This is a genomic window from Escherichia sp. WS1118, assembly GCF_046487695.1.
Lineage (GTDB): Bacteria > Pseudomonadota > Gammaproteobacteria > Enterobacterales > Enterobacteriaceae > Escherichia > Escherichia coli.
This window is the reverse complement of sequence record NZ_JBJQIZ010000014.1, coordinates 1-105,239: the sequence shown is the minus strand read 5'-3', so window position 1 is coordinate 105,239 and position 105,239 is coordinate 1. Positions and strand designations below refer to the sequence as shown.

The window sequence follows — 105,239 nt, the reverse complement described above, 5'->3', positions numbered from 1 at the left end:
CCATGCCGAACTCAGAAGTGAAACGCCGTAGCGCCGATGGTAGTGTGGGGTCTCCCCATGCGAGAGTAGGGAACTGCCAGGCATCAAATTTAGCAGTAAGCCGGTCATAAACCGGTGGTTGTAAAAGAATTCGGTGGAGCGGTAGTTCAGTCGGTTAGAATACCTGCCTGTCACGCAGGGGGTCGCGGGTTCGAGTCCCGTCCGTTCCGCCACCCTAATTAGGGGCGTAGTTCAATTGGTAGAGCACCGGTCTCCAAAACCGGGTGTTGGGAGTTCGAGTCTCTCCGCCCCTGCCAGAAATCATCCTTAGCGAAAGCTAAGGATTTTTTTTATCTGAAATAACCCTCTCCGAAGTAAATCCTTCTACCGGCATCCTTGCCAGCCATTCAGATTAATACACTTCATCCAGCACGTTAATTTTCAATAGATCGCGAATCAACGCATTTTTATCGCTATTTTGTAGCCATATGGCATAAAGCGGCCGTGAAAGTGTTGTGCTATCGACAACGGTATGCAGGCCGCCTTTTTTACGTGCCCAACTGACGGGTAGCCAGGTGCAACCATTAAGCATCGCAATCTGTTGCTGTGCCAGTTCAGCAGAACTGGTTGTCAGAATGGGAACTTCGTCAGCACCGATCAAACCTGCCTCATGCTGTTGAAAGTCTGGCCCCCACTCTAGTCGCAGATAGTTAAGATCTCCCTTTAGTTTAGAAGGGGCACTGGTATAAAGCGCTAAAGTGAAATACCCCAGCAACTGACTACAAAATTCGTCCATTTTGGGGGCTTCAGTTGTAATAAGAAGATCAAGCTGGCGTTCATGCAACTGTTTTACCAGAGACTGCCGTTGGGCAATTCGCGCTTCGAACTGTAAGCCTGTATGGACATCCTGATTTTGATACAAGCGTCCCAGCCACTGATTAAGCATACACTCCCACAGCGAGGCGCTGGCACCGATAGAAAACTCATTATGTCGTGAGGTATGCGCCACCTCCTTGCGGGCGGCCTGCCAGGTGCTCATGAGCGTTTCTGCATAAGGCAGAAGCTTTTCTCCGGCAGCGGTTAAACGGATATTGTTTCTGTGGCGGGTGAAAAGATTCACACCCAGTTGATTTTCCAGTTGTCTGATTCGAAAGCTCACGGCTGATTGGGTCAGATAGAGCGATTCAGCCGCTCGACCAAAGTGACGCGTTCGGCTAACTTCCAGGAAAGTTTTTAACAATTCCGTATCCACAGTGCTCTCCGCAAAATTATTTGTCGTTATGATTTAAATGTTTTGTTTTACACTCTGTCAAGCGTAACTAATACTCCGCGCCATAACTAGCTCGGTCAAAGAATTAGGAGCGTGCAGGATGGCGGAAAGCTTTACGACGACTAATCGATATTTCGACAATAAACATTATCCACGTGGATTCTCTCGTCATGGTGACTTCACCATCAAAGAGGCACAACTGCTTGAGCGTCATGGTTATGCCTTCAATGAGTTGGATCTTGGCAAACGCGAGCCGGTTACCGAGGAAGAGAAACTCTTCGTAGCAGTATGCCGTGGCGAACGTGAACCAGTGACAGAAGCAGAACGCGTGTGGTCCAAGTATATGACGCGTATCAAGCGTCCAAAACGTTTTCACACCCTTTCCGGCGGTAAACCGCAGGTTGAAGGTGCTGAAGACTACACCGATTCTGACGATTAATAAAAAGGGCGAAATGCCCTTTTTTTATGTCAGTAGTTTTTGCAGATGGATGAGCAAACGGTCAATCGCACGATAGCTAACTGCCTCCTGCAAATGCTGACGTGTGATAATGTCAGACTGATCAATATCAGCAATGGTTCGTGCAACTTTCAATAACCGCTGCCAGGCACGAATCGATAACCCCAGATGGATCAGCGTTTCTTCCAGCCACTGCGCATCTTCGCTTTCAAGCTTGCAGAATTGGCGTATTTCCGGATTATCCAGCCAGGCGTTCAGTTTATTCTGCCGCTTAAATTGGCGCTCTCTGGCGGCCATTACACGTTGTTTAACGGTGGTGCTGTTTTCTCCCGGCACTACCGTTTTACTCAAAATGCCGGGGGGCGGTAATGGGATCTCCAGTGAGAGATCGAAGCGGTCGAGAAAGGGCCCCGAGAGCCGGTTGAGATAACGTAATGTCTGTTCTGGTGTGCAGCGGTTATGGTTTCCCTGATAATGTCCGGTAGGGCTGGGATTCATTGCCGCGACAAGCTGGAAACGGGCTGGATAGGTTATTTTTGCTCGTGTGCGTGAAAGATGGATCTGCCCGGATTCAATCGGCTCTCGCAAGGCATCCAGTGTACGCCGTTCAAATTCAGGTAGCTCATCAAGAAAAAGCACGCCGTTATGCGCCAGCGAAATTTCACCTGGCCCTGGAATTGCACCACCGCCCACCATCGCAGTTAACGACGCACTGTGATGAGGTGAGCGGAACGGGCGCTGCCGCCATTGTTTTTGTACTGATTCAGCATTTACCAGACTTAATATCGCAGCGCTCTCCAGTGCCTCTTCATTGCTTAAATCTGGCAAAAGGCCATTAATACGGCTGGCGAGCATTGTTTTACCTGTTCCCGGCGGTCCAATCAGTAAAAGGTTGTGCCCGCCAGCGGCGGTAATTTCCAGTCCTCGCTTTCCTTGCTCCTGACCGACAACATCACTGAGATCATGTTGTAGCGCCCGGGATACTGCATTAGTTGGTTTCGGGTGTTCGAGAGCGTGCTTACCTTCCAGAAACGCGCAGACAGCCTGCAGATGATCGGCTATCAGGCATCCTTCACCGTTAATTAGCCCCACTTCATCTTCGTTATCTTTCGCGACGATAATTTTTCTGCCCGACTTAATAGCTTCAGTTGCACTGGAGATTGCGCCGGGAACGCCACGCAGAGCGCCTGTAAGCGCCAGTTCTCCGACTAATTCATATTCATCTAACTTATTGGCTGTAAGCTGTTCTGAGGCCGCCAGTAACGCAATAGCGATAGGCAAATCATATCGTCCCCCTTCTTTTGGCAGATCGGCTGGAGCAAGGTTGATGGTGATTTTTTTCGCCGGATATTCATATCCGCTATTGATAATGGCGCTGCGCACGCGATCGCGAGCTTCTTTTACCGTTGTTTCTGGTAAGCCCACCATCGTTAAGCCTGGTAGACCTTTACTGATATGTACCTCAACAGTGATTGGGGGCGCATTTACTCCCAGGGCTGCGCGGGTATGAACAATTGACAGTGACATAAGCCCTCCTTGAGTCACCATTATGTGCATAAGATATCGCTGCTGTAGCCCGCTAATTCGTGAATTTTAGTGGCTGATTCCTGTTTATTTGTGCAAGTGAAGTTGAGTTGTTCTGGCGGTGGAATGATGCTCGCAAAAATGCAGCGGGCAAAGGATGAACTACGAGGAAGGGAACAACATTCATACTGAAATTGAATTTTTTTCACTCACTATTTTCTTTTTAAAAAACAACAATTTCTCTTGAAATTATTAAAGACATCATAAAAATCGGCCAAAAAATATCTTGTGCTATTCGCAAAATCTATGGTAACTCTTTAGGCATTCCTTCGAACAAGATGCAAGAAAAGACAAAATGACAGCCCTTCTACGAGTGATTAGCCTGGTCGTGATTAGCGTGGTGGTGATTATTATCCCACCGTGCGGGGCTGCACTTGGACGAGGAAAGGCTTAGAGATCAAGCCTTAACGAACTAAGACCCCCGCACCGAAAGGTCCGGGGGTTTTTTTTGACCTTAAAAACATAACTGAGGAGCAGACAATGAATAACAGCACAAAATTCTGTTTCTCAAGATTCAGGGCGGGGAACTAACTATGAATGGCGCACAGTGGGTGGTACATGCGTTGCGGGCACAGGGTGTGAACACCGTTTTCGGTTATCCGGGTGGCGCAATTATGCCGGTTTACGATGCATTGTATGACGGTGGCGTGGAACACTTGCTGTGCCGACACGAGCAAGGTGCAGCAATGGCGGCTATCGGTTATGCCCGTGCTACCGGCAAAACTGGCGTTTGCATCGCCACGTCTGGCCCAGGTGCAACCAACCTGATAACCGGGCTTGCGGACGCGCTGTTAGATTCCATCCCCGTTGTTGCTATCACCGGTCAGGTATCCGCACCGTTTATCGGCACTGACGCATTTCAGGAGGTGGATATTCTGGGGTTGTCGTTAGCCTGCACCAAGCACAGTTTCCTGGTGCAATCACTGGAAGAGTTACCGCGTATCATGGCCGAAGCGTTTGACGTCGCCAGCTCTGGTCGTCCTGGTCCGGTTTTGGTCGATATTCCAAAAGATATCCAGTTAGCCAGCGGCGATCTGGAACCGTGGTTCACCACTGTTGAAAACGAAGTGACTTTCTCACATGCCGAAGTCGAGCAAGCGCGTCAGATGCTGGCAAAAGCGCAAAAACCGATGCTGTACGTTGGCGGTGGCGTGGGCATGGCGCAGGCAGTTTCGGCTTTGCGTGAATTTCTCGCTGCCACAAAAATGCCTGCCACCTGTACGTTGAAAGGGCTGGGCGCAGTAGAAGCAGATTATCCGTACTATCTGGGCATGCTGGGGATGCACGGCACCAAAGCGGCGAACTTCGCAGTGCAGGAGTGCGATCTACTGATCGCCGTGGGCGCACGTTTTGATGACCGGGTGACTGGCAAACTGAACACCTTCGCACCACACGCCAGCGTTATCCATATGGATATCGATCCGGCAGAAATGAACAAGCTGCGTCAGGCACATGTGGCATTACAGGGTGATTTAAATGCTCTGTTACCAGCATTACAGCAGCCGTTAAATATCGATGACTGGCAGCAACACTGCGCGCAACTGCGTGATGAACATGTCTGGCGTTACGACCATCCTGGTGACGCTATCTACGCGCCGTTGTTGTTAAAACAACTGTCGGATCGTAAACCTGCTGATTGCATCGTGACCACAGATGTGGGGCAGCACCAGATGTGGGCTGCCCAGCACATCGTCCACACTCGCCCGGAAAACTTCATCACCTCCAGCGGCTTAGGCACCATGGGTTTCGGTTTACCGGCGGCGGTTGGCGCACAAGTCGCGCGACCGAACGATACTGTCGTCTGTATCTCCGGTGACGGCTCTTTCATGATGAATGTGCAAGAGCTGGGCACCGTAAAACGCAAGCAGTTACCGTTGAAAATCGTCTTACTCGATAACCAACGGTTAGGGATGGTTCGACAATGGCAGCAACTGTTTTTCCAGGAACGATACAGCGAAACCACCCTTACCGATAACCCCGATTTCCTCATGTTAGCCAGCGCCTTCGGCATCCCTGGCCAACACATCACCCATAAAGACCAGGTTGAAGCGGCACTCGACACCATGCTGAACAGTGATGGGCCATACCTGCTTCATGTCTCAATCGACGAATTTGAGAACGTCTGGCCGCTGGTGCCGCCTGGTGCCAGTAATTCTGAAATGTTGGAGAAATTATCATGATGCAACATCAGGTCAATGTATCGGCTCGCTTCAATCCGGAAACCTTAGAACGTGTTTTACGCGTGGTGCGTCATCGTGGTTTCCACGTCTGCTCAATGAATATGGCCGCCGCCAGCGATGCACAAAATATAAATATCGAATTGACCGTTGCCAGCCCACGGTCGGTCGACTTACTGTTTAGTCAGTTAAATAAACTGGTGGACGTCGCACACGTTGCTATCTGCCAGAGCACAACCACATCACAACAAATCCGCGCCTGAGCGCAAAAGGAATATAAAAATGACCACGAAGAAAGCTGATTACATTTGGTTCAATGGGGAGATGGTTCGCTGGGAAGACGCGAAGGTGCATGTGATGTCGCACGCGCTGCACTATGGCACCTCGGTTTTTGAAGGCATCCGTTGCTACGACTCGCACAAAGGACCGGTTGTATTCCGCCATCGTGAGCATATGCAGCGTCTGCATGACTCCGCCAAAATCTATCGTTTCCCGGTTTCGCAGAGCATTGATGAGCTGATGGAAGCTTGTCGCGACGTGATCCGCAAAAACAATCTCACCAGCGCCTATATCCGTCCGCTGATCTTCGTTGGTGATGTTGGCATGGGCGTAAACCCGCCAGCGGGATACTCAACCGACGTGATTATCGCCGCTTTCCCGTGGGGAGCGTATCTGGGCGCAGAAGCGCTGGAGCAGGGGATCGATGCGATGGTTTCCTCCTGGAACCGCGCAGCACCAAACACCATCCCGACGGCGGCAAAAGCCGGTGGTAACTACCTCTCTTCCCTGCTGGTGGGTAGCGAAGCGCGCCGCCACGGTTATCAGGAAGGTATCGCGTTGGATGTGAATGGTTACATCTCTGAAGGCGCAGGCGAAAACCTGTTTGAAGTGAAAGACGGCGTGCTGTTCACCCCACCGTTCACCTCATCCGCGCTGCCGGGTATTACCCGTGATGCCATCATCAAACTGGCAAAAGAGCTGGGAATTGAAGTGCGTGAGCAGGTGCTGTCGCGCGAATCCCTGTACCTGGCGGATGAAGTGTTTATGTCCGGTACGGCGGCAGAAATCACGCCAGTGCGCAGCGTAGACGGTATTCAGGTTGGCGAAGGCCGTTGTGGCCCGGTTACCAAACGCATTCAGCAAGCCTTCTTCGGCCTCTTCACTGGCGAAACCGAAGATAAATGGGGCTGGTTAGATCAAGTTAATCAATAAATACAAAAAATGGGACGGCACGCACCGTCCCATTTACGAGACAGACACTGGGAGTAAATAAAGTATGCCTAAGTACCGTTCCGCCACCACCACTCATGGTCGTAATATGGCGGGTGCTCGTGCGCTGTGGCGCGCCACCGGAATGACCGACGCCGATTTCGGTAAGCCGATTATCGCGGTTGTGAACTCGTTCACCCAATTTGTACCGGGTCACGTCCATCTACGCGATCTCGGTAAACTGGTTGCCGAACAAATTGAAGCGGCTGGCGGCGTTGCCAAAGAGTTCAACACCATTGCGGTGGATGATGGGATCGCTATGGGCCACGGGGGCATGCTTTATTCACTGCCATCTCGCGAACTGATCGCTGATTCCGTTGAATATATGGTCAACGCCCACTGCGCCGACGCCATGGTCTGCATCTCTAACTGCGACAAAATCACCCCGGGGATGCTGATGGCTTCCCTGCGCCTGAATATTCCGGTGATCTTTGTTTCCGGCGGCCCGATGGAGGCCGGGAAAACCAAGCTGTCCGATCAGATCATCAAACTCGATCTGGTTGATGCGATGATCCAGGGCGCAGACCCGAAAGTTTCTGACTCCCAGAGCGATCAGGTTGAACGATCCGCCTGCCCAACCTGCGGTTCCTGCTCCGGGATGTTTACTGCTAACTCAATGAACTGCCTGACCGAAGCGCTGGGCCTGTCGCAGCCGGGCAACGGCTCGCTGCTGGCAACCCACGCTGATCGCAAGCAACTGTTCCTCAATGCTGGTAAACGCATTGTTGAATTGACCAAACGTTACTACGAACAGGATGATGAAAGCGCACTGCCGCGTAACATCGCCAGTAAGGCGGCGTTTGAAAACGCCATGACGCTGGATATCGCGATGGGCGGCTCTACCAACACCGTTCTTCACCTACTGGCGGCGGCGCAGGAAGCGGAAATCGACTTCACCATGAGTGATATCGATAAGCTCTCCCGCAAAGTACCGCAGCTGTGTAAAGTTGCGCCGAGCACCCAAAAATACCATATGGAAGATGTTCACCGTGCTGGTGGTGTTATCGGTATTCTCGGCGAGCTGGATCGTGCGGGGTTACTGAACCGTGATGTGAAAAATGTACTTGGCCTGACGTTGCCGCAAACGCTGGAACAATACGACATCATCGTGACCCAGGATGATGCGGTAAAAAATATGTTCCGCGCTGGCCCGGCGGGCATTCGTACTACACAGGCATTCTCGCAGGATTGCCGCTGGGATACGCTGGACGACGATCGCTCCAATGGCTGTATCCGCTCGCTGGAACACGCCTACAGCAAAGACGGCGGCCTGGCGGTGCTCTACGGTAATTTCGCAGAAAACGGCTGCATCGTTAAAACCGCAGGCGTCGATGACAGCATCCTCAAATTCACTGGCCCGGCGAAAGTCTACGAAAGCCAGGACGACGCGGTAGAAGCGATTCTCGGCGGTAAAGTTGTCGCCGGAGATGTGGTAGTAATTCGCTATGAAGGCCCGAAAGGCGGTCCGGGGATGCAGGAAATGCTCTACCCAACCAGTTTCCTGAAATCAATGGGTCTCGGTAAAGCCTGTGCGCTGATCACCGACGGTCGTTTCTCTGGCGGCACCTCTGGTCTTTCCATCGGCCACGTCTCACCGGAAGCGGCAAGTGGCGGCAGCATTGGCCTGATTGAAGATGGTGACCTGATCGCTATCGACATTCCGAACCGTGGCATTCAGTTACAGGTAAGCGATGCCGAACTGGCGGCGCGTCGTGAAGCGCAGGAAGCTCGTGGCAACAAAGCCTGGACACCGAAAAATCGTGAACGTCAGGTTTCCTTTGCGCTGCGTGCCTACGCCAGCCTGGCAACCAGCGCCGACAAAGGCGCGGTGCGTGATAAATCGAAACTGGGGGGTTAATGATGGCAGACTCACAACCTCTCTCCGGCGCCCCGGAAGGCGCCGAATATTTAAGAGCGGTGCTGCGCGCGCCGGTCTACGAAGCGGCGCAGGTCACGCCGCTACAAAAAATGGAAAAACTCTCGTCGCGTCTTGATAACGTGATTCTGGTGAAGCGCGAAGATCGCCAGCCAGTGCACAGCTTTAAGCTTCGTGGCGCATACGCCATGATGGCGGGCCTGACGGAAGAACAGAAAGCGCACGGCGTGATTACCGCTTCTGCGGGTAACCACGCGCAGGGCGTCGCGTTTTCTTCCGCACGGTTAGGCGTGAAGGCGCTGATCGTCATGCCAACCGCCACCGCCGATATCAAAGTCGACGCGGTGCGCGGCTTTGGCGGCGAAGTGCTGCTTCACGGCGCAAATTTCGATGAAGCGAAAGCGAAAGCGATCGAACTGTCACAGCAGCAGGGTTTCACCTGGGTACCGCCGTTCGACCATCCGATGGTGATCGCCGGGCAAGGCACGCTGGCGCTGGAACTGCTCCAGCAGGACGCCCATCTCGACCGCGTATTTGTGCCAGTCGGCGGCGGCGGTCTGGCGGCGGGCGTGGCGGTACTGATCAAACAACTGATGCCGCAAATCAAAGTGATTGCCGTGGAAGCGGAAGACTCCGCCTGCCTGAAAGCGGCGCTGGATGCAGGTCATCCGGTTGATCTGCCACGCGTGGGGCTGTTTGCCGAAGGTGTTGCGGTGAAACGCATCGGCGACGAAACCTTCCGTTTATGCCAGGAGTATCTCGACGACATCATCACCGTCGATAGCGATGCCATATGTGCGGCGATGAAAGACCTGTTCGAAGATGTGCGCGCGGTGGCGGAACCCTCTGGCGCGCTGGCACTGGCGGGAATGAAAAAATATATCGCCCAGCACAACATTCGCGGTGAGCGGCTGGCGCATATTCTTTCTGGTGCTAACGTGAACTTTCACGGCCTGCGCTACGTCTCGGAACGTTGCGAACTGGGCGAACAGCGTGAAGCGTTGCTGGCGGTAACCATCCCGGAAGAGAAGGGCAGCTTCCTGAAGTTCTGCCAGCTGCTTGGCGGGCGCTCGGTCACCGAGTTCAACTACCGTTTTGCCGATGCCAAAAACGCCTGCATTTTTGTTGGTGTGCGCCTGAGCCGTGGTCTCGAAGAGCGCAAAGAAATTTTGCAGATGCTCAACGATGGCGGCTACAGCGTAGTGGATCTCTCCGACGACGAAATGGCGAAGCTGCATGTGCGCTATATGGTCGGCGGGCGTCCATCGCATCCGTTGCAGGAACGCCTCTACAGCTTCGAATTCCCGGAATCGCCGGGCGCGCTGTTGCGCTTCCTCAACACGCTGGGTACGCACTGGAACATTTCTTTGTTCCACTATCGCAGCCATGGCACCGACTACGGGCGCGTACTGGCGGCGTTCGAACTTGGCGACCATGAACCGGATTTCGAAACCCGGTTGAATGAGTTGGGTTACGATTGCCACGACGAAACCAATAACCCGGCGTTCAGGTTCTTTTTGGCGGGTTAATGGTTCGGCAAAATCTTCCAGAATGCCTCAATCAGCGGCTCATGTAGCCGCTTTTTCTGCACACACACGCCCAGTTCAAACGGCGTTTTCTCATCACTGCGCTCTAAAATCATCACGCGGTTACGCACCGGTTCCGGGCTGTTTTCCAGCACCACTTCCGGCAACAAGGCCACGCCACAGCCGAGCGCTACCATCGACACCATCGCTTCATGCCCGCCGACCGTAGCGTAAATCATCGGGTTGCTGATTTTGTTGCGTCGAAACCACAGTTCAATGCGCCGGCGCACCGGTCCCTGATCGGCCATGATAAACGGTACTGTAGACCAGTCCGGCTTCTCTGCCGAGACCTGATTACGCACCGGGCAGGGTAGCGCGGGGGCAATCAGCACTACTGCCAGATTCTCCAGCATCGAAAATGCCACTGCGCCGGGCAAGGTTTCCGGCTTCCCGGCAATCGCCAGATCCGCTTCGCCAGTGACGACCTTTTCCATCGCATCTGCCGCATCACCAGTCGTGAGTTTAATCTCCACCGACGGGTGTTCCGCGCGGAAGCGATCGAGAATCGGCGGCAGATGGCTGTAGGCAGCGGTCACCGAGCAGAAGATATGTAATTCGCCAGAGAGCGACGGTCCTTGCTGATCGATGGTGTGGCGCAGCTGTTGATACTGCAACAGCGTTTGCTGGGCGAAAACGCGCAGTTCTTCGCCTGCTTCGGTTAGCGTTACCGTGCGGTTATCGCGCACAAACAGCGGCTGACCGAGATCGTCTTCCAGGCGCTGAATCTGCCGAGAGAGCGTGGACGGGCTAACGTGCATTGCCCGCGCGCTGCGGCCAAAATGGCGGCTTTCCGCCAGATGCAGGAAGGTTTTCAGATCGCGTAAATCCAATGGCGCAGCCCTTAATGTTGACGTTGCAGAAATTGCAATGTGACGTTGTGAATATATCAATTTCCGCAATAAATTTCCTGTCATATAGTGAATTCAATCTCGCAAACGCGAACCGAACAATAAGAAGCACAACATCACGAGGAATCACCATGGCTAACTACTTCAATACACTGAATCTGCGCCAGCAGCTGGCACAGCTGGGCAAATGTCGCTTTATGGGGCGCGATGAATTCGCCGATGGCGCGAGCTACCTTCAGGGTAAAAAAGTAGTCATCGTCGGCTGTGGCGCACAGGGTCTGAACCAGGGCCTGAACATGCGTGATTCTGGTCTGGATATTTCCTACGCTCTGCGTAAAGAAGCGATTGCCGAAAAGCGCGCATCCTGGCGTAAAGCGACCGAAAACGGTTTTAAAGTGGGTACTTACGAAGAACTGATCCCGCAGGCGGATCTGGTGGTTAACCTGACGCCAGACAAGCAGCACTCTGACGTAGTGCGTTCCGTTCAGCCGCTGATGAAAGACGGCGCGGCGCTGGGCTACTCTCATGGTTTCAATATCGTAGAAGTGGGTGAGCAGATCCGTAAAGACATCACCGTCGTAATGGTTGCGCCGAAATGCCCTGGCACCGAAGTACGTGAAGAGTACAAACGTGGATTCGGCGTACCGACGCTGATTGCCGTTCACCCGGAAAACGATCCGAAAGGCGAAGGCATGGCGATCGCTAAAGCATGGGCGGCTGCAACCGGCGGTCACCGTGCGGGCGTTCTGGAATCCTCTTTCGTTGCGGAAGTGAAATCTGACCTGATGGGCGAGCAAACCATCCTGTGCGGTATGTTGCAAGCTGGTTCTCTGCTGTGCTTCGACAAGCTGGTGGAAGAAGGCACCGATCCGGCATACGCAGAAAAACTGATTCAGTTCGGTTGGGAAACCATCACCGAAGCGCTGAAACAGGGCGGCATCACCCTGATGATGGACCGTCTTTCTAACCCGGCGAAACTGCGTGCTTACGCGCTTTCTGAGCAACTGAAAGAGATCATGGCGCCGCTGTTCCAGAAACATATGGACGACATCATCTCCGGCGAATTCTCCTCCGGCATGATGGCTGACTGGGCCAACGACGATAAGAAACTGCTGACCTGGCGTGAAGAGACTGGCAAAACCGCATTCGAAACCGCGCCGCAGTATGAAGGCAAAATCGGTGAACAGGAGTACTTCGATAAAGGCGTACTGATGATCGCGATGGTAAAAGCAGGCGTTGAGTTGGCGTTTGAAACCATGGTTGATTCCGGCATCATCGAAGAATCTGCTTACTATGAATCACTGCACGAACTGCCGCTGATTGCCAACACCATCGCCCGTAAGCGTCTGTACGAAATGAACGTGGTTATCTCCGATACTGCCGAGTACGGTAACTATCTGTTCTCTTACGCTTGTGTGCCACTGCTGAAACCGTTTATGGCAGAGCTGCAACCGGGCGACCTGGGTAAAGCTATTCCGGAAGGTGCGGTAGATAACGCGCAGCTGCGTGATGTAAATGAAGCGATTCGCAGCCATGCGATTGAGCAGGTAGGTAAGAAACTGCGCGGCTATATGACGGATATGAAACGTATTGCTGTTGCGGGTTAATAGCGATTCAGAGTTCAAGGCCTTCTCCCGGAGAAGGCCTTTCTGTTAGTTACGGTACAGCACTTTAATGATGTGGTAACCGAATTGCGTGTGCAGTGGACCCGTTGGCTCCAGCACCGGGCAGGAGAACACCACTTTATCGAACGCCGGAACCATCTGGCCCTGGCGGAATTCACCTAAATCACCGCCGCGTTTGCCTGACGGGCAGATGGAGTGTTTTTTCGCCAGTTTACTGAAGTCGGCACCGTTCTTAATCTGCTCCAGAAGATCCAGAGCCAGTTTCTCTTCTTTAACAAGGATATGCAGTGCTGCTGCTGTTTTTGCCATGATCGTGCCTTGAGTGGGGTGGTTGAGGCTGGCTATACTACCATGCTCTAAATTTCCCCTCCCTACTTTCATTGAGTGATCTGTATGCGTTTAAACCCCGGACAACAACAAGCCGTCGAATTCGTCACCGGACCTTGCCTGGTGCTGGCGGGGGCGGGTTCCGGTAAGACGCGAGTGATCACCAATAAAATCGCTCACCTGATTCGTGGTTGCGGCTATCAGGCGCGGCATATTGCGGCAGTCACCTTTACCAACAAAGCGGCGCGCGAGATGAAAGAGCGTGTGGCGCAGACGCTGGGGCGCAAAGAGGCGCGAGGGTTGATGATCTCCACCTTCCACACGCTTGGGCTGGATATTATCAAGCGCGAATATGCGGCGTTGGGGATGAAGTCGAACTTCTCACTGTTTGATGATACCGATCAGGTGGCGCTGCTGAAGGAGTTGACTGACGGGCTTATCGAAGATGATAAGCTCATACTTCAGCAATTGATCTCGACGATCTCCAACTGGAAAAACGATCTTATGACCCCGGTGCAGGCGGCAGCCAGCGCCAAAGGCGAGCGCGACCGTATTTTTGCCCACTGTTACGGCCTGTACGACGCGCATATGAAGGCGTGCAATGTGCTGGATTTCGATGATCTGATTCTGCTACCGACGCTACTGCTTCAACGTAATGAAGAGGTGCGTGAGCGCTGGCAGAATAAAATTCGTTATCTGCTGGTGGATGAGTATCAGGACACCAATACCAGCCAGTACGAACTGGTTAAGCTGTTGGTAGGAAAGCGTGCGCGTTTTACCGTGGTGGGTGATGACGATCAGTCAATCTATTCATGGCGCGGCGCACGTCCGCAGAACCTGGTCCTGTTGAGCAAAGATTTTCCGGCGCTGCAGGTGGTTAAGCTGGAGCAAAACTACCGTTCTTCCGGGCGTATCCTGAAAGCAGCGAATATTCTTATCGCTAATAACCCGCATGTCTTTGAAAAGCGACTCTTTTCTGAGCTGGGTTACGGCGCTGAACTTAAAGTATTAAGCGCGAATAACGAGGAACATGAAGCCGAGCGCGTCACCGGCGAGCTGATCGCCCATCACTTCGTCAATAAAACGCAGTACAAAGATTACGCCATTCTTTATCGCGGCAACCATCAGTCGCGGGTATTTGAAAAATTCCTGATGCAAAACCGCATCCCGTACAAAATATCTGGCGGTACGTCGTTTTTCTCTCGTCCTGAAATCAAGGACTTGCTGGCTTATCTGCGCGTGCTGACTAACCCGGACGATGACAGCGCATTTCTGCGTATCGTTAACACGCCGAAGCGAGAGATTGGCCCGGCGACGCTGAAAAAGCTAGGTGAATGGGCGATGACGCGCAATAAAAGCATGTTTACCGCCAGCTTTGATATGGGCCTGAGTCAGACCCTGAGCGGACGTGGTTATGAAGCATTGACCCGCTTCACTCACTGGTTGGCGGAAATCCAGCGTCTGGCGGAGCGGGAGCCGATTGCCGCGGTGCGTGATCTGATCCACGGCATGGATTATGAATCCTGGCTGTACGAAACATCGCCCAGCCCGAAAGCCGCCGAAATGCGCATGAAGAACGTCAACCAACTGTTTAGCTGGATGACGGAGATGCTCGAAGGCAGCGAACTGGATGAGCCGATGACGCTCACCCAGGTGGTGACGCGCTTTACTTTGCGCGACATGATGGAGCGCGGCGAGAGCGAGGAAGAGCTGGATCAGGTGCAACTGATGACTCTGCACGCGTCGAAAGGGCTGGAGTTTCCCTATGTCTACATGGTTGGTATGGAAGAAGGGTTTTTGCCCCACCAGAGCAGCATCGATGAAGACAATATTGATGAGGAGCGGCGGCTGGCCTATGTCGGCATTACCCGCGCCCAGAAGGAATTGACCTTTACGCTGTGTAAAGAACGCCGTCAGTACGGCGAACTGGTGCGCCCGGAGCCGAGCCGCTTCCTGCTGGAGCTGCCGCAGGATGATTTGATTTGGGAACAGGAGCGCAAAGTGGTCAGCGCCGAAGAACGGATGCTGAAAGGGCAAAGTCATTTGGCAAATCTGAAAGCGATGATGGCAGCAAAACGAGGGAAATAATCAAGGCCGGAAAAGATGTGTCAGCATCGCATCCGGCACTTACTCATTAATGCACTTCCAGCGGCCAGTGGACATAGCTCTGCCACTGGCTTTCCTGATCAATAATCTCTTTACCCAGCGGATGTTGGGTTAGCCAACCTTGCGGAAGCGTCAAGGTCAACAGTTCATGGTTAGCCTGTAATGTCATCTCTGGCACGAGATCGTCACGGCGACGGCTGGCAAAAATGATAGCCAGGCGGAGTAAACGGCAGAGTTGTTCTGCGACGCGCGGTGGTACGGCATTTTGCTGATGCAGCGATGAGAGATCGACCGGATTAGTCTGGTTGAGCAGTAGCGTCGCCAGCAGTTTTTTCTGTGCGGGGGTAAAACCGGGAAGATCCAGATTACGTACCAGATAAGCAGCGTGTTGCGGCGCTTGTTTGAAGTCAACGCTCAGGCCGATTTCATGAAGCTGACAGGCGCTGATGAGCAAATCGCGGCTTATTGCTTCAAGATGCCATTCATTTTCCACCTGATCGTAGAAGTTAGCCGCAACTTTGGCTACGCGCTGTGCCTGATCAATATCGATCATAAAGCGGCGCTGAATATTACGCAGCGTACGGCTGCGAATATCCTGCTCGACGGTAAGATGCAACATACCGTAGACCAGGCCTTCACGCAGCGCACCGCCCGCCAGGGTCATACACTGAATATTCAGTTCGGTAAAAATGGCTATCAGGATCGCCAGACCACTCGGGAACACTAACGCACGTTCCAGCGTCAGCCCGTCAATCTCTAGCTCTTCCAGCCGACCGCAATGAATGGCGCGTTGTTTCAGTTGCTGCAACTTTTCCAGGGTAATGCGTTCATCCATCCCCTGTGCCATCATGATTTCCTGTAACGCCTGCACGGTGCCGGAAGCGCCAACGCACACTTTCCAGCCGTGATACCGTAATTCATCGGCAACCGGACGTAACACTTCGCGTGCCGCTTTTTCTGCAGCATCAAAATTTTCCTGCCCCAGATTACGATCGGCAAAATAGCGTTCCAGCCAGGTAACGCAGCCCATCGACAGGCTGAACAAAGAGGTGGTTTGTGCACCCGTGCCGGTTACCAGTTCAGTACTGGCTCCGCCGATATCCACCACCAGGCGCTGATCGGCACCGCCAGTGGTGTGAGCAACGCCCTGATAAATCAGACGCGCTTCCTCTTCACCGCTGATCACCTGTACCGGACAACCGAGGATTTCCTGCGCTTTGGCAATAAAATCACCCGCATTGACGGCAAGTCGTAATGTCGCCGTAGCGACAACGCGAATTTGCGAGGGAGGGATATCTTGCAGACGTTCAGCAAACAGGCGCAGACATTGCCAACCGCGCTCCATTGCTTCATTAGACAGGGCATTTTCGCTATTCAGGCCGGCAGCCAGACGCACTTTGCGTTTTATTCGCGTCAGCGTCTGGATGCTTCCAGCCACCTCGCGCACAACCAGCATATGAAAACTATTCGAACCGAGATCAATGGCTGCATACAGCGACGAGGTGGAACCCATACTCTTCATCCTTCAATCTGTCTCTGCGTTGGCTGCATTCCTTCACCTGAATCACTTACGACAGTAAGCGCATCGGGATTCATTCTCTTGCCATCTTGATACAGCTTGAATGATTTGGAGTATGACATTTTTTCTTTAACCTGAACGACGACGATTACGCGGAGCGCCAGTACGACGCGGACCATTGCCTGTGCGCGGGCGCGTGAGGCGCAGCGGTTTTGGCAGATCGGTCATCAATGCGTCCGGATTGTATTTACTTACCGGAATTGAGTGACCAATATAGGTCTCAATAGCAGGCAAATTCAATGCATACTCTTCACACGCCAGGCTAATAGAGTGACCGCTTGCGCCTGCGCGACCTGTACGACCAATACGGTGAACGTAATCTTCACAGTCATCGGGTAAATCGTAGTTAAAGACGTGTGTCACAGCAGGAATATGCAAACCACGCGCGGCAACGTCGGTGGCAACCAGAATATCCAGATCGCCACGGGTAAATTCATCAAGAATACGCAGACGTTTTTTCTGCGCGACATCGCCTGTCAATAAACCGACACGATGACCATCTGCCGCCAGGTGGCCCCAGATCTCTTCACAACGGTGTTTGGTGTTGGCGAAAATAATCGCTCTGTCTGGCCACTCTTCTTCGATCAGCGTTTGCAGCAAACGCATTTTTTCTTCGTTAGAAGGGTAGAAAAGCTCTTCTTTAATACGGTGGCCCGTTTTCTGTTCCGGTTCCACTTCAATATATTCGGCATTGTTCATCTGCTCGAACGCCAGTTCACGTACCCGGTACGAAAGCGTGGCGGAGAACAGCATGTTGAGGCGCTGGTTTGCAGGCGGCATACGGCGGAACAGCCAGCGGATATCTTTAATAAAGCCCAGATCGTACATGCGATCGGCTTCGTCCAGTACCACCACCTGAATGGCACCGAGGTTAATGTGGTTCTGCTTGGCGTAGTCAATTAAACGACCCGTGGTGCCAATCAGAATGTCAACGCCGCTTTCCAGCACTTTCAGCTGTTTGTCGTAGCCATCACCACCGTAAGCCAGACCCAGCTTCAGGCCGGTAGCTTCCGCCAGCGGTTCCGCGTCGGCGTGGATCTGCACGGCAAGTTCACGCGTCGGTGCCATAATTAAGGCACGCGGCTGATTCACCTTGCGATCGGCAATCGCGGGATGAGAGAGAAGATAATGAAACGTTGACGTAAGAAACGCCATCGTTTTCCCGGTACCGGTTTGCGCCTGCCCGGCTACGTCACGACCCGCCAGCGTCAGCGGAAGGGCCAGTGCCTGAATGGGCGTACAGTTATGAAACCCTTTTTTTTCAAGGGCTTCTACAACCTTCGGATGCAGGGCGAAGTCGGAAAACTTCTGTTCTGTTAAATGTGTTTTGCTCATAGTGTGGTAGAATATCAGCTTACTATTGCTTTACGAAAGCGTATCCGGTGAAATAAAGTCAACCTTTAGTTGGTTAATGTTACACCAACAACGAAACCAACACGCCAGGCTTATTCCTGTGGAGTTATATATGAGCGATAAAATTATTCACCTGACTGACGACAGTTTTGACACGGATGTACTCAAAGCGGACGGGGCGATCCTCGTCGATTTCTGGGCAGAGTGGTGCGGTCCGTGCAAAATGATCGCCCCGATTCTGGATGAAATCGCTGACGAATATCAGGGCAAACTGACCGTTGCAAAACTGAACATCGATCAAAACCCTGGCACTGCGCCGAAATATGGCATCCGTGGTATCCCGACTCTGCTGCTGTTCAAAAACGGTGAAGTGGCGGCAACCAAAGTGGGCGCACTGTCTAAAGGTCAGTTGAAAGAGTTCCTCGACGCTAACCTGGCGTAAGGGAATTTCATGTTCGGGTGCCCCGTCGCTAAAAACTGGACGCCCGGCGTGAGTCATGCTAACTTAGTGTTGACTTCGTATTAAACATACCTTATTAAGTTTGAATCTTGTAATTTCCAACGCTTCCCGTTTTATCTTAAATGCGAAGTGAACAGATTTCTGGCTCGTCACTCAATCCGTCTTGTCGTTTCAGTTCTGCGTACTCTCCTGTGACCAGGCAGCGAAAAGACATGAGTCGATGACCGTAAACAGGCATGGATGATCCTGCCATACCATTCACAACATTAAGTTCGAGATTTACCCCAAGTTTAAGAACTCACACCACTATGAATCTTACCGAATTAAAGAATACGCCGGTTTCTGAGCTGATCACTCTCGGCGAAAATATGGGGCTGGAAAACCTGGCTCGTATGCGTAAGCAGGACATTATTTTTGCCATCCTGAAGCAGCACGCAAAGAGTGGCGAAGATATCTTTGGTGATGGCGTACTGGAGATATTGCAGGATGGATTTGGTTTCCTCCGTTCCGCAGACAGCTCCTACCTCGCCGGTCCTGATGACATCTACGTTTCCCCTAGCCAAATCCGCCGTTTCAACCTCCGCACTGGTGATACCATCTCTGGTAAGATTCGCCCGCCGAAAGAAGGTGAACGCTATTTTGCGCTGCTGAAAGTTAACGAAGTTAACTTCGACAAACCTGAAAACGCCCGCAACAAAATCCTCTTTGAGAACTTAACCCCGCTGCACGCAAACTCTCGTCTGCGTATGGAACGTGGTAACGGTTCTACGGAAGATTTAACCGCTCGCGTACTGGATCTGGCATCACCTATCGGTCGTGGTCAGCGTGGTCTGATTGTGGCACCGCCGAAAGCCGGTAAAACCATGCTGCTGCAGAACATTGCTCAGAGCATTGCTTACAACCACCCGGATTGTGTGCTGATGGTTCTGCTGATCGACGAACGTCCGGAAGAAGTAACCGAGATGCAGCGTCTGGTAAAAGGTGAAGTTGTTGCTTCTACCTTTGACGAACCCGCATCTCGCCACGTTCAGGTTGCGGAAATGGTGATCGAGAAGGCGAAACGCCTGGTTGAGCACAAGAAAGACGTTATCATTCTGCTCGACTCCATCACTCGTCTGGCGCGCGCTTACAACACCGTTGTTCCGGCGTCAGGTAAAGTGTTGACCGGTGGTGTGGACGCCAACGCCCTGCATCGTCCGAAACGCTTCTTCGGTGCGGCGCGTAACGTGGAAGAGGGCGGCAGCCTGACTATTATCGCGACGGCGCTTATCGATACCGGTTCTAAAATGGACGAAGTTATCTACGAAGAGTTTAAAGGTACAGGCAACATGGAACTGCACCTCTCTCGTAAGATCGCTGAAAAACGCGTCTTCCCGGCTATCGACTACAACCGTTCCGGTACCCGTAAAGAAGAGCTGCTCACGACTCAGGAAGAACTGCAGAAAATGTGGATCCTGCGCAAAATCATTCACCCGATGGGCGAAATCGATGCAATGGAATTCCTCATTAATAAACTGGCAATGACCAAGACCAATGACGATTTCTTCGAAATGATGAAACGCTCATAAATTTGTCTTATGCCAAAAACGCCACGTGTTTACGTGGCGTTTTGCTTTTATATCTGTAATCTTAATGCCGCGCTGGCGATGTTAGGAAAATTCCTGGATTTTGCTGGTGTGTTATGCAATTTGCATATCAAGTAGTTAATTTTCGCATAGTGCTGGTAGGTTCGGAACGGACTTTCCTTTCTGAATAAAGGTCTTCGTGGTTATACTTCTGCTAATAATTTTCTCTGAGAGCATGCATTGTGAATTTACTGACAGTGAGTACTGATCTCATCAGTATTTTTTTATTCACGACACTGTTTCTGTTTTTTGCCCGTAAGGTGGCAAAAAAAGTCGGTTTAGTGGATAAACCAAACTTCCGCAAACGTCACCAGGGATTGATACCTCTCGTTGGGGGGATTTCGGTTTACGCAGGGATTTGCTTCACGTTCGGAATTGTCGATTACTATATTCCGCATGCATCTCTCTATCTCGCTTGTGCTGGTGTGCTTGTTTTCATTGGCGCGCTGGATGACCGTTTTGATATCAGCGTAAAAATCCGTGCCACCATACAGGCCGCTGTTGGCATTGTTATGATGGTGTTCGGCAAACTTTATCTCAGTAGCCTGGGTTATATCTTTGGCTCCTGGGAGATGGTGCTCGGACCGTTTGGTTACTTCCTGACGCTATTTGCCGTCTGGGCGGCCATTAATGCGTTCAACATGGTTGATGGCATTGATGGCTTGCTGGGCGGGTTGTCCTGCGTCTCGTTTGCAGCAATCGGTATGATTTTGTGGTTCGACGGGCAAACCAGTCTCGCAATCTGGTGCTTTGCGATGATCGCCGCCATCCTGCCATACATCATGCTTAACCTTGGTATCCTGGGTCGCCGCTACAAAGTCTTTATGGGGGATGCGGGCAGTACGCTGATTGGTTTTACCGTTATCTGGATCCTGCTCGAAACGACCCAGGGCAAAACTCATCCCATCAGCCCGGTTACCGCTTTGTGGATAATCGCCATTCCGCTAATGGATATGGTGGCGATTATGTACCGTCGCCTGCGTAAAGGCATGAGCCCATTCTCTCCAGACCGTCAGCATATTCACCATTTGATCATGCGTGCCGGGTTTACTTCCCGCCAGGCGTTTGTGCTGATTACCCTTGCCGCAGCACTGCTCGCTTCCATTGGCGTGCTGGCAGAATATTCTCATTTTGTCCCGGAGTGGGTCATGCTGGTGCTCTTTTTGCTAGCATTCTTCCTCTATGGATATTGCATTAAGCGTGCCTGGAAAGTTGCTCGCTTTATTAAGCGCGTAAAACGCAGACTGCGTAGAAATCGTGGTGGCAGCCCCAATTTAACCAAATAAATGAGGATGTGATGACACAACCAATGCCTGGGAAACCGGCCGAAGACGCTGAAAATGAACTGGATATTCGTGGGTTGTTTCGTACCTTGTGGGCTGGGAAGCTGTGGATTATTGGCATGGGGCTGGCGTTTGCGTTAATCGCGCTGGCGTATACTTTTTTTGCTCGCCAGGAGTGGAGCTCGACAGCGATTACCGATCGTCCAACGGTGAATATGCTGGGGGGATATTACTCACAGCAGCAATTTTTGCGTAACCTGGATGTCCGTTCAAACATGGCTTCTGCCGACCAACCATCGGTCATGGACGAAGCCTATAAAGAGTTTGTTATGCAACTGGCCTCGTGGGATACCCGCAGAGAGTTCTGGCTGCAAACCGACTATTACAAACAGCGGATGGTGGGCAATAGCAAAGCCGATGCGGCGTTGCTGGATGAAATGATTAACAACATCGTGTTTATTCCCGGTGACTTTACCCGCGCGGTCAATGACAGCGTGAAGCTTATTGCCGAAACCGCGCCTGACGCTAATAACCTGTTACGTCAGTATGTTGCTTTTGCCAGCCAGCGTGCAGCCAGCCATCTGAATGATGAGCTGAAAGGCGCATGGGCGGCACGCACCATCCAGATGAAAGCTCAGGTGAAGCGTCAGGAAGAGGTGGCGAAAGCCATCTACGATCGCCGGATGAACAGTATTGAACAGGCGCTGAAAATTGCTGAGCAGCATAATATTTCGCGCAGTGCGACAGATGTGCCTGCCGAGGAATTACCTGATTCAGAAATGTTCCTGCTTGGGCGTCCAATGCTCCAGGCTCGACTGGAAAATTTACAGGCCGTCGGTCCGGCCTTTGATCTCGACTATGATCAAAATCGGGCCATGTTAAACACCCTGAATGTTGGTCCAACCCTGGATCCGCGTTTTCAGACCTATCGCTATTTGCGTACGCCGGAAGAACCGGTAAAACGCGATAGCCCACGTCGTGCCTTCCTGATGATTATGTGGGGCATTGTCGGGGGGCTGATCGGGGCTGGTGTCGCATTAACCCGCCGTTGCTCGAAATAGCAACACTGCTGCGGTGAGCGCAAAGGCGCTCGCCGCTTATTCGAAGAGAATCGATGTGAAAGTACTGACTGTATTTGGTACGCGCCCGGAAGCCATCAAGATGGCACCGTTGGTGCATGCGTTGGCAAAAGATCCTTTTTTTGAGGCTAAAGTTTGCGTCACTGCGCAGCATCGGGAGATGCTCGATCAGGTGCTGAAACTCTTTTCCATTGTACCTGACTACGATCTCAACATAATGCAGCCAGGACAGGGCCTTACAGAGATAACCTGTCGGATTCTGGAAGGGCTAAAACCTATTCTTGCCGAGTTCAAACCAGACGTCGTGCTGGTTCACGGCGATACTACTACAACGCTGGCAACCAGCCTGGCGGCGTTTTATCAGCGTATTCCAGTTGGTCACGTTGAGGCAGGTCTGCGCACGGGCGATCTCTATTCGCCGTGGCCGGAAGAGGCTAACCGTACATTGACCGGGCATCTGGCGATGTATCACTTCTCTCCAACCGAAACTTCCCGGCAAAACTTGCTGCGTGAAAACGTTGCTGACAGCCGAATCTTCATTACCGGTAATACTGTCATCGATGCACTGTTATGGGTGCGTGACCAGGTGATGAGCAGCGATACGCTGCGTTCAGAACTGGCGGCAAATTACCCGTTTATCGACCCCGATAAAAAGATGATTCTGGTGACCGGTCACAGGCGTGAGAGCTTCGGTCGTGGCTTTGAAGAAATCTGCCAGGCGCTGGCAGACATCGCCACCACGCACCAGGACATCCAGATTGTCTATCCGGTGCATCTCAACCCGAACGTCAGAGAGCCGGTTAATCGCATTCTGGGGCATGTGAAAAATGTCATTCTGATCGATCCCCAGGAGTATTTACCGTTTGTCTGGCTGATGAACCACGCCTGGCTGATTTTGACCGACTCAGGCGGCATTCAGGAAGAAGCGCCTTCGCTGGGGAAACCGGTGCTGGTGATGCGCGATACCACTGAGCGTCCGGAAGCGGTGACAGCGGGGACGGTGCGTCTGGTCGGCACGGATAAGCAGCGAATTGTCGAGGAAGTGACGCGTCTTTTAAAAGACGAAAACGAATATCAAGCTATGAGCCGCGCCCATAACCCGTATGGTGATGGTCAGGCATGCTCTCGCATTCTGGAAGCGTTAAAAAATAATCGGATATCACTATGAGTTTTGCGACCATTTCTGTTATCGGACTGGGTTACATCGGGCTGCCTACAGCAGCTGCGTTTGCCTCAAGGCAAAAACAGGTGATTGGTGTCGATATCAACCAACACGCGGTTGATACCATCAATCGTGGCGAAATCCATATCGTCGAGCCTGATTTGGCGAGCGTAGTAAAAACTGCCGTAGAAGGCGGTTTTTTACGAGCGAGCACGACGCCAGTTGAAGCGGATGCCTGGTTGATTGCTGTACCCACGCCGTTTAAAGGCGATCATGAGCCAGATATGACCTACGTTGAATCGGCTGCTCGCTCCATCGCGCCAGTGCTGAAAAAAGGCGCGTTGGTGATCCTTGAATCCACCTCGCCGGTGGGGTCAACCGAGAAGATGGCAGAATGGTTAGCAGAGATGCGTCCAGATCTCACTTTCCCACAGCAGGTGGGCGAGTTGGCGGACGTCAACATTGCTTACTGCCCGGAACGCGTATTACCGGGCCAGGTTATGGTCGAGCTGATTAAAAACGATCGCGTGATTGGTGGTATGACGCCGGTTTGTTCGGCCCGCGCCAGCGAACTGTACAAAATTTTCCTCGAAGGTGAGTGTGTCGTCACTAACTCGCGGACGGCAGAAATGTGTAAGCTCACCGAAAACAGCTTCCGCGATGTGAATATCGCTTTTGCTAATGAATTGTCGCTGATTTGTGCCGATCAGGGGATTAACGTCTGGGAACTGATTCGCCTGGCGAATCGTCACCCTCGCGTCAATATTCTTCAGCCAGGCCCTGGCGTGGGCGGTCACTGCATCGCTGTTGATCCGTGGTTTATCGTGGCACAGAACCCCCAGCAGGCGCGGCTTATCCGTACCGCGCGCGAAGTGAACGATCACAAACCGTTCTGGGTTATCGATCAGGTGAAAGCGGCGGTGGCTGATTGTCTGGCTGCTACCGATAAACGCGTCAGTGAACTGAAAATCGCCTGCTTTGGTCTGGCGTTTAAACCGAATATTGATGACCTGCGCGAAAGTCCGGCAATGGAAATCGCTGAACTGATCGCCCAGTGGCACAGCGGCGAAACGCTGGTTGTTGAGCCTAACATCCACGAGTTGCCGAAGAAACTGACCGGGCTTTGTACTCTGGCGCAGCTTGACGAGGCGCTGGCAACGGCAGATGTGCTGGTGATGCTGGTCGATCATAGTCAGTTCAAAGTTATCAATGGCGACAACGTCCATCAGCAGTATGTCGTCGATGCCAAAGGAGTCTGGCGCTGATGAGAAAGATTCTGATAACAGGTGGTGCCGGGTTTATTGGCTCGGCGCTGGTGCGTTATATCATCAACGAAACGAGCGACGCGGTGGTGGTGGTCGATAAGCTGACCTACGCCGGAAACCTGATGTCGCTGGCACCGGTCGCGCAAAGCGAGCGCTTTGCCTTTGAGAAAGTTGATATCTGCGATCGGGCAGAACTGGCGCGCGTATTCACTGAGTATCAGCCAGACTGTGTCATGCATCTGGCAGCCGAAAGCCATGTTGACCGTTCTATTGACGGCCCGGCAGCGTTTATTGAAACCAACATTGTCGGGACTTATACACTGCTTGAAGCGGCGCGGGCTTACTGGACTGCGCTGACGGAAGATAAAAAATCAGCGTTCCGTTTTCATCATATCTCCACCGACGAAGTATATGGTGACCTGCACTCGACGGATGATTTCTTCACCGAAACCACGCCGTATGCGCCGAGTAGCCCTTATTCCGCGTCAAAAGCCAGCAGCGACCATCTGGTGCGCGCCTGGCTGCGGACCTATGGTCTGCCGACGCTTATCACCAACTGCTCGAATAACTACGGTCCTTACCACTTTCCGGAAAAACTGATCCCGCTGATGATCCTCAACGCGCTGGCGGGTAAACCGCTGCCGGTATATGGCAACGGGCAGCAAATCCGTGACTGGCTGTATGTTGAAGATCACGCCCGCGCGCTGTATTGCGTGGCGACCACCGGGAAAGTCGGTGAAACCTATAATATTGGTGGTCACAACGAGCGTAAGAATCTCGATGTTGTGGAAACCATTTGCGAGCTGCTGGAAGAACTGGCTCCGAATAAGCCGCACGGCGTGGCGCACTATCGTGACCTGATCACCTTTGTCGCTGACCGTCCGGGGCATGATCTGCGTTATGCCATTGATGCTTCGAAAATTGCCCGTGAACTTGGCTGGCTGCCGCAGGAAACCTTTGAAAGTGGAATGCGTAAAACGGTGCAGTGGTATCTGGCTAATGAAAGCTGGTGGAAGCAGGTGCAGGACGGCAGCTATCAGGGCGAGCGTTTAGGTCTGAAAGGCTAATTTTCAGCGGAGGCAAACATGAAAGGTATTATCCTGGCGGGCGGTTCCGGCACCCGATTGCATCCGATTACGCGCGGCGTATCGAAGCAACTGTTGCCGATTTACGATAAGCCAATGATTTACTATCCGCTGTCGGTGCTGATGCTAGCCGGTATCCGCGAAATTCTCATCATTACTACGCCGGAAGATAAAGGTTATTTCCAGCGCCTGCTGGGTGACGGCAGTGAGTTCGGTATCCAGCTGGAATACGCCGAACAGCCCAGTCCGGACGGTCTGGCGCAGGCCTTTATCATCGGTGAAACCTTCCTCAACGGTGAACCTTCTTGTCTGGTGCTGGGCGATAACATCTTCTTCGGACAGGGCTTCAGTCCGAAGCTGCGTCATGTTGCGGCGCGCACGGAAGGGGCGACGGTATTTGGCTATCAGGTGATGGACCCGGAACGCTTTGGCGTGGTGGAGTTTGACGACAATTTCCGCGCTATCTCGCTGGAAGAAAAACCAAAACAGCCGAAATCAAACTGGGCGGTGACCGGGCTTTATTTCTACGACAGTAAAGTCGTGGAGTACGCAAAGCAGGTGAAGCCGTCGGAGCGTGGTGAACTGGAGATTACCTCCATCAACCAGATGTACCTCGAGGCGGGCAACCTGACCGTTGAACTGCTCGGGCGCGGATTTGCCTGGCTGGATACCGGCACTCACGACAGCCTGATTGAGGCCAGCACTTTTGTGCAGACAGTAGAAAAACGCCAGGGCTTTAAGATTGCCTGCCTGGAAGAGATTGCCTGGCGTAACGGCTGGCTCGATGACGAGGGTGTGAAGCGTGCTGCCAGTTCATTAGCGAAAACTGGCTACGGCCAATATCTGCTGGAGTTACTTCGTGCCCGTCCGCGCCAGTATTGAGCCACTAACCTGGGAAAACGCCTTCTTTGGTGTTAACAGCGCCATCGTGCGCATTACGTCTGAAGCACCGCTCCTGACGCCAGACGCGTTAGCGCCGTGGTCACGGGTGCAGGCCAAAATTGCGGCATCAAATACGGGTGAACTGGATGCTCTGCAACAGCTGGGATTCTCCCTGGTAGAAGGTGAAGTTGATTTGGCACTACCCGTGAACAATGTCAGTGATAGCGGTGCAGTAGTGGCACAAGAGACCGATATTCCCGCATTACGTCAGTTAGCCAGCGCCGCATTTGCGCAAAGCCGTTTTCGTGCGCCGTGGTATGCGCCTGACGCCAGCGGTCGCTTTTATGCACAGTGGATTGAAAATGCCGTGCGCGGCACCTTTGATCATCAATGTCTGATTTTACGTGCGGCGTCCGGCGATATTCGCGGTTATGTCTCTTTACGGGAACTCAATGCGACAGATGCGCGAATTGGCCTGCTGGCTGGACGCGGTGCAGGTGCTGAGCTAATGCAAACGGCGCTAAACTGGGCGTATGCTCGCGGTAAAACAACTTTGCGGGTGGCGACCCAGATGGGCAACACCGCCGCGCTTAAACGATACATACAAAGTGGTGCGAATGTAGAAAGCACCGCGTACTGGTTATACAGGTGATCACATGATTCCATTTAACGCACCGCCGGTGGTGGGAACCGAACTCGACTATATGCAGTCGGCAATGGGTAGCGGCAAACTGTGCGGCGATGGTGGTTTTACCCGTCGCTGCCAGCAGTGGCTGGAGCAACGTTTTGGCAGCGCCAAAGTGTTACTGACGCCATCCTGTACCGCTTCGCTGGAGATGGCGGCGCTGCTGCTCGATATCCAGCCTGGCGATGAAGTGATCATGCCGAGCTATACCTTTGTCTCCACCGCCAATGCCTTTGTGCTGCGTGGCGCGAAAATCGTCTTTGTGGATGTTCGCCCGGACACCATGAACATCGACGAAACGCTGATTGAAGCGGCGATCACCGACAAAACGCGCGTTATCGTGCCGGTCCATTACGCGGGTGTGGCCTGCGAAATGGACACCATTATGGCGTTGGCGAAGAAGCATAATCTGTTTGTGGTGGAAGATGCCGCTCAGGGCGTGATGTCCACTTACAAAGGGCGTGCGCTGGGAACCATTGGTCATATTGGCTGCTTTAGCTTCCATGAAACCAAAAACTACACGGCGGGTGGTGAAGGCGGCGCGACGCTGATTAACGATAAAGCGTTGATCGAACGAGCCGAGATCATCCGTGAAAAAGGCACAAACCGCAGCCAGTTCTTCCGTGGTCAGGTCGATAAATATACCTGGCGCGATATTGGCTCCAGCTATTTGATGTCCGATCTGCAAGCTGCGTACCTGTGGGCGCAACTGGAAGCTGCGGATCGTATCAACCAGCAACGTCTGGCGCTGTGGCAAAACTACTACGATGCGCTGGCGCCTCTGGCAAAAAATGGGCGTATCGAGCTGCCGTCGATTCCCGATGGCTGCGTGCAGAACGCGCATATGTTCTACATTAAACTGCGGGATATTGATGACCGGAGCGCATTGATTAACTTTCTGAAAGAAGCGGAAATCATGGCGGTGTTCCATTACATTCCGCTGCACGGTTGCCCTGCGGGGGAACGCTTTGGTGAGTTCCACGGTGAAGATCGCTACACCACCAAAGAGAGCGAGCGCCTGCTGCGCCTGCCGTTGTTCTACAACCTGTCGCCCGTCAATCAGCGTACGGTAATTGCGACCTTGTTGAACTACTTCTCCTGATATGTCGTTGGCAAAAGCGTCCTTGTGGACGGCGGCCAGTACACTGGTCAAGATTGGTGCCGGGTTACTGGTCGGTAAGTTGCTGGCAGTGTCATTTGGTCCGGCGGGGCTTGGGCTGGCGGCAAATTTCCGCCAGTTGATTACCGTGCTCGGCGTGCTTGCCGGGGCAGGCATCTTTAACGGCGTAACCAAATACGTTGCCCAGTATCATGATAATCCCCAACAGCTGCGCCGCGTGGTCGGCACTTCATCAGCGATGGTACTTGGCTTCTCTACGCTAATGGCGCTGGTTTTTGTGCTGGCAGCTGCGCCAATCAGCCAGGGGTTGTTTGGTAATACCGACTATCAGGGGCTGGTGCGTTTAGTGGCGCTGGTGCAAATGGGGATTGCCTGGGGCAACCTGTTACTGGCGTTGATGAAAGGCTTTCGCGATGCCGCAGGTAATGCGTTATCTCTGATTGTCGGTAGCTTGATTGGCGTTCTCGCGTACTACGTCAGTTATCGTTTGGGCGGTTATGAAGGGGCGTTGCTGGGTCTGGCGCTGATTCCCGCGCTGGTGGTAATTCCTGCTGTTATCATGTTGATCAAACGTGGTGTCATCCCGTTAAGCTATCTGAAACCCAGCTGGGATAACGGTCTGGCAGGGCAGTTGAGCAAATTTACGCTCATGGCGTTGATTACGTCGGTGACCTTGCCTGTTGCTTACATCATGATGCGTAAACTGCTGGCGGCGCAGTATAGCTGGGATGAAGTGGGGATCTGGCAAGGGGTGAGCAGTATTTCCGATGCCTACCTGCAATTTATTACGGCATCGTTCAGCGTATATTTGCTGCCCACGTTGTCGCGGTTAACGGAAAAGCGCGATATCACCCGGGAAGTGGTTAAATCGCTGAAATTTGTCTTACCGGCAGTGGCGGCGGCGAGTTTTACCGTCTGGTTGCTGCGTGATTTTGCTATCTGGCTGCTGTTGTCGAATAAATTTACCGCTATGCGCGATCTCTTTGCCTGGCAGTTGGTGGGTGATGTGTTAAAAGTGGGCGCTTATGTCTTTGGTTATCTGGTGATCGCCAAAGCGTCACTGCGGTTTTATATTCTGGCGGAAATCAGCCAGTTCACTTTATTGATGGTATTTGCCAACTGGCTAATCCCTGCGCATGGCGCACTGGGCGCAGCACAGGCCTATATGGCAACCTATATCGTCTATTTTTCTCTTTGTTGTGGCGTGTTTTTACTCTGGCGTAGGCGGGCATGACTGTACTGATTCACGTACTGGGATCGGATATCCCTCACCATAACCGAACCGTTCTGCGGTTTTTCAACGACGCGCTGGCCGCGACGAGCGAGCACGCGCGCGAGTTTATGGTTGTTGGCAAGGACGACGGCTTAAGTGATAGCTGTCCGGCGCTTTCTGTGCAATTTTTCCCTGGGAAAAAATCGCTGGCGGAAGCGGTCATCGCGAAAGCAAAAGCTAACCGTCAGCAGCGATTTTTTTTCCACGGTCAGTTCAATCCCAAACTGTGGCTGGCTCTGCTGAGTGGTGGCATTAAGCCCAGCCAGTTTTTCTGGCATATCTGGGGAGCAGACCTGTATGAGCTTTCCAGTGGCTTGAGATATAAGCTTTTTTACCCGCTACGCCGCCTGGCGCAAAAGAGAGTCGGCTGTGTATTTGCCACCCGCGGTGATTTGAGCTTTTTTGCCAAAACGCATCCAAAGGTGCGGGGAGAACTGCTGTACTTCCCGACGCGGATGGACCCTTCTCTTAATACGATGGCGAACGATCGGCAACGTGAAGGGAAAATGACCATTCTGGTGGGGAACTCCGGCGACCGCAGCAATGAGCATGTCGCCGCCTTACGTGCCGTTCATCAGCAATTTGGCGATACGGTAAAAGTGGTGGTGCCGATGGGATATCCGCCCAATAACGAAGCGTACATTGAGGAAGTTCGTCAGGCGGGGCTGGAGTTATTCAGCGAAGAAAATCTGCAAGTTCTGAGCGAAAAACTGGAATTTGACGCCTATCTGACGCTACTTCGTCAGTGCGATCTTGGTTACTTTATTTTTGCCCGCCAGCAGGGCATTGGTACGCTGTGCTTACTGATTCAGGCGGGCATTCCTTGTGTGCTTAACCGGGAAAATCCGTTCTGGCAGGATATGACGGAACAGCATTTGCCAGTGCTGTTTACTACCGACGATCTCAACGAGGATATTGTGCGTGAAGCGCAGCGCCAGTTGGCGTCGGTGGATAAAAACACCATTGCCTTCTTTAGCCCTAACTATCTACAAGGCTGGCAGCGGGCGTTGGCGATTGCCGCCGGGGAGGTCGCATGAGTCTGCTGCAATTCAGTGGCCTGTTTGTTGTCTGGCTGCTCTGCACGCTGTTTATTGCCACGCTGACCTGGTTTGAGTTTCGCCGTGTGCGCTTTAACTTCAATGTCTTCTTTTCATTGCTGTTTTTGCTCACCTTTTTCTTCGGCTTCCCGCTGACCAGCGTGCTGGTTTTTCGCTTTGATGTTGGTGTCGCGCCGCCAGAAATCTTGTTGCAGGCGTTGCTTTCTGCGGGCTGCTTCTACGCGGTTTACTACGTCACCTACAAAACCCGCCTACGCAAACGCGTTGCTGATGTACCGCGCCGTCCGCTGTTTACCATGAACCGCGTGGAAACCAATCTCACGTGGGTGATCCTGATGGGCATCGCGCTGGTAAGCGTCGGCATCTTCTTCATGCACAACGGCTTTTTGCTGTTCCGGCTTAACTCCTACAGTCAGATCTTCTCCAGTGAAGTCTCCGGCGTGGCGTTAAAACGCTTCTTTTACTTTTTCATCCCGGCGATGCTGGTGGTCTACTTTCTGCGCCAGGACAGCAAAGCGTGGCTGTTTTTCCTCGTCAGCACGGTTGCCTTTGGCTTGTTGACTTACATGATTGTCGGCGGCACTCGCGCCAATATCATTATCGCATTCGCTATCTTCCTCTTTATTGGCATTATTCGCGGCTGGATTTCGTTGTGGATGCTGGCGGCGGCGGGCGTGCTGGGGATTGTGGGCATGTTCTGGCTGGCGCTAAAACGCTATGGAATGAATGTGAGCGGCGATGAAGCGTTCTATACGTTTCTCTATCTCACTCGCGACACCTTCTCGCCGTGGGAGAATCTGGCGTTGCTGTTGCAGAACTACGACAACATCGACTTCCAGGGCCTGGCTCCCATTGTCCGCGATTTCTATGTCTTTATCCCTTCCTGGCTGTGGCCGGGTCGCCCGAGTATGGTGCTGAACTCCGCCAACTACTTTACCTGGGAAGTGCTGAATAACCACTCCGGACTGGCGATCTCGCCTACGCTTATAGGCTCACTGGTGGTGATGGGCGGCGCGTTGTTCATCCCGCTCGGGGCGATTGTGGTTGGACTGATTATCAAATGGTTCGACTGGCTGTATGAGCTGGGCAACCGCGAGACTAATCGCTATAAGGCTGCGATATTGCACAGTTTCTGCTTCGGGGCGATCTTCAATATGATCGTGCTGGCGCGTGAAGGGCTGGATTCGTTTGTCTCACGCGTGGTCTTTTTTATCGTGGTCTTCGGCGCATGTCTGATGATCGCAAAACTGTTGTACTGGCTTTTTGAAAGCGCCGGACTCATTCATAAACGTACAAAATCATCGCTCCGGACGCAGGTTGAAGGATAACAATGAATAACAACACCACGGCACCGACCTATACGCTGCGTGGCTTACAGTTGATCGGTTGGCGTGATATGCAGCACGCCCTCGATTATCTGTTCGCTGACGGGCAGCTTAAGCAGGGAACGCTGGTTGCCATTAATGCCGAAAAAATGCTGACCATTGAAGATAATGCTGAGGTCAGGGAGCTAATTAACGCTGCCGAATTTAAATATGCGGATGGCATCAGCGTTGTACGTTCAGTACGTAAAAAGTACCCGCAGGCGCAGGTTTCCCGCGTTGCCGGTGCCGATCTCTGGGAAGAGCTGATGGCGCGCGCAGGCAAAGAAGGGACACCGGTATTTCTTGTGGGCGGTAAACCTGAAGTGCTGGCGCAAACTGAAGCTAAACTGCGCAACCAGTGGAATGTGAATATCGTTGGCAGTCAGGATGGTTATTTTAAACCCGAGCAGCGTCAGGCGCTGTTTGAACGCATTCATGCCAGCGGAGCGCAAATCGTCACCGTTGCGATGGGATCGCCAAAGCAGGAGATCTTCATGCGCGACTGCCGTCTGGTGCATCCAGATGCGCTGTATATGGGCGTTGGCGGGACCTACGATGTTTTCACCGGTCACGTAAAACGCGCACCGAAAATCTGGCAAACGCTGGGGCTGGAGTGGCTCTACCGCCTGCTTTCGCAGCCGAGCCGCATTAAGCGTCAGCTTCGTTTGCTGCGTTATTTACGCTGGCATTACACCGGCAACCTCTGATTTTCCTCTCTTTGTAAAGCGACGGAGTGGTCACTTCGTCGCCTGTCTGCTTTTTTATTACACAAAGCATTCAAATTTTTAATGCTTTATTTGCCATTTCTCCTGAATTACGAAAACATTCGCAACACTCGATGTACCCATAACGATAACCGGTAACACCGGAAAGCATGCAAACACAACACGAGGATTTATGGCAGATAACAAACCAGAGCTACAGCGTGGGCTGGAAGCTCGACATATCGAACTCATCGCCCTGGGGGGCACCATTGGCGTCGGCCTGTTTATGGGGGCCGCCAGTACCCTGAAATGGGCCGGGCCATCCGTATTGTTGGCCTATATCATCGCCGGGCTGTTCGTCTTTTTCATCATGCGTTCAATGGGCGAAATGTTGTTCCTCGAACCGGTTACCGGTTCGTTCGCCGTTTACGCGCATCGTTATATGAGCCCGTTCTTTGGTTATCTCACCGCCTGGTCTTACTGGTTTATGTGGATGGCGGTGGGGATCTCAGAAATCACCGCCATTGGCGTTTATGTCCAGTTCTGGTTCCCGGAGATGGCGCAGTGGATACCCGCATTGATCGCGGTGGCGCTGGTGGCGTTGGCGAATCTGGCTGCGGTGAGGTTGTACGGCGAAATCGAGTTCTGGTTCGCGATGATCAAAGTCACCACGATTATCGTGATGATTGTCATTGGCCTGGGTGTGATTTTCTTTGGCTTTGGCAATGGCGGGCAGTCGATTGGTTTTAGCAATCTCACAGAGCATGGCGGTTTCTTTGCTGGTGGCTGGAAAGGGTTCCTGACCGCATTGTGTATTGTGGTGGCGTCCTACCAGGGCGTGGAGCTGATTGGCATTACTGCCGGTGAAGCGAAGAATCCGCAGGTGACGCTGCGCAGTGCCGTAGGCAAGGTGCTGTGGCGAATCCTGATTTTCTACGTTGGCGCGATTTTCGTTATCGTTACTATCTTCCCGTGGAATGAAATAGGCAGCAACGGTAGCCCGTTCGTACTGACTTTCGCCAAAATCGGCATTACCGCAGCGGCGGGCATTATCAACTTTGTGGTGCTGACGGCTGCGCTCTCTGGCTGTAACAGCGGCATGTACAGTTGCGGACGTATGCTCTATGCACTGGCGAAAAACCGTCAGTTACCGGCGGCAATGGCGAAAGTTTCCCGTCACGGCGTACCGGTTGCGGGTGTGGCAGTATCTATTGCTATTCTGCTAATTGGCTCATGCCTGAACTACATCATTCCCAATCCGCAGCGTGTGTTTGTTTACGTCTACAGTGCCAGCGTGCTTCCGGGGATGGTGCCATGGTTTGTGATATTGATAAGCCAGCTGCGTTTTCGTCGTGCGCATAAAGCAGCAATTGCCAGCCATCCGTTCCGCTCAATCCTGTTCCCTTGGGCCAACTACGTAACAATGGCATTCCTGATTTGCGTTTTGATCGGCATGTACTTTAATGAAGATACGCGTATGTCGCTGTTTGTCGGCATCATCTTTATGCTGGTGGTGACGGCGATTTATAAAGTTTTTGGGCTTAATCGCCACGGTAAAGCGCATAAACTGGAGGAATAAGCAGCAAAACGCACAAACCGTAACCAAACGCGCAATTTATTTAAAAAGGGACTAGACAGAGGGGTGGGAAGTCCGTATTATCCACCCCCGCAACGGCGCTAAGCGCCCGTAGCTCAGCTGGATAGAGCGCTGCCCTCCGGAGGCAGAGGTCTCAGGTTCGAATCCTGTCGGGCGCGCCATTTAGTCCCGGCGCTTGAGCTGCGGTGGTAGTAATACCGCGTAACAAGATTTGTAGTGGTGGCTATAGCTCAGTTGGTAGAGCCCTGGATTGTGATTCCAGTTGTCGTGGGTTCGAATCCCATTAGCCACCCCATTATTAGAAGTTGTGACAATGCGAAGGTGGCGGAATTGGTAGACGCGCTAGCTTCAGGTGTTAGTGTCCTTACGGACGTGGGGGTTCAAGTCCCCCCCCTCGCACCACGACTTTAAAGAATTGAACTAAAAATTCAAAAAGCAGTATTTCGGCGAGTAGCGCAGCTTGGTAGCGCAACTGGTTTGGGACCAGTGGGTCGGAGGTTCGAATCCTCTCTCGCCGACCAATTTTGAACCCCGCTTCGGCGGGGTTTTTTGTTTTCTGTGCATTTCGTCACTTTCCCTTCGCAATAAACGCCCGTAATAACGTATTGCGCCACGGTATGATTTCGCCCTTAACTTATTGAAGGATGACTTCAGGCAAGGAGCGACCATGCAGCAACAGGTTCCAACGCGTGCTTTTCATGTGATGGCGAAACCGAGCGGTTCTGATTGTAATCTGAACTGTGACTACTGTTTTTATCTCGAAAAACAATCCCTTTACCACGAAAAGCCAGTCACGCATATGGACGATGACACGCTGGAAGCGTATGTCCGTCACTATATCGCTGCCAGCGAAACCCAAAACGAAGTGGCTTTTACCTGGCAGGGCGGCGAACCAACGTTACTCGGGCTGGATTTTTACCGCCGTGCCGTGGCGCTACAGGCGAAATATGGTGCTGGCAGGAAGATAAGTAATAGCTTCCAGACTAACGGCGTGCTGCTCGATGACGAATGGTGTGCATTTCTGGCAGAAAATCATTTTCTTGTAGGGTTATCGCTGGATGGTCCGGCTGAGATCCACAATCAATATCGCGTGACCAAAGGTGGCAGACCAACGCATAAGCTGGTGATGCGTGCTCTGACGCTCCTGCAAAAACATCATGTCGACTATAACGTGCTGGTCTGCGTCAATCGCACCAGTGCGTTACAACCTTTGCAATTCTATGATTTTCTGTGTGATGCAGGTGTTGAGTTCATCCAGTTTATTCCGGTGGTCGAGCGCCTGGCTGATGAAACGGCTGCTCATGCTGGACTTAAGCTACATGCTCCCGGCGATATTCAGGGCGAACTGACGGAATGGTCGGTGTGCCCGCAAGAGTTCGGTGAGTTTCTGGTGGCGATTTTCGACCACTGGATTAAGCGCGACGTCGGCAAGGTTTTCGTAATGAATATCGAATGGGCGTTCGCCAATTTTGTCGGCGCACCGGGCGCGGTTTGCCATCATCAGCCAACCTGTGGGCGCTCGGTGATTGTTGAGCACAACGGTGACGTTTATGCCTGCGATCACTATGTTTATCCGCAGTATCGACTAGGGAATATGCTTCAGCAGACGATTGCAGAAATGATTGATTCCCCGCAACAGCAGGCATTTGGTGAAGATAAATTCAAGCAGTTACCGGCACAGTGTCGCAGTTGCAACGTGTTAAAAGCGTGCTGGGGAGGCTGCCCGAAACACCGCTTTATGCTCGATGCCAGCGGCAAACCCGGGCTGAATTATTTGTGTGCCGGGTATCAGCGTTATTTCCGCCATCTACCGCCATATCTTAAAGCAATGGTTGATTTACTGGCGCACGGTCGTCCGGCCAGCGACATTATGCAGGCGCATTTGCTGGTGGTGAATAAGTAAAAAAGCAGCCATTTTGTGGCCGCCTGCGGTTGATTGTCGGATGCGTCAGCATCGCATCCGGCAAAGGTAGATCTCAGCGATAGCGCCGGCTTAATCAGATTTAATCTGCGCGCGTGGTGGATATTTTTTCAGGATCTCCATATACGCATGCATTTCGGTCTGTAGCGGTACACCCATTGGGATATGGCGCACGCCGATAGAGTCGCTTTCCTGCGGATCGGTGTACAGGTTAAACACCGACGATCCCGCCGTTTGCATTACTGTGCCGGTGAATCCACCCTGATATCCGCTCTGGGTATAAGCGTAAGGTTGCTGAATCAGGACGTGATACTTGAACTCATCCATACGCACAGCAGAAAGTTTACCATTGAGGAAGTAATGCTCGGCCTTACGGTTAGACTGACCATTTGTTCCCAGGAAGAAAGATGTCTGGTCCACACCATCGATAAAGGTGGTTTTCGGTACTAAATTCGCTACTTTCGCCCCAGGATGCCCCGCCAGATCCAGCGCCGTAGGGAAGAGATCCGCCAGATCGACAATGCCGTCAGATTTACGCGGTTGGATCATGCCTTTCCAGTAAACGAAGGTTGGCACACGAACGCCGCCTTCCCATGTAGAACCTTTCGCACCGCGGAACGGCGTGCGACCGTGCGGCGGAACTTCGGCTTCCGGACCGTTATCAGAGGTGAACACAATCAGCGTGTTATCAAGCTGACCGTTTTTCTCCAGTGCTTTATACAGATTGGCGAAGATATCGTTCATCTCCACCATGCAGTCGCCGTAAGAGGTGCGCGCCGGAGAGCTACCCGCATATTTGGCGTTCGGGTAGTTATCGAAGTGACAGCCGCGAGTGCCGTAATAGAGGAAGAAAGGCTTATCACTCTTCGCCATCTTGTCGAGGAACTTAACGCCATATTCCATCCAGCGTTGATCCAGGTCTTCCATATATTTCGGCGTAATGTCGGCAATGGCTTCCTGTTCACCGCCGCGCACGGCATGAACGTCATCTTTGCTGAACGGCAGTTTTTGGATGTATTCAGAACGAGCCGGGCTCAGGGCGACTTCCGGGTTGACATGAACATCACGCCATTCGGTATACATATCGGACACCGAGTTAAAGCCGCGGAAATCATCAAAGCCAACGTTCTGCGGCTGCGACTCTTTGTTTTCCCCCATATGCCATTTCCCGATAGCCTGGGTGATGTAGCCCTGATCGTGCAGCAACTGCGGCAGCGTGGTTAACCCTTGCAGACCGCCCGGTTGCCCGTACATTGGCGGCATCAGAATGCCGTGGTGGATGGAGTATTGTCCGGTGAGAATCGTGGCGCGGGTTGGGGAAGAACTCGGTTGAGAATACGCCGAAGTTAAAATCAGCCCCTGGCTGGCAACGGCGTCGATATCTGGTGTAGGGTTACCCACCGCCACGCCGCCGCCGTTAAAGCCAACGTCCATCCAGCCCACATCATCCAGCAAGAAAACAACCACGTTCGGTTTCTTACCGGTTTTTTTCTCAAGTTCCGCCAGTTTCTGCTGGGTTTCTTTGTCTTGTGCAGGATGCTGCATCACCGGCATCATGTTGTCGGCAATAGTGGTCGCCAGTTTAACCAGATACTGGTTTGGGTGATCGTATCCGGCAAAGCCTTTGCGTGCGGTGGCGGTTGACGGGGTATCTGCTGCGCTGGCTATGAGAGGAAGAGCTGCGGCGACAGCAACAACAAGAAGTTTGGGTGAAAACGAAAATTCCATGCAAAATGCTCCGGTTTCATGTCGTCAAAATGATGACGTAATTAAGCATTGATAATTGAGATCCCTCTCCCTGACAGGATGATTGCATAAATAATAGTGATAAAAATAAATTATTTATTTATCCAGAAAATGAATTGAAAAATCAGGAGAGCATTTTCAATCCTACCTCTGGCGCAGGTGATATGTAAGGCGGTGATGTTATATCGCGTTGATTATTGATGCTGTTTTTAGTTTTAACGGAAATTAATATATATGTTATTAATTGAATGACTTTTATTATTCATTATATATATGTGTAGAATTGTGCGCAGGAGAAATATTCACTCAGGAAGTTATTACTCAGGAAGTAAAGAGGATTACAGAATTATCTCATAACAAGTGTTAAGGGATGTTATTTCCCGGTTCTCTGTGGCATAATAAACGAGTAGATGCTCATTCCATCTCTTATGTTCGCCTTAGTGCCTCATAAACTCCGGAATGACGCAGAGCCGTTTACGGTGCTTATCGTCCACTGACAGATGTCGCTTATGCCTCATCAGACACCATGGACACAACGTTGAGTGAAGCACCCACTTGTTGTCATACAGACCTGTTTTAACGCCTGCTCCGTAATAAGAGCAGGCGTTTTTTTATATATCAGAAAGGCCCCGGAGGTGCTTGCCTCCGGGTGAGAAAGAGCTACTGTGGCGGGTTGTTCTGCAACGTTAACATCAAACCGTCGCGACGCATCGCTGCGGCTTCTTCCGGCTTGTGCAGTCTGTCCAGCGCGTCGGCAAGCCATGCGTAATCGTAGGCGTCCGGACGTTGTTTCAGCGCTGCGCGGAAGGCGAGCGATGCTTCCTGCCATTCTCCGTGTTTCATCAGCGACTGACCCAGTGTGCTCCACAACAGCGGGCGATCGCCCACGTTTTTGATCTGTTGGCGCAGCACTTTTTCCAGCTGTTCCGGGTTATTGGTTTTCAGACGCGGGATCGGCAGCAGCAGGCGATCGTCATACTGGCGTTTCAGGCCATCGATGATAATTTGCTGGGCAGTATCATGATCGTCACACTCAATAAGATGTTCCGCCATTGCCACCTGCAAGGCCACCTGATGACGCGTTTTCCGGCTTTGGTTTTTCCACCAGTTACGCAAACCTTCACTACCGTTATCGGCACGCGCCTGATCCATCAGGCCAATCCATGCCTGTTGTTCCAGCATTGCACGATGTTCTTCATCACCAACATGGGCTTTCGCCATTGATGGGATGATATCCAGCAGCGAACTCCATGCACCAGTGCGGATATACGCCTGTTCCGCCAGACGTAATACTTCCGGATGGCGTGGCGTAACTTCCAGCAGCTTATCCACGCCGTGACGTGCTGCATGGTTTTCATTACGGGCCAGTTGCAGACGTACACGGGTGATTTCTACCGGAATGGTGTCATTGCCGGCCAGCTCCGCTGCGCGTTCCAGATGTTGGTTGGCGCGTGCTTCATCACCACGTTGTTGCGCGGCTTCGGCTGCCAGTAGATAGTTCACCACCGGTTGTTCAGCGTGATCGGCATTTTTCGCCATCAGCTTTTCAACTTGCTGATAATCGCCTTCCGCCAGTTTCAGCAGCGCCTGTTCGGTCTGCTTACGTGCACGGCGACGCTTACGTCCGACAAACCACCCACGGGTGTGCGCGCCTGTGCGGAAGATTCGCCGCAGTAGCCACTCAATGGCAAACAGCACTACCATCGCCAGAATCAAAATAATCGCGAGGCCCGTGACGCTAGTTTCAATATTGTAGTTGTCGGTCTGGATCAGCACGTAACCCTGATGGCCGGCAATCATCGGGCCAACCACGATCCCCGCAATCAGCAACACAAAGAGCAATAACACTTTTAGCATGGTTATTCTCCTTGCGGCGCGGCTGCCGGAGCATCAGCTTGCGGTGCAGGTGCAGGTGCAGGTGCAGGTGCAGGTTTAGCTTCCGTTGTCCCTGCTGCCGGTTGTGCCAGCAGGTTACGCACGCGGGTCTGCATCAATTTTTCCAGCATCGCCTGGCTTTGCAGGGTTTCCGGAAGATCCATCGAGATATTTTGCTGGCTTAACTGGTCCACCTCGTCGAGGAACGCTTTGGTGGTGGCATCATCAGTATCGTAGTAAGCACGTACCCAGGTGGAGACGTTCTCCAGCGCCTGGCGATAAGTCTCTTCCTGGTGACGCGGTACAGCTTGTGCTGCGACCAGCAGGCGAGAGCGAATATTTTCGCGCAGATAGATATCCTGATTTGGCGCTAACAGCGGTACGGCGGTGTCATCACGACGGCGAATCGTAATGAAGTTGTCCATAAAGTTCTGCCAGCTTTTTTGCAGATTGATACGCCATTCGCTGATGGAACTGGAAAGCTCTTCACCGTCAGAATCCATCGGCGAACCATCGCTGTCATTATCGGCCAGACGCAGATTATCTACCTGATTTGAAAGCTGATTAAGCTTAAGGATGATACCGTCATAATCCACCTGCGATACCGCAGAAAGGCTGGCGATATCATCGGTAATTGCCCGGCGAACGGTAATCAGACTCGGGTCATTCATATCCGCCAGGCTGGCGTCTGCACTTTTCAGCAACGCTGCAGCGGTCGTGACGTCCTGATCGCTCCACAGCTTCCGTCCGGCGAGTTTCACCAGAAAATCGGCCTGGGCCAGCAGCCAGGTTTTAGCATCGCTGCCGGAAATGGTGGCGACCTTTTGTTGGACTTCATCCAGCTGTTTTGCCAGCGTTTCTTGCTGACGATTCGCCTGCTCAAGCTGTACAGCTTGTTGCTTGATAATGCCTTCCAGCTCGGCTTTTTGGCTCTCCTGGGCTTTTTGCAGTGCCGTAAGTTGGTTAGCCAGGGCATCGCTGGTGGCAGTCTGATTGACGGCCTGTTGTTTACCCCAGCCATACAAACCGACGCCCGCCGCCAGAGCAATAGCGATGGCCACCGCGCTGAGAATCAATGCGGTATTGTTCTTACTCTTTTTTTCTGTTGCGACAGGTTGTGACGTGGTGTCCACGGCCTCCCTGGTCTCTTCAACCACGGCGGAGGTTTTTTCTTGTTCCGTCATTATGGCTTCCTGTTATGAGAGTTATTGTAATGCCCGTAAAAGCGCATCGTTGTCAGCGTTATCGGCGACCTTAATGTCTTGCCAGCCCAGTTCCCGGGCGAGTTTCGCCAAACGCTCACTGACGACTAATAGCCGACAGCGTAGTAACCAGTGCTCACGATACCATTGTGGGATCAGCGACCAGAGTTGCTGCAACATTTCACCGCTGGTAACAACGACCGTCGTCACCTTGCGGGATTGCCAGCGCATCGCTTCTTCTGCACCATCGTAATGGATTGCGCATCGTTGATAACATTCACAAAAAGTGACCTCAGCACCGCGCGCCGTCAGGGAATCCCCAATTAGCTCACGACCGCCATTGCCACGTAATATCAGCGCACGTTTGCCCGCAATATTTTGTAATTCAGGTAATTGTAGCAAGACTTCGCTGATTTCCCGATCCTGCGGGTAGAGAATCTTCTGTCCGCTTACGGTATGTAGTGCCAGCGCGGTGGTGCGTCCAATGGCGAAATAATCAGGTAGTCGGGGCCATTTACGATCTTGCTGATGCAGCTGTGATTGGGCAAAAGCAACCGCGTGTTGCGAGAGGGCAAACAACAGATCGCTCTCTCCCAGCGCTGCCAGTTGATCAGCAAGTTGCGGTAATTGTCGACCCGGAGAAAACTCAATCAGCGGAAAATGCCAGGCCACCTGCCCCAGTGTGCGCAGACGGCTCACTAACTCTTCTCCTGCGGGAGACGGGCGGGTGACCAGGATACTCATGCCGGGGCGTCTCCGTTATAGACTTCAGCGAGGATCTCGCGCGCGCCGTTATTCAGTAGCTCTTCTGCCAGCGAAATCCCCATTTGTTCGGCATCTTGCGGCGCACCGCGGCGTTCACCGCGAATAATCTGCGAACCGTCCGGCGCGCCAACCAACGCACGCAGCCAGATTTCGCCATCAATAAGCTCGGCGTAGCTACCAATTGGTACCTGACATCCGCCTTCGAGACGGGTATTCATGGCGCGTTCTGCGGTAACGCGCAGTGCAGTTTCGTGGTGATTCAGCGCGGCAAGCAGCTCGCGAGTGCGTGTATCATCAAGGCGGCATTCAATGCCCACCGCACCTTGTCCTACCGCCGGAAGAGAAATCTCGGGTGGCAACGCGGCGCGAATGCGTGACTCCAGACCTAAACGTTTTAGTCCGGCTACGGCAAGAATGATGGCATCGTATTCGCCGTTATCCAGTTTGCTCAGGCGAGTGCCGACGTTGCCGCGCAGGGAGCGGATAATCAGATCCGGGCGGCGTTCAGCCAGTTGGCACTGGCGACGTAAACTGGACGTCCCGACGATACTGCCTGCCGGTAACGCATCCAGACTGTCATAGGTGTTGGATACAAAGGCATCGCGGGGATCTTCGCGCTCGCAAATGGTGACCAGCCCCAGACCTTGCGGGAATTCAACGGGCACATCTTTCATTGAATGAACGGCAATATCGGCGCGATTTTCCAGGAGCGCGACTTCCAGCTCTTTCACAAATAAGCCTTTCCCGCCTACTTTCGCCAGCGGCGTATCAAGAATCACATCGCCGCGCGTCACCATCGGTACCAGTTCAACGACCAGGCCCGGATGGCTCGCCATCAACTTGTCTTTGACATAGTGTGCCTGCCAGAGTGCAAGTGGGCTTTGGCGTGTGGCAATTCTTAAAACATTGTCTAACATGCTTGTTACCGTCATTATCATCCGTGGTCCATCCTAACATCCTTGCCAGAGCGATGTCAGTGTTGTGGTGAAACGTAGACGCCTGCGCAAACCGTAAAATGAGGTCTGGCAGTGGATCCTGACAGGCGCTTTGAGCCTTCGTAATAAGGAATTTACAGAGAATAAACGGTGCTACACTTGTATGTAGCGCATCTTTCTTTACGGTCAATCAGCAAGGTGTTAAATTGATCACGTTTTAGACCATTTTTTCGTCGTGAAACTAAAAAAACCAGGCGCGAAAAGTGGTAACGGTTACCTTTGACATACGAAATATCCCGAATGCCGCGTGTTACCGTTGATTTTGGCGGAATCACAGTCATGACGGGTAGCAAATCAGGCGATACGTCTTGTACCTCTATATTGAGACTCTGAAACAGAGACTGGATGCCATAAATCAATTGCGTGTGGATCGCGCGCTTGCTGCTATGGGGCCTGCATTCCAACAGGTCTACAGTCTACTGCCGACATTGTTGCACTATCACCATCCGCTAATGCCGGGTTACCTTGATGGTAACGTTCCCAAAGGCATTTGCCTTTACACGCCTGATGAAACTCAACGCCACTACCTGAACGAGCTTGAACTGTATCGTGGAATGTCAGTACAGGACCCACCGAAAGGTGAGCTTCCAATTACTGGTGTATACACCATGGGCAGCACCTCGTCCGTAGGGCAAAGTTGTTCCTCTGACCTGGATATCTGGGTCTGTCATCAATCCTGGCTCGATAGCGAAGAGCGCCAGTTGCTACAACGTAAATGTAGTCTGCTGGAAAGCTGGGCCGCCTCGCTGGGTGTGGAAGTCAGCTTCTTCCTGATTGATGAAAACCGCTTCCGTCATAATGAAAGCGGCAGCCTGGGGGGCGAAGATTGTGGCTCCACCCAGCATATACTGCTGCTTGACGAATTTTATCGTACCGCCGTGCGTCTCGCCGGTAAGCGTATTCTGTGGAATATGGTGCCGTGCGACGAAGAAGAGCATTACGACGACTATGTGATGACGCTTTACGCGCAGGGCGTGCTGACGCCAAATGAATGGCTGGATCTTGGTGGCTTAAGCTCGCTTTCTGCTGAAGAATACTTTGGTGCCAGCCTTTGGCAACTCTACAAAAGCATCGACTCTCCGTATAAAGCAGTGCTGAAAACACTGCTGCTGGAAGCCTACTCCTGGGAATACCCGAACCCACGTCTGCTGGCGAAAGATATCAAACAGCGTTTGCACGACGGCGAGATTGTATCGTTTGGCCTCGATCCATACTGCATGATGCTGGAGCGCGTCACTGAATATCTGACGGCTATTGAAGATTTCACCCGTCTGGATTTAGTTCGCCGCTGCTTCTATTTAAAAGTGTGTGAAAAACTTAGCCGTGAACGCGCCTGCGTAGGCTGGCGTCGTGAAGTGTTAAGCCAGTTGGTGAAAGAGTGGGAATGGGACGATTCTCGTCTGGCAATGCTTGATAACCGCGCTAACTGGAAGATAGATCAGGTGCGTGAGGCGCACAACGAGTTGCTCGACGCGATGATGCAGAGCTACCGCAATCTGATCCGCTTTGCGCGTCGCAATAACCTTAGCGTTTCCGCCAGCCCGCAGGATATCGGTGTTCTGACACGTAAACTGTACGCCGCGTTTGAAGCGTTACCGGGTAAAGTGACGCTGGTAAACCCGCAGATTTCACCCGATCTCTCGGAACCGAATCTGACCTTTATTTATGTACCGCCGGGCCGCGCCAACCGTTCAGGTTGGTATCTGTATAACCGCGCGCCAAATATTGAGTCAATCATCAGCCATCAGCCGCTGGAATATAATCGCTACCTGAATAAACTAGTGGCGTGGGCATGGTTTAACGGCCTGCTGACCTCGCGCACCCGCTTGTATATTAAAGGTAACGGCATTGTCGATTTGCCTAAGTTGCAGGAGATGGTCGCCGACGTGTCGCACCATTTCCCGCTGCGCTTACCTGCACCGACACCGAAGGCGCTCTACAGCCCGTGTGAGATCCGCCATCTGGCGATTATCGTTAACCTGGAATATGACCCGACAGCTGCGTTCCGCAATCAGGTGGTGCATTTTGATTTCCGTAAGCTGGATGTCTTCAGCTTTGGCGAGAATCAAAATTGCCTGGTAGGTAGCGTTGACCTGCTGTATCGCAACTCGTGGAACGAAGTGCGTACGCTGCACTTCAACGGCGAGCAATCGATGATCGAAGCCCTGAAAACTATTCTCGGCAAAATGCATCAGGACGCCGCGCCGCCAGATAGCGTGGAAGTCTTCTGTTATAGCCAGCATCTGCGCGGCTTAATCCGTACTCGCGTGCAGCAACTGGTTTCTGAGTGTATTGAACTGCGTCTTTCCAGCACCCGCCAGGAAACCGGGCGCTTCAAGGCGCTGCGCGTCTCCGGTCAAACCTGGGGCTTGTTCTTCGAACGGCTGAATGTCTCGGTACAGAAACTGGAAAACGCCATCGAGTTTTATGGCGCTATTTCGCATAACAAACTGCACGGCCTGTCAGTGCAGGTTGAAACCAATCACGTCAAATTACCGGCGGTGGTGGACGGCTTTGCCAGCGAAGGGATCATCCAGTTTTTCTTCGAAGAAACGCAAGACGAGAATGGCTTTAATATCTACATTCTCGACGAAAGCAACCGGGTTGAGGTGTATCACCACTGCGAAGGCAGCAAAGAGGAACTGGTGCGTGACGTCAGTCGCTTCTACTCGTCTTCGCACGACCGTTTCACCTACGGCTCAAGCTTCATCAACTTCAACCTGCCGCAGTTCTATCAGATTGTGAAGGTTGATGGTCGTGAACAGGTGATTCCGTTTCGCACCAAATCTATCGGTAACATGCCACCTGCCAATCAGGAGCATGACGCGCCGCTGTTGCAGCAGTATTTTTCGTGATGAACGTGCCGGAAAGCGAGGCTTATCCGGCATGCAATCTTAGCGGAAACTAACTGTTTCACCCGCCTGCTGCGTCGCCGCCTGTTCCAGCAAATCCCAGAAGGTTTCACCGCTACGATCGCAAATCCACTCGTCGCCTTTCAGATCAAAATGGTAGCCACCCTGTTTGGTTGCTAGCCACACCTGGTGCAGTGGTTCCTGGCGGTTGATAATGATTTTGCTGCCGTTCTCAAAGGTAATGGTTAGTACACCGCCGTTGATTTCACAGTCGATATCGCTGTCGCCATCCCAGTCGTCCAGATGTTCTTCAATGGTCAGCCACAGTTGATCAGCCAGGCGATGAAATTCACTGTCGTTCATTGTTGTATCCTGTTTTTAAGTGATGGCGGCAGTATAGCGGCATGGGGTCAGGGCTTCAAAGTTTGCCCGTCTGCTGCTGCGTTCCGGCATGATTCATCCGTCACCGGAATAATAATATCTCTATATAGCGAAAGATTGGTCTTTTCATAAGGGCGCAAATACACCACGCCTTTTCCCTGTTTCTGGTAAATATTATGTTCCGGCTCATCAAGCCGACATCCCCATGCCGACGATAAAAACAACGAACAAGACAACAAACAAACCACATTGTGATAGTGCATAAAGCCATCCTGGCGCGAGGTGCCGATCACGAAACTACCAGCAAAACATAAATCCCCACGTGTAAGCGTTATACTCGCAGCATTTCCTCACTTTTCAGACTTCATAAAGAGTCGCTAAACGCTTGCTTTTACGCCTTCTCCTGCGATGATAGAAAGCAGAAAGCGATGAACTTTACAGGCAATCCATAATGAAAAACGTGTTTAAGGCACTCACTGTATTACTTACTCTCTTCAGCCTGACGGGCTGCGGTCTGAAAGGTCCGCTCTATTTCCCGCCTGCAGATAAAAACGCACCGCCGCCGACCAAACCGGTAGAGACGCAAACGCAATCCACGGTGCCGGACAAAAACGACCGCGCCACTGGCGATGGTCCATCCCAGGTGAATTACTAAAAGTCAGTTTCTGTACCCGCGTGATTGGAGTAAATGATGCAGTTCTCGAAAATGCATGGCCTTGGCAACGATTTTATGGTCGTCGACGCGGTAACGCAGAATGTCTTTTTTTCACCGGAGCTGATTCGTCGCCTGGCGGATCGGCACCTGGGGGTAGGGTTTGACCAATTGCTGGTGGTTGAGCCGCCGTATGATCCTGAACTGGATTTTCACTATCGCATTTTCAATGCTGATGGCAGTGAAGTGGCGCAGTGCGGCAACGGCGCGCGCTGCTTTGCCCGTTTTGTGCGCCTGAAAGGGCTGACCAATAAGCGCGATATCCGCGTCAGCACCGCCAACGGGCGGATGGTTCTGACCGTCACCGATGATGATCTGGTCCGCGTAAATATGGGCGAACCCAACTTCGAACCTTCCGCCGTGCCGTTTCGCGCTAACAAAGCGGAAAAGACCTATATTATGCGCGCCGCCGAGCAGACAATCTTATGCGGCGTGGTGTCGATGGGAAATCCACATTGCGTGATTCAGGTCGATGATGTCGATACCGCTGCGGTAGAAACGCTTGGTCCTGTTCTGGAAAGCCACGAACGTTTCCCGGAGCGCGCCAATATCGGTTTTATGCAAGTGGTTAAGCGCGAGCATATTCGTTTACGCGTTTATGAGCGTGGGGCAGGAGAAACCCAGGCCTGCGGCAGCGGCGCGTGTGCGGCGGTTGCAGTAGGGATCCAGCAAGGTTTGCTGGCCGAAGAAGTACGCGTGGAGCTCCCCGGCGGTCGTCTTGATATCGCCTGGAAAGGTCCGGGTCACCCGTTATATATGACTGGCCCGGCGGTACATGTCTACGACGGATTTATTCATCTATGAAGCAACCAGGGGAAGAACTGCAGGAAACACTCACGGAGCTTGATGACCGGGCGGTTGTCGATTATCTGATTAAAAATCCTGAGTTTTTTATCCGCAATGCGCGCGCAGTAGAAGCGATACGTGTGCCGCATCCGGTACGCGGCACCGTTTCGTTGGTCGAGTGGCACATGGCCCGCGCACGTAATCATATTCATGTTCTGGAAGAGAACATGGCGCTGTTGATGGAACAGGCAATCGCCAACGAAGGCCTGTTTTATCGTCTACTCTACCTGCAGCGCAGTCTCACCGCCGCCAGCAGTCTCGATGATATGCTGATGCGCTTTCACCGCTGGGCGCGCGATCTCGGCCTGGCAGGTGCGAGTCTGCGCCTGTTTCCAGATCGCTGGCGCTTAGGTGCGCCGTCGAACTACACTCATCTGGCATTAAGCCGTCAGTCTTTCGAACCGCTGCGTATTCAGCGTCTGGGGCAGGAACAGCACTATCTGGGGCCGCTTAACGGACCGGAGCTTCTGGTGGTGCTACCGGAAGCGAAAGCGGTGGGATCGGTGGCGATGTCGATGCTGGGAAGCGATGCTGATTTGGGTGTTGTGCTGTTTACCAGTCGCGATGCCAGTCACTATCAACAAGGGCAGGGAACGCAGTTACTTCATGAAATTGCACTGATGTTGCCGGAGCTTCTGGCGCGTTGGATTGAACGCGTATGACCGATTTACACACCGATGTAGAACGCTACCTACGTTATCTGAGCGTGGAGCGCCAGCTTAGCCCGATAACCCTGCTTAACTACCAGCGACAGCTTGAGGCGATCATCCATTTTGCCAGCGAAAACGGCCTGCAAAGCTGGCAGCAATGTGATGTGACGATGGTGCGTAATTTTGCTGTACGCAGTCGCCGTAAAGGGCTGGGAGCTGCAAGTCTGGCGTTACGGCTTTCTGCGCTACGTAGCTTTTTTGACTGGCTGGTCAGCCAGAACGAACTCAAAGCTAACCCGGCGAAAGGTGTTTCGGCACCGAAAGCGCCGCGTCATCTGCCGAAAAACATCGACGTCGATGATATGAATCGGCTGCTGGATATTGATATCAACGATCCCCTCGCCGTGCGCGATCGGGCAATGCTGGAAGTGATGTACGGCGCGGGTCTGCGTCTTTCCGAGCTGGTGGGGCTCGATATCAAACACCTCGACCTGGAGTCTGGCGAAGTGTGGGTGATGGGAAAAGGCAGCAAAGAGCGCCGCCTGCCGATTGGTCGCAACGCCGTGGCGTGGATTGAGCACTGGCTTGATTTGCGCGACCTGTTTGGTAGTGAAGACGACGCGCTTTTTCTGTCGAAACTGGGCAAACGTATCTCCGCGCGTAATGTGCAGAAACGCTTTGCCGAATGGGGCATAAAACAAGGGCTGAATAATCACGTTCACCCGCATAAATTACGTCACTCGTTCGCTACCCATATGCTGGAGTCGAGCGGCGATCTTCGTGGTGTACAGGAGCTGCTGGGTCATGCCAACCTCTCCACCACGCAAATCTATACTCATCTTGATTTTCAACACCTTGCCTCGGTGTACGATGCGGCGCATCCACGCGCCAAACGGGGGAAATAATGCGTTTTTACCGGCCTTTGGGGCGCATCTCGGCGCTCACCTTTGACCTGGATGATACCCTTTACGATAACCGTCCGGTGATTTTGCGCACCGAGCGAGAGGCGCTTACCTTTGTGCAAAATTATCATCCGGCGCTGCGCAGCTTCCAGAATGAAGATCTGCAACGCCTGCGCCAGGCGGTACGGGAAGCGGAACCCGAGATTTATCACGACGTGACGCGCTGGCGTTTTCGTTCGATTGAACAAGCGATGCTCGACGCCGGGCTGAGTGCCGAAGAAGCCAGTGTAGGCGCACATGCAGCAATGATCAACTTTGCCAAATGGCGCAGCCGGATCGACGTCCCGCAGCAAACCCACGACACCTTAAAACAGCTGGCGAAGAAATGGCCGCTGGTGGCGATCACCAACGGTAACGCCCAGCCGGAACTGTTTGGTTTGGGGCATTATTTTGAGTTTGTGCTGCGCGCTGGCCCGCACGGGCGCTCAAAACCGTTCAGCGATATGTACTTCCTGGCGGCGGAAAAACTCAACGTGCCGATCGGCGAGATCTTACATGTCGGGGACGATCTCACCACCGATGTGGGGGGCGCGATCCGTAGTGGAATGCAGGCCTGTTGGATCAGACCGGAAAATGGCGATCTGATGCAAACCTGGGACAGCCGTTTACTGCCGCATCTGGAAATTTCCCGGTTGGCATCTCTGACCTCGCTGATATAATCAGCAAATCTGTATATATACCCAGCTTTTTGGCGGAGGGCGTTGCGCTTCTCCGCCCAACCTATTTTTACGCGGCGGTGCCAATGGACGTTTCTTACCTGCTCGACAGCCTTAATGACAAACAGCGCGAAGCGGTGGCCGCGCCACGCAGCAACCTTCTGGTGCTGGCGGGCGCGGGCAGTGGTAAGACGCGCGTACTGGTGCATCGTATCGCCTGGCTGATGAGCGTGGAAAACTGCTCGCCGTATTCGATTATGGCGGTGACGTTTACCAACAAAGCGGCGGCGGAGATGCGTCATCGTATCGGGCAACTGATGGGCACCAGCCAGGGCGGCATGTGGGTCGGCACCTTCCACGGGCTGGCGCACCGCCTGCTGCGTGCGCACCATATGGACGCCAACCTGCCGCAGGATTTCCAGATCCTCGACAGCGAGGACCAGCTACGCCTGCTCAAACGCCTAATCAAGGCGATGAACCTCGACGAGAAGCAGTGGCCGCCGCGCCAGGCAATGTGGTACATCAACAGCCAGAAAGATGAGGGGCTGCGTCCGCATCATATTCAGAGCTACGGTAATCCGGTGGAGCAGACCTGGCAGAAGGTGTATCAGGCGTATCAGGAAGCGTGTGACCGCGCGGGCCTGGTGGACTTCGCCGAGCTGCTGCTACGTGCTCACGAGTTGTGGCTTAACAAGCCGCATATCCTTCAGCACTATCGCGAACGGTTTACCAATATCCTGGTGGACGAATTCCAGGATACCAACAACATTCAGTATGCGTGGATCCGACTGCTGGCAGGCGATACTGGCAAAGTGATGATCGTTGGCGATGACGACCAGTCAATCTACGGCTGGCGCGGAGCGCAGGTCGAGAATATTCAGCGTTTCCTCAATGATTTCCCCGGTGCTGAAACTATCCGTCTGGAGCAGAACTACCGCTCTACCAGCAATATTCTGAGCGCCGCTAACGCCCTGATTGAAAACAATAACGGGCGTCTGGGTAAAAAACTGTGGACCGATGGCGCGGACGGTGAGCCTATTTCCCTCTATTGCGCTTTTAACGAACTCGACGAAGCGCGTTTTGTGGTTAACCGCATCAAAACCTGGCAGGACAACGGCGGGGCGCTTGCCGAGTGCGCCATTCTCTACCGCAGCAACGCCCAGTCGCGTGTGCTGGAAGAGGCGTTATTGCAGGCGAGTATGCCGTATCGTATTTACGGCGGGATGCGCTTCTTCGAACGCCAGGAAATCAAAGATGCGCTCTCGTATCTGCGCCTGATTGCCAACCGCAACGACGACGCGGCCTTTGAGCGTGTGGTTAATACGCCAACGCGGGGTATTGGTGACCGGACGCTGGACGTGGTACGTCAGACATCGCGCGATCGCCAGTTAACACTCTGGCAGGCATGTCGTGAACTGTTGCAGGAAAAAGCCCTCGCCGGACGTGCTGCCAGCGCCTTACAGCGGTTTATGGAGCTGATCGACGCCTTAGCGCAGGAAACTGCCGATATGCCGCTGCATGTACAGACTGACCGGGTAATTAAAGACTCCGGCCTGCGCACCATGTACGAGCAGGAGAAGGGCGAAAAAGGTCAGACGCGTATCGAAAACTTAGAGGAACTGGTGACGGCAACGCGCCAGTTCAGCTACAACGAAGAAGACGAAGATTTAATGCCGCTGCAGGCATTCCTCTCCCATGCGGCGCTGGAAGCGGGCGAGGGGCAGGCGGATACCTGGCAGGATGCGGTGCAGTTGATGACGCTACACTCGGCGAAAGGTCTGGAATTCCCGCAGGTGTTTATCGTTGGTATGGAAGAGGGCATGTTCCCAAGCCAGATGTCGCTGGATGAAGGCGGGCGTCTGGAAGAAGAACGCCGTCTGGCCTACGTTGGCGTAACCCGCGCGATGCAGAAACTGACGCTGACCTACGCGGAAACCCGCCGTCTATATGGCAAAGAGGTTTACCATCGCCCGTCGCGCTTTATCGGTGAGTTGCCGGAAGAGTGTGTGGAAGAGGTGCGCCTGCGCGCCACGGTAAGCCGCCCGGTCAGCCATCAACGGATGGGTACGCCGATGGTCGAGAACGACAGCGGCTACAAGCTCGGCCAGCGCGTACGCCACGCTAAGTTTGGTGAAGGCACCATCGTCAATATGGAAGGCAGCGGTGAGCATAGCCGTTTGCAGGTGGCGTTCCAGGGCCAGGGTATTAAATGGCTGGTGGCGGCTTACGCCCGACTGGAGACGGTATAATTTACGATTCCGTTGCCGGATGCGGTGCGCCACACCGCATCCGGCATCAGTAACTTACTTAGCGCACTTCTTCACATCAATATTCCAGTCAGCACCAGACGCAACCTGATGTTTCTGCGCGAAATTATCCATATTCAGCGCCACGGAAACATTCAATAAGCTGTTCAGATACACCATCGGCTGGCCTTCCGGCACATCGCCGAAGCTTGCGACATACGGCATTTTCCCTGCGTATTTTTGCTGGGAACCTTCGGAAATGGTCACACACAACGTGTCGTTGAGTTTGATTCCTGCCTGATTCAGCAACTCGTCGCTGATATTGCTCCAGACGTTGCCGTACTGAATATCGAGAATCGGGATATTGCCCTTCACTTCACCTTTTGTTGCTTTGGCTTTCTGATAAGAAAGTTCGACAACTTTTGCAGGAAGCTCTGGCCCCACCTGCTCGAACGTGATCGCCCCGGAAGCCAGACGTGCACCGGTGTAGGCATACACGTCACGACCGTGGAAGGTATATGACTTTTCGGAACCTTTCAGACGGTTGGTTTTTTCATCGATTTGCCGGACGCTCTCAATACCCAGCGATTCCGCCACCAACGTGAGCGTACCGTTATCTGGTGAAACGAAGTACTGACCATTTTTGGTTTTCAGCACTACCGATTTACGCTCTGTACCAACACCAGGATCGACCACGCTAACAAACACCGAACCTTGCGGCCAGTAATTGGCAGTCTGATACAGGCGGTAAGCGCCTTCCCAGATGTTATACGGTGGAATTTCGTGTGTTAAATCAAATATTTTAAGATTATGGTCAACGCCGAAAGCGACCCCTTTCATCGCCGAGACGGCGCCATCTTTCAGGCTAAAATCCGTTTGTAAAATCAAAGCGTTATCCGCATAAGCGGATGATGACCCCAGACAGGTTAATAAAAATAATGTTGCGAGCGTTTTTTTCATTTTTGTTTCCCTTCATTTATCTGATGATTTTCCAGCTGTGTAGCCAGCCCCAGTTTGTCTGGCCTCCTCGAGTGTACAATGTTTAACCTTTCTGCTCGACGGAAATCATGGTGACAAAAGGATAGCGTTGCCACGGGATTGCCTCGCCTTTCATATACATATGTGAAATTGTGCCATCAAGATAAAGCAGCTGCTCAACGTTCAGTTTCGCTTTGGCATAACAGGCAAAATCATAAAAATTTGTCGCCTGCTGGCTCAACAAAAACACGGCGTTCCCATGTTTATTAATCCCAACACCGTTACGAATTTTACGTGAGGCGACGTTGGGATGAATACGCGGATTAATTACACCGTTTTCCATCAACAATGGCCCTGACTGCACCGCAAACTGAATCTCTTTACTGGTTTTAAAGGCATCCAGACGAACGATGCCGACTTTATCTCCCGCGACATAAAACACTCCGCCAGGACGAATAAAGAAATTCCCTTCACCTGAAGCGAGATTTAACGCCACCTTCTGCTGACCGTTTTCGATGTACAAACCGAGCGGCGCATAGCTTTCATCATAGATGCCGCCGTTCATCGCCATCTGCACCTGACCCTGACTATTAATATCCGCCAGCAGAGCATGTAACGTTCCCCACGCTTCGCCATTGGCTTTTTGCCAGTACATTTTCACCCGCTCTGTTTGAGGATTAACGGTATACGCCTGTACGGTCAGCGTCGGATCTGAGGGTGCGCAATCATCAGCGGCAACAGCAAACAAGGGAAGTAAGGTGAGGGTGAGAAAAATCCGTTTGAGATTCAAGGTGATCATTCCTTTACCAATGAATAGCCGATGCGCCATTATAGGCCCTGAATGTGAGATTTTTTTATCCTGTTAGCGACCTTGACGAGTACCAAAAAGCGCGAAGTTCAACTATTGTTCTGTGGTGTTCTGTTGCGTGTTGACGGCAAAATTTTGCTGGCGTAACATGCGCGCACGATCACTCTAAGAGGACATTCGCCTTGGACACACCCAGTAGATACTGGCTCATTATCCTGTCATCCAGGATCAACTCCTAAGGCTATCCCTTTTTGCTGATAGCCTTAGCGGTTGTCAGCGACCTCAATTTTTCCCGTCGCGCTGAGTCAGGCTGTTTAATGGTCTGAAACCCAATTTGTTTCTGTGTGCCCACCGAACTGTCCGATATTTTAAGCATTGGGAGTCCCGGTCATGCTGAGCGCATTTCAACTGGAAAATAACCGACTGACCCGGCTGGAAGTCGAAGAGTCACAACCCCTTGTAAATGCAGTATGGATTGATCTTGTCGAACCGGACGACGACGAGCGACTGCGCGTACAATCTGAACTTGGCCAGAGCCTGGCAACCCGCCCGGAACTGGAAGACATCGAAGCATCGGCACGTTTCTTTGAAGACGATGACGGCCTGCATATTCACTCCTTCTTCTTCTTTGAAGATGCGGAAGATCACGCCGGTAACTCCACTGTGGCATTTACCATCCGTGATGGTCGTCTGTTTACTCTGCGTGAGCGTGAATTGCCTGCTTTTCGCCTTTACCGTATGCGTGCCCGTAGCCAGTCGATGGTAGACGGTAACGCCTACGAGCTGCTGCTGGATCTGTTCGAAACCAAAATCGAACAGTTGGCAGATGAAATTGAAAATATCTACAGCGACCTGGAGCAGTTGAGCCGGGTAATTATGGAAGGGCATCAGGGCGATGAGTACGACGAGGCGCTCTCCACGCTGGCGGAACTGGAAGATATCGGCTGGAAAGTTCGCCTGTGTCTGATGGATACCCAGCGCGCGCTCAACTTCCTGGTACGTAAAGCACGCTTACCGGGTGGGCAACTGGAGCAGGCGCGTGAAATCCTGCGAGATATCGAATCCCTGCTGCCGCATAACGAATCCCTGTTCCAGAAGGTGAACTTCCTGATGCAGGCGGCGATGGGCTTTATCAATATCGAGCAGAACCGCATCATCAAAATCTTCTCGGTGGTATCCGTGGTGTTCCTGCCACCGACGCTGGTCGCTTCCAGCTACGGGATGAACTTTGAGTTTATGCCGGAACTGAAGTGGAGCTTCGGCTACCCAGGCGCGATTATCTTTATGATCCTCGCGGGCCTGGCACCGTATCTGTACTTTAAGCGGAAGAACTGGTTGTAATATAAATGCCGGGTAAAGATTGTTCTTTATCCGGCTTATTGCTGAAAATTGTCTTTTTCAAAGTCATGCGGGTTGAACACTCGCTCTATCTTATTTTCCTGGGTTAGTTGATACTCATTGTTATCAGCAATAAAAAAATGAGTATTACGGTAAGGATATTCATTAATAACCATTAAATAGTTTTTTACGATGCAATTATCATTGCTCTTAATCGTCGGGAAACAGTAGAGATCTTCATACGGCCCTTCGATATATTTTTTATAGTCAGTGAAGCCATTACCGATATCAATAACATACCAGGTATGCCAACTACCTTCTGGTAGGGGATTTTGACTTTTAATTTCATCCTGATGCTTCAGATACCAATTTATTTTATCGCTATCAGTCCATGGCAGATGATCAACGACCAGAAAGACTGAATTGCCAGCATCAGAGTATGTATACAAAATCTGTACAGGACGCAATGTCCATAAATTATAGATGCAGCATAGAAGAAATAAATATAATATAATTTTCTGGAGTTTTCTTTTCATAGATAATTTTCGATTCTTTCGATAGTGTTAAAATTGGTGAAAAAAGGTTTGAAAGCAAAGTCTTTATGCCGTTGTAAAAAGAACCATATGCGAAAAATCTATACTTGTTGTAAATCTTGTTTTTTATATCAGTCACATCCAAACCAAAGTGGTCTTGTGCTATGAAATGAATGGTAGCGCTCCAGCCCATAGGATATTTTTGAAAATTTAAAAGAGATATTTTTTGAGCTGAGATATCATGAATGCTGATTCCCAGGCCATTAAAATTATCTTTAAAATCATTGAATTTATTTAGTCTTGATGAAAGTAATTCGGTCTTAATCTTTTGTAGGAGAAGAGGCCGGTATCCTATCGTAGGTGTTGAAGAAATATCATTTTCGATACATTCTTTGATTACACGTATTGGGCTATTATAATCATATTTGTTTATTCGTTCATGAAAAGATAAGTTCAATTCCTGGCTATGGAAACTGTTGCCATTTTCATATCTAAAATGATCAATCAGATCCTGGATGAGTGTTTTGTATTGTCCAAAAAAGGAAAACATTTTTGCCAGATCTTTCATTTCTGCAAATAAAATATCAATACATTCACTTTGTGATATTTTTGTTCCAGAAGTTGGAACACTAAAAGCACCATAAGTAGAATTCGGCCCAGGAAAATGGTATTTAATGAGGCGGTAAGGATCAACTTTTGCAGAGATGTCGCTTAAGCCGAGAGAGAGAAAATCTTGTTCTTCCATATCCCCATACTGCATATCATCAGCAGAAAAACCATCGAATAAAGTAATAGTTTCGAAAAGTGTACAGGGCATATTAATTGATGAGCCTAATATGTTGTTCATTTATATTCTCCTTTCTTATAATTAAGGGCAATGTTAATTTGATAAGAAATAATAGGGTAAAAAAATTTTAAAAAAGAAATGCACTTCACATTTTTTATTACATTCTGAAGAGAACTTGGTTAATGATTGGTCTTGCTCATCGCTAATAACATAATGCTGAATTTACCAAAAATGAAATTTATTAAAGCAAATGAAAATATACAACGACGTCTGGAAATTCTGCCTTTCCTTATGTGAGTCTCCTGTCAGCATGGCAATATGCCCACTCTCATGCAAGAGTCGGCATATTTTTTCAGAATATATTTATTTTTTATTTGGACGTTCTACGCTGCGTATAAATCGCATCCATCACAAAAATTGCCAGCGCCACCCAAATAAAGGCGAAAGTTACCATCTTATCGGCACCCGGTTTTTCACCATAAAACGTCACAGCCAGCAGGAACATCAGCGTCGGACCAATGTACTGGAAAAAGCCTAACGTTGAGAGACGCAGGCGTGTCGCCGCTGCAGTAAAACACAACAGTGGCACGGTGGTGACAATACCGGCGGCGATCAGCAGTAAATTCAGCGACATCGGGTTTTGCCCCATATGACTGGTTGAGCTGTCGGCAATAGCAAACAGGTAAATCGCCGCCACGGGCAGCAACCACATAGTTTCGATTAACATGCCGGTTTGCGCTTCAACAGCAATCTTCTTGCGCACCAGGCCGTAGAAAGCAAAACTAAACGCCAGCCCCAGCGCGATGATCGGCAGTGAACCAAAAGTCCACAACTGAACCAGCACTCCACATATCGCCAGAATCACCGCCAGCCATTGCATCCGGCGGAATCGCTCGCCGAGGAAAATCATCCCCAGCACAATGTTCACCAGCGGGTTAATAAAGTAACCAAGGCTCGCTTCCAGCATATGGTGATTGTTCACCGCCCAGATAAACAGTAGCCAGTTGCCGCCAATCAGCACGGCAGAGACTGCCAGCATAAAAATTTTCTGTGGCGTCTGAATCAGCGTTTTTAAATAGGACCACTGGCGGCAAATGCTCATCAGCACCACCATAAAGAAAAACGACCAGATCACGCGATGCGTCAGGATCTCATCGGCGGGCACGTAGTAAATCAGTTTGAAGTACGCTGGCGCAATACCCCAAATAAAATAAGCGGCAAGAGCGAGTAATACGCCCTGCCGCGTTTGTTTTGCATCCATCGGGAATACTCATTTTTAATTGGTAACAGCAGTTTACCTGCTTTTATGTCTTCAACCTACCATATAGGTGGCGGTGGCACTGGCAATATAAAGCTGTTCTTCATTGTGTAATTCAACGCGGGCGACGGCGACTTTATTGCCTGCACGTAACAGGCTACTGGTAGCAGTAAAACGCTCGCCTCTGCCTGGGCGCAGATAATCGACGCGAAGATCAATGGTCCCCATCCGCGATAGCCGCTGGCGTAGTTCATCTTCACTGATGGTTTCGTGGCGGGTTAAGGTACTTCCCACGCACACCAGACCTGCGGCGACATCCAGCGCCGACGCAATGACCCCGCCGTGTAAAATGCTTTGCGCCCAGTTGCCCACCATCATCGGCTGATTTTTAAAGGCCAGCTGTGCGAACTCTTTTTCGTAACGCTCCAGTTCCATCCCCAATGCGCGGTTAAATGGCATGTGATAAACAAACATCTCACCCACTAATTTGAGGGCTTGTTCAGCGGTCAGTACGGCAGACATAACATCCTTACACTTCATTGGTTAATGAAATGTTGATTTTATGCTTCTTTGTTGTTGGTTTCTACTTTAGGAAGGGATAACTAACGGCTATGGAGTTAAGTATGTAAAATAGCCCGCAGAAAAATATTCACCTTATCAATAATTCGTTACGGAGAACACGAGCGATGCGGACTCTGCAGGGCTGGTTGTTGCCGGTGTTTATGTTGCCTATGGCAGTATATGCACAAGAGGCAACGGTGAAAGAGGTGCATGACGCGCCAGCGGTGCGTGGCAGTATTATCGCCAATATGCTGCAGGAGCATGACAATCCGTTCACCCTTTATCCTTATGACACCAACTACATCATCTACACCCAAACCAGCGATCTGAATAAAGAAGCGATTGCCAGTTACGACTGGGCGGAAAACGCGCGTAAGGATGAAGTAAAGTTCCAGTTGAGCCTGGCGTTTCCGCTGTGGCGTGGGATTTTGGGGCCAAACTCTGTACTGGGCGCCTCCTACACACAGAAATCCTGGTGGCAGCTTTCTAATAGCGATGAGTCATCACCGTTTCGTGAAACTAACTACGAACCGCAATTGTTCCTCGGTTTTGCCACGGATTACAACTTTGCTGGCTGGACGCTGCGCGATGTGGAAATGGGCTACAACCACGACTCAAACGGGCGTTCAGACCCGACTTCCCGCAGCTGGAACCGCCTTTATACCCGCCTGATGGCAGAAAACGGTAACTGGCTGGTAGAGGTGAAGCCGTGGTATGTGGTGGGGAATACGGACGATAACCCGGACATCACCAAATATATGGGTTACTACCAGCTTAAAATCGGCTATCACCTCGGTGATGCGGTACTGAGCGCGAAAGGGCAGTACAACTGGAACACCGGTTACGGCGGCGCGGAGTTAGGCTTAAGCTACCCGATCACCAAACATGTGCGCCTTTATACTCAGGTTTACAGCGGTTACGGCGAATCGCTCATCGACTATAACTTCAACCAGACCCGCGTTGGTGTGGGAGTTATGCTAAACGACCTGTTTTGATGAATGGTTGGCAAATCTGGAATCCAGCATCCAGGATTACCCTCTCAGAGACTAAAAGCATTGCAGTTTCTCGCGCAGGCGCTGAAAATAGCGCCTGTTTTTATTTCAGGCAATCGGGGTGAATGTGGCGCAGGCGGAAGTGTTGAATCTGGAGTCCGGAGCTAAACAGGTTTTACAAGAAACCTTTGGCTACCAACAGTTTCGCCCCGGCCAGGAAGAGATTATCGACACCGTACTTTCCGGTCGCGATTGCCTGGTCGTCATGCCCACTGGTGGCGGAAAATCCCTTTGCTATCAAATCCCTGCCTTATTGCTAAACGGCCTTACCGTGGTTGTCTCACCGCTGATTTCGTTGATGAAAGATCAGGTAGATCAACTGCAAGCCAACGGCGTGGCGGCGGCGTGCCTTAACTCGACGCAAACCCGCGAGCAGCAGCTTGAAGTAATGACAGGCTGCCGCACCGGGCAAATCCGCCTGCTTTATATCGCGCCGGAACGCCTGATGCTGGATAACTTTCTTGAGCATCTGGCGCACTGGAATCCGGTGTTATTAGCCGTTGATGAAGCGCACTGTATCTCCCAATGGGGGCACGATTTCCGCCCGGAATACGCTGCCCTCGGTCAGCTGCGTCAGCGTTTTCCGACGCTCCCGTTTATGGCGCTGACTGCCACAGCCGATGACACCACGCGCCAGGATATCGTGCGCCTGCTGGGGCTGAACGATCCGCTGATTCAAATCAGCAGTTTTGACCGTCCGAATATTCGCTACATGCTGATGGAGAAATTCAAACCGCTCGATCAGTTGATGCGTTATGTACAGGAACAACGCGGTAAGTCGGGGATTATTTACTGTAATAGTCGTGCGAAAGTAGAAGACACCGCTGCGCGCCTGCAAAGCAAGGGAATTAGCGCGGCGGCCTATCATGCCGGGCTGGAAAATAATGTTCGCGCTGATGTGCAGGAAAAATTCCAGCGCGATGACCTGCAAATTGTGGTGGCGACGGTGGCGTTCGGCATGGGCATCAACAAGCCTAACGTTCGCTTCGTGGTGCATTTTGATATTCCGCGCAATATCGAATCCTATTATCAGGAAACTGGACGCGCCGGGCGTGATGGCCTGCCCGCGGAAGCGATGCTGTTTTACGATCCGGCTGATATGGCGTGGCTGCGCCGTTGTCTGGAAGAGAAGCCGCAGGGGCAGTTGCAGGATATCGAACGTCATAAACTCAATGCGATGGGCGCGTTTGCTGAAGCGCAAACTTGCCGTCGTTTGGTATTGCTGAACTATTTTGGCGAAGGGCGTCAGGAGCCGTGCGGGAACTGCGATATCTGCCTCGATCCGCCAAAACAGTACGATGGTTCAACCGATGCGCAGATTGCCCTTTCCACCATTGGTCGTGTGAATCAGCGGTTTGGGATGGGTTATGTGGTGGAAGTGATTCGCGGTGCTAATAACCAGCGTATCCGCGACTATGGTCATGACAAACTGAAAGTCTATGGCATGGGCCGTGATAAAAGCCATGAACATTGGGTGAGCGTGATCCGCCAGCTGATTCACCTCGGCCTGGTGACGCAAAATATTGCCCAGCATTCTGCCCTACAACTGACAGAGGCTGCGCGTCCGGTGCTGCGCGGCGAATCCTCTTTGCAACTTGCCGTGCCGCGTATCGTGGCGCTCAAACCGAAAGCGATGCAGAAATCGTTCGGCGGCAACTATGATCGCAAACTGTTCGCCAAATTACGCAAACTGCGTAAATCGATTGCCGATGAAAGCAATGTCCCGCCGTACGTGGTGTTTAACGACGCAACCTTGATTGAGATGGCGGAGCAGATGCCGATCACCGCCAGCGAAATGCTCAGCGTTAACGGCGTTGGTATGCGCAAGCTGGAACGCTTTGGCAAACCGTTTATGGCGCTGATTCGTGCGCATGTCGATGGTGACGACGAAAAGTAGTCAGCAGCATAAAAAAGTGCCAGGATGAAGACTCCGTAAACGTTTCCCCCGCGAGTCTAATGTATGTTGATGTTATTCCTCACCGTCGCCATGGTGCACATTGTGGCGCTTATGAGCCCCGGTCCCGATTTCTTTTTTGTCTCTCAGACCGCTGTTAGTCGTTCCCGTAAAGAAGCGATGATGGGCGTGCTGGGCATTACCTGCGGCGTAATGGTTTGGGCTGGGATTGCGTTGCTTGGCCTACATTTGATTATCGAAAAAATGGCCTGGCTGCATACGCTGATTATGGTGGGCGGTGGCCTGTATCTCTGCTGGATGGGTTACCAGATGCTACGTGGTGCACTGAAAAAAGAGGTTGTTTCTGCCCCTGCGCCACAAGTCGAACTGGCGAAAAGCGGGCGCAGTTTTCTTAAGGGCTTACTGACCAATCTCGCGAACCCTAAAGCGATTATCTACTTTGGTTCGGTGTTCTCGCTGTTTGTCGGTGATAATGTCGGCACCACTGAGCGCTGGGGCATTTTCGCGTTGATTATTATCGAAACACTGGCGTGGTTTACCGTCGTTGCCAGCCTGTTTGCCCTGCCGCAAATGCGCCGTGGTTATCAACGTCTGGCGAAGTGGATTGATGGTTTTGCCGGGGCGTTATTTGCCGGATTTGGCATTCATTTGATTATTTCGCGTTAATGCCAGACGCGTCATCAGAGTAAGTCGGATAAGGCGTTTACGCCGCATCCGACATTATTTTCACGCATGCCTCGCCGATGCTAACAGCGCTCCCACCAGCATAAATAACGAGCCGAAAATCTTATTCAGCGCCTTCATCTGCTTTGGTCCTTTAATCCATAGAGCAATCCGTTGAGCAAGGGTGGCGTAACCGATCATCACAATAATATCGACCACAATAGTGGTGACGCCGAGCACGATATACTGCATCAGCTGCGGCTGTTGCGGCATGATGAATTGCGGAAATAGCGCCGCCAGAAACACAATACTTTTGGGATTGGTGAGATTGACAAAAACTGCGCGCTGGAACAAATGTCGACGCGATTGAGTGGAGGCCAGCGATTTAAGATCAATTGCGCCAGCGGCGCGCCATTGCTGTATTCCCAGCCAAATCAAGTAAGCTGCGCCTGCCCACTTCAACACTTCAAACGCAATCACTGAGCGGGAAAATAGCGTCCCCAACCCCACGCCAACCAGCACAATATGAATCGCCAGTCCGGTCTGAAGCCCAGCAATAGACGCCACCGCGCCGCGATAACCGTGGTTGAGCGAGGTGGTCATGGTGTTGATTGCGCCAGAGCCTGGCGACAGGCTTAAAATGATCGATGTCAGCAGGTAGGCAAACCACCATTCTAAGGTCATGATGAACTCCCGGTGTGTCTATTTTTGTGCCACAATACGCTACTGTCGCAGCGTTGTGTCAGGCACGCTTAAAAAAACGATTTTACGTGGTTTAAGAGGCAGATTACCCGATGTTTCAGCAGCAAAAAGACTGGGAAACAAGAGAAAACGCGTTTGCTGCTTTTACCATGGGACCGCTGACTGATTTCTGGCGTCAGCGTGATGAAGCAGAGTTTACTGGTGTGGATGACATTCCGGTTCGCTTTGTCCGTTTTCGCGCACAGCACCATGACCGGGTGGTAGTCATCTGTCCGGGGCGTATTGAGAGCTACGTAAAATATGCGGAACTGGCCTACGACCTGTTCCATTTGGGGTTTGATGTTTTAATCATCGACCATCGCGGGCAGGGACGTTCCGGTCGCCTGTTAGGCGATCCACATCTCGGGCATGTTAATCGCTTTAATGATTATGTTGATGATCTGGCGGCATTCTGGCAACAGGAGGTTCAGCCCGGTCCGTGGCGTAAACGCTATATACTGGCACATTCGATGGGCGGTGCGATCTCCACATTATTTCTGCAACGCCATCCAGGTGTATGTGACGCCATTGCGCTAACTGCGCCAATGTTTGGGATCGTGATTCGTATGCCGTCATTTATGGCACGGCAGATCCTCAATTGGGCCGAAGCGCATCCACGTTTCCGTGATGGCTATGCAATAGGCACCGGGCGCTGGCGCGCGTTGCCGTTTGCTATCAACGTACTGACCCACAGCAGACAGCGATATCGACGTAACTTACGTTTCTATGCTGATGACCCAACGATTCGCGTCGGTGGGCCGACCTACCATTGGGTACGCGAAAGTATTCTGGCTGGCGAACAGGTGTTAGCCGGTGCGGGTGATGACGCCACGCCAACGCTTCTCTTACAAGCTGAAGAGGAACGCGTGGTGGATAACCGCATGCACGACCGTTTTTGTGAACTACGCACCGCTGCGGGCCATCCTGTCGAAGGAGGACGGCCGTTGGTAATTAAAGGTGCGTACCATGAGATCCTTTTTGAAAAGGACGCAATGCGCTCAGTCGCGCTCCACGCTATCGTTGATTTTTTCAACAGGCATAACTCACCCAGCGGAAACCGCTCTACAGAGGTTTAAATTTCTTATGTACCAGGTTGTTGCGTCTGATTTAGATGGCACGTTACTTTCTCCCGACCATACGTTATCCCCTTACGCCAAAGAAACTCTGAAGCTGCTCACCGCGCGCGGCATCAACTTTGTGTTTGCGACCGGTCGTCACCACGTTGATGTGGGGCAAATTCGCGATAATCTGGAGATTAAGTCTTACATGATTACCTCCAATGGCGCGCGCGTTCACGACCTCGATGGCAACCTGATTTTTGCTCATAACCTGGATCGCGACATTGCCAGTGACCTGTTTGGCGTAGTCAACGACAATCCGGACATCATTACTAACGTTTATCGCGACGACGAATGGTTTATGAATCGCCATCGCCCGGAAGAGATGCGCTTTTTTAAAGAAGCGGTGTTCAAATATGCGCTGTATGAGCCGGGATTGCTGGAGCCGGAAGGCGTCAGCAAAGTGTTCTTCACCTGCGATTCCCATGAAAAACTTCTGCCACTGGAGCAGGCGATTAACGCTCGCTGGGGCGATCGCGTCAATGTCAGTTTCTCTACCTTAACCTGCCTGGAAGTGATGGCGGGCGGCGTTTCAAAAGGCCATGCGCTGGAAGCGGTGGCGAAGAAACTGGGCTACAGCCTGCAAGATTGTATTGCCTTTGGCGATGGAATGAACGATGCCGAAATGCTGTCGATGGCGGGGAAAGGCTGCATTATGGGCAGCGCGCATCAACGGCTGAAAGATCTGCATCCAGAGCTGGAAGTGATTGGTACTAACGCCGAAGACGCAGTGCCGCATTATCTGCGTAAGCTCTATTTATCGTAATTGTTCTTTATTTGGTCAGCTGTCAACCTGATACTTCGCTACAATGGATACTCGTTAATCAAAGAGTTTTCCATTGTGGCGCTACTTATCATCACCACGATTCTGTGGGCCTTCTCCTTTAGCTTTTATGGCGAGTACCTTGCGGGGCACGTCGATAGCTATTTTGCGGTGCTGGTGCGCGTTGGCCTGGCGGCACTCGTTTTTCTGCCGTTTCTGCGTACCCGTGGCAATAGCCTGAAAACGGTCGGCCTGTATATGCTGGTGGGCGCGATGCAGCTCGGTGTGATGTATATGCTGAGTTTCCGCGCCTATCTCTACCTGACGGTCTCCGAACTGTTGCTGTTCACCGTACTGACGCCGCTCTACATCACGCTGATTTATGACATCATGAGTAAGCGCCGTCTGCGCTGGGGCTATGCTTTTAGCGCCTTGCTGGCGGTGATTGGTGCCGGGATTATTCGCTATGATCAGGTCACCGACCATTTCTGGACTGGCTTATTGCTGGTGCAACTCTCCAATATCACTTTTGCCATCGGCATGGTGGGTTACAAACGTCTGATGGAAACTCGCCCGATGCCGCAGCATAACGCCTTTGCGTGGTTCTATCTTGGCGCGTTCCTGGTGGCAGTGATTGCATGGTTCTTGCTGGGAAATGCGCAGAAAATGCCGCAAACCACGTTGCAATGGGGCATTCTGGTGTTTCTTGGCGTGGTGGCTTCCGGGATTGGCTACTTTATGTGGAACTACGGCGCGACGCAGGTGGACGCCGGAACGCTGGGCATTATGAATAATATGCACGTTCCGGCAGGGCTGTTGGTTAACCTGGCTATCTGGCACCAACAGCCGCACTGGCCAACGTTTATTACAGGCGCGCTGGTGATCCTGGCCTCACTGTGGGTGCATCGTAAGTGGGTCGCTCCGCGCTCTTCACAAACGGCAGATGATCGCAGGCGTGATTGCGCGCTGAGCGAATAAACGCTTCTGTAATCGGCTGACGCTGCTCGCCATCGCGCACGGCGGCGTACAGTCGGCTCCACAATCCTTCGCCCAGGGTTTTGGTTACGACCAGACCCTGGCGCTCAAAACTCTCCACCACCCAGTGCGGCAGGGCGGCAATACCCATCCGCGCGGCAACCATCTGAATCAACAACAAGGTGTTATCGACGCTTTTCAGCGACGGGCTAACGCCTGCTGGCTGAAGAAAATGGCGCCAGACATCCAGTCGGCTACGCTGCACCGGATAAATTAACAACGTTTCGCTGGCGAGATCTTCCGGTGTAATACGCGTTTTCGCCGCCAGTGGATGGTCAGGTGCCAACACCAGACGCACTTCATAATCGAACATCGGCGAATAATGCAGGCCACTGCGCGGCAGAATATCGGAGGTCATCACCAGATCCAGCTCGCCCTGCTGCAATGCAGGCTGCGGGTCAAACGTTACGCCTGATTTAAAATCCATCTCCACCTGCGGCCAGTTCTTATGGAAATTTTCTAACGCGGGCGTCAGCCACTGAATACAGCTATGGCACTCAATGGCAATGCGCAGACGCGTCTGCTGCGGTTCATTGCAGGCTTGCAGTGCCTGGCTAATTTGCGGCAGTACCTGGTTTGCCAGTTGCAACAGGATTTCTCCCTGCGGTGTAAAGCGTAGCGGCTGGCTCTTACGCACAAATAGCCGGAAGCCAAGGCGTTGTTCCAGATCGCTAAACTGGTGAGACAGGGCGGATTGCGTTTGATGCAACGTCGCCGCAGCGGCTGCGAGTGAGCCGCAGTTCCGCAACGCTTGTAGCGTTTTCAGGTGTTTTACTTCGATCATGAAAGTCCTTCACTTCGGCATGAATAATTTGCGCTTGAGGAATATACAGTAACCGCCAATTATGGATGTGTAAACATCTGGACGGCTAAATACTAAAAATTCCATAAGGGGCATATAATGACAATTCTTAATCACACCCTCGGTTTCCCTCGCGTTGGCCTGCGTCGCGAGCTGAAAAAAGCGCAAGAGAGTTATTGGGCGGGGAACTCCACGCGTGAAGAACTGCTGGCGGTAGGGCGTGAACTGCGTGCTCGTCACTGGGATCAACAAAAGCAAGCAGGTATCGACCTGCTGCCGGTGGGTGATTTTGCCTGGTACGATCATGTCCTGACCACCAGCCTGCTGCTGGGTAACGTTCCGGCGCGTCACCAGAACAAAGATGGTTCGGTAGATATCGACACCCTGTTCCGTATTGGTCGTGGACGTGCACCGACTGGCGAACCTGCGGCGGCAGCGGAAATGACCAAATGGTTTAACACCAACTATCACTACATGGTGCCGGAGTTCGTTAAAGGCCAACAGTTCAAACTGACCTGGACGCAGCTGCTGGAGGAAGTGGACGAGGCGCTGGCGCTGGGCCACAAGGTCAAGCCCGTGCTGCTGGGGCCGGTTACCTACCTGTGGCTGGGTAAAGTGAAAGGTGAACAGTTTGATCGCCTGAGCCTGCTGAACGACATTCTGCCGGTTTATCAGCAAGTGCTGGCAGAACTGGCAAAACGCGGCATCGAGTGGGTACAGATTGATGAACCCGCGCTGGTTCTGGAACTGCCGCAGGCGTGGCTGGATGCGTACAAACCCGCTTACGATGCTCTGCAGGGGCAGGTGAAACTGCTGCTGACTACCTATTTTGAAGGCGTAACGCCAAACCTCGACACGATTACTGCGCTGCCTGTTCAGGGTCTGCATGTCGATCTCGTACATGGTAAAGATGACGTTGCTGAACTGCACAAGCGTCTGCCTTCTGACTGGCTGCTGTCTGCGGGTCTTATCAATGGTCGTAACGTCTGGCGCGCCGATCTTACCGAGAAATATGCGCAAATTAAGGACATTGTCGGCAAACGCGATTTGTGGGTGGCATCTTCCTGCTCGTTGCTGCACAGCCCCATCGACCTGAGCGTGGAAACGCGTCTTGATGCAGAAGTGAAAAGCTGGTTTGCCTTCGCCCTGCAAAAATGTCATGAACTGGCATTGCTGCGCGATGCGTTGAACAGTGGTGATACGGCAGCTCTGGCAGAGTGGAGCGCTCCGATTCAGGCGCGTCGTCACTCTACTCGTGTACATAATCCGGCAGTAGAAAAGCGTCTGGCGGCGATCACCGCCCAGGACAGTCAGCGTGCGAATGTCTATGAAGTGCGTGCTGAAGCTCAGCGTGCGCGTTTTAAACTGCCCGCGTGGCCGACCACCACGATTGGTTCCTTCCCGCAAACCACGGAGATTCGTACCCTGCGTCTGGATTTTAAAAAGGGTAATCTCGACGCCAATAACTACCGCACGGGCATTGCGGAACATATCAAGCAGGCCATTGTTGAGCAGGAACGTTTGGGACTGGATGTGCTGGTACATGGCGAGGCCGAGCGTAATGACATGGTGGAATACTTTGGCGAGCATCTGGATGGCTTTGTCTTTACGCAAAACGGTTGGGTACAGAGCTACGGTTCCCGCTGCGTGAAGCCACCGATTGTTATTGGTGACGTTAGCCGCCCGGCACCGATTACCGTGGAGTGGGCAAAATATGCGCAATCCCTGACTGATAAACCGGTGAAAGGGATGTTGACCGGCCCGGTGACTATTCTCTGCTGGTCGTTCCCGCGTGAAGATGTCAGCCGTGAAACCATCGCCAAACAGATTGCGCTGGCACTGCGTGATGAAGTGGCCGATCTGGAAGCCGCTGGAATTGGCATCATTCAGATTGACGAACCGGCATTGCGCGAAGGTTTACCACTGCGTCGCAGCGACTGGGATGCCTATCTCCAGTGGGGCGTGGAGGCTTTCCGTATCAACGCCGCCGTGGCGAAAGATGACACACAAATCCACACTCACATGTGTTACTGCGAGTTCAACGACATCATGGATTCGATTGCGGCGCTGGACGCAGACGTCATCACCATCGAAACCTCGCGTTCCGACATGGAGTTGCTGGAGTCGTTTGAAGAGTTTGATTATCCAAATGAAATCGGTCCTGGCGTCTATGACATTCACTCGCCAAACGTACCGAGCGTGGAATGGATTGAAGCCTTGCTGAAGAAAGCGGCAAAACGCATTCCAGCAGAGCGTCTGTGGGTCAACCCGGACTGTGGCCTGAAAACGCGCGGCTGGCCAGAAACCCGCGCGGCACTGGCGAACATGGTGCAGGCGGCGCAGAATTTGCGTCGGGGATGATGAGTATTAACGAGTCATTGTAAATTGCAGTACGATAATGGCTTCCAGTACTGGAAGCCATTTTGCATGAGTGCCAGATTGAAGCAGATCTTCAGGAGTAGAAATAACCGAATCGTTTTTTTCGCAAAACACAGTTTTGAGTGATTCCGTTCAGTAATCAACGCTACGTTATTTATTCTCACGTTGCACGAGATTGTATCCCTTTTCACTAACGTGGTAGTGAGGCATAGACTTATGCCCGCTATCCTCAATAATAACCAAACCTTCGTTAGCTAATTTGTTAACAATATTAACAACATTACCGAATCCTGGTATTTGCCTTATGGATAGTGTGCGATCGAGATTCATCCAGTTCCAGTTTATATCTTTCTCAGTCATAACGTTCAGCACGTTAAGTTCATTTTTAGTGATCACGATATTCTGTACCAAAATTGATGAGTATCTTATTGAAAGATCACAATGTAAATCATGCTCCTGTAATGGCTGGATCAGAAGAGGTTGTCTTGTTGTTCTTTGATAAGATTCAATCCATATTGAGAAACTCTGTAGCGTGGTTTAGAGTTGCCCTCACCATTTACGATATCAACCAACCCATGATTAACCAGCTTTGTTACGATATTCGCTACGTTGCCAAATCCTGGAATATTTCGTATAGCTAAAGTACGATCCAGCACCATCCAGCTCCAGTCAATATCTTTCTCAGCCATAACTTTCAGCACGTTAAATTCAACTATCGTAATCGTCATTTTTTTGCATCCGGATGAAATAAGTCAGTATCTTTAATTTTAAAGTCTTCTAGAGTTGCAGTATGTGCATTATTCCATAATTCATATCCATCTAAACCATTCGGTTCACCTGTTTCCCATCCTAAATTACAATAACGCTGATACTCGCGGCATTCATGAGTATAGTAGTTCAGATCGTATTTTTCAGGAAGCAATTCTTTATTTGCTATTTTTTTTAGCCTTGAAATCATTACATCATTAGCTGGATCATGATCAAATCTGGAGATATGCTTTTCAACAATAGCGATACCTTCCCTATTGATTGTTACGCCATCTATCGTCAGGTTTTCTATTGGACCACCGGCAAGGTCGGGATTAAATGGTCTTCCTGATACTGCTCCTCTGGCTCCGAAATGCTCAAATGATTCCAAATCAGGGAATCTCATTCTTCCCAGAACAACTCCAGCAACTATTGAAGCACCAGCGATGAGTAACCCTTTGTTATCCATAACTTGATCGTAACCAGCAGGTGCATCTCCTCCCAACTTGTTTGCTGTTTCCCTGAATCCTTCGATATTCCCATTGTATATGCCGCCAGCAGCAAGCAGTCTGCCAACCGCTTTACTATTGAGTGTTTTGAGGCCATTATTATCTTTAGTTTTTTGCCGTGGTATAAACAGACGGTTGTAGTTATCGGGAAATGCCAAATGACTAAATTCAGTATTAGCAATCAGATGCCTGGAGAGTATATATTCATAACTGACAGTGATGGTTTCTGTATCCAGATTGTTCTCAGTAAACAGGTGATTGATTGCTGATAAGAGCGCGCCGCGGAGTTGAATGTTGTAATATTTCTCCTATCGACCAAATCTATTGATCCGATAGAAGTCAAACTCCATGAACAACTGCTCGTTATTGTTAATAGCGTTAATAAGTAACGGGGAGCTTTTGTCAATCAACTTACAGAAACTAAGGCCATGTAATTGTGACCCTTTGCCTGTATTCGTAATACTATTAGATAGCGAGAACGCGAAGATTTCATCTTCATGGCCAATCTGCCAGCGATTGCCTATTGATGCGCTCGTTCCGCAACGAGAGGAAATACATCCTTGTTGTTCTCCGGTTATGGTCAGGTAAATTTCATCACTCATCTTTGATGAACTCTCTTTATTGCTTGATGTTTTAAAAATAAACAATATTGCTATTTGTTTATAATTATTTACTCCTCAAGTTAATGGATTTAAATATGGGAAATAAAATGTTTCACTTTAGACCAGTTTTCATGAGGAAAATCTGTAATCATTAATAATAAACATGAATATTTTGCAGTGATTAATATTTGTTATGAATATAATCTATAACAATGAAGAGTTATCAGTTGTTCGGTGTATAGCCAGAGACGAGTTCAGTTTGTGATTTTTACAGGGCAGTTACAGCCGCAAAATTTTATGGCTGATTTCACCTTCCCCTCAAGCTTATCTTTCTTAAAAAGAGAAATAATTCTTAAATTCAAATAGTTATATACAATCTACTCTCTTTCTTGTGACTAGCTTCACATTTCATACTGATGCATTGGAATGAAATAAAATTTCATGAGATTTTGTGTTTGAGAAAAATTATTTCATGAGGTGTGAAATGGACGCAAAGCTGTACATCACTGAGATCATCAATGAATTAACCTTCGTTAAGGACTCTATCCGTGAGGATGACTGCACCAAATTGATCGACGCTATTCAGCAAAGCCAGCGCGTTTTCTGCTATGGCCTGGGGCGTGCCGGCTTTTCCATGAAAGCCTTCACCATGCGCCTGATGCATATGGGCAAAGAGGTTTACTTCCTGACGGAAACCATTACGCCGAACTTTGGGCCTGGCGATCTGTTTATCGTTTCTTCCGCTTCCGGTGAGACAGCACAACTGGTGGCACTGGCGAAAAAAGCACGTCAGTTTGGCGGCGCTGTGGCGGTGTTAACCACGAATCGACACGCCACTATCACCGAGTTTGTCGACGTCATCGTGCAAATCAATGCCCCTTCCAAAAATCAAAAAGATTCTGTTTTCCGCTCGGCACAGCCGATGGCGTCGTTGTATGAGCAAGCTTTGCTGGTGATTGCCGATGCATTAGTGATGAAGATGGCTGCTGAAAGCGGTGCGCCGGAAAGTGAACTGTTTAAGCGCCACGCCAATCTGGAATAGTCGTCGCCGTTATTTGCTCGATACCCTACAGGAGAATAAAAATGAGCAAAAAAATAACATCCTTGTTTAACTTCAAGAAGTTGCAGAAATTTTCTTCTGCTCTGATGTTACCAATCGCCATTCTTCCGGCGGCGGGTTTGATTTTAGCCATCGGGATTTCATTTAACATTGAGCTGCTGGCGAATTGCGGCGGCCTGATTTTCGCCAACCTTCCTTTGCTGTTTTGTGTCGGTATTGTGATTGGCCTGACAGGTGATGGTTCTTCATCACTTTCAGCGATTATCAGTTACATGATCATGAATGCCACGATGGGAACGCAACTTGGCATTACCGCGGAGTCCGTTGCAGCCAGTAACGGTGACTATGCGATGATCCTCGGGGTACCGACGTTACAAACGGGAGTGTTTGGCGGTTTGATTGTCGCCATCTTTGTTTATCTGCTCTATACCCGCTTCCACAATATTGAATTGCCTCAGTTTCTTGGTTTCTTCGGTGGAAAACGCTTTGTACCGATTATTACGGCGGTGGCGGCAATTATTGTCGGCTATTTATTGCCGTGGCTGTGGATACCGGTACAAAAAGGTCTGGCGTCGCTTTCAACGCTGGTGACCAGTGGGCATAACGCGAACTTCGCGGCCTTTATTTACGCCGTTGGCGAACGTTCGCTGATTCCTTTTGGCCTGCATCATATCTGGAACGTGCCGTTTTATTACAACTTTGGCGACTACATGACCAAATCCGGGCAACTGGTGACGGGCGATATTCCGGTGTTCTTTGCCCAATTGCGCGACGGTGTTCCGTTGACGGCGGGGTTGTTTATGACAGGTCGTTTCCCAATCATGATGTTTGCGTTACCTGCCGCCGCGTTGGCGATGTATCAGGAAGCAAAACCGGAACGTAAGGCGCTGATTAAAGGCCTTTTACTCTCCGGTGCGCTGACCACATTTGTTACCGGGATTACGGAGCCGCTGGAATATGCATTTTTGTTTGCAGCTCCGGTTCTCTACATCATTCACATCTTCTTATATGCCACTTCATTTGTGCTGATGAACATCCTGAATGTGCACATTGGTCATCCTTTTGCTGGCGGTCTTATTGATTTCGTACTGAATGGCGTTATGCCAAACCGCACGCCGTGGTATCTGGTGTTCCTGGCAGGCGCGGGCTATGCAGCGATTTACTACACCGTATTTCGGGTACTGATCCGCAAGTTGAATCTGAAAACACCGGGACGTGAGGATGAAGAGATTGCCGTTGCAACCACATTAACGCGCGAAGAACGTCCATACCAAATCATCGAAGCAGTAGGTGGTTTCGACAATATCGAAGATGTGGATGCCTGCGCAACACGCCTGCGGCTGGCGCTGGTAGACGATAAGAAAGTGAATGAAAAACGGCTGAAGGAGTTGGGGGCTGCGGGTTTAGTGAAACTGGGTGATGGCGGTGTACAGGTGATATTTGGCGGCAAATCGCAAATCCTGCGCGACGAAATCAAAACCGTAATGAGCAGACCGCGCCCGACAGAAATGACAGTGGCCTGTGCTAACTAATTCGAGATTAGCGGGCTGGTTTCAGCCCGCCAGACAGAGAGAGCTGAAGTATGAATTCACAATTACTGGCTAATGCCATCCGAATGTTAAGTGTTGATGCGATCCAGAAAGCGAACTCCGGTCATCCGGGCGCGCCGATGGGGATGGCGGATATTGCCGAAGTGGTCTGGCGTCGTCACCTGCGTCATAACCCAAAAAATCCGCAGTGGTTTAACCGCGACCGCTATGTTCAGTCGAACGGTCACGGCTCCATGTTGATTTACGCTTTGCTGCATCTTACAGGCTACGACCTGTCGATGGATGATATTCGCGACTTTCGTCAGCTCCACTCCCGCACGCCGGGTCATCCAGAATATGGTTATACGCCGGGTGTTGAAACCACCACCGGCCCGTTGGGGCAGGGCGTAGCTAATGCGGTGGGGATGGCGATTGCGGAGAAGGCGCTGGCGGCAGAATTTAACAAACCGGGCTTTAATATTGTTGATCATCACACATGGCTATTTTTGGGTGATGGCTGCCTGATGGAAGGGATCTCCCACGAGGCCTGTGGTCTTGCAGGAACGCTGAAGCTCGGCAATCTGATTGCTATCTGGGACGATAACGGTATTTCGATCGATGGTCACGATCCAGAAGCGGTAGATGCTGCGGTGCGTGAAGCGAAAAGCGTCACGGATAAGCCCAGTCTGCTGTGCTGCAAAACGATTATCGGTTTTGGTTCGCCAAATAAAGCCAACAGCCACGATTGCCACGGCTCGGCGCTGGGTGCAGATGAAGTGGCGCTGGTGCGTGAACGTCTGCAATGGCCGTATGCCCCTTTCGAAATTCCTGGTGAAATTTATGCCGCATGGGATGCGACCGAGAAAGGCGCGCAGGTTCAACAGGAATGGGATGCACTGTTTGCCGACTACGCGAAGCAGTGGCCGGAACTGGCGGCGGAGTTTACTCGTCGCATGAAGGGTGATTTGCCTGCTGGCTGGGTCGAGAATATGCAGAAATATGTGCACGATCTGCAATCCCATCCGGCGGCGCTGGCAACCCGTCAGGTTAGCCAGAAATGCCTCAATCACTTCGCAGATATGCTGCCGGAACTGATGGGCGGCTCGGCGGACTTGTCGCCCTCTAACCTGACTCGCCATCAGAAATCGGTTGATTTCACCGGAGAAAATCCGGCGGGGAATTACATCTCCTATGGCGTGCGTGAATTTGGTATGTCGGCCATCATGAACGGTCTTGCGCTGCATGGTGGGTTTATCCCTTACGGCGGTACTTTCCTGATGTTTATGGAATATGCGCGTAATGCACTGCGTATGGCGGCGCTGATGAAGATCCGCTCGGTGTTTGTTTATACCCACGATACCATCGGCCTGGGCGAAGACGGCCCGACACATCAGCCCGTTGAGCAACTGGCGTCGCTGCGTCTGACGCCGAATATGGAAACCTGGCGCGGTTGCGATCAGGTGGAAGTGGCGGTGGCCTGGCAACAGGCGATTGAGCGCAAAGATGGCCCAACGTCGTTGGTATTAACGCGCCAACCTCTGGCGCAACAGCCGCGCACCGCTGCACAGTTGGCAGAGATTGCGCGTGGTGGTTATGTACTGAGTGATTGTGACGGTCAGCCTGAGATGATCCTCATTTCTGCGGGTTCAGAGATTGAGTTAGTGGTCAGCGCCGCAAAAGCGTTAACGGAAGAAGGGCGTAAAGTTCGCGTGGTTTCCCTGCCGTGTACCGAGCGTTTCGATAATCAGGATGCGGCGTACAAAGAGTCGGTATTGCCAAAAGCTGTACGCAAACGTCTGGCGGTAGAAGCCAGCATCGCCGGATTCTGGGAACGCTACGTGGGCCTGAACGGTAAAGTGATCGGCATGACGAGCTTTGGTGAGTCTGCTCCGGCGAATGTGTTGTTCAAACACTTTGGTTTTACGCCGGAAAATGTCCTGGCGCAGGCGCGTGAGCTACTGAACAGCTAAACCTGCACAAGGGGTGAAAGGATGACCTTTTACCCCTTGAAACGGGAGCCAAGAAACTCTTCACGGGTGCGGTATTTCTCGTAATGCGCCTTGTTTTTATACATAAACAACAGCACCAGCATATCAATAACGCCCATTGCCGGAACGCGAGTGGAGTCGAAGGCTTCAAAGAAGATTTTATCGCTGACCGCGGTATTGAGTTGATGGGTGGAGAGTTTTGATAACGGAGATTTAATATAGTTAGTGATACAAACGGATTTGGCACCGCGCTCTTTCACCACTTTAAAGATATCGACCATTAAGTTGGTGCTGCCAGAGTTAGAAATACCAATCGCCAGGTCGCGTTTCCCCATAGAATATGCCGCATTAATTTGCATTTCCGGGCTGACGTGAACAACGGTTTTTAATCCGAGTTGGCTGAATTTATAAGCACCATAAACGGCCAGAGGGTTTGAATTTCCAGCAGCAAAAAAGAAAATAGTATCGCAATTAGCAAGTAGTTTGAGAATGGACTCAAGCACTTCGGCATTAAAAAATTGCGTTGATTGTATTAAATCTTCGGCCTGTTTTTTTAATAAGAAGGTTGCCAAAGATGTTATATCGCTGAAGTCGGTATTTTCAGGATAGCTATTGTCAGGATTAATGACTTCTTTTGCTAATGCAATTTTTAAATGGTAATAACCCTGATAACCTAATTTCTTACAGGTGCGTACGATAGTCGCTTCACTGGCATGGCTTTTTTCTGATAGTTCAGTGACACTATAGTTCACGACTTCATGTGCGTGGCTAAGAATATAGTCAGCGACCTTTTTTTCCGCCTGATGCAGTGTAGGGTAATTGCTTTGAATCAGACTTTTTACGGTTATGTTATTCATAATTAGTAAATTTCATTCTGACAGAAAGTGCTGATTATAACATAGTTTTCAGGCGTGGATAGGTGTGAAAAAAATGAAGGTGTGCAGTGAACGTAATGATTAACAGACCGGTTAATTTTCATGAATTACGTCAACTGCACAAAAATAATTTAAACGGGTGCTCTAATTAAAGCAAGACTTATATTTTTATCATTGTATTGTCAATTAAATACAAATTGTGTCATTAATTGTGGGTTTCTTAAATATTCTATGCACCACTGACAGGCTTTGCCCATACCATCGGAACGAGCGGCAAGAAATAACTTGGTGGCGTGTTTATGTTCGCGCATTGGCTTTTTAAGCAATTTACCGCTGTTCAATAACGGCAATGCCAGATGATGTGGAATATAACCAATACCGACGTTTTGTTCTATTAAGGCGATTGCCGTAGCGAAGTCAGGAACAAAAATGGGTTTTTGTCCTTCCAACAACCAGGCTTGCATCGGGGGGAAGTTAACGGAGGTATCGCGGATACAAACCGCTGGATAGTGACGCAATTCACTGTTTTCTAATGGATGCCGCTTCGCTGCCAGTGGGTGGAGTGGGCTGACGACAAAATCCCATTCCATTTGTCCGACCGGTTCGCTAATGATGCCTTCACTGCTTGGTACTGCATGAGGAGCACCGTAGACCAGATCAGCACGCTTACTGTACAGCGCATCCCAGCAGCCGTTGTATACCTCAAGATCTACCGTCAGTGTTGTTGATGTGAATTGCCGTTCAAAATCTCGAATAAATGCCACCAGCAAATCACCAGGAATAATATTGTTTACCGCAATTGTCAGTTCACGCTCAATACCATCGTGAATCAGCACTGTGTTGCGCTTTAATGCTTCCAGGTCGCCAAGAATAGTTTTGCTATGTTCGATGAAGTAACTTCCCGCTGGCGATAATTCAATATAGCGTCCCTTACGAATGAACAGTTCAACGCCCAGGCTCTCTTCCGCTTTCTTGATAGTGTAACTGATGGCGGAAGGGACTTTATTTAACTGCTCGGCTGCGGTGGTAATGCTCTGGTGTCTGGCGACCAGATGAATAACACGAAGCGTTTCGTCTGAGATGAACATAAGGCTCCCTGGTCAGTGGTAAAGTGGCTGAATCTCTCCAGATTCAGCCGTAATCATTGCCTGAGTATACCCAGGAATTAGCGGTGTTGACTTGCCCGACTGAGAATCGCATACGCGATACATGCCACCAGAATCGAGTCTACCGAAGGGATCGTCGTCAGGGTGAATAAGCCTTTTACGGTCATAAAGCCAACCGCTGCGCCTATGATCCATGCTGCGAATGTCAGCACTTTAATCTGTGACTCCTGGGCTAACACTGACTCTTGATAGCCATTACGGCGATAAAGGAAAAAGTCAGCGATATAAATTCCGGCAACGGGTGGCGTGGCGATACCCAGGAACAGCAGAAACGGAATAAACCACGCCATAATATCCATACTGCCTACGATGGCGGAAAGGATACCCAGCGCCACGGTAATCTGCCATTTGGGAAAGCGGGTAAGCAGTGTGGAAACCACCAGCGTGCCCTGGAACATATTGCCCGCGTTACCGGTGACGCAGGCGAAAATCAACAACAGCGCCGCAGGCAGAACCGCACCGAATACCGCCATCGCACCCAGTAAAGATCCCTGACCACTAATGGCGCTCGGCGTTGCACCCGCCCAGTAGAGCAGAGGGTAGGCAACCAGAAACGTCACGCCTGCGGCAATCAGCGCATGTTTGCGGTTATGCACAAAACTACCGAAATCAGGCAGTGTGGCAACCAGCACAATAATGGTGCCAACAACGGTGGAAACGGCGACACCTGTATTCATCTCCACAATCGCCGCTGGTACTGCCACTTCGGTATGGGTTGCCACATAGAGGATGTAACACAGCACCAGCGCGATAACCGGCACGGCAACTTGGGCAATTTTTCCCAGAACGGTAAAGCCAAATGCCGTAGAGGCGACAAAAATGACACAGCCAGCCGCCACTAACAGTGCCAGTGGAACTTCCAGTCCATGTTGAGCCAGTAAGTCATGTACCGAATGACCAAACATATTGGCGGTAACGGCAATCCAGCCGAACAGACTTATCGCCATCAAAATGTTAATGGCGATGGCCCCTTTTTCGCCAAACGAATATTTCACAATGCCATACGTTGGCAGGCGGGCTTTTTCTCCCACGCTAATGGTGATGGCTGAAAGTAAGGTCAGAATGACGCCGCCTAACAATACGACGCTAATTAAACTGCTGCTGGAAAGTTGATTGCCGAGGCTTGAGGATGACAACAGTACAGGTGTGACGGCAATACCCAGCAAAATCATGGCAATACGCAATCCTGATGCCGTATTCAGATTCTCTTCTTTTTTACGCATAGTATGTTCCCTTTATAAATGCGCGTTACACAGTATGAAAATGCCCGGTGTATTTGCGCCAGCTACCCAGTTCTGTAATTTCCCGTTGGCCTTCGGTCAGCCAGTTTTCTGCCAGTACGCCCAGCACTTCGCTACCATCGGCAAGTTTGATTTTGCCAATTGCCAGCCCAGCGGGTTCGCTCATTAACAGAGCGGCAAAACTGGCCAGCGGTAATTGCCAAATTTCTACGTCGACGTGTGTTCCTCCTTCATTCACGCGAATCATTCCCGGATGGCGATCATTAATACTCCACAACCGGTAATGGGCGTCAGTTCGGTCTTCACGGACAAAAATACCGCCCGCTTTTTGCATATTTGGGTTGAGTTCCAGGCCGCGCATCAGCGTTCCGTTAACGGCTAAAAGCGTTGTAGTCATTGTGTTCTCCAGAGAATTAAAGGGTTATCCATGTACCGCTCTGATGCGCCAGGGCTGCTTTTATGGTTTGCGGTGAAGTAATCAGGCCGCTGGCCTGTTTGCCTTGTTGCTGGCTGGCATTGATGAAATCAACAATGGCTTCCACTTTGGGTTGCATACTGCCGACACCAAACTGACCTTCCCGCAACAGCGTTTGCGCTTCGGCAACGCTGATAGCGTCGAGCCACTGTTGTTGTGGTGTACCAAAGTTAATCGCTACTTTTTCTACACCGGTGGGGATCACCAGCAGATCTGCGCCTAACTGACTGGCGAGCAGCGCGGAGGCCAGATCTTTATCGATCACGGCTTCCACACCTTTCAGTTGTTGCCCGTCTCGCACCACCGGAATACCGCCGCCGCCGCAGGCAATAACCAGATATCCCTGGCGCACCAGGTGAGCGATGGTGTCGTGCTCAATAATTTCCAGTGGTGCAGGAGAGGGAACTGTACGCCGCCAACCACGCCCGGCGTCCTCCATCAGCGTCCAGCCGAGTTGTTGTTGGCGTTGTTGGGCCGTTGCTTCATCGAGAAACGCGCCAATTGGTTTACTGGGGCTGGCGAAAGCATCGTCATGTGGGCTGACTCGCGTTTGTGTCACCAGGGCAATTACCGGTTTGTTTATGCCACGGCGAGCCAATTCGTTATGCAGCGCTTTCTGGAACATGTAGCCAATTGCACCTTGTGTATCACCCACGGCGTAATCAAGTGGAACCGGAGAAACTTCGTTACTGGCGAGTTCAGAGCGGCGCAGAATAAAGCCCACCTGCGGGCCATTACCGTGGGTTAGTACCAGGTCCCATCCGGCTTCAACCATATCAACGATATGCTGCACGCTTTCCATCACTGCAACATATTGATCGGGAATACTATTGCGTTGCTCGTCCTGAATGAGCGCATTGCCGCCAACCGCGACGACAGCCAGTGGCTTAACCATGATGGTTCTCCTTTGCGACGATCTCCGCCAGTGCACGTACAGCGGCGACAAAACAGGCCATCGGCGCAGTGGTGATCCCGGCACCAATTTGCCCGACCCCCGCTTGTTTGTGGGCGATACCCGTATTGATGACCGGTAAAATGCCGCGATCGGTCACTTTACGCGCATCAATCCCTGCTGCGGTGGGGGCAAAATTGAGGGCTGGAAGTGTAAATGCGGGGTTACCGCCGAGGGTGATGGCTTGCATCCGACGGCTGTTATTGGTGGCATCGACAGGGGTGCCTCCCACAAATTTGACGATCGCCGGAGACGACGCCATCGCGAAGCCACCCACACCTGCGGTTTCAGTAATTGCGCTATCACCCAGGTCAGCAGCAGCATCGTCAACGCCAAATCCGGGGAAGAACAGACCTTCAACGGCATTGGCAGGAGCCTGGAACCAGCGATCGCCAGTACCGGAAAGCCGAATACCAAAATTCACCCCGTTACGCGCCATCACCGTAACCATTGAACTGAACGGTACATTGGCGGCGGCATCCATCATTGCTTTACAGGCAGCCATCGACAGATTGAGGAAGAAGTGATCGTTACCGGTGATAAATGCCACGACGCGCTGGATATGTTCCTGTGGAAGAGAGCAGGCTAGCAATGCCGGGAGCAGGCGCTTAATCAGCAAACCGGTAGCGGCAGCATTGCGGTTATGAACTTCATCCCCCATATGCAGCGCCTGCGCCATTAATGGCTTGAGTTCCAGCTCGCCGTGTTGTGCGATTGCTGCTTTCATTGCTGGAGCCAGTTCATCGCGCATCCAGGCCAGACGATTGAGAACTTCATCGTTATTGGCGCCAAAACGGAGAACCTTACCCAGACCTTCATTGAAATTGCTAAAAGTACGGTGGCCGTTGGTTTTGTTTTCTACCACCCATAACGGCATCGACGGGCTGATGATGCCTGCCATTGGGCCAACCGCGTGATAATGATGACAAGGGGCAAGGTCGATTTCGCCTGCGTTTATTTGGTTTTCAGCGTCTTGCTGGCTGGTGGCCCAACCTTCGTACAGCATGGCACCAATAATCGCCCCTTTTACCGGACCACACATCTCTTCCCAGGCAATCGGCGGGCCAGAGTGCAAAATACGTTTTTGTTCAGCCATTGCTGGAATGGCCTCTTTAGCGAGCATGACATCCACCAGCACGGGCTGTGCTTCGAGATAACGTGCCATGGCGATTTGGTTGGCATTTTCTACCAGGGGATGACGTAGCAACGATGCCAGATCCAATCCAGCGTCAATATCGCCTTGTGCTGGTGGCTGCCAGTTGAGTGCAATTGCGCTTCCCCCGGCATGTTGAATATTGTCAGCAAAACTGTGTAGTCCCGCGTTCACGACCTTCAAAGGCTGATTAAATAAGGTATTCATACGTTTAGCCCCTTTTTCTGCAACTGAGTCTGTGCAACGGTGCTGGCCCATAGCGCCGCCTGTGCATTGCTGCTGGCGATGATGACGCCCGCATTTTGTAGTGCGCTTATCTGCTGACTGCGTATTTGCGGATCAGCTTCCGTTCCGCAAACGTGCGCAATCAGCAACGGTGCGTTATTCATGTCGATGTGTGAAAGTTGGTCCAGTAATTCGCTGGCAGGCGTCGTGGAAGCGCCATAACCAAGTACCAGGTCGAATAACACGACGGCAGTGTGTGAGTCGTTGAGTTCGTTGAGCAGACGTTGATTGCGCAGAGTCGGGTCGATCATTGGATGCGGTTTGCCACGGGTGAAATCATCGTCGCCCATATCGATCAACGTGTGATCTTCGCTTTGCCAGATATTTGCCAGAGCACGATTACCCGCAACTGGCGTATTGGAAGCTGCGCTGAATCCCTTTTGTTGGCAGATAAGTTGCGCTTCGTAGCAGAAGGTTCCTCCGGCGAAAACACCGCGTATCGCCTGGCGATGGGCTGGCAGACGCTGGCAGGCGTTTTGTAACATTGTGAGATCGTCGCAGGAAATCTCGGTCTCGACAGCCGGAAGTGGTTGATCATTCAGTAACGCCACGGCGATGTTGGCGGCGCTGGCAAGTGTGGTGGCCGCGGTGATATTGGGACGTGCCAGATCATGCGGATTCGCACCGAGGAAATTCACCACTACGGGTTTTCCACAAGCCTCGGCACGCTCCAGAATAGTCCGGGCAACGATCGGTGAAGGCGGTTTTGATATAAGCACAATCACGCGAGTTTCATCGTCTTGCGCCAGCGCATCTAAAGCGAAGAGCATCGATATTCCACCAATCTCTTCACTGAGATCATGTCCGCCTGTTCCCAACGCCTGAGAAATACCCGCTCCGAGCTGGTCGATTCGGCAAGTCACTTCCTGTAGCCCGGTGCCTGACGCGCCAATAACACCAATTGCTCCGCGTTTCACCACATTAGCGAAGCCTAACGGAATGCCGTTAACAATGGCGGTTCCACAGTCAGGTCCCATTACGATGCGCTGACGTTCTCGGGCAAGCGTTTTGATGGATTTTTCCTGCCCGATACTGACGTTATCGCTGAACATCATCACGTTCATTCCGAGGTTTAACGCTTTCATTGCTTCGGCGGCGGCGTAGTCTCCCGGTACAGAAATGAGTGCCAGGTTGGCTTCGGGTTCGGCTTCCAGTGCCATTTCCAGGCTGACCTTTTCCGGTGTTTTAATGCCACTATCCGTTTCATCATCGGGTTTGCTGGTCAGACGTTGCTGGGCCAGTACCAGTGCTTCATTGCAAATATCTTCTTCACCCATGACTGCAATCACTAAATCATTGGGACTGGCGTTGATTTCGTTACCCAGACCCGCATCGCGCAATTGTTCGAGATTATTGGGCGTTCCCATGACGACCGAGGCCTGTTGAATACCGGGCAACTTGCTGATTTGCGCGGAAATCTGCATCAGAGAAACTGAGTCCTGATAAAGATTACTGAAAACTTTATATTTAACTTTCATGCTGTTACGCCTGTTTCATTCCGCCCGATAGCAAAATTCGGGCAAAGCATCCCCGTGTAGCCCCATAAACGGGCTACGGGAGAAAAGGTTGAAATCAATTCATGGTGTTCAGGGTTCGAAAGCCATGCAGCATTCCTGCAAGGCAATCTACTCCTGACGTTGCGCCAAATTGCATGACCTGTTCTGCACAGGATGCGATTGTCATTGCCGATGCGCTCCCAACCAGTTGTGCGAGTAACTGGCAAATCGGTTCTGAAAAATGTCCCTGAAGCGCACGCTCCAGATAATGACGACTGATATCCGTGGTGTTGTGCGCATGTTGATCAATTGCCTGCTGCAACCGGTATTGATGATCGGCAAGTGGTGCAGGGAGTTGCCATAACCAGAGCGCTGCCAGATAGCCCAACAAATAGTCATCTCCATCGGGTGTTAAGCCTTTACCAAAGCCGATCAGTTGTGGCACCTGGCGTTCCAGCGCATCTGGATGTTCCATAATCGCTAATCCCTGGTGCGTGAGGCTATCCGGCAGGTGCAATGTGCTTTGAACGTTATGTTCCAGACAAAATAAAAGCCGTTGCGATGCCATCGTTGGGTAGTGCTGGAAAACCAAAGGGAATGCCTCAAGTGTCAGCATTCTCCCCACAAATGGCGACTGCCAGAGCGTTGCGTTTTCGAGCGCCACACAAAATCGAGGTGTCCGCAGTAAGCCTTGGGTTAACTGAATGGGATCTGAATGGGCAATCTCTCTTCGCCAGTCCCAACATTCAGGTAGCCAGACTCTGGCAGCATCAGGGAGATTCAGATACGTTTGCGCACACAACAGAGTGATGAATGTTCCCGCGTCTGAATACAGATTTACCGCATGTTTAAAAGCGCTATGCAGACGTAAATCTTGCGTTTCATTCTGCGGGAAAAGATATCCCAACGACGATGCGCAAAGCGTAACCTGTACCATCGGCGTTAGCCTTCCAGACCTGCAATAATGGCTTTGGAATCAGTAACCCAACCGAAAATGGCACCTTGTGCTTTGATCATCTCAAGGGCGTATTTCTGGAATTCCGGGAAATAGGAGCCGACACAATCTTCCGGGATAATGCATTCATAGCCACGATCATTTGCTTCGCGCACGGTGGTGGTTACGCAAACTTCGGTTGTAACACCACAAACTATCAGCGTCTTGATACCGTGGTTTTGCAAAATCAGATGTAAGTCGGTTTGATAAAACGCGCCTTTGCCAGGCTTATCAATCACCGGTTCGCCTGCCACCGGGTACAGTTCAGGAATGATGTCATGACCTGCTTCACCTCTGACCAGAATGCGTCCCATCGGTCCTGGTTCACCAATAAAGGTTTTTCCGCCGCGCGTCAGTTTGGCTGGCGGGCAGTCGCTTAAGTCTGCACGATGGCCTTCACGAGTATGAATAACCATAATTCCTTTTTGACGTGCGGCTGCCAGCACCTCTGTACATGGTGCGATAGCCGTGCGTACCAGTGAAACATCATTGCCCAGTGCCTCACCGAAGCCCCCTGCTTCGACAAAGTCACGCTGCATGTCGATCATGACCAGTGCCGTTGTGCGCGGATCAAAAGGTAATTCAAAGGGTTGAGCCTGAAAAATGGATTGCGTCATGGTAAATCTCCTGTCTGATGTTTAAACGATCCAGTTGTTCTGAGAACGAGTATTCAGGAGAAAAGCGGCACAAAACAGGAAAAAAGTTTGCCGCACAGCAACGAAATTTTTGCATTCAGCAGGTGGTGTGATGACGAATGTGAAGGGAGTCAAAGAGTGGCATACAGCAACAAATTTTTTGATGCTGTATGGTTTTGAGATTAAAAAAATCGTTGAAATTGTGTGAGCTTAATCATCAGATTTAGCGACTATGGCGTTACTTTTTAACACCATACTGTGTAAACCATTCCAACATTCGCTGCCAGCCGTCTTTCGCAGACTCGGCATGATAGCTCGGACGATAATCGGCGTTGAACGCATGCCCTGCATCCGGGTACACGATAATCTCTGCTTTCGCGTTTGCTGCCCGCAGCGCCTGGCGCATCGTTTCCACGCTCTCTTGCGGAATGCTGTTATCCTGGCCGCCATATAAGCCGAGAACCGGCGCGTTAAGATCGGTTGCGATATCAACAGGTTGTTTCGGTGAATTCAGCGACTTATCGCCCGTCAGTTTGCCGTACCACGCCACTGCGGCTTTTAGCTGTGGATTATGCGCGGCATACAGCCAGGTGATACGTCCACCCCAGCAGAATCCGGTGATCATTAAACGATGAACATCGCCGCCGTTGCGGGAAGCCCAACTGGCGACATGATCGAGATCGGCCAGCACCTGCGAGTCAGGCACTTTTGCTACCAGACCGCTAAGCAACGTGGGGATATCGGCAAAATCATTCGGATCGCCTTCGCGGAAGTAAAGTTCAGGTGCGATAGCCAGATACCCCTCCAGCGCCAGACGGCGACAAATGTCGCGGATATGTTCATGCACGCCAAAAATTTCCTGCACTACAATGACCACTGGTAGTGGGCCATCGCTTTGCTTTGGTCTGGCATGGTAAGCAGGCATGTTATCCCCTTGTGAAGGGATAGAGGTGAAGCCCGCCACAATCGCGTCGTCCGGAGTCTGAACGATGGTCGAAGCGAGAGGCGATGCAGCAGGTGCAAATCCAGATTGTTGTGTTGTTGCCATGGTATTCTCCGTACCCTTATAAAAATGTTGCGCAATGTTAACTATAGTCAGCATGCAACAAATCACATTGCCTGAATCGGCTCATCTTTTATGCAGTCCTGCAGAATGAAGAGTGATTTATGTGATTTGCATCACTTTTGATGGGTAAATTTATGCAACACATTTTCGTCATGGTGATGAGTATCACGAAAAAATGTTAAACCCTTCGGTAAAGTGTCTTTTTGCTTCTTCTGACTAAACCGATTCACAGAGGAGTTGTATATGTCCAAGTCTGATGTTTTTCATCTCGGCCTCACTAAAAACGATTTACAAGGGGCTACGCTTGCCATCGTCCCTGGCGACCCGGATCGTGTGGAAAAGATCGCCGCGCTGATGGATAAGCCGGTTAAGCTGGCATCTCACCGCGAATTCACCACCTGGCGTGCAGAGCTGGATGGTAAACCTGTTATCGTCTGCTCTACCGGTATCGGCGGCCCGTCTACCTCTATTGCTGTTGAAGAGCTGGCACAGCTGGGCATTCGCACCTTCCTGCGTATCGGTACAACGGGCGCTATTCAGCCGCATATTAATGTGGGTGATGTCCTGGTTACCACGGCGTCTGTTCGTCTGGATGGCGCGAGCCTGCACTTCGCACCGCTGGAATTCCCGGCTGTCGCTGATTTCGAATGTACGACTGCGCTGGTTGAAGCTGCGAAATCCATTGGCGCGACGACTCACGTTGGCGTGACAGCTTCTTCTGATACCTTCTACCCAGGTCAGGAACGTTACGATACTTACTCTGGTCGCGTAGTTCGTCACTTTAAAGGTTCTATGGAAGAGTGGCAGGCGATGGGCGTAATGAACTATGAAATGGAATCTGCAACCCTGCTGACCATGTGTGCAAGTCAGGGCCTGCGTGCCGGTATGGTAGCGGGGGTTATCGTTAACCGCACCCAGCAAGAGATCCCGAATGCTGAGACGATGAAACAAACCGAAAGCCATGCGGTGAAAATCGTGGTGGAAGCGGCGCGTCGTCTGCTGTAATTATCTTCTCTTGTCTGAAGGCCGACGCGTTCGGCCTTTTGTATTTTTGCGTAGCGCCTCGCAGGAAATGCCTTTCCAACTGGACGTTTGTACAGCACAATTCTATTTTGTGCGGGTAAGTTGTTGCGTCAGGAGGCGTTGTGGATTTCTCAATCATGGTTTACGCAGTTATTGCATTGGTGGGTGTGGCAATTGGCTGGCTGTTTGCCAGTTATCAACATGCGCAGCAAAAAGCCGAGCAATTAGCTGAACGTGAAGAGATGGTCGCGGAGTTAAGCGCGGCAAAACAACAAATTACTCAAAGCGAGCACTGGCGCGCTGAGTGCGAGTTACTCAATAACGAAGTGCGCAGCCTGCAAAGTATTAACACCTCTCTGGAGGCCGATCTGCGTGAAGTAACCACGCGGATGGAAGCTGCACAGCAACATGCTGACGATAAAATTCGCCAGATGATCAATAGCGAACAGCGCCTCAGTGAGCAATTTGAAAACCTTGCCAACCGTATTTTTGAACACAGTAATCGTCGGGTTGATGAGCAAAATCGCCAGAGTCTGAACAGTCTTTTGTCGCCGTTGCGTGAACAACTGGATGGTTTCCGCCGTCAGGTCCAGGACAGCTTTGGTAAAGAAGCCCAAGAACGTCATACCCTGACTCACGAAATCCGCAACCTCCAGCAACTCAACGCCCAGATGGCCCAGGAAGCGATCAACCTGACGCGTGCGCTGAAAGGCGACAATAAAACCCAGGGCAACTGGGGCGAGGTAGTATTGACGCGGGTGCTGGAGGCTTCCGGTCTGCGTGAAGGGTATGAATATGAAACCCAGGTCAGCATCGAAAATGACGCCCGCTCGCGGATGCAGCCGGATGTCATCGTGCGGTTGCCGCAGGGAAAAGATGTGGTGATCGACGCCAAAATGACGCTGGTCGCCTATGAACGCTATTTCAACGCCGAAGATGACTACTCCCGCGAAAGCGCGCTACAGGAACATATCGCGTCGGTACGTAACCATATCCGTTTGCTGGGACGCAAAGATTATCAACAGCTGCCGGGGCTGCGAACTCTGGATTACGTGCTGATGTTTATTCCCGTTGAACCCGCTTTTTTACTGGCGCTTGACCGTCAGCCGGAGCTGATCACCGAAGCGTTGAAAAACAATATCATGCTGGTTAGCCCGACTACGCTGCTGGTGGCGCTGCGCACTATCGCCAACTTGTGGCGTTATGAGCATCAAAGCCGCAACGCCCAGCAAATCGCCGATCGTGCCAGCAAGCTGTACGACAAGATGCGTTTGTTCATCGATGACATGTCCGCGATTGGTCAAAGTCTCGACAAAGCGCAGGATAACTATCGTCAGGCAATGAAAAAACTCTCTTCAGGTCGCGGAAATGTGCTGGCGCAGGCAGAAGCGTTTCGCGGTTTAGGGGTAGAAATTAAACGCGAGATTAATCCGGATTTGGCTGAACAGGCGGTGAGCCAGGATGAAGAGTATCGACTTCGGTCGGTTCCGGAGCAGCCGAATGATGAAGCTTATCAACGCGATGATGAATATAATCAGCAGTCGCGCTAGCCCATTGGGGGTAGTTAAGCCGGGTAGAAATCTAGGGCATCGACGCCCAATCTGTTACACTTCTGGAACAATTTTTTGATGAGCAGGCATTGAGATGGTGGATAAGTCACAAGAAACGACGCACTTTGGTTTTCAGACCGTCGCGAAGGAACAAAAAGCGGATATGGTCGCCCACGTTTTCCATTCCGTGGCATCAAAATACGATGTCATGAATGATTTGATGTCATTCGGTATTCATCGTTTGTGGAAGCGATTCACGATTGATTGCAGCGGCGTACGCCGTGGGCAGACCGTGCTGGATCTGGCTGGTGGCACCGGCGACCTGACAGCGAAATTCTCTCGCCTGGTCGGAGAAACTGGCAAAGTGGTCCTTGCTGATATCAATGAATCCATGCTCAAAATGGGCCGCGAGAAGCTGCGTAATATCGGTGTGATTGGCAACGTTGAGTATGTTCAGGCGAACGCTGAGGCGCTGCCGTTCCCGGATAACACCTTTGATTGCATCACCATTTCGTTTGGTCTGCGTAACGTCACCGACAAAGATAAAGCACTGCGTTCAATGTATCGCGTGCTGAAACCCGGCGGCCGCCTGCTGGTGCTTGAGTTCTCGAAGCCAATTATCGAGCCGCTGAGCAAAGCCTATGATGCATACTCCTTCCATGTGCTGCCGCGTATTGGCTCACTGGTCGCGAACGACGCCGACAGCTACCGTTATCTGGCAGAATCCATCCGTATGCATCCCGATCAGGATACCCTGAAAACCATGATGCAGGATGCCGGATTCGAAAGTGTCGACTACTACAATCTGACGGCAGGGGTTGTGGCGCTGCATCGTGGTTATAAGTTCTGACAGGAGACCGGAAATGCCTTTTAAACCTTTAGTGACGGCAGGAATTGAAAGTCTGCTCAACACCTTCCTGTATCGCTCACCCGCGCTGAAAACGGCCCGCTCGCGTCTGTTGGGCAAAGTGCTGCGCGTGGAGGTAAAAGGCTTTTCGACGTCATTGATTCTGGTGTTCAGCGAACGCCAGGTCGATGTACTGGGCGAATGGGCAGGCGATGCTGACTGCACCGTTATCGCTTACGCCAGTGTGTTGCCGAAACTTCGCGATCGCCAGCAGCTTGCCGCACTGATTCGCAGTGGTGAGCTGGAAGTGCAGGGTGATATTCAGGTGGTGCAAAACTTCGTTGCGCTGGCAGATCTGGCAGAGTTCGACCCTGCGGAACTGCTGGCCCCTTATACCGGTGATATCGCCGCTGAAGGTATCAGCAAAGCCCTGCGCGGAGGCGCAAAGTTCCTGCATCACGGCATTAAGCGCCAGCAACGTTATGTGGCGGAAGCCATTACTGAAGAGTGGCGTATGGCACCCGGTCCGCTTGAAGTGGCCTGGTTTGCGGAAGAGACGGCTGCCGTCGAGCGTGCTGTTGATGCCCTGACCAAACGGCTGGAAAAACTGGAGGCTAAATGACGCCAGGTGAAGTACGGCGCCTATATTTCATCATTCGCACTTTTTTAAGCTACGGACTTGATGAACTGATCCCCAAAATGCGTATCACCCTGCCGCTACGGCTATGGCGATACTCATTATTCTGGATGCCAAATCGGCATAAAGACAAACCTTTAGGTGAGCGACTACGACTGGCCCTGCAAGAACTGGGACCGGTATGGATCAAGTTCGGGCAGATGTTATCAACCCGCCGCGATCTTTTTCCGCCGCATATTGCCGATCAGCTGGCGTTATTGCAGGACAAAGTCGCTCCGTTTGATGGCAAGCTGGCGAAGCAGCAGATTGAAGCTGCAATGGGCGGCTTGCCGGTAGAAGCGTGGTTTGACGATTTTGAAATCAAGCCGCTGGCTTCTGCTTCTATCGCCCAGGTTCATACCGCGCGATTGAAATCGAATGGTAAAGAGGTGGTGATTAAAGTTATCCGCCCGGATATTTTGCCGGTCATTAAAGCGGATCTGAAACTTATTTACCGTCTGGCTCGCTGGGTGCCGCGTTTGCTGCCGGATGGTCGCCGTCTGCGCCCAACCGAAGTGGTGCGCGAGTACGAAAAGACCTTGATTGATGAACTGAATTTGCTGCGGGAATCTGCCAACGCCATTCAGCTTCGACGCAATTTTGAAGACAGCCCGATGCTCTACATCCCGGAAGTTTACCCTGACTATTGTAGTGAAGGGATGATGGTGATGGAGCGTATTTACGGCATTCCGGTGTCTGATGTTGCGACGCTGGAGAAAAACGGCACCAACATGAAATTGCTGGCGGAACGCGGCGTGCAGGTGTTCTTCACTCAGGTCTTTCGCGACAGCTTTTTCCATGCTGATATGCACCCTGGCAACATCTTCGTAAGCTATGAACACCCGGAAAACCCGAAATATATCGGCATTGATTGCGGGATTGTTGGCTCGCTAAACAAAGAAGATAAACGCTATCTGGCGGAAAACTTTATCGCCTTCTTTAATCGCGACTATCGCAAAGTGGCAGAGCTACACGTCGATTCTGGTTGGGTGCCACCAGATACCAACGTTGAAGAGTTTGAATTTGCCATTCGTACGGTCTGTGAACCTATCTTTGAGAAACCGCTGGCCGAAATTTCGTTTGGACATGTACTGTTAAATCTGTTTAATACGGCGCGTCGCTTCAATATGGAAGTGCAGCCGCAACTGGTGTTACTCCAGAAAACCCTGCTCTACGTCGAAGGGGTAGGACGCCAGCTTTATCCGCAACTCGATTTATGGAAAACGGCGAAGCCTTTCCTGGAGTCGTGGATTAAAGATCAGGTCGGTATTCCTGCGCTGGTGAGAGCATTTAAAGAAAAAGCGCCGTTCTGGGTCGAAAAAATGCCAGAACTGCCCGAACTGGTTTACGACAGTTTGCGCCAGGGCAAGTATTTACAGCATAGTGTTGATAAGATTGCCCGCGAGCTTCAGTCAAATCATGTACGTCAGGGACAATCGCGTTATTTTCTCGGAATTGGCGCTACGTTAGTATTAAGTGGCACATTCTTGTTGGTCAGCCGACCTGAATGGGGGCTGATGCCCGGCTGGTTAATGGCAGGTGGTCTGATCGCCTGGTTTGTCGGTTGGCGCAAAACGCGCTGATTTTTTCATCGCTCAAGGCGGGCCGTGTAACGTATAATGCGGCTTTGTTTAATCATCATCTACCACAGAGGAACATGTATGGGTGGTATCAGTATTTGGCAGTTATTGATTATTGCCGTCATCGTTGTACTGCTTTTTGGCACCAAAAAGCTCGGCTCCATCGGTTCCGATCTTGGTGCGTCGATCAAAGGCTTTAAAAAAGCAATGAGCGATGATGAACCAAAGCAGGATAAAACCAGCCAGGATGCTGATTTTACTGCGAAAACTATCGCCGATAAGCAGGCGGATACGAATCAGGAACAGGCTAAAACAGAAGACGCGAAGCGCCACGATAAAGAGCAGGTGTAATCTGTGTTTGATATCGGTTTTAGCGAACTGCTATTGGTGTTCATCATCGGCCTCGTCGTTCTGGGGCCGCAACGACTGCCTGTGGCGGTAAAAACGGTAGCGGGCTGGATTCGCGCGTTGCGTTCACTGGCGACAACGGTGCAGAACGAACTGACCCAGGAGTTAAAACTCCAGGAGTTTCAGGACAGTCTGAAAAAGGTTGAAAAGGCGAGCCTCACTAACCTGACGCCCGAACTGAAAGCGTCGATGGATGAATTACGCCAGGCTGCGGAGTCGATGAAGCGTTCCTACGTTGCAAACGATCCTGAAAAGGCGAGCGATGAAGCGCACACCATCCATAACCCGGTGGTGAAAGACAATGAAACTGTGCATGAAGGCGTAACGCCTGCTGCTGCACAAACGCAGGCCAGTTCGCCGGAACAGAAGCCAGAAACCACGCCAGAGCCGGTGGTAAAACCTGCTGCGGACGCTGAACCGAAAACCGCTGCACCTTCCCCTTCGTCGAGTGATAAACCGTAAACATGTCTGTAGAAGATACTCAACCGCTTATCACGCATCTGATTGAGCTGCGTAAGCGTCTGCTGAACTGCATTATCTCGGTGATCGTGATATTCCTGTGTCTGGTCTATTTCGCCAATGACATCTATCACCTGGTATCCGCGCCACTGATCAAGCAGTTGCCGCAAGGTTCAACGATGATCGCCACCGACGTGGCCTCACCGTTCTTTACGCCGATCAAGCTGACCTTTATGGTGTCGCTGATTCTGTCAGCGCCGGTGATTCTCTATCAGGTGTGGGCGTTTATCGCCCCAGCGCTGTATAAGCATGAACGTCGCCTGGTGGTGCCGCTGCTGGTTTCCAGCTCTCTGCTGTTTTATATCGGCATGGCGTTCGCCTACTTTGTGGTCTTTCCGCTGGCATTTGGCTTCCTTGCCAATACCGCGCCGGAAGGGGTACAGGTATCCACCGACATTGCGAGCTATTTAAGCTTCGTTATGGCGCTGTTTATGGCGTTTGGTGTCTCCTTTGAAGTGCCGGTGGCAATTGTGCTGCTGTGCTGGATGGGGATTACCTCGCCAGAAGACTTACGCAAAAAACGCCCGTATGTGCTGGTTGGTGCATTCGTTGTCGGGATGTTGCTGACGCCGCCGGATGTCTTCTCGCAAACGCTGTTGGCGATCCCGATGTACTGCCTGTTTGAAATCGGTGTCTTCTTCTCACGCTTTTACGTTGGTAAAGGGCGAAACCGGGAAGAGGAAAACGACGCTGAAGCAGAAAGCGAAAAAACTGAAGAATAAATTCAACCGCCCGTCAGGGCGGTTGTCATATGGAGTACAGGATGTTTGATATCGGCGTTAATTTGACCAGTTCGCAATTTGCGAAAGACCGTGATGATGTTGTAGCGCGCGCTTTTGACGCGGGAGTTAATGGGCTACTCATCACCGGTACCAATCTGCGTGAAAGCCAGCAGGCGCAAAAGCTGGCGCGTCAGTATTCGTCCTGTTGGTCAACGGCGGGCGTACATCCTCACGACAGCAGCCAGTGGCAAGCTGTGACTGAAGAAGCGATTATTGAGCTGGCCGCGCAGCCAGAAGTGGTGGCGATTGGTGAATGTGGTCTCGACTTTAACCGCAACTTTTCGACGCCGGAAGAGCAGGAACTCGCTTTTGTTGCCCAGCTACGCATTGCCGCAGAATTAAACATGCCGGTATTTATGCACTGTCGCGATGCCCACGAGCGGTTTATGACATTGCTGGAGCCGTGGCTGGATAAACTGCCTGGTGCGGTTCTTCATTGCTTTACCGGCACACGCGAAGAGATGCAGGCGTGCGTGGCGCGTGGAATTTATATCGGCATTACCGGTTGGGTTTGCGATGAACGACGCGGGCTGGAGCTGCGGAAATTGTTGCCGTTGATTCCGGCGGAGAAATTGCTGATCGAAACTGATGCGCCGTATCTGCTCCCTCGCGATCTCACGCCAAAGCCATCATCCCGGCGCAACGAGCCAGCCCATCTGCCCCATATTTTGCAACGTATTGCGCACTGGCGTGGAGAAGATGCCGCATGGCTGGCTGCCACCACGGATGCCAATGTCAAAACACTGTTTGGGATTGCGTTTTAGAGTTTGCGGAACTCGGTGTTCTTCACACTGTGCTTAATCTCTTTATTAATAAGATTAAGCAATAGCATGGAGCGAGCCTCGCCATCGGGCTCGGTGAAAATGGCCTGAAAACCTTCGAATGCGCCTTCAGTAATAATCACTTTATCACCAGGATACGGCGTCGATGGATCGACAATATCTTTCGGTTTATACACTGATAACTGATGAATCACCGCCGATGGGACTATCGCTGGCGACGCGCCAAAGCGCACGAAGTGGCTGACACCACGGGTCGCGTTGATAGTCGTGGTATGAATCACTTCCGGATCGAACTCCACAAACAAGTAGTTGGGGAACAATGGCTCACTGACTGCAGTACGTTTGCCACGCACGATTTTTTCCAGGGTGATCATCGGTGCCAGGCAATTCACAGCCTGTCTTTCGAGGTGTTCCTGGGCACGTTGAAGTTGCCCGCGCTTGCAGTACAGTAAATACCAGGATTGCATAATGACTCTTATCCGTTTAATCGGGGCGCAAGGATAGCAAAAGCTTTACGCTAAGTTAATTATATTCCCCGGTTTGCGTTATACCGTCAGAGTTCACGCTAATTTAACAAATTTACAGCATCGCAAAGATGAACGCCGTATAATGGGCGCAGATTAAGAGGCTACAATGGATGCCATGAAATATAACGATTTACGCGACTTCTTGACGCTGCTTGAACAGCAGGGTGAGCTAAAACGTATCACGCTCCCGGTGGATCCGCACCTGGAAATCACTGAAATTGCTGACCGCACTTTGCGTGCCGGTGGGCCTGCGCTGTTGTTCGAAAACCCTAAAGGCTACTCAATGCCGGTGCTGTGCAACCTGTTCGGTACGCCAAAGCGCGTGGCGATGGGCATGGGGCAGGAAGATGTTTCGGCGCTGCGTGAAGTTGGTAAATTATTGGCGTTTCTGAAAGAGCCGGAGCCGCCAAAAGGTTTCCGCGACCTGTTTGATAAACTGCCGCAGTTTAAGCAAGTATTGAACATGCCGACAAAGCGACTGCGTGGTGCACCCTGCCAACAAAAAATCGTCTCTGGCGATGACGTCGATCTCAATCGCATTCCCATTATGACCTGCTGGCCGGAAGATGCCGCGCCGCTGATTACCTGGGGGCTCACCGTAACGCGCGGCCCGCATAAAGAGCGGCAGAATCTGGGCATTTATCGCCAGCAGCTAATTGGTAAAAACAAACTGATTATGCGCTGGCTGTCGCATCGCGGCGGCGCGTTGGATTATCAGGAGTGGTGTGCGGCGCATCCGGGCGAACGTTTCCCGGTTTCTGTGGCGCTGGGTGCCGATCCTGCCACGATTCTCGGTGCAGTCACCCCCGTTCCGGATACGCTTTCAGAGTATGCGTTTGCCGGATTGCTGCGCGGTACCAAGACCGAAGTGGTGAAGTGTATCTCCAATGACCTTGAAGTGCCCGCCAGTGCGGAGATTGTGCTGGAAGGGTATATCGAACAAGGCGAAACTGCGCCGGAAGGGCCGTATGGCGACCACACCGGTTACTATAACGAAGTCGATAGTTTTCCGGTATTTACCGTGACGCATATTACCCAGCGTGAAGATGCGATTTATCATTCCACCTATACCGGGCGTCCGCCAGATGAACCTGCGGTACTGGGTGTAGCACTGAACGAAGTGTTCGTGCCGATTCTGCAAAAACAGTTCCCGGAAATTGTCGATTTTTATCTGCCGCCGGAAGGCTGTTCTTATCGTCTGGCGGTAGTGACGATCAAAAAACAGTACGCCGGACACGCGAAGCGCGTCATGATGGGCGTCTGGTCGTTCTTACGCCAGTTTATGTACACTAAATTTGTGATCGTTTGCGATGATGACGTCAACGCCCGCGACTGGAACGATGTGATTTGGGCGATTACCACCCGTATGGACCCGGCGCGGGATACTGTTCTGGTAGAAAATACGCCTATTGATTATCTGGATTTTGCCTCGCCTGTCTCCGGGCTGGGTTCAAAAATGGGGCTGGATGCCACGAATAAATGGCCGGGTGAAACCCAGCGTGAATGGGGACGTCCCATCAAAAAAGATCCAGATGTTGTCGCGCATATTGACGCCATTTGGGATGAACTGGCTATTTTTAACAACGGTAAAAGCGCCTGATGCGCGTTTGTTTTGCCCTATTTATCGATCCGACAGAGAAAGCGCATGACAACCTTAAGCTGTAAAGTGACCTCGGTAGAAGCTATCACGGATACCGTATATCGTGTCCGCATCGTGCCAGACGCGGCCTTTTCTTTTCGTGCTGGTCAGTATTTGATGGTAGTGATGGATGAGCGCGACAAACGTCCGTTCTCAATGGCTTCGACGCCAGATGAAAAAGGGTTTATCGAGCTGCATATTGGCGCTTCTGAAATCAACCTTTACGCGAAAGCAGTCATGGACCGCATCCTCAAAGATCATCAAATCGTGGTCGATATTCCCCACGGAGAAGCGTGGCTGCGCGATGATGAAGAGCGTCCGATGATTTTGATTGCGGGCGGCACCGGGTTCTCTTATGCCCGCTCGATTTTGCTGACAGCGTTGGCGCGTAACCCAAACCGTGATATCACCATTTACTGGGGCGGGCGTGAAGAGCAGCATCTGTATGATCTCTGCGAGCTTGAGGCGCTTTCGTTGAAGCATCCTGGTCTACAAGTGGTGCCGGTGGTTGAACAACCGGAAGCGGGCTGGCGTGGGCGTACTGGCACCGTGTTAACGGCGGTATTGCAGGATCATGGTACGCTGGCAGAGCATGATATCTATATTGCCGGACGTTTTGAGATGGCGAAAATTGCCCGTGACCTGTTTTGCAGCGAGCGTAATGCGCGGGAAGATCGCCTGTTTGGCGATGCGTTTGCATTTATCTGAGATATAAAAAAACCCGCCCCTGACAGGCGGGAAGAACGGCAACTAAAACTTTATTCAGTGGCATTTAGATCTATGTCGCATCCGGCAATTGGTGCACGATGCCTGATGCGACGCTGGCGCGTCTTATCAGGCCTACATTGGTGCCGGATCGGTAGACCGGATAAGGCGTTCACGCCGCATCCGGCAAGTGGTTAAACCCGCTCAAACACCGTCGCAATACCCTGACCCAGACCGATACACATCGTCGCCAGACCAAACTGAACGTCTTTGCGCTCCATCAGATTCAGCAGCGTGGTGCTGATACGCGCACCGGAACAACCCAGCGGATGACCCAGCGCGATCGCGCCACCGTTGAGGTTGATCTTCTCGTCAATCTGCTCCATTAACCCGAGATCTTTAATACACGGCAGGATCTGCGCGGCAAAGGCTTCGTTCATCTCGAATACGCCGATATCGCTGGCAGAAAGCCCCGCTTTTTTCAGCGCCAGCTTCGAGGCCGGAACCGGACCATAACCCATAATCGATGGGTCACAACCCACAACCGCCATCGAACGCACGCAGGCGCGCGGCTTAAGACCTAAGTCACGGGCGCGGCTTTCACTCATCATCAGCATGGCAGCTGCGCCATCGGAAAGCGCAGAAGATGTACCCGCCGTTACCGTACCGCTGACGGGATCAAACGCCGGACGCAGTGTGGCGAGGGCTTCCACGGTGGTTTCCGGGCGAATCACTTCGTCGTAATTAAACTGCTTCAATACGCCGTCGGCATCGTGACCACCGGTCGGGATGATTTCATTTTTAAATGCGCCTGACTGCGTGGCGGCCCAGGCGCGGGCGTGTGACCGTGCGGCAAAGGCATCCTGCATTTCACGGCTGATACCGTGCATACGCGCCAGCATTTCTGCCGTTAAGCCCATCATGCCCGCCGCTTTGGCGACATTGCGGCTCAGGCCGGGGTGAAAATCGACGCCGTGACTCATCGGCACATGGCCCATATGCTCCACGCCGCCAACCAGACATGCCTGCGCATCGCCGGTCATGATCATTCGTGCCGCGTCATGCAGTGCCTGCATGGATGAACCACACAAGCGATTGACGGTCACCGCCGGGACAGAGTGCGGCACTTCTGCCAACAGCGCCGCGTTACGGGCGATATTAAAACCCTGCTCCAGCGTTTGCTGCACACAACCCCAGTAAATATCGTCGAGGGCCGCTGCTTCCAGCGCCGGGTTACGCGCCAGCAGGCTACGCATTAAATGAGCGGAGAGATCTTCCGCACGCACGTTACGAAAAGCACCGCCCTTCGAACGGCCCATCGGGGTGCGAATTGCATCGACAATGACAACCTGTTCCATTGTGACTCCTTAAGCCGTTTTCAGGTCGCCAACCGGACGGGCTGGCTCAACCGGGGGATAGTACGGTTCGTTATGACGTGCTTTATTACGCAGACCTTCCGGTACTTCATACAGCGGGCCGAGGTGCTGATATTGCTGTGCCATATCGAGGTATTTTGCGCTGCCGAGGGTGTCCAACCAGCGGAACGCGCCGCCGTGGAACGGAGGGAAGCCCAGGCCGTAGACCAGCGCCATATCCGCTTCTGCCGGAGTGGCGATAATGCCCTCTTCCAGACAGCGGACCACTTCGTTGACCATCGGGATCATCATGCGGGCGATAATCTCTTCCTCGCTGAAATCGCGCTTCGGCTGGCTCACTTTTGCCAGCAGGTCGTCAACGACGACATCTTCTTCTTTCTTCGGCTTACCTTTGCTGTCTTCTTTATAACGCCAGAAACCGAGGCCGTTCTTCTGACCAAAGCGGTTGGCATTAAACAGCGCGTCGATGGCATCGCGATAATCTTTCTGCATCCGCTGCGGGAAGCCTGCTGCCATGACAGCCTGGGCGTGATGCGCGGTGTCAATGCCCACAACATCCAGCAGATATGCCGGACCCATCGGCCAGCCAAACTGTTTTTCCATCACTTTGTCGATCTTGCGGAAATCCGCGCCGTCGCGCAGCAACTGGCTGAAACCGGCGAAATAGGGGAACAGTACACGGTTGACGAAGAAGCCGGGGCAGTCGTTAACCACAATCGGCGTTTTGCCCATCTTGCTCGCCCAGGCGACGACTTTCGCGATGGTTTCGTCGGAGCTTTTCTCGCCGCGAATAATTTCTACTAACGGCATTCGGTGGACCGGGTTAAAGAAGTGCATCCCGCAGAAGTTTTCCGGACGTTCCAGCGCGTTGGCCAGTTCGCTGATAGGAATGGTTGAAGTGTTAGACGCCAGTACGGTATCCGGGCGTACTTTCTGCTCGGTTTCTGCCAGCACTGCTTTTTTCACTTTCGGGTTTTCAACAACCGCTTCTACCACAACATCCACGCGGTCAAACCCGGCGTAGTCGAGCGTTGGGTGAATTGTGGAGATCACGCCAGCCAGTTTCAGACCATCGATCTTGCCGCGCTCAAGCTGCTTGTTCAGCAGTTTCGCGGCTTCGGTCATGCCGAGGGTTAACGACTTGTCGTTGATATCTTTCATGACAACCGGCACGCCTTTCCACGCAGACTGGTAGGCGATGCCGCCGCCCATAATGCCTGCGCCCAGCACAGCGGCCTGTTTCGGGGTTTCAACATCTTTGGTGAGTTTCTTCGCTTTACCTTTTACATATTGATCGTTAAGGAAAATGCCGACCAGTGCGCGGGCTTCGTTGGTATGCGCCAGCGGGACAAAACTTTTGTTTTCCAGGTTTAAGGCTTCTTCACGACCAAAACGGGCCGCAGCTTCAATGGTTTTTACTGCGGTGATGGGGGCCGGATAATGTTTCCCCGCCGTTTGCGCGACCATCCCTTTAGCGATGGTGAAGCTCATGGCGGCTTCAATCTTGCTCAGTTTTAGCGGTTCCAGCTTCGGCTGACGTTTTGCTTTCCAGTCGAGGTCGCCGTTAATGGCCTGGCGTAAAATCGCCATCGCCCCTTCAACCAGTTTTTCTGCTTTGACTACACCATCCACCAGACCGATTTTCAGCGCCTGATCCGCGCCGACATCTTTACCGGCGGCAATGATTTCCAGCGCACTGTCAGCACCGAGCATACGTGGCATACGTACAGAACCGCCAAAGCCCGGCATGATGCCCAGTTTGGTTTCCGGCAGACCGATGCGCAGATCCGGCGTCGCCAGACGATAATCGGTCGCCAGCACGCATTCGCAGCCACCGCCCAGCGCATAGCCGTTGACGGCAGCAATGGTCGGCACCGGGAGATCTTCCAGGCGATTAAACACGCTATTGGCAAAGTGCAGCCACTGACTTAACTGTTCTTCAGGAACGAGGAACAGGGACAAAAATTCGGTGATATCAGCACCGACGATAAAGGCTGCTTTGTTCGAACGCAGCAGCAGCCCTTTTAGATCTGATTGCTGTTCCAGCACGCCGATGGCCTCGCCGAGGCTGGCGACGGTGGCAGTGTCGAGTTTATTAACTGAACCTGGGGCATCAAATACCAGTTCGGCAATGCCATCTTCCAGCCAGTCAAGGTACAGGGTGTCGCCTTTGTAAAGCATGTCAGTCTCCTGAATCCGCAAGGTGATCTGGTCGTACCAGATGCATCGAAGTGTGTATTTTGTGTTAAAAATATGCAAATAAAATATTAAGGAAATGCCGATCTGATCACGCTCGGCAGAAATCACGCTCTGGATGAACGATGTGCTAAGATGCGGAGACTTAAGGTCAAAAAAACAGAAGGGTAAAAAATGGAATCACTGGCCTCGCTCTATAAAAATCATATAGCTACCTTACAGGAACGGACTCGCGATGCGCTGGCGCGCTTCAAGCTGGATGCGTTACTTATTCACTCCGGCGAACTGTTCAACGTTTTTCTCGACGATCATCCCTATCCGTTTAAAGTGAACCCGCAATTCAAAGCGTGGGTGCCGGTAACTCAGGTGCCAAACTGCTGGCTGCTGGTGGATGGCGTGAATAAGCCGAAACTGTGGTTTTATCTGCCGGTTGATTACTGGCACAACGTCGAACCGCTGCCGAACTCCTTCTGGACTGAAGATGTAGAAGTGATCGCGCTGCCAAAAGCCGATGGCATTGGTAGTCTGTTGCCTGCTGCGCGCGGCAATATCGGTTATATCGGTCCGGTGCCAGAACGTGCGCTGCAACTGGGTATTGAGGCCAGCAATATCAACCCGAAAGGGGTGATCGACTACCTGCATTACTATCGCTCCTTCAAAACCGAGTACGAACTGGCCTGTATGCGTGAAGCGCAGAAAATGGCGGTCAACGGTCATCGCGCGGCAGAAGAAGCGTTCCGTTCTGGCATGAGCGAGTTCGATATCAACATTGCCTATCTGACCGCGACCGGTCATCGTGATACCGACGTACCTTATAGCAACATTGTGGCGCTTAACGAACACGCTGCGGTGTTGCATTACACCAAACTGGACCACCAGGCACCGGAAGAGATGCGCAGCTTCCTGCTGGATGCCGGGGCCGAATATAACGGCTATGCGGCTGATCTAACCCGTACCTGGTCGGCAAAAAGCGACAACGACTACGCACAGCTGGTGAAAGACGTAAATGATGAGCAACTGGCGCTGATCGCCACCATGAAAGCAGGCGTCAGCTATGTGGATTACCATATCCAGTTCCATCAGCGCATCGCCAAACTGCTGCGTAAACATCAAATCATCACCGATATGAGTGAAGAAGCGATGGTCGAAAACGATCTCACCGGACCGTTTATGCCGCACGGTATCGGCCATCCGCTGGGCCTGCAGGTGCATGACGTAGCCGGTTTTATGCAGGATGATAGCGGTACGCACCTCGCGGCACCGGCAAAATATCCGTACCTGCGCTGCACCCGTATTCTCCAGCCGGGCATGGTGTTAACCATCGAACCGGGTATCTACTTCATCGAATCGCTTCTGGCACCGTGGCGTGAAGGGCAGTTCAGCAAACACTTCAACTGGCAGAAAATTGAAGCACTGAAACCGTTCGGCGGCATTCGTATCGAAGACAACGTGGTGATTCACGAAAACAACGTGGAAAACATGACCCGGGATCTGAAACTGGCGTGATGGAAAGCTGGTTAATTCCTGCGGCACCGGTCACGGTCGTTGAAGAGATCAAAAAGAGCCGCTTCATTACGCTGTTGGCGCATACCGATGGCGTTGAGGCGGCAAAAGCGTTTGTTGAATCGGTGCGGGCAGAACACCCCGATGCCCGCCACCATTGCGTGGCGTGGGTGGCGGGTGCGCCGGATGATTCTCAACAACTGGGTTTCTCTGACGACGGGGAGCCGGCGGGAACGGCAGGTAAACCGATGCTCGCCCAACTAATGGGCAGCGGCGTCGGGGAAATTACCGCTGTGGTGGTGCGCTACTACGGCGGCATATTGCTTGGCACCGGTGGGTTAGTGAAAGCGTATGGCGGCGGCGTGAATCAGGCGCTGCGCCAGCTAACGACCCAACGCAAGACACCATTAACCGAATATACTTTGCAATGTGAATATAGTCAGTTAACCGGCATTGAAGCGTTGCTGGGGCAGTGTGACGGCAAAATTATCAACAGTGATTATCAGGCATTCGTTCTGCTGCGGGTGGCGCTTCCGGCGGCGAAAGTGGCTGAATTTTCCGCAAAGCTGGCGGATTTTAGCCGTGGTTCATTGCAATTGTTAGCGATTGAAGAATAATCCCCACTTCGTTTTGCAGAACTAAGGAAGCGGCAGAGATGCATTTTCGCGCCATTACCCGAATCGTTGGACTACTGGTCATCTTATTTTCAGGGACCATGATTATCCCTGGGCTGGTAGCACTCATCTACCGGGATGGAGCGGGACGCGCTTTTACCCAGACCTTTTTTGTCGCCCTCGCCATTGGCTCTATGCTTTGGTGGCCGAACCGCAAAGAGAAGGGCGAACTGAAATCCCGTGAGGGGTTTCTGATAGTGGTGCTGTTCTGGACCGTGCTGGGTAGCGTCGGTGCGCTCCCTTTTATCTTCTCGGAAAGCCCGAACCTCACGATTACCGATGCGTTTTTTGAATCTTTCTCTGGCCTGACCACCACGGGGGCCACTACGCTGGTGGGGCTGGATTCGCTCCCTCATGCCATCCTCTTTTATCGCCAGATGCTGCAATGGTTTGGCGGTATGGGGATCATCGTGCTGGCGGTTGCGATACTGCCTATCCTCGGCGTGGGTGGGATGCAGCTCTATCGCGCAGAAATGCCCGGCCCGCTGAAAGATAACAAAATGCGCCCGCGAATTGCGGAAACGGCGAAAACCCTGTGGTTGATTTATGTCTTGCTGACCGTCGCCTGTGCGCTGGCGTTGTGGTTTGCTGGAATGGATGCCTTTGATGCCATCGGCCATAGCTTTGCGACCATCGCTATTGGCGGCTTCTCGACACATGATGCCAGTATCGGTTATTTCGACAGCCCGACTATTAACACTATCATTGCTATCTTCCTGCTGATCTCTGGCTGTAACTACGGTCTGCACTTTTCACTGTTAAGTGGGCGTAGTCTGAAGGTTTATTGGCGCGATCCGGAATTTCGCATGTTTATCGGCGTACAGTTTTCACTGGTGGTTATTTGTACACTCGTACTGTGGTTTCATAATGTCTACAGTTCGGCGCTGATGACAATTAACCAAGCGTTTTTCCAGGTGGTGTCGATGGCGACAACCGCCGGGTTTACAACTGACAGCATTGCCCGCTGGCCGCTCTTTTTGCCGGTACTGCTTTTATGTTCAGCTTTTATCGGCGGTTGCGCCGGGTCAACGGGCGGTGGCCTGAAAGTGATCCGCATCCTGCTGCTGTTTAAGCAGGGGAACCGTGAGCTGAAACGACTGGTGCATCCGAACGCCGTCTATAGCATTAAGCTGGGGAATCGCGCACTGCCGGAACGTATCCTCGAAGCCGTTTGGGGATTTTTCTCCGCCTATGCATTGGTGTTTATTGTCAGTATGCTGGCGATTATCGCCACGGGCGTGGATGACTTTTCTGCCTTTGCCTCGGTTGTTGCAACATTGAATAACCTGGGGCCAGGGCTTGGCGTGGTTGCTGATAACTTTACCAGTATGAACCCGGTGGCTAAATGGATCCTGATTGCCAACATGCTGTTTGGTCGTCTCGAGGTCTTTACATTGCTGGTGCTCTTTACCCCGACTTTCTGGCGTGAATGATGGAGTAATACGTGAAAACATTAATTCTTTTCTCAACAAGGGACGGACAAACGCGCGAGATTGCCTCCTACCTGGCTTCGGAACTGAAAGAACTGGGGATCCAGGCGGATGTCGCCAATGTGCACCGCATTGAAGAACCACAATGGGAAAACTATGACCGTGTGGTTATTGGCGCTTCTATTCGCTATGGTCACTACCATTCTGCGTTCCAGGAATTTGTCAAAAAGCATGCGACGCGGTTGAATTCGATGCCGAGTGCCTTTTACTCCGTAAATCTGGTGGCGCGTAAACCGGAGAAGCGTACTCCACAGACCAACAGCTACGCGCGGAAGTTTCTGATGAACTCGCAATGGCGTCCCGATCGCTGTGCCGTCATTGCCGGGGCGCTGCGTTACCCACGTTATCGCTGGTACGACCGTTTTATGATCAAGCTGATTATGAAGATGTCAGGCGGTGAAACGGATACGCGCAAAGAAGTTGTCTATACCGATTGGGAGCAGGTGGCGAATTTCGCCCGAGAAATCGCCCATTTAACCGACAAACCGACGCTGAAATAAGCATAAAGAATAAAAAATGCGCGGTCAGAAAATTATTTTAAATTTCCTCTTGTCAGGCCGGAATAACTCCCTATAATGCGCCACCACTGACACGGAACAACGGCAAACACGCCGCCGGGTCAGCGGGATTCTCCTGAGAATCTCAACAGAGAAAAGCAAAAAAATGCTTGACTCTGTAGCGGGAAAGCGTATTATGCACACCCCGCGCCGCTGAGAAAAAGCGAAGCGGCACTGCTCTTTAACAATTTATCAGACAATCTGTGTGGGCACTCGAAGATACGGATTCTTGACGTCGCAAGACGAAAAAATGAATACCAAGTCTCTGAGTGAACACGTAATTCATTACGAAGTTTAATTCACGAGCATCAAACTTTTAAATTGAAGAGTTTGATCATGGCTCAGATTGAACGCTGGCGGCAGGCCTAACACATGCAAGTCGAACGGTAACAGGAAGCAGCTTGCTGCTTTGCT

At 51.7% G+C, this 105,239-nt stretch carries 95 protein-coding genes, 6 tRNA genes, 1 rRNA gene and 3 pseudogenes; 68 read left to right on the top strand and 37 right to left on the bottom strand.

Features of this window, described 5'->3' with window-relative positions:
• The first annotated feature begins 135 nt into the window (after window positions 1-135).
• Both ACJHYO_RS20445 and ACJHYO_RS20440 read left to right on the top strand, forming a co-directional pair.
• A tRNA-Asp gene (locus tag ACJHYO_RS20445) sits at window positions 136-212 on the top strand.
• Window positions 213-220: 8 nt separating this feature from the next.
• A tRNA-Trp gene (locus ACJHYO_RS20440) sits at window positions 221-296 on the top strand.
• A gap of 95 nt (window positions 297-391) precedes the next feature.
• On the opposite strand, the gene hdfR is transcribed toward ACJHYO_RS20440, so the two are convergent.
• Window positions 392-1,231, bottom strand: a complete 840-nt coding sequence (hdfR, locus tag ACJHYO_RS20435; RefSeq protein WP_000379257.1) for an HTH-type transcriptional regulator HdfR — start codon at window positions 1,229-1,231, stop codon at window positions 392-394.
• A gap of 118 nt (window positions 1,232-1,349) precedes the next feature.
• Here hdfR and maoP point away from each other — a divergent pair, with 118 nt between their 5' ends.
• The gene (gene maoP, locus ACJHYO_RS20430) at window positions 1,350-1,688 is read left to right on the top strand and encodes a macrodomain Ori organization protein MaoP (protein WP_000841001.1); all 339 of its coding nucleotides are present in this window, start codon (window positions 1,350-1,352) and stop codon (window positions 1,686-1,688) included.
• Window positions 1,689-1,712: 24 nt separating this feature from the next.
• Here maoP and ACJHYO_RS20425 read toward each other — a convergent pair whose 3' ends face one another.
• A complete protein-coding gene (locus tag ACJHYO_RS20425) occupies window positions 1,713-3,233 on the bottom strand; it encodes a YifB family Mg chelatase-like AAA ATPase (RefSeq protein WP_000058957.1) in 1,521 nt (506 codons plus the stop codon).
• A 352-nt stretch (window positions 3,234-3,585) separates the two neighbouring features.
• Between ACJHYO_RS20425 and ilvL the strand changes: the two genes are divergently transcribed.
• The 7 genes from ilvL to ilvA all read left to right on the top strand — a co-directional run bounded on the left by ilvL (window position 3,586) and on the right by ilvA (window position 10,141).
• The gene (ilvL, locus tag ACJHYO_RS20420; protein WP_001311244.1) at window positions 3,586-3,684 is read left to right on the top strand and encodes an ilv operon leader peptide; all 99 of its coding nucleotides are present in this window, start codon (window positions 3,586-3,588) and stop codon (window positions 3,682-3,684) included.
• 86 nt (window positions 3,685-3,770) lie between these two features.
• Window positions 3,771-3,821, top strand: a complete 51-nt coding sequence (ilvX, locus tag ACJHYO_RS20415) for a peptide IlvX (protein WP_106378965.1) — start codon at window positions 3,771-3,773, stop codon at window positions 3,819-3,821.
• Between the two features lie 2 nt (window positions 3,822-3,823).
• The gene (gene ilvG / locus ACJHYO_RS20410) at window positions 3,824-5,470 is read left to right on the top strand and encodes an acetolactate synthase 2 catalytic subunit (RefSeq protein WP_085455613.1); all 1,647 of its coding nucleotides are present in this window, start codon (window positions 3,824-3,826) and stop codon (window positions 5,468-5,470) included.
• Window positions 5,467-5,730, top strand: coding sequence for an acetolactate synthase 2 small subunit (gene ilvM, locus ACJHYO_RS20405; RefSeq protein ID WP_000983255.1), 264 nt, complete (start codon window positions 5,467-5,469; stop codon window positions 5,728-5,730). The genes ilvG and ilvM overlap by 4 nt, the downstream gene beginning before the upstream one ends.
• A 19-nt stretch (window positions 5,731-5,749) precedes the next feature.
• Window positions 5,750-6,679: a branched-chain-amino-acid transaminase gene (gene ilvE / locus ACJHYO_RS20400; protein ID WP_000208520.1), complete on the top strand. Its 930-nt coding sequence runs from the start codon at window positions 5,750-5,752 to the stop codon at window positions 6,677-6,679.
• A 64-nt stretch (window positions 6,680-6,743) separates the two neighbouring features.
• The gene (gene ilvD, locus ACJHYO_RS20395; protein WP_001127372.1) at window positions 6,744-8,594 is read left to right on the top strand and encodes a dihydroxy-acid dehydratase; all 1,851 of its coding nucleotides are present in this window, start codon (window positions 6,744-6,746) and stop codon (window positions 8,592-8,594) included.
• 2 nt (window positions 8,595-8,596) lie between these two features.
• A complete protein-coding gene (ilvA, locus tag ACJHYO_RS20390) occupies window positions 8,597-10,141 on the top strand; it encodes a threonine ammonia-lyase, biosynthetic (RefSeq protein ID WP_000785599.1) in 1,545 nt (514 codons plus the stop codon).
• Here the strand turns inward: ilvA and ilvY are convergent.
• The gene (gene ilvY / locus ACJHYO_RS20385) at window positions 10,138-11,028 is read right to left on the bottom strand and encodes an HTH-type transcriptional activator IlvY (protein ID WP_000365764.1); all 891 of its coding nucleotides are present in this window, start codon (window positions 11,026-11,028) and stop codon (window positions 10,138-10,140) included. The genes ilvA and ilvY overlap by 4 nt on opposite strands.
• 149 nt (window positions 11,029-11,177) lie before the next feature.
• On the opposite strand from ilvY, the gene ilvC reads away from it, so the two are divergent.
• The gene (gene ilvC / locus ACJHYO_RS20380) at window positions 11,178-12,653 is read left to right on the top strand and encodes a ketol-acid reductoisomerase (RefSeq protein WP_001296589.1); all 1,476 of its coding nucleotides are present in this window, start codon (window positions 11,178-11,180) and stop codon (window positions 12,651-12,653) included.
• 45 nt (window positions 12,654-12,698) lie between these two features.
• Here ilvC and ppiC read toward each other — a convergent pair whose 3' ends face one another.
• Window positions 12,699-12,980: a peptidylprolyl isomerase PpiC gene (gene ppiC / locus ACJHYO_RS20375; RefSeq protein WP_001140253.1), complete on the bottom strand. Its 282-nt coding sequence runs from the start codon at window positions 12,978-12,980 to the stop codon at window positions 12,699-12,701.
• An 84-nt stretch (window positions 12,981-13,064) separates the two neighbouring features.
• Between ppiC and rep the strand changes: the two genes are divergently transcribed.
• Entirely contained in the window at window positions 13,065-15,086 is a 2,022-nt protein-coding gene (gene rep, locus ACJHYO_RS20370; RefSeq protein ID WP_089638565.1) for a DNA helicase Rep, read from the top strand.
• 46 nt (window positions 15,087-15,132) lie between these two features.
• Here the strand turns inward: rep and gppA are convergent, their stop codons facing one another.
• Window positions 15,133-16,617 carry a guanosine-5'-triphosphate,3'-diphosphate diphosphatase gene (gppA, locus tag ACJHYO_RS20365; RefSeq protein WP_000535977.1) on the bottom strand — a complete coding sequence of 495 codons (1,485 nt, stop codon included), beginning with the start codon at window positions 16,615-16,617 and terminating at the stop codon, window positions 15,133-15,135.
• Between the two features lie 135 nt (window positions 16,618-16,752).
• Window positions 16,753-18,018, bottom strand: a complete 1,266-nt coding sequence (gene rhlB / locus ACJHYO_RS20360; RefSeq protein ID WP_000047499.1) for an ATP-dependent RNA helicase RhlB — start codon at window positions 18,016-18,018, stop codon at window positions 16,753-16,755.
• A gap of 130 nt (window positions 18,019-18,148) precedes the next feature.
• Here rhlB and trxA point away from each other — a divergent pair, with 130 nt between their 5' ends.
• From trxA to ACJHYO_RS20255, 21 genes are all read left to right on the top strand, one after another.
• The gene (gene trxA / locus ACJHYO_RS20355) at window positions 18,149-18,478 is read left to right on the top strand and encodes a thioredoxin TrxA (RefSeq protein WP_001280776.1); all 330 of its coding nucleotides are present in this window, start codon (window positions 18,149-18,151) and stop codon (window positions 18,476-18,478) included.
• Window positions 18,479-18,618: 140 nt separating this feature from the next.
• On the top strand, window positions 18,619-18,720 hold the full coding sequence (gene rhoL, locus ACJHYO_RS20350) for a rho operon leader peptide RhoL (protein ID WP_001295255.1): 102 nt from the start codon (window positions 18,619-18,621) through the stop codon (window positions 18,718-18,720).
• 84 nt (window positions 18,721-18,804) lie between these two features.
• Entirely contained in the window at window positions 18,805-20,064 is a 1,260-nt protein-coding gene (gene rho / locus ACJHYO_RS20345; protein ID WP_001054527.1) for a transcription termination factor Rho, read from the top strand.
• A gap of 239 nt (window positions 20,065-20,303) precedes the next feature.
• Window positions 20,304-21,407, top strand: coding sequence for a UDP-N-acetylglucosamine--undecaprenyl-phosphate N-acetylglucosaminephosphotransferase (gene wecA / locus ACJHYO_RS20340; protein WP_001050960.1), 1,104 nt, complete (start codon window positions 20,304-20,306; stop codon window positions 21,405-21,407).
• 11 nt (window positions 21,408-21,418) lie between these two features.
• Window positions 21,419-22,465, top strand: a complete 1,047-nt coding sequence (wzzE, locus tag ACJHYO_RS20335) for an ECA polysaccharide chain length modulation protein (protein WP_001314258.1) — start codon at window positions 21,419-21,421, stop codon at window positions 22,463-22,465.
• A 55-nt stretch (window positions 22,466-22,520) separates the two neighbouring features.
• On the top strand, window positions 22,521-23,651 hold the full coding sequence (gene wecB, locus ACJHYO_RS20330; protein ID WP_000866674.1) for a non-hydrolyzing UDP-N-acetylglucosamine 2-epimerase: 1,131 nt from the start codon (window positions 22,521-22,523) through the stop codon (window positions 23,649-23,651).
• Window positions 23,648-24,910: a UDP-N-acetyl-D-mannosamine dehydrogenase gene (gene wecC / locus ACJHYO_RS20325; protein WP_000006614.1), complete on the top strand. Its 1,263-nt coding sequence runs from the start codon at window positions 23,648-23,650 to the stop codon at window positions 24,908-24,910. The genes wecB and wecC overlap by 4 nt, the downstream gene beginning before the upstream one ends.
• Entirely contained in the window at window positions 24,910-25,977 is a 1,068-nt protein-coding gene (rffG, locus tag ACJHYO_RS20320; RefSeq protein ID WP_001226623.1) for a dTDP-glucose 4,6-dehydratase, read from the top strand. The genes wecC and rffG overlap by 1 nt, the downstream gene beginning before the upstream one ends.
• Before the next feature lie 18 nt (window positions 25,978-25,995).
• On the top strand, window positions 25,996-26,877 hold the full coding sequence (gene rfbA / locus ACJHYO_RS20315) for a glucose-1-phosphate thymidylyltransferase RfbA (protein ID WP_000676056.1): 882 nt from the start codon (window positions 25,996-25,998) through the stop codon (window positions 26,875-26,877).
• A complete protein-coding gene (rffC, locus tag ACJHYO_RS20310) occupies window positions 26,855-27,529 on the top strand; it encodes a dTDP-4-amino-4,6-dideoxy-D-galactose acyltransferase (RefSeq protein WP_001145189.1) in 675 nt (224 codons plus the stop codon). The genes rfbA and rffC overlap by 23 nt, the downstream gene beginning before the upstream one ends.
• A 4-nt stretch (window positions 27,530-27,533) precedes the next feature.
• Window positions 27,534-28,664, top strand: coding sequence for a dTDP-4-amino-4,6-dideoxygalactose transaminase (rffA, locus tag ACJHYO_RS20305; protein WP_000612051.1), 1,131 nt, complete (start codon window positions 27,534-27,536; stop codon window positions 28,662-28,664).
• 1 nt (window position 28,665) lies between these two features.
• Window positions 28,666-29,916 carry a lipid III flippase WzxE gene (gene wzxE / locus ACJHYO_RS20300; protein WP_000050274.1) on the top strand — a complete coding sequence of 417 codons (1,251 nt, stop codon included), beginning with the start codon at window positions 28,666-28,668 and terminating at the stop codon, window positions 29,914-29,916.
• Entirely contained in the window at window positions 29,913-30,992 is a 1,080-nt protein-coding gene (gene rffT, locus ACJHYO_RS20295; RefSeq protein ID WP_001765496.1) for a TDP-N-acetylfucosamine:lipid II N-acetylfucosaminyltransferase, read from the top strand. Before wzxE ends, rffT begins: the two co-directional genes overlap by 4 nt.
• On the top strand, window positions 30,989-32,341 hold the full coding sequence (gene wzyE / locus ACJHYO_RS20290; RefSeq protein WP_000055132.1) for an ECA oligosaccharide polymerase: 1,353 nt from the start codon (window positions 30,989-30,991) through the stop codon (window positions 32,339-32,341). The genes rffT and wzyE overlap by 4 nt, the downstream gene beginning before the upstream one ends.
• A gap of 2 nt (window positions 32,342-32,343) precedes the next feature.
• Window positions 32,344-33,084 carry a lipopolysaccharide N-acetylmannosaminouronosyltransferase gene (gene wecG, locus ACJHYO_RS20285; RefSeq protein WP_001064038.1) on the top strand — a complete coding sequence of 247 codons (741 nt, stop codon included), beginning with the start codon at window positions 32,344-32,346 and terminating at the stop codon, window positions 33,082-33,084.
• Window positions 33,085-33,274: 190 nt separating this feature from the next.
• A complete protein-coding gene (gene thrP, locus ACJHYO_RS20280; RefSeq protein WP_000774735.1) occupies window positions 33,275-34,660 on the top strand; it encodes a bifunctional threonine/serine APC transporter ThrP in 1,386 nt (461 codons plus the stop codon).
• Window positions 34,661-34,762: 102 nt separating this feature from the next.
• A tRNA-Arg gene (locus tag ACJHYO_RS20275) sits at window positions 34,763-34,839 on the top strand.
• A 58-nt stretch (window positions 34,840-34,897) separates the two neighbouring features.
• Window positions 34,898-34,973 (top strand) — tRNA-His (locus ACJHYO_RS20270).
• Window positions 34,974-34,993: 20 nt separating this feature from the next.
• A tRNA-Leu gene (locus ACJHYO_RS20265) sits at window positions 34,994-35,080 on the top strand.
• A 42-nt stretch (window positions 35,081-35,122) separates the two neighbouring features.
• Window positions 35,123-35,199 (top strand) — tRNA-Pro (locus tag ACJHYO_RS20260).
• 146 nt (window positions 35,200-35,345) lie between these two features.
• Window positions 35,346-36,581, top strand: coding sequence for an anaerobic sulfatase maturase (locus tag ACJHYO_RS20255; protein WP_094259003.1), 1,236 nt, complete (start codon window positions 35,346-35,348; stop codon window positions 36,579-36,581).
• A 90-nt stretch (window positions 36,582-36,671) separates the two neighbouring features.
• On the opposite strand, the gene aslA is transcribed toward ACJHYO_RS20255, so the two are convergent.
• From aslA to hemC, 5 genes are all read right to left on the bottom strand, one after another.
• Window positions 36,672-38,327: an arylsulfatase AslA gene (gene aslA / locus ACJHYO_RS20250; RefSeq protein WP_024705131.1), complete on the bottom strand. Its 1,656-nt coding sequence runs from the start codon at window positions 38,325-38,327 to the stop codon at window positions 36,672-36,674.
• 678 nt (window positions 38,328-39,005) lie between these two features.
• The gene (hemY, locus tag ACJHYO_RS20245; protein ID WP_000921791.1) at window positions 39,006-40,202 is read right to left on the bottom strand and encodes a protoheme IX biogenesis protein HemY; all 1,197 of its coding nucleotides are present in this window, start codon (window positions 40,200-40,202) and stop codon (window positions 39,006-39,008) included.
• 2 nt (window positions 40,203-40,204) lie between these two features.
• On the bottom strand, window positions 40,205-41,404 hold the full coding sequence (gene hemX, locus ACJHYO_RS20240) for a uroporphyrinogen-III C-methyltransferase (protein WP_000139094.1): 1,200 nt from the start codon (window positions 41,402-41,404) through the stop codon (window positions 40,205-40,207).
• 21 nt (window positions 41,405-41,425) lie between these two features.
• Window positions 41,426-42,166 (bottom strand): uroporphyrinogen-III synthase, encoded by a 741-nt coding sequence (gene hemD / locus ACJHYO_RS20235; RefSeq protein WP_016233678.1) that lies wholly within the window; start codon window positions 42,164-42,166, stop codon window positions 41,426-41,428.
• The gene (gene hemC / locus ACJHYO_RS20230) at window positions 42,163-43,104 is read right to left on the bottom strand and encodes a hydroxymethylbilane synthase (RefSeq protein WP_001340172.1); all 942 of its coding nucleotides are present in this window, start codon (window positions 43,102-43,104) and stop codon (window positions 42,163-42,165) included. The genes hemD and hemC overlap by 4 nt, the downstream gene beginning before the upstream one ends.
• A gap of 386 nt (window positions 43,105-43,490) precedes the next feature.
• Here hemC and cyaA point away from each other — a divergent pair, with 386 nt between their 5' ends.
• Window positions 43,491-46,037, top strand: coding sequence for a class I adenylate cyclase (cyaA, locus tag ACJHYO_RS20225; protein ID WP_000281694.1), 2,547 nt, complete (start codon window positions 43,491-43,493; stop codon window positions 46,035-46,037).
• A 39-nt stretch (window positions 46,038-46,076) separates the two neighbouring features.
• On the opposite strand, the gene cyaY is transcribed toward cyaA, so the two are convergent.
• Together cyaY and ACJHYO_RS20215 are read right to left on the bottom strand one after the other, a co-directional pair.
• Window positions 46,077-46,397, bottom strand: coding sequence for an iron donor protein CyaY (gene cyaY, locus ACJHYO_RS20220; protein ID WP_000999936.1), 321 nt, complete (start codon window positions 46,395-46,397; stop codon window positions 46,077-46,079).
• A 125-nt stretch (window positions 46,398-46,522) separates the two neighbouring features.
• Window positions 46,523-46,708, bottom strand: a pseudogene (locus tag ACJHYO_RS20215) (DKNYY family protein); the annotation flags it as partial.
• Between the two features lie 158 nt (window positions 46,709-46,866).
• On the opposite strand from ACJHYO_RS20215, the gene lptM reads away from it, so the two are divergent.
• The 6 genes from lptM to uvrD all read left to right on the top strand — a co-directional run bounded on the left by lptM (window position 46,867) and on the right by uvrD (window position 52,490).
• On the top strand, window positions 46,867-47,070 hold the full coding sequence (gene lptM / locus ACJHYO_RS20210) for an LPS translocon maturation chaperone LptM (protein ID WP_000799889.1): 204 nt from the start codon (window positions 46,867-46,869) through the stop codon (window positions 47,068-47,070).
• Between the two features lie 36 nt (window positions 47,071-47,106).
• Window positions 47,107-47,931 carry a diaminopimelate epimerase gene (gene dapF / locus ACJHYO_RS20205; RefSeq protein ID WP_001160654.1) on the top strand — a complete coding sequence of 275 codons (825 nt, stop codon included), beginning with the start codon at window positions 47,107-47,109 and terminating at the stop codon, window positions 47,929-47,931.
• Window positions 47,928-48,635 carry a DUF484 domain-containing protein gene (locus ACJHYO_RS20200; protein WP_000812802.1) on the top strand — a complete coding sequence of 236 codons (708 nt, stop codon included), beginning with the start codon at window positions 47,928-47,930 and terminating at the stop codon, window positions 48,633-48,635. Before dapF ends, ACJHYO_RS20200 begins: the two co-directional genes overlap by 4 nt.
• A complete protein-coding gene (gene xerC / locus ACJHYO_RS20195; RefSeq protein ID WP_000130676.1) occupies window positions 48,632-49,528 on the top strand; it encodes a tyrosine recombinase XerC in 897 nt (298 codons plus the stop codon). The genes ACJHYO_RS20200 and xerC overlap by 4 nt, the downstream gene beginning before the upstream one ends.
• On the top strand, window positions 49,528-50,244 hold the full coding sequence (gene yigB / locus ACJHYO_RS20190) for a 5-amino-6-(5-phospho-D-ribitylamino)uracil phosphatase YigB (RefSeq protein WP_001533748.1): 717 nt from the start codon (window positions 49,528-49,530) through the stop codon (window positions 50,242-50,244). The genes xerC and yigB overlap by 1 nt, the downstream gene beginning before the upstream one ends.
• A gap of 83 nt (window positions 50,245-50,327) precedes the next feature.
• Window positions 50,328-52,490, top strand: coding sequence for a DNA helicase II (gene uvrD / locus ACJHYO_RS20185; protein WP_000383407.1), 2,163 nt, complete (start codon window positions 50,328-50,330; stop codon window positions 52,488-52,490).
• 54 nt (window positions 52,491-52,544) lie between these two features.
• Here the strand turns inward: uvrD and ACJHYO_RS20180 are convergent, their stop codons facing one another.
• Window positions 52,545-53,447: an S-adenosyl-l-methionine hydroxide adenosyltransferase family protein gene (locus ACJHYO_RS20180; RefSeq protein WP_000751610.1), complete on the bottom strand. Its 903-nt coding sequence runs from the start codon at window positions 53,445-53,447 to the stop codon at window positions 52,545-52,547.
• An 82-nt stretch (window positions 53,448-53,529) separates the two neighbouring features.
• Window positions 53,530-54,294 carry a phosphodiester glycosidase family protein gene (locus tag ACJHYO_RS20175; protein ID WP_000951146.1) on the bottom strand — a complete coding sequence of 255 codons (765 nt, stop codon included), beginning with the start codon at window positions 54,292-54,294 and terminating at the stop codon, window positions 53,530-53,532.
• A 161-nt stretch (window positions 54,295-54,455) separates the two neighbouring features.
• Here ACJHYO_RS20175 and ysgD point away from each other — a divergent pair, with 161 nt between their 5' ends.
• Window positions 54,456-54,512 (top strand): YsgD/CorL family protein, encoded by a 57-nt coding sequence (ysgD, locus tag ACJHYO_RS20170; protein WP_212723238.1) that lies wholly within the window; start codon window positions 54,456-54,458, stop codon window positions 54,510-54,512.
• Window positions 54,513-54,663: 151 nt separating this feature from the next.
• Window positions 54,664-55,614 carry a magnesium/cobalt transporter CorA gene (gene corA, locus ACJHYO_RS20165; RefSeq protein WP_000947159.1) on the top strand — a complete coding sequence of 317 codons (951 nt, stop codon included), beginning with the start codon at window positions 54,664-54,666 and terminating at the stop codon, window positions 55,612-55,614.
• Between the two features lie 35 nt (window positions 55,615-55,649).
• On the opposite strand, the gene ACJHYO_RS20160 is transcribed toward corA, so the two are convergent.
• The 4 genes and pseudogenes from ACJHYO_RS20160 to yigI form a co-directional block, all read right to left on the bottom strand.
• The gene (locus ACJHYO_RS20160) at window positions 55,650-56,147 is read right to left on the bottom strand and encodes a DUF943 family protein (RefSeq protein WP_000823790.1); all 498 of its coding nucleotides are present in this window, start codon (window positions 56,145-56,147) and stop codon (window positions 55,650-55,652) included.
• Window positions 56,144-56,991 (bottom strand): annotated as a pseudogene (locus ACJHYO_RS20155) (YPO3983 family protein). Before ACJHYO_RS20155 ends, ACJHYO_RS20160 begins: the two are co-directional and overlap by 4 nt.
• A gap of 310 nt (window positions 56,992-57,301) precedes the next feature.
• Window positions 57,302-58,192, bottom strand: coding sequence for an EamA family transporter RarD (rarD, locus tag ACJHYO_RS20150; RefSeq protein ID WP_000339104.1), 891 nt, complete (start codon window positions 58,190-58,192; stop codon window positions 57,302-57,304).
• Window positions 58,193-58,243: 51 nt separating this feature from the next.
• Entirely contained in the window at window positions 58,244-58,711 is a 468-nt protein-coding gene (gene yigI, locus ACJHYO_RS20145; RefSeq protein ID WP_001277142.1) for an acyl-CoA thioesterase YigI, read from the bottom strand.
• 164 nt (window positions 58,712-58,875) lie between these two features.
• Between yigI and pldA the strand changes: the two genes are divergently transcribed.
• From pldA to rhtC, 3 genes are all read left to right on the top strand, one after another.
• Window positions 58,876-59,745: a phospholipase A gene (pldA, locus tag ACJHYO_RS20140; protein ID WP_001259692.1), complete on the top strand. Its 870-nt coding sequence runs from the start codon at window positions 58,876-58,878 to the stop codon at window positions 59,743-59,745.
• Window positions 59,746-59,869: 124 nt separating this feature from the next.
• Window positions 59,870-61,699, top strand: a complete 1,830-nt coding sequence (recQ, locus tag ACJHYO_RS20135; RefSeq protein ID WP_033549093.1) for an ATP-dependent DNA helicase RecQ — start codon at window positions 59,870-59,872, stop codon at window positions 61,697-61,699.
• Window positions 61,700-61,762: 63 nt separating this feature from the next.
• A complete protein-coding gene (rhtC, locus tag ACJHYO_RS20130; protein WP_000928837.1) occupies window positions 61,763-62,383 on the top strand; it encodes a threonine export protein RhtC in 621 nt (206 codons plus the stop codon).
• A 60-nt stretch (window positions 62,384-62,443) separates the two neighbouring features.
• Here the strand turns inward: rhtC and rhtB are convergent, their stop codons facing one another.
• Window positions 62,444-63,064 (bottom strand): homoserine/homoserine lactone efflux protein, encoded by a 621-nt coding sequence (gene rhtB, locus ACJHYO_RS20125; protein ID WP_000171710.1) that lies wholly within the window; start codon window positions 63,062-63,064, stop codon window positions 62,444-62,446.
• Window positions 63,065-63,174: 110 nt separating this feature from the next.
• On the opposite strand from rhtB, the gene pldB reads away from it, so the two are divergent.
• The 3 genes from pldB to bioP all read left to right on the top strand — a co-directional run bounded on the left by pldB (window position 63,175) and on the right by bioP (window position 65,980).
• Window positions 63,175-64,197, top strand: a complete 1,023-nt coding sequence (gene pldB, locus ACJHYO_RS20120) for a lysophospholipase L2 (RefSeq protein WP_000487668.1) — start codon at window positions 63,175-63,177, stop codon at window positions 64,195-64,197.
• Window positions 64,198-64,204: 7 nt separating this feature from the next.
• Window positions 64,205-65,005, top strand: a complete 801-nt coding sequence (gene yigL / locus ACJHYO_RS20115) for a sugar/pyridoxal phosphate phosphatase YigL (protein WP_000285350.1) — start codon at window positions 64,205-64,207, stop codon at window positions 65,003-65,005.
• 75 nt (window positions 65,006-65,080) lie between these two features.
• Window positions 65,081-65,980 carry a biotin transporter gene (gene bioP / locus ACJHYO_RS20110; protein ID WP_001196238.1) on the top strand — a complete coding sequence of 300 codons (900 nt, stop codon included), beginning with the start codon at window positions 65,081-65,083 and terminating at the stop codon, window positions 65,978-65,980.
• Here bioP and metR read toward each other — a convergent pair.
• Window positions 65,868-66,821 carry an HTH-type transcriptional regulator MetR gene (gene metR, locus ACJHYO_RS20105; RefSeq protein ID WP_000573618.1) on the bottom strand — a complete coding sequence of 318 codons (954 nt, stop codon included), beginning with the start codon at window positions 66,819-66,821 and terminating at the stop codon, window positions 65,868-65,870. The two genes, bioP and metR, sit on opposite strands and share 113 nt — an antisense overlap.
• A gap of 117 nt (window positions 66,822-66,938) precedes the next feature.
• Here metR and metE point away from each other — a divergent pair, with 117 nt between their 5' ends.
• Entirely contained in the window at window positions 66,939-69,200 is a 2,262-nt protein-coding gene (metE, locus tag ACJHYO_RS20100) for a 5-methyltetrahydropteroyltriglutamate--homocysteine S-methyltransferase (RefSeq protein WP_000153917.1), read from the top strand.
• A gap of 168 nt (window positions 69,201-69,368) precedes the next feature.
• Here metE and ACJHYO_RS20095 read toward each other — a convergent pair whose 3' ends face one another.
• The 3 genes and pseudogenes from ACJHYO_RS20095 to tssD form a co-directional block, all read right to left on the bottom strand.
• On the bottom strand, window positions 69,369-69,614 hold the full coding sequence (locus tag ACJHYO_RS20095; RefSeq protein ID WP_001298603.1) for a hypothetical protein: 246 nt from the start codon (window positions 69,612-69,614) through the stop codon (window positions 69,369-69,371).
• Window positions 69,615-69,688: 74 nt separating this feature from the next.
• Window positions 69,689-69,946: a hypothetical protein gene (locus tag ACJHYO_RS20090; RefSeq protein ID WP_000156431.1), complete on the bottom strand. Its 258-nt coding sequence runs from the start codon at window positions 69,944-69,946 to the stop codon at window positions 69,689-69,691.
• Window positions 69,943-71,076 (bottom strand): annotated as a pseudogene (gene tssD, locus ACJHYO_RS20085) (type VI secretion system tube protein TssD). The gene ACJHYO_RS20090 and the pseudogene tssD overlap by 4 nt, the downstream one beginning before the upstream one ends.
• A 484-nt stretch (window positions 71,077-71,560) precedes the next feature.
• On the opposite strand from tssD, the gene hxlB reads away from it, so the two are divergent.
• The 3 genes from hxlB to ACJHYO_RS20070 are packed head-to-tail and all read left to right on the top strand — an operon-like array spanning window position 71,561 to window position 75,635.
• The gene (hxlB, locus tag ACJHYO_RS20080) at window positions 71,561-72,118 is read left to right on the top strand and encodes a 6-phospho-3-hexuloisomerase (protein ID WP_000339041.1); all 558 of its coding nucleotides are present in this window, start codon (window positions 71,561-71,563) and stop codon (window positions 72,116-72,118) included.
• Window positions 72,119-72,159: 41 nt separating this feature from the next.
• The gene (gene ptsG, locus ACJHYO_RS20075; RefSeq protein ID WP_000037973.1) at window positions 72,160-73,668 is read left to right on the top strand and encodes a glucose-specific PTS transporter subunit IIBC; all 1,509 of its coding nucleotides are present in this window, start codon (window positions 72,160-72,162) and stop codon (window positions 73,666-73,668) included.
• A gap of 50 nt (window positions 73,669-73,718) precedes the next feature.
• Entirely contained in the window at window positions 73,719-75,635 is a 1,917-nt protein-coding gene (locus tag ACJHYO_RS20070) for a transketolase family protein (protein WP_410232557.1), read from the top strand.
• Between the two features lie 29 nt (window positions 75,636-75,664).
• On the opposite strand, the gene ACJHYO_RS20065 is transcribed toward ACJHYO_RS20070, so the two are convergent.
• The 10 genes from ACJHYO_RS20065 to ACJHYO_RS20020 all read right to left on the bottom strand — a co-directional run bounded on the left by ACJHYO_RS20065 (window position 75,665) and on the right by ACJHYO_RS20020 (window position 85,973).
• Window positions 75,665-76,510 (bottom strand): MurR/RpiR family transcriptional regulator, encoded by an 846-nt coding sequence (locus tag ACJHYO_RS20065; protein ID WP_001060030.1) that lies wholly within the window; start codon window positions 76,508-76,510, stop codon window positions 75,665-75,667.
• A 200-nt stretch (window positions 76,511-76,710) separates the two neighbouring features.
• Window positions 76,711-77,616, bottom strand: coding sequence for a LysR substrate-binding domain-containing protein (locus ACJHYO_RS20060; protein ID WP_000470718.1), 906 nt, complete (start codon window positions 77,614-77,616; stop codon window positions 76,711-76,713).
• A 77-nt stretch (window positions 77,617-77,693) separates the two neighbouring features.
• The gene (locus ACJHYO_RS20055; protein ID WP_001227362.1) at window positions 77,694-78,917 is read right to left on the bottom strand and encodes a cytosine permease; all 1,224 of its coding nucleotides are present in this window, start codon (window positions 78,915-78,917) and stop codon (window positions 77,694-77,696) included.
• 25 nt (window positions 78,918-78,942) lie between these two features.
• Window positions 78,943-79,332, bottom strand: a complete 390-nt coding sequence (locus ACJHYO_RS20050) for a glutamyl-tRNA amidotransferase (RefSeq protein ID WP_000214035.1) — start codon at window positions 79,330-79,332, stop codon at window positions 78,943-78,945.
• Window positions 79,333-79,348: 16 nt separating this feature from the next.
• Window positions 79,349-80,305, bottom strand: coding sequence for a carbamate kinase (arcC, locus tag ACJHYO_RS20045; protein ID WP_000240546.1), 957 nt, complete (start codon window positions 80,303-80,305; stop codon window positions 79,349-79,351).
• On the bottom strand, window positions 80,298-81,722 hold the full coding sequence (locus tag ACJHYO_RS20040; RefSeq protein WP_001093933.1) for a DUF1116 domain-containing protein: 1,425 nt from the start codon (window positions 81,720-81,722) through the stop codon (window positions 80,298-80,300). Before ACJHYO_RS20040 ends, arcC begins: the two co-directional genes overlap by 8 nt.
• Complete coding sequence (gene fdrA / locus ACJHYO_RS20035; RefSeq protein ID WP_000865648.1) at window positions 81,719-83,278, bottom strand: acyl-CoA synthetase FdrA; 1,560 nt, start codon at window positions 83,276-83,278, stop codon at window positions 81,719-81,721. Before fdrA ends, ACJHYO_RS20040 begins: the two co-directional genes overlap by 4 nt.
• A gap of 94 nt (window positions 83,279-83,372) precedes the next feature.
• The gene (locus tag ACJHYO_RS20030) at window positions 83,373-84,233 is read right to left on the bottom strand and encodes a DUF2877 domain-containing protein (protein WP_001305370.1); all 861 of its coding nucleotides are present in this window, start codon (window positions 84,231-84,233) and stop codon (window positions 83,373-83,375) included.
• A 5-nt stretch (window positions 84,234-84,238) separates the two neighbouring features.
• The gene (locus tag ACJHYO_RS20025) at window positions 84,239-84,907 is read right to left on the bottom strand and encodes a cysteine hydrolase family protein (protein ID WP_000194414.1); all 669 of its coding nucleotides are present in this window, start codon (window positions 84,905-84,907) and stop codon (window positions 84,239-84,241) included.
• 256 nt (window positions 84,908-85,163) lie between these two features.
• Entirely contained in the window at window positions 85,164-85,973 is an 810-nt protein-coding gene (locus ACJHYO_RS20020; RefSeq protein WP_001298606.1) for a dienelactone hydrolase family protein, read from the bottom strand.
• 261 nt (window positions 85,974-86,234) lie between these two features.
• On the opposite strand from ACJHYO_RS20020, the gene udp reads away from it, so the two are divergent.
• From udp to tatD, 9 genes are all read left to right on the top strand, one after another.
• A complete protein-coding gene (gene udp / locus ACJHYO_RS20015; RefSeq protein ID WP_000045177.1) occupies window positions 86,235-86,996 on the top strand; it encodes a uridine phosphorylase in 762 nt (253 codons plus the stop codon).
• 140 nt (window positions 86,997-87,136) lie between these two features.
• Window positions 87,137-88,564 carry a DNA recombination protein RmuC gene (gene rmuC, locus ACJHYO_RS20010; protein WP_001593010.1) on the top strand — a complete coding sequence of 476 codons (1,428 nt, stop codon included), beginning with the start codon at window positions 87,137-87,139 and terminating at the stop codon, window positions 88,562-88,564.
• Between the two features lie 94 nt (window positions 88,565-88,658).
• Window positions 88,659-89,414 (top strand): bifunctional demethylmenaquinone methyltransferase/2-methoxy-6-polyprenyl-1,4-benzoquinol methylase UbiE, encoded by a 756-nt coding sequence (gene ubiE, locus ACJHYO_RS20005; RefSeq protein WP_000227959.1) that lies wholly within the window; start codon window positions 88,659-88,661, stop codon window positions 89,412-89,414.
• Window positions 89,415-89,427: 13 nt separating this feature from the next.
• Window positions 89,428-90,033 carry a ubiquinone biosynthesis protein UbiJ gene (ubiJ, locus tag ACJHYO_RS20000; RefSeq protein ID WP_001296603.1) on the top strand — a complete coding sequence of 202 codons (606 nt, stop codon included), beginning with the start codon at window positions 89,428-89,430 and terminating at the stop codon, window positions 90,031-90,033.
• Window positions 90,030-91,670, top strand: a complete 1,641-nt coding sequence (ubiB, locus tag ACJHYO_RS19995) for a ubiquinone biosynthesis regulatory protein kinase UbiB (RefSeq protein ID WP_000187545.1) — start codon at window positions 90,030-90,032, stop codon at window positions 91,668-91,670. The genes ubiJ and ubiB overlap by 4 nt, the downstream gene beginning before the upstream one ends.
• 78 nt (window positions 91,671-91,748) lie before the next feature.
• On the top strand, window positions 91,749-92,018 hold the full coding sequence (gene tatA, locus ACJHYO_RS19990; protein ID WP_001295260.1) for a Sec-independent protein translocase subunit TatA: 270 nt from the start codon (window positions 91,749-91,751) through the stop codon (window positions 92,016-92,018).
• 3 nt (window positions 92,019-92,021) lie between these two features.
• A complete protein-coding gene (tatB, locus tag ACJHYO_RS19985) occupies window positions 92,022-92,537 on the top strand; it encodes a Sec-independent protein translocase protein TatB (RefSeq protein WP_000459601.1) in 516 nt (171 codons plus the stop codon).
• Window positions 92,538-92,539: 2 nt separating this feature from the next.
• Window positions 92,540-93,316 carry a Sec-independent protein translocase subunit TatC gene (gene tatC / locus ACJHYO_RS19980; protein ID WP_000109949.1) on the top strand — a complete coding sequence of 259 codons (777 nt, stop codon included), beginning with the start codon at window positions 92,540-92,542 and terminating at the stop codon, window positions 93,314-93,316.
• A 41-nt stretch (window positions 93,317-93,357) separates the two neighbouring features.
• Entirely contained in the window at window positions 93,358-94,140 is a 783-nt protein-coding gene (gene tatD, locus ACJHYO_RS19975) for a 3'-5' ssDNA/RNA exonuclease TatD (protein WP_001350349.1), read from the top strand.
• Here tatD and rfaH read toward each other — a convergent pair.
• Entirely contained in the window at window positions 94,137-94,625 is a 489-nt protein-coding gene (gene rfaH / locus ACJHYO_RS19970) for a transcription/translation regulatory transformer protein RfaH (RefSeq protein ID WP_001192400.1), read from the bottom strand. The genes tatD and rfaH overlap by 4 nt on opposite strands.
• A 166-nt stretch (window positions 94,626-94,791) precedes the next feature.
• On the opposite strand from rfaH, the gene ubiD reads away from it, so the two are divergent.
• Both ubiD and fre read left to right on the top strand, forming a co-directional pair.
• Window positions 94,792-96,285 (top strand): 4-hydroxy-3-polyprenylbenzoate decarboxylase, encoded by a 1,494-nt coding sequence (ubiD, locus tag ACJHYO_RS19965; RefSeq protein WP_000339804.1) that lies wholly within the window; start codon window positions 94,792-94,794, stop codon window positions 96,283-96,285.
• Window positions 96,286-96,330: 45 nt separating this feature from the next.
• Window positions 96,331-97,032, top strand: a complete 702-nt coding sequence (gene fre / locus ACJHYO_RS19960; protein WP_000209826.1) for an NAD(P)H-flavin reductase — start codon at window positions 96,331-96,333, stop codon at window positions 97,030-97,032.
• A gap of 191 nt (window positions 97,033-97,223) precedes the next feature.
• Here the strand turns inward: fre and fadA are convergent, their stop codons facing one another.
• Together fadA and fadB are read right to left on the bottom strand one after the other, a co-directional pair.
• A complete protein-coding gene (fadA, locus tag ACJHYO_RS19955; RefSeq protein WP_085455618.1) occupies window positions 97,224-98,387 on the bottom strand; it encodes an acetyl-CoA C-acyltransferase FadA in 1,164 nt (387 codons plus the stop codon).
• 9 nt (window positions 98,388-98,396) lie between these two features.
• Window positions 98,397-100,586: a fatty acid oxidation complex subunit alpha FadB gene (gene fadB, locus ACJHYO_RS19950; RefSeq protein WP_000965959.1), complete on the bottom strand. Its 2,190-nt coding sequence runs from the start codon at window positions 100,584-100,586 to the stop codon at window positions 98,397-98,399.
• A 189-nt stretch (window positions 100,587-100,775) separates the two neighbouring features.
• Between fadB and pepQ the strand changes: the two genes are divergently transcribed.
• The 5 genes from pepQ to ACJHYO_RS19925 all read left to right on the top strand — a co-directional run.
• Window positions 100,776-102,107 (top strand): Xaa-Pro dipeptidase, encoded by a 1,332-nt coding sequence (gene pepQ / locus ACJHYO_RS19945; RefSeq protein WP_000444545.1) that lies wholly within the window; start codon window positions 100,776-100,778, stop codon window positions 102,105-102,107.
• A complete protein-coding gene (locus ACJHYO_RS19940; RefSeq protein WP_001295262.1) occupies window positions 102,107-102,721 on the top strand; it encodes an IMPACT family protein in 615 nt (204 codons plus the stop codon). The genes pepQ and ACJHYO_RS19940 overlap by 1 nt, the downstream gene beginning before the upstream one ends.
• 38 nt (window positions 102,722-102,759) lie before the next feature.
• Window positions 102,760-104,211 (top strand): Trk system potassium transporter TrkH, encoded by a 1,452-nt coding sequence (trkH, locus tag ACJHYO_RS19935; RefSeq protein WP_000545665.1) that lies wholly within the window; start codon window positions 102,760-102,762, stop codon window positions 104,209-104,211.
• Window positions 104,212-104,222: 11 nt separating this feature from the next.
• A complete protein-coding gene (gene hemG, locus ACJHYO_RS19930) occupies window positions 104,223-104,768 on the top strand; it encodes a menaquinone-dependent protoporphyrinogen IX dehydrogenase (protein WP_000853959.1) in 546 nt (181 codons plus the stop codon).
• A 375-nt stretch (window positions 104,769-105,143) separates the two neighbouring features.
• Window positions 105,144-105,239 (top strand): 16S ribosomal RNA (locus ACJHYO_RS19925); the annotation flags it as partial.

Excerpts from the sequence above, each read along its gene's own strand:
- maoP (WP_000841001.1), top strand. The coding sequence starts at position 1,350 with ATGGCGGAAAGCTTTACGACGACTAATCGATATTTCGACAATAAACAT.
- ACJHYO_RS20425 (WP_000058957.1), bottom strand. The coding sequence starts at position 3,233 with ATGTCACTGTCAATTGTTCATACCCGCGCAGCCCTGGGAGTAAATGCG.
- ilvL (WP_001311244.1), top strand. The coding sequence starts at position 3,586 with ATGACAGCCCTTCTACGAGTGATTAGCCTGGTCGTGATTAGCGTGGTG.
- ilvG (WP_085455613.1), top strand. The coding sequence starts at position 3,824 with ATGAATGGCGCACAGTGGGTGGTACATGCGTTGCGGGCACAGGGTGTG.
- ilvM (WP_000983255.1), top strand. The coding sequence starts at position 5,467 with ATGATGCAACATCAGGTCAATGTATCGGCTCGCTTCAATCCGGAAACC.
- ilvE (WP_000208520.1), top strand. The coding sequence starts at position 5,750 with ATGACCACGAAGAAAGCTGATTACATTTGGTTCAATGGGGAGATGGTT.
- ilvD (WP_001127372.1), top strand. The coding sequence starts at position 6,744 with ATGCCTAAGTACCGTTCCGCCACCACCACTCATGGTCGTAATATGGCG.
- ilvA (WP_000785599.1), top strand. The coding sequence starts at position 8,597 with ATGGCAGACTCACAACCTCTCTCCGGCGCCCCGGAAGGCGCCGAATAT.
- ilvC (WP_001296589.1), top strand. The coding sequence starts at position 11,178 with ATGGCTAACTACTTCAATACACTGAATCTGCGCCAGCAGCTGGCACAG.
- ppiC (WP_001140253.1), bottom strand. The coding sequence starts at position 12,980 with ATGGCAAAAACAGCAGCAGCACTGCATATCCTTGTTAAAGAAGAGAAA.
- rep (WP_089638565.1), top strand. The coding sequence starts at position 13,065 with ATGCGTTTAAACCCCGGACAACAACAAGCCGTCGAATTCGTCACCGGA.
- gppA (WP_000535977.1), bottom strand. The coding sequence starts at position 16,617 with ATGGGTTCCACCTCGTCGCTGTATGCAGCCATTGATCTCGGTTCGAAT.
- rhlB (WP_000047499.1), bottom strand. The coding sequence starts at position 18,018 with ATGAGCAAAACACATTTAACAGAACAGAAGTTTTCCGACTTCGCCCTG.
- trxA (WP_001280776.1), top strand. The coding sequence starts at position 18,149 with ATGAGCGATAAAATTATTCACCTGACTGACGACAGTTTTGACACGGAT.
- rhoL (WP_001295255.1), top strand. The coding sequence starts at position 18,619 with ATGCGAAGTGAACAGATTTCTGGCTCGTCACTCAATCCGTCTTGTCGT.
- rho (WP_001054527.1), top strand. The coding sequence starts at position 18,805 with ATGAATCTTACCGAATTAAAGAATACGCCGGTTTCTGAGCTGATCACT.
- wzzE (WP_001314258.1), top strand. The coding sequence starts at position 21,419 with ATGACACAACCAATGCCTGGGAAACCGGCCGAAGACGCTGAAAATGAA.
- wecC (WP_000006614.1), top strand. The coding sequence starts at position 23,648 with ATGAGTTTTGCGACCATTTCTGTTATCGGACTGGGTTACATCGGGCTG.
- rffG (WP_001226623.1), top strand. The coding sequence starts at position 24,910 with ATGAGAAAGATTCTGATAACAGGTGGTGCCGGGTTTATTGGCTCGGCG.
- rfbA (WP_000676056.1), top strand. The coding sequence starts at position 25,996 with ATGAAAGGTATTATCCTGGCGGGCGGTTCCGGCACCCGATTGCATCCG.
- rffA (WP_000612051.1), top strand. The coding sequence starts at position 27,534 with ATGATTCCATTTAACGCACCGCCGGTGGTGGGAACCGAACTCGACTAT.
- wzxE (WP_000050274.1), top strand. The coding sequence starts at position 28,666 with ATGTCGTTGGCAAAAGCGTCCTTGTGGACGGCGGCCAGTACACTGGTC.
- rffT (WP_001765496.1), top strand. The coding sequence starts at position 29,913 with ATGACTGTACTGATTCACGTACTGGGATCGGATATCCCTCACCATAAC.
- wzyE (WP_000055132.1), top strand. The coding sequence starts at position 30,989 with ATGAGTCTGCTGCAATTCAGTGGCCTGTTTGTTGTCTGGCTGCTCTGC.
- wecG (WP_001064038.1), top strand. The coding sequence starts at position 32,344 with ATGAATAACAACACCACGGCACCGACCTATACGCTGCGTGGCTTACAG.
- thrP (WP_000774735.1), top strand. The coding sequence starts at position 33,275 with ATGGCAGATAACAAACCAGAGCTACAGCGTGGGCTGGAAGCTCGACAT.
- ACJHYO_RS20255 (WP_094259003.1), top strand. The coding sequence starts at position 35,346 with ATGCAGCAACAGGTTCCAACGCGTGCTTTTCATGTGATGGCGAAACCG.
- aslA (WP_024705131.1), bottom strand. The coding sequence starts at position 38,327 with ATGGAATTTTCGTTTTCACCCAAACTTCTTGTTGTTGCTGTCGCCGCA.
- hemY (WP_000921791.1), bottom strand. The coding sequence starts at position 40,202 with ATGCTAAAAGTGTTATTGCTCTTTGTGTTGCTGATTGCGGGGATCGTG.
- hemX (WP_000139094.1), bottom strand. The coding sequence starts at position 41,404 with ATGACGGAACAAGAAAAAACCTCCGCCGTGGTTGAAGAGACCAGGGAG.
- hemD (WP_016233678.1), bottom strand. The coding sequence starts at position 42,166 with ATGAGTATCCTGGTCACCCGCCCGTCTCCCGCAGGAGAAGAGTTAGTG.
- hemC (WP_001340172.1), bottom strand. The coding sequence starts at position 43,104 with ATGTTAGACAATGTTTTAAGAATTGCCACACGCCAAAGCCCACTTGCA.
- cyaY (WP_000999936.1), bottom strand. The coding sequence starts at position 46,397 with ATGAACGACAGTGAATTTCATCGCCTGGCTGATCAACTGTGGCTGACC.
- lptM (WP_000799889.1), top strand. The coding sequence starts at position 46,867 with ATGAAAAACGTGTTTAAGGCACTCACTGTATTACTTACTCTCTTCAGC.
- dapF (WP_001160654.1), top strand. The coding sequence starts at position 47,107 with ATGCAGTTCTCGAAAATGCATGGCCTTGGCAACGATTTTATGGTCGTC.
- ACJHYO_RS20200 (WP_000812802.1), top strand. The coding sequence starts at position 47,928 with ATGAAGCAACCAGGGGAAGAACTGCAGGAAACACTCACGGAGCTTGAT.
- xerC (WP_000130676.1), top strand. The coding sequence starts at position 48,632 with ATGACCGATTTACACACCGATGTAGAACGCTACCTACGTTATCTGAGC.
- yigB (WP_001533748.1), top strand. The coding sequence starts at position 49,528 with ATGCGTTTTTACCGGCCTTTGGGGCGCATCTCGGCGCTCACCTTTGAC.
- uvrD (WP_000383407.1), top strand. The coding sequence starts at position 50,328 with ATGGACGTTTCTTACCTGCTCGACAGCCTTAATGACAAACAGCGCGAA.
- ACJHYO_RS20180 (WP_000751610.1), bottom strand. The coding sequence starts at position 53,447 with ATGAAAAAAACGCTCGCAACATTATTTTTATTAACCTGTCTGGGGTCA.
- ACJHYO_RS20175 (WP_000951146.1), bottom strand. The coding sequence starts at position 54,294 with ATGGCGCATCGGCTATTCATTGGTAAAGGAATGATCACCTTGAATCTC.
- corA (WP_000947159.1), top strand. The coding sequence starts at position 54,664 with ATGCTGAGCGCATTTCAACTGGAAAATAACCGACTGACCCGGCTGGAA.
- ACJHYO_RS20160 (WP_000823790.1), bottom strand. The coding sequence starts at position 56,147 with ATGAAAAGAAAACTCCAGAAAATTATATTATATTTATTTCTTCTATGC.
- rarD (WP_000339104.1), bottom strand. The coding sequence starts at position 58,192 with ATGGATGCAAAACAAACGCGGCAGGGCGTATTACTCGCTCTTGCCGCT.
- yigI (WP_001277142.1), bottom strand. The coding sequence starts at position 58,711 with ATGTCTGCCGTACTGACCGCTGAACAAGCCCTCAAATTAGTGGGTGAG.
- pldA (WP_001259692.1), top strand. The coding sequence starts at position 58,876 with ATGCGGACTCTGCAGGGCTGGTTGTTGCCGGTGTTTATGTTGCCTATG.
- rhtC (WP_000928837.1), top strand. The coding sequence starts at position 61,763 with ATGTTGATGTTATTCCTCACCGTCGCCATGGTGCACATTGTGGCGCTT.
- rhtB (WP_000171710.1), bottom strand. The coding sequence starts at position 63,064 with ATGACCTTAGAATGGTGGTTTGCCTACCTGCTGACATCGATCATTTTA.
- pldB (WP_000487668.1), top strand. The coding sequence starts at position 63,175 with ATGTTTCAGCAGCAAAAAGACTGGGAAACAAGAGAAAACGCGTTTGCT.
- yigL (WP_000285350.1), top strand. The coding sequence starts at position 64,205 with ATGTACCAGGTTGTTGCGTCTGATTTAGATGGCACGTTACTTTCTCCC.
- metR (WP_000573618.1), bottom strand. The coding sequence starts at position 66,821 with ATGATCGAAGTAAAACACCTGAAAACGCTACAAGCGTTGCGGAACTGC.
- metE (WP_000153917.1), top strand. The coding sequence starts at position 66,939 with ATGACAATTCTTAATCACACCCTCGGTTTCCCTCGCGTTGGCCTGCGT.
- ACJHYO_RS20090 (WP_000156431.1), bottom strand. The coding sequence starts at position 69,946 with ATGACGATTACGATAGTTGAATTTAACGTGCTGAAAGTTATGGCTGAG.
- hxlB (WP_000339041.1), top strand. The coding sequence starts at position 71,561 with ATGGACGCAAAGCTGTACATCACTGAGATCATCAATGAATTAACCTTC.
- ptsG (WP_000037973.1), top strand. The coding sequence starts at position 72,160 with ATGAGCAAAAAAATAACATCCTTGTTTAACTTCAAGAAGTTGCAGAAA.
- ACJHYO_RS20070 (WP_410232557.1), top strand. The coding sequence starts at position 73,719 with ATGAATTCACAATTACTGGCTAATGCCATCCGAATGTTAAGTGTTGAT.
- ACJHYO_RS20065 (WP_001060030.1), bottom strand. The coding sequence starts at position 76,510 with ATGAATAACATAACCGTAAAAAGTCTGATTCAAAGCAATTACCCTACA.
- ACJHYO_RS20060 (WP_000470718.1), bottom strand. The coding sequence starts at position 77,616 with ATGTTCATCTCAGACGAAACGCTTCGTGTTATTCATCTGGTCGCCAGA.
- ACJHYO_RS20055 (WP_001227362.1), bottom strand. The coding sequence starts at position 78,917 with ATGCGTAAAAAAGAAGAGAATCTGAATACGGCATCAGGATTGCGTATT.
- ACJHYO_RS20050 (WP_000214035.1), bottom strand. The coding sequence starts at position 79,332 with ATGACTACAACGCTTTTAGCCGTTAACGGAACGCTGATGCGCGGCCTG.
- arcC (WP_000240546.1), bottom strand. The coding sequence starts at position 80,305 with ATGGTTAAGCCACTGGCTGTCGTCGCGGTTGGCGGCAATGCGCTCATT.
- ACJHYO_RS20040 (WP_001093933.1), bottom strand. The coding sequence starts at position 81,722 with ATGAATACCTTATTTAATCAGCCTTTGAAGGTCGTGAACGCGGGACTA.
- fdrA (WP_000865648.1), bottom strand. The coding sequence starts at position 83,278 with ATGAAAGTTAAATATAAAGTTTTCAGTAATCTTTATCAGGACTCAGTT.
- ACJHYO_RS20030 (WP_001305370.1), bottom strand. The coding sequence starts at position 84,233 with ATGGTACAGGTTACGCTTTGCGCATCGTCGTTGGGATATCTTTTCCCG.
- ACJHYO_RS20025 (WP_000194414.1), bottom strand. The coding sequence starts at position 84,907 with ATGACGCAATCCATTTTTCAGGCTCAACCCTTTGAATTACCTTTTGAT.
- ACJHYO_RS20020 (WP_001298606.1), bottom strand. The coding sequence starts at position 85,973 with ATGGCAACAACACAACAATCTGGATTTGCACCTGCTGCATCGCCTCTC.
- udp (WP_000045177.1), top strand. The coding sequence starts at position 86,235 with ATGTCCAAGTCTGATGTTTTTCATCTCGGCCTCACTAAAAACGATTTA.
- ubiE (WP_000227959.1), top strand. The coding sequence starts at position 88,659 with ATGGTGGATAAGTCACAAGAAACGACGCACTTTGGTTTTCAGACCGTC.
- ubiJ (WP_001296603.1), top strand. The coding sequence starts at position 89,428 with ATGCCTTTTAAACCTTTAGTGACGGCAGGAATTGAAAGTCTGCTCAAC.
- ubiB (WP_000187545.1), top strand. The coding sequence starts at position 90,030 with ATGACGCCAGGTGAAGTACGGCGCCTATATTTCATCATTCGCACTTTT.
- tatA (WP_001295260.1), top strand. The coding sequence starts at position 91,749 with ATGGGTGGTATCAGTATTTGGCAGTTATTGATTATTGCCGTCATCGTT.
- tatC (WP_000109949.1), top strand. The coding sequence starts at position 92,540 with ATGTCTGTAGAAGATACTCAACCGCTTATCACGCATCTGATTGAGCTG.
- tatD (WP_001350349.1), top strand. The coding sequence starts at position 93,358 with ATGTTTGATATCGGCGTTAATTTGACCAGTTCGCAATTTGCGAAAGAC.
- rfaH (WP_001192400.1), bottom strand. The coding sequence starts at position 94,625 with ATGCAATCCTGGTATTTACTGTACTGCAAGCGCGGGCAACTTCAACGT.
- ubiD (WP_000339804.1), top strand. The coding sequence starts at position 94,792 with ATGGATGCCATGAAATATAACGATTTACGCGACTTCTTGACGCTGCTT.
- fre (WP_000209826.1), top strand. The coding sequence starts at position 96,331 with ATGACAACCTTAAGCTGTAAAGTGACCTCGGTAGAAGCTATCACGGAT.
- fadA (WP_085455618.1), bottom strand. The coding sequence starts at position 98,387 with ATGGAACAGGTTGTCATTGTCGATGCAATTCGCACCCCGATGGGCCGT.
- fadB (WP_000965959.1), bottom strand. The coding sequence starts at position 100,586 with ATGCTTTACAAAGGCGACACCCTGTACCTTGACTGGCTGGAAGATGGC.
- pepQ (WP_000444545.1), top strand. The coding sequence starts at position 100,776 with ATGGAATCACTGGCCTCGCTCTATAAAAATCATATAGCTACCTTACAG.
- ACJHYO_RS19940 (WP_001295262.1), top strand. The coding sequence starts at position 102,107 with ATGGAAAGCTGGTTAATTCCTGCGGCACCGGTCACGGTCGTTGAAGAG.
- trkH (WP_000545665.1), top strand. The coding sequence starts at position 102,760 with ATGCATTTTCGCGCCATTACCCGAATCGTTGGACTACTGGTCATCTTA.